Here is a 115,343-nt window from a genome sequence, read left to right on the forward strand (position 1 = left end):
TATTTCTCGGAATGAAACGCGCTGCGCCGCCAAGGGACGGCGACAGCCGTTTCACCTTGAAATATAGGAAAGGATATGATTTCGCCATCCATTCTCTATATTTCTCGGAATAAAACGCGCTGCGCCGCCAAGGGACGGCGACAGCCGTTTCACCTTGAAATATAGGAAAGGATATGATTTCGCCATCCATTCTCTATATTTCTCGGAATGAAACGCGCTGCGCCGCCATGGGACGGCGACAGCCGTTTCACCTTGGTGAAAACAGAATTCCCATGCTAAAATATAAAGAAGCTATCTATTTAGTAGAAGGAGCATGAACCGAACATGAAACATATAGACAAGCAGAAGCTGCAAGCGGCATTTGCATTATTTCAAGCTCAAGACGTCTATTTGCATAGCGAAGCGACATCATTCGTATTCGTTCGGAATTTCAAAGTGCGGCTGGAAGAGGCCATGATTGCAGGCGATGGCCCTTATCGGGTAGCTCTGCGCTTCGATCAAGCAGGCTGGCTGCGGTCCGAGAGCCTTACCCATTACGAGCTAGCGGCTGACGGAAAGCTTCTGTTAGCCGGATATGACGAAAGAGGCAGAATGAATGTCGCTTTGCAGCTAGGAAAGGAGCCGTTTCCGGAATGAGTAGAATAACCGAGGGAGCAAAACGCAAAATCCTTGCCGTATTCGCCCATCCAGACGATGAGTCGTTTATATGCGGAGGTACCCTGGCGAAGTATGCGGACCTGGGAGCCGAGATTACGCTCGTAAGCGCTACGCGCGGAGAAATGGGGCGGCGTATGGGAAATCCGCCTTATGTCAATCGGGAAACGATGCCGGATGTTCGCGAGAACGAGCTGAGGAAGGCTTGCGAGGAACTAGGGATTCAAGAACTTATCTTTTTGGACATACGTGACAAAATGGTCGAGTTTTACGATTCGGAGCGCTTGATTGAGCGGATCGGCGAGCTTATGGAGGCTAAGCAACCGGATGTCGTCCTGACCTTCCATGAAACGCTGGGCGGCCATCCCGACCATTGTGCGATCGGGAAAGCAACGTCAGATGCATTCCACCGGGCTAAGCAGAAGGGCTCGCTTTTTTACATCACCTTTGGCGATGCAATGGAAGCACCGGAGCTATTCGGCTATACGAAGCAGGATGTCGTGCGAATCGATGTCCGCGGGCATTTGAAGGCCAAGCTTGCCGCTTTCCGGGCACATCGCTGCCAGACGGAGATCGATGAATGGGTGTGGCTGCCTGAACGCGAAGCGCTTGCGAAGCTCGGAGGAAATGAATATTTTTTAGCTGGTAATCGAGGCGATGAGCCGCTCGTTTCCAATGATTTATTCCAAGCTCCGCTGCACCGTTAAAGCGTTAACGCTGCACCGTTAAAGCGTTAACGCTGCTCGTTCAAAGCACTCGTTGCGAGTGTTTGCAGCACGGTATTGTCCATCGGCGGGTTATGCAGGCCAGCCCGCACATCGCGGTAATAGCGCTCAAGAGGCAGGCTTCTGGATAAGCTTGACCCGCCGACGATTCGCATGGCGATATCGACTACCTTAACCGCATGATTGGTAGCTACATATTTGGCTAAGCCTAGCTCTGGCCTTAGATAGGGACGGTTTGCCGGTTCACGGTCCCAGCGTCCGGCTGCTTCGTAAAGAAGGGAACGGGCCGTCCGCAGCTCGATTTCCATCTGGCCGATCGACTGCTGGACGATCGGAAGCTCGGCTATGGGACCTTGCAGGTGGTTAGGCCGGTAGGATTGCGCAAAGGAAATTGCAAAATCCCGCGCGGCAAGCGCAATGCCGACGTAGCAAGCCGGAATATGCAGGAGCCAGCCGCCTCCGTCATCTACCCCTTTGCCTGTAAGCCGATGCTCGTCCGCGGCGAAAACGTCACTTAACACGACGTCATGGCTGCCTGTGCCGCGCATGCCAAGCGTATCCCAGGTTTCATGAACCGTTACGTTTTCGTTCCTGAAAACGAGAAAATCAGCGGTCGCTTCCTCCTCGGGCATAAAGGCCGATACGACGAAGCGGTCAAGTATCGGCGACAGCGTACTGAACGTTTTGCGTCCGGAGATGAGCCAGCCGCCTTGCGTTCGGATCGCCGTCGTTTCAGGTTTGCCGCCGCGGCTAGGGCTTCCAGACCCGGCTTCGCTGGCGAACGTATTGATCATGGCGCCTTTCGAGACGACGTCCCGGCATAGCTCCGCGAATAGCGGCTCGGGCCATTTCCGCGTCGTTCGTAGATGGAGCATCTGTCCCAGATGCCAGCCAACGGCGAGTGCCGTAGATCCGTCGCCGTAAGCGAGCCGCTCTTGCTGCGTGACGAGCTCGTGCAGCGATAGTTCGTTGCCGCCATGCTCAGCGGGAACCGTGAGCTTCAAATATCCGGCCTCCAGCAGGTCGGCGAAATTGTCATGGGGGAAGCTGCCTGCCCGGTCATGCTTCTCCGCTCTTGCGGCAAAGCAAGCAGCAAGCTCAGCCGTTTTATCGGCCAGATGCTGTTCTTTTTCGCTTCGTATGTATTGGTCGATTAATCGTCCCATCTATATGCACTCCTTGTATTTATGATAAATGCTTATTTTAAAATATAGGAAAGGTTATGATTTCGCCAACCTTTCTCTATATTTCTCGGAATGAAACGCGGCGCGCCGCCAAAGGAAGGCGACAGCCGTTTCACCTTGAAATATAGGAAAGGTTATGATTTCGCCAACCTTTCTCTATATTTCTCGGAATGAAACGCACCGCGCCGCCAAAGGAAGGCGACAGCCGTTTCGCCTTGAAATATAGGAAAGGATATGATTTCGCCAACCTTTCTCTATATTTCTCGGAATGAAACGCACCGCGCCGCCAAAGGACAGCGACAGCCGTTTCACCTTGAAATATAGGAAAGGTTATGATTTCGCCAACCTTTCTCTATATTTCTCGGAATGAAACGCGCCGCGCCGCCAAAGGAAGGCGACAGCCGTTTCACCTTGTAGGAATAGAAGTTAGTGCGCGGATAGGAATAATATTACCATAGCTCCAGAGGTTGAAGGTAATCAACGTTTTGGGAAGACAGCATGATTCTAAGACATAGGAGAGAAGAGCCGTGAAAAGCCTAGCAAGCTATTATTTTCTACTCTATCTGGCCGTATCGGTCGTGATGCCTTATACGAGTCTCTTCTTCAGCGAAAAGGGATTTAGCAATACTGTCGTTGGGCTCATCTTATCGTTATGGGCGTTGATTAGCGTAGTATCGCAGCCGATCATGGGCATGCTAAATGACCGGCTCAGCAATCCGCGGCAAATTCTGCTCGTGTCAGCGATTGCGGCGCCGCTCATCGGAATAGGCTTTCTCTACTTTGATAGTCTCGGCGCCATTATCGCCATCTCTGTATTTTTCGTTTGGTTCCAATCCTCCATGGGTCCGCTCAGCGATGCGATAGCGGTGGATATCGGGAATAGAGAAGGCTTTTCTTTCGGCAGCGTACGGCTTTGGGGTGCGCTCAGCTATGCGATTGGCGCCTTTGTAACAGGCTTTTTATATGAGAGATATGGTTACGAGCATATTTTCTGGTATTACCTAGGAGTGAATGCCGTGCTGACGCTATTCATATTCCTGCTTCCGAAAGCGAAGCCCGTCTTCAAGAAGGCGACCATTCTTGAACAAATTAGCGAGGTCAGCCGAAACAAGCCGTTTATTATTTTTGTCGGAATCAGCATGCTGGCGTTTATGTCGGTATCGATCAATTTCTCGTTTCTACCGATTTATTTCAAGGAGCTTGGTTTTGATAAAAGCTTGCTCGGCAGCGCTTTTGCGGTAGCGGCGATTATCGAGGTTCCGATGTTCTGGGTTTCGGCCAGGCTGAGCAGAAAAATAGGGCATTACCAGGTACTGTGCATTGCCGCAGCCATCTATGCTCTCAAATATTTGATGCTGTTTGCATTTGCGGATGTTTATTTAACGCTCGTATTGCAGCTTTTGGACGGTATAGCGTTTGCCTTTGTGGCGGGGACGGCAGTCGAAGTGGTGGAGAGCTATTCCAGCGAGCGAACTAGAGCAACGTTGCAAACCGTATTTGCGGCGATTACATGGGGACTAGGCGGCATTGTCGGCAATGCAGCCGGGGGAGTTATGGTGGATCATCTAGGCGTGCAATCCTTGTATCTTATCCTCGGCATATTTTGCGCGACAGCTTCCATTCTCTATGCCGTAACGAGAAAATTTGCGCAAGGGAACAAGGGCTTAACATAACGAAAAATTCTTTCAAGAAAAAGGGCTTTTCAATAGGGAGATAAGGTATCGGCTAATCCCCTAAAAAAGAAAAAACAACCTTCGACGCCACGTTAAAGTGGAGCTGAAGGTTGTTTTTTTTATCCCAAAGTACGTATGACGAAGGAGCTTGAATTTCAAAGCGCTGCTTCTGAAGCAGCGCTTGATGGTGCTTTTAGAACATGGGGAAGACGTAACGTACAAGGAAATACAATGCTCCGAAAAAAATAATGATATAAGCCGCGTATTTAATGAACGTTGACGCGACCAGGCTGGAGTCGGATTTTTTCTCCACATGACGTTCTTCAATCTCCACATTGCGATGTCCCGTTGCCATTTGAACCACTCCTTTAGTGATCTGGATAGTCTCAAATACCCACGCGAGTCGCTCGTGAATCAGCAGGGATTGCCATATTCCGATCATTTCTTGGGAAATAATCGAGAATCAGCTTTTTGGAACAAAAGGTTCTCATCGGTGCATGGCTGCATATAGTAGTTAACGAAGCCCTATTGCTGCAAGTCTGCACGTAGCTTTGCAAAATCATAGAATAGGGCAGCAGGAGGCCAATAAGTTGATTGAGGAATGGAATCGGTTGAGCGGCAGAGGCGTGGCAAATGTGAAAAACGGCGATGTATACTATGAAATTGAGCAGACGATCGAGGAGATTGAAACCTATTTGGAAGCGAACCCGGAGGATGAGATTGCATGGGTGCAGTACAAGCAATTTCTGAACAAGCGGGCAAATTACAATCTGCTGCTGGCAGAGGCATATGGGGAGTTTACTCATCTGATGATGCAGGCGTAATCCAATAGATCAAAGATGGCGAGTTTAAGGACAGGCATCGTTACGCGATGGATCGCAATGAGCGTGTATGCGGTGACCGAATGTTTACGGTATCTTGAATTGGTCTAAGAAATGCTAGAGCGCAGGCTGCTGCGCTCTGGCATTTTTTTATGAGCGGGTCGCAAATTGGGCACGCATGCGCTGAAAATAGGCACAGCCTGCGAATAGTTTAAACAAAGAAAAATAGTTTCAACATGGGGGAAACAGCATGAAAAAAAAACCTGGATTATCAAAGAAAAGAAAGACGATAAAAATGTTAATCATCATAGCAGTCGCTTTAATGCTCATTATGATGCTGGGCGGCTGGACCACCTTTCGGCTAATGATTGACGCACAGGACATCGAGCGGCTCGATGTGCCGCTGCCAGCTGCGACTGTCGTATACGACAAGGACGGCAAAGAAGCAACACGCATCGCATTCAACAAAATTGAGGAAATGAATTATTCGGATATTCCAGCACATATGGTCGATGCCGTTGTGGCGGTGGAGGACAAACGGTTTTTCAAGCATGAAGGCATGGATGTACGCGCCATTAGCCGAGCTGTCGTAACCAACTTTTCATCGGGAGGAACCGTTCAAGGGGGGAGCACGATTACGCAGCAGCTAGCCAAAAATGTCTTCCTGTCGCAGGAGCGGACTTGGTCGAGAAAATGGAACGAGCTGCTGCTGGCCCAGAAGATTGAGGAGCATTACAGCAAGGAACAGATTATGGAGATGTATCTGAACCAAATCTATTACGGAGAAGGCGCATGGGGAATTAACCGAGCCGCAAGCACGTATTTCGGCAAGGAGGCCGAGCAGCTGACCGTAGCTGAGGCAGCCTTGCTGGCTGGAATCATTAAGGCGCCATCCGCACTCACCCCTTATAAGCATAAAGAGAAGGCGCAGGAGAGGCGTAATGTTGTGCTTCAGCTGATGAAGGAGCAGGGACGGATTAGCGAAGCGATATACAGAGATGCTTTGGAAGAGCCGATTGTCCTATTGAGCGCGAAGCCTAACCGGGTCGATGACATTCATTATCCGTATTATGTCGATCAAATTATACGCGAAGCGATGGCCGAGTATGGCCTATCCGAAAATGAGGTGCTTCAGGGAGGTCTGCGCATATATACGGAACTGAATACGGACATGCAGCAAGCAGTGGAGAAGGTTTACGCGAACAAGGCATTATTTCCCGAGAGCGCCCAGGACCAGTTGATTCAAAGCGGCGCTGTTCTTGTAGATCCGCGCAACGGCGGTATTCGCGCGCTTGTTGGCGGGAGAGGCGAGCAGCCCTTCCGCGGCTTTAACAGAGCAACGCAATTGAAACGCCAGCCGGGCTCTACGATTAAGCCGGCAGTCGTCTATACGCCGGCATTGGAGCTTGGATACATGCCAGGTGATGAGCTGGTGGACGAGCCAGTCAACATTAACGGTTATGAGCCACGGAATGCAGACGGATCCTTCCATGGGAAGGTATCGCTATACGAAGCGCTGATTCATTCGTATAATATTCCGGCCGTGAAGCTATTGAATGAAATGGGAATCCAAAAGGGAATGGATGCCGCAGACAGGTTCGGCATTCCGTTATCAAAGGAAGACCAAACATTGGGGCTTGCGCTTGGCGGCCTTCACGAAGGCGTTGCGCCGATCCATATGGCTGAGGCATTCGGCGTGTTCGCCAATGACGGCGTAAGGATCAAGGCGCATGCGATAACGCGTATCGAATCCGCAGAGGGCGAGGTGTTAGCTTTATTCGAGCAGGACAAGAGCAGCACGAAGGTGACAGAACCAGCCGTTGCCCGCATGATGACCGCAATGCTGAAGGGCGTTATAGAGGATGGGACGGGTACTGCGGCAGCGGTAGAAGGCCGCATGCTGGCAGGCAAATCCGGAACGACCCAAATGCCCGGGACTGAGGGCTACGGCGCGAAGGACAACTGGTTCGTTGGCTATGCGCCTCAGCTGGTTGGTGCGGTGTGGCTAGGCTACGATCAAACCGACAGCAGCCATTATTTGTCCACAAGCTCGAAAGCGGCAGCAGCCGTATTCCAAGCGCTGTTCACGGCAGCGTTGAAGAATGAGCCGGTTCTATCTTTCCCGGACACTCCTGAGCTTAAATTGAATAAGAAAAAAGAAAACAATATGGATAAAGAAAACGATAAGGCTGATGACGATAATAAGAAAGAAAAGGAAAAGCGTGAAAAGGAAAAAAAGAACGAGAAGTCGAAAAAAGAGCGTGAAAAGGATGAGAAGAAGGGCCGGGAAAGAAGGGAGAACAAAGAGAGAGACAGGCATGGCGATCAGAAGGATAGGGATAGAGGCAGGGATAAGGACTAAATAGGTAAAAGTGTAACGTCATAGTTCCATAGATAGAGAAGAACGGCCTCCACGCGCAGCGCATCTGGAGACCGTTCTTTTGGCTTGTGCGGTTTTTCCTAGATCCCTGCCTGTTATTTTCCTTTGGCTACAAAAAATCCGATCAGGATAATAGCAAGCCCCGCCCATGTTCGCCATGAAGGCGTTTCCCTCATAAAAATAAAGCCCATAAGCAACGATACAAACAGCTCTATTCCTTTGGAGGCAAGCAGCACGTAGCCTAAGCTTCCTATCGCTTTATATCCCCATTTGATGCCATAGCCAATACAAAGATTAGCGATGAGGAACAACGGTAAAGCCAGCAGTTGAAATTTGAGGGTTGTCCAGAAATGGGGATCAATGTGCTTGTTCTGATACGAATATACCGCGTTGACGACAAGCAATCCCGTAAGCAGCAGCGCTGAGCTGTACATGTAATGCAAGCAGGGCCTCCTACGGTTTTTGTCCTATGCAAATAATGTTTCCATGCAGCAACATATTTATGAATAAGCAAAAAAATAAAAACCAAAACGGGATTATGTCGAATGGTGGCGAAGGGAACCGGAGGAAAAAGGCATCGTAGTTAAAAAGAACCATTTTTATCCAGATGCTTGTATTGATAATGATAATCATTTACGATATCAAATGAAGTCAATGCCACAGCACACAACCGTTCGAACAGGGAGGTAATTTTATCGTTAACCCGTCGCAAACGAGCGATGATGCAATCAAGCTATCGATACATGAACAAGCGCATTCCGATGCGAAGCGATTCGCCGAAGAAGCTACTATAACGAATGTCCTAAACTGCTATTTGCGAGAGACGGGCATTGATCATTGCATCAGTCCTCTCCTAGCTGTCGAGCTTCCCGTAAAAAGGAACCGATTCGAATCGATCCATTATTTACACATTCATCTGTGCCGCCAGCAAGTTGACGTGTATGCCGCGGTCCAATACGTATCCGCTACCGGAAAGCATCGCTATGAGTTTCCTCTGTACTACCGCAACTCTCCGCAAGGGACGATGCTAGAGGCTGATTATTTGACATTAACGGCATTGCTGGTGAAGGAGCTATCCATCATTTATGAGAATGGCCAATTCGCCGGGGAATTCGTTTACCGGGTTATCCAGAGCTGCCATCATATCCAATCATTCATCGAAGCAAGGTCAGACGATTACGACAGCCTTTACGGGACATCGTTCTCTTTCATCGACGCCGAACAATCATTGATTTTTGGCCACTCGATGCATCCGACTCCCAAAAGCAGGCAAGGCATTCCCGATACAAGAAAAATGGAGTATTCCCCTGAGCTGAAGGGAAAGCTGCGCATGCATTATTTTGCGGCTAGAATCGAGATCGTCAAGGAAGGCTCGAGCTTAGAGCAATCCGCAACGGCTTGGATCAAGACGCATCTATCCGAGCAGGAGCAATTGAAGTCCCACCCGATCCAAAACTATATCCGCTCCAACGAGTGGTCAATCCTCCCCGTGCATCCCTTGCAAGCGGAACATATGCTGAACGCGCCGGAGGTCATTGGCTGGCTGGATTCCGGCATGCTGCTCAATCTGGGGCAGCTAGGCGAGGAATATTATGCTACTTCTTCCATACGCACGCTCTATCATTCGAGAGCCCCTTTCATGATAAAAGTGTCTGCCCCCATTAAAGTAACGAATTCGCTTCGCATCAACAAAACAAGGGAGCTTGGCTGCGGCGGGGAAGTCATGAGGCTCTTTGGCACCGCGGTAGGGGATGTGAGCAGGCATTACCCTGGTTTTACGATCGTTCATGATCCCGCATTTATTACGCTTCAGTCACAATTGACAGAAGAATCGGGCTTTGAGGTCGTGCTTCGCATGAACCCATTCATGAACAAGCAAGCGGAGCAAGCCACGTTAACCGCTGCGCTTGTGCAGCAGGCCATACCTGGCAGCAGATCACGTTTGGCGAATATCATCGAAGCAATCGCGCAGCGTGAAGGAAGATCGGCTGCCGAGGTAAGCAAGGACTGGTTCAAACGCTATTTGAAGCTTTCCCTTTGCCCGATGCTGTGGCTGTACATGAAATATGGAGTGGCGCTTGAAGCCCATCAGCAGAATAGCGTGATCCGGCTAGTGGACGGTTATCCCGTCCACTATTATTACCGAGACAATCAAGGCTATTATTTCTGCGAATCATTGAGAGCGGTGCTAGAGCAGGCTTTGCCGGGAATCGGGGTTGCGACAGGCAATTTCTACGAAGATCAAGTCGTCGATGAAAGATTTTGTTATTACGTCATCATTAATCATATGTTTGGCTTGATACAGGGCTTTGGCTCAGAAGGCTTGATCGCGGAAAGCGAGCTTCTAAAAGAGCTGGTCACCGTGCTCGTTGACTATCTGCCGCTCAGCCGTGACAGTTCCGCTTTGTTCGAGATGCTGCTGGAGAAAGATAAACTGCCCTGCAAAGCGAATCTGCTGACTCGATTCCATGACGTAGATGAGCTTGCTGGGAGTCATGAGACCCCTGCTATCTATGTGCAAATGGATAATCCCGTCTATCGTACCGTTCAGGACTCAAGGCTTAAAGCCTCACGAAAACTGACTGCGGCGTTTTGATCCAATAGGCAAGCAAAGGAGGGAGCAATTTTGCTTTGGCAAGCGTATCAGGTTAGCGAGGCAATCGCTTCGCCTATATACAAACAGGTTAGCGAAAGAATCGTTAGGCAGCTGCTGGAATCGCTGCTCTATGAGCAGATTGTTGTGCCTCGCCAGGAGAAAGACGGGGAGAAGCTCGTTTTTAGAATCGATGGCAAGGATGCATCCGGAAAAACGGTGACCTACAGCTGCACAGGCAGAAGGGCCTATACGTTCGGAAGAATCAGACTTGAGCGGGATTCTGTCATTCGGACAATGGACCATACTGTGAATCAGGCTTTGCAGCCGGGACAGGTGATGTTCGAGCTTCTTGCAGGCAACGGAGATGGAGACGGCTGCGGAAATCTTCGGGCGATGGCTGATGAGCTTGAACAAACGCGGCTCAAGGACGTTCTCGCGCAATACGAGCGAGCGATGCGCTTCCTGCCGTTAAAAGGTTTATCCTTTGATGAGCTGGAGCGGGAAGTGATGGACGGACATCCATACCACCCCTGCTATAAGTCGAGGATGGGCTTTCAATATGAGGATAATTATGCTTTCGGACCAGAGTACAAACAGGAGCTTCGTCCTTTGTGGGTGGCTATCGACAAAACGATTGCCAAATCAGCAATCGTAAGCGGGGCGAGCTTTGAGCAATTGCTTGTTGATGAGCTTGGCGATGAGCAAACGGCTGCGTTCCGCGAGCGGCTGGCGCAGGCCGGTTGCGATCCGCTGCGATACATATGGCTGCCTGTGCATCCCTGGCAATGGAGAAATAAAATTGTCCCTGCTTTCCTTAGTGAACTGCACGATAAACAAATTGTGCTCTTGGGCTGTGGCATGGACACTTACATGGCTCAGCAGTCGATACGGACGCTATCCAACGCATCCCATCCCCAAAAGGCCAGCGTGAAACTGTCCTTGCACATCCGAAACACGTCATCCGTTCGCTCGCTTACCCCTCATTCAGTCGTCAGCGCGCCGGCTGTTTCGGAATGGTTGAGCAGAATTGCCCAGGCAGACAATTATTTGAAAAACGTGGCACGCGTCATTATTTTGAAGGAGTTTGCAGGCGTGACCTTTCAAGCTGAAGCAGTGGCGGAAAGCAGAGATCCAAGGGAGATTGAACGTTACGGAGCACTGGGAGCGATTTGGCGAGAGAGCGTGCATAAGTATTTGGCAGCCGATGAGCAAGCCGTTCCATTCCACGCCCTGTATGCGCTTGAATCTGACGGGACGCCGTTTATCGATCCGTGGATACAACGAATCGGCATGACGGCATGGCTGGAGAGGCTGCTTGAAGCCGCGATGCTGCCTGTCGTTCATTTGCTCGTTATGCACGGAATAGCACTGGAATCGCATGCGCAGAACATGATTCTCGTGCACCATAACGGCATGCCTGCCAGAGTGGCGCTCAAGGATTTCCATGAAGGCGTCGAATATTGCGAGGCTGGAATAAGCACAGCCGTTCCGCCGCCTTTGTTCAGGGATATCCATCCCGTCTATGCCCAAGGAAAGCTTGATGATTATTACGAGATGAAGGAATGCTCATCGCTCGTCGCGATGACGCTGGATGCTTTGTTCATGATTAATTTAGGCGAGCTGGCACTCATGCTTCATGATCGGTACTGCTACAGGGAGGAAGATTTCTGGAAGCTTGCCGTCAAGGTGCTCTCCGCGCACCAGAAGCAATATCAAGGCCATTGCGAGCGCTTCAAGCAATTTGACCTTTACGTGCCAAGCTGTCCCGTTGAGCAGCTCGCGAACAGCAGGCTGCAATCGGAAGGAACCGAATTTTGCCATATGGTTGAGAATCCGTTGCATTCGGCGATGGAAGAATGGGTACGCGAAGAGCGGATGGCGCTTGGTGAGAAAAGAAATAGAGAGGAGCTGCACAGCTATGCTTCAGGTCAATCGAAATAAAATATCCGTGGCGGAGCATGAACGGAACTGGCATGCTTTTTTGAGATTGCCGCATTTGCAAAAACCGCAGGGGAAGCGTCTCGCCTTATGCATTTCCGATGCCGCTCAGCTGATCTCGTTAGTGCTGTATCTAAAGGAACATGGAAGCTCCATCTTGCTCATGCATGGGGGAACGCCGTTTGAAGCAGCACTCACAACGATGGAGGGGGCAGGGTGTGCGGGATTGATCTTTCAGGAGCCGGCAGCCTATTTCGCCAATCATGGACCTGCAGCCGTTATCTCGGACAACGAAGCGAAGGTTTACCAATTCAGCTCGGGGACGACGGGCCATCCGAAGCTCATTGGCCGCAGCTGGCACAAGATACAGGATGAAATCGCGTCTTATAACGAAGCAATCGGGCTAAATGCGGAAACCGCGCCGATCGTATTGACACCAGTCACCCATTCATACGGCTTATTATGCGGCATGCTAGCTTCCCTAGCCAGAGGAGCAGAGCCTATTGTCGTGACGGACGCAAATCCGAAGCTCACGCTAGCACTCATACGCGACTTCCCTGATCATATCGTATACGGCGTTCCGGCCCAGCTGCAAACCATCGCCGCTCTAAGCCATGGGCAGATGAAGCTGAATAAGCTGATGAGCTCGGGGATGCCAATGTCCGTCCGACAATTCGAGCAGCTCGGCCAAACCGGAAGCACGCTGCTGCAGCAATACGGCTGTTCAGAGGCAGGCTGCATCAGCTTGAGTACGGGAATGAGATCTGCGCATGATTTAGGTTTGCCGCTTCGCAAGTGGAAGGTTAGTGCTGCTACAACTAACGGAGAGCCGCTGATGAGGGATACTCCGGCTGAACTCGTTGCCGAATCTGCCGAATTGACGGTGAGAACGGGCGATCTTGGACTTGTGCATGCAGATGGAACGTTGACCTATGTATCGAGGCTTGATGACGTGATCAACGTTGGCGGCCTCAAGGTGTACCCCCTCGAAGTAGAGGCGGTTATCGCTGCAATGCCTGGGATTAGAGAGAATGTCATTTATCGCGGGAACCATCCGGTCGCGGGCGACAAGGTCAGGTGCATGGCAGTCGCCGAGGAGACGGTACGGCCGGAGGCGGTGCGGGAATGGTGCTTGAAGCGGCTTCCTGCCTACAAGGTTCCGCTTGAGATTGCTCTCGTGAGCGAAATCCCGAAAGGTGCTACCGGTAAAATAAGCAGACGGCAATTGGAGCTGGAGGAGGCTGTGCAATGTTGAGGGCAGAGGTCAAACAAAAGCTGGAGCAGCTTCTAATCTATCGTTTGGAATCGGAAACGGCAAGGAAACTCCAGCCCTTGGAAGAGAGCATCCGGTTAAATGAGGATTTATATTTGGATTCGGTCATGATTCTTCAGCTTATTGTTTTTATCGAAGAAGACATGAGGCTTTTTGTGCCGGAGGATGAGGTAGATCCAAGCGTATTTGGGACGGTTGGCTCGTTGCTGGATTTTATCATGAGGCTGGAACCACTCGATTTAAACGTGGCAGGTGATCTTGGACGATGATGAAGCAGCCGCTTGAGGGAGAAGAGTCGATTAAGGTCCATTGCTTAATCAGCTGTCTATGTGAAATTGTGAAACGAAACAGTTCTGTTGACTACAGGCCATTTTATTTTGGAGTATGGGACGGGGACTTTGTCGTAAATGAGAACGAGGAGCTGTCTTATTTCTCGAAGGACATCACGCATGACGCATATTTGGAGTCGTATGCGCAGCTGTTCGGATTGCCCGTAAAGGAGTGGTATGATTTCTCGCGGAGCAAGGCTTGCAATGTCGAGGTGCTGCTTCAGTTGCTGGAGGAGAAGCCGGCGCATCGATCCATTATCGTTCACATTGACATGGCGCTTATGCCAGAGAGGGAAAATAAATTCCATCAGAAGCCGTTTCCGCATTTTCTCATGATCGAGAAAACGGATAATGAGGACGAATGGTTCATGCGCGATCCAGATTTTCGCTGGGAAGGCATCGTGCGCCGCGAGCGCGTGCTTGAGGCGATATGCGGCAATGCATTCGGCGGCGGCTATTATATAGATGCCATCGATATTCAAGAGCCTGCCAGGGAGAAGGTGGAGCAGCTGTTTTTGGCAACCTTCAAAGGAGATCGGAACGAACTGACCGCCCAGATCAGAGGCATTGTTGCTAGGCTGTCGGCGAGCGGCGAAGCAGATCAGCTGCGTCGCCTTACGCCTTCGCTGCGCCAGCTGAAAGTGCTCGCCATAAGAAAATACGGCTATGAGCATGCTTTTATGTATTTGATGCCGGAGCGGGACCCAAGCGATCCTGTGTTTATTCATTACTGCGACCTGGTCGAGGAGCTGGTGCAGGGCTACACGGCGGTGCAGTATCTCGCCATTAAGCTGGCCACGACGCATCGGATGGAGCTGCTGGAAACGATTAACACGCATTTGGATCGCCTTGACGGCGTTGAAAAACAGATCAAACAGGGACTTGAGCAGTATTTCCTCCGTTGGCGCGAGCAGGCAGCAGTCGAAGCAGGAGGTCGGACATGAAAATCGCATTATGTACGATCTCGTTCCGCCATCAGCTTATATCTATGAAGGAATTGATTGCATTCGCGGCCGCGCACGGATTTAACGGCATCGAGCTATGGGGTACGCATGCCCGCAGCCTATATGAGGCAAAGGGCAGCTATGGCCGAATGGAAGATCCGAGAGCGCAGCTCATAAATAACGGGCTGGAAGTATCGATGCTGAGCGATTACTTGAATATTGCTCTTGATGTAGACTATTCCCGGATCGAGAAGCAGACCAAGCAAGTGATTACGCTCGCTGATTGGTTCAACGTGAGCCGTATCCGCACGTTTGCAGGCGAACGTCCAAGCGGCGAAGCAGGAATGGCGGAATGGGCGCAATATCTCGATCGGCTGCGGTATATTGGCGATTTATGCGCAAGAGCGGGCAAAAAGCTGCTGCTAGAAACCCATCCGAACACGCTAGCCGACCGGTTGGACAGCACGCTGCGCTTAATGGAGGAGCTTGACCATCCTGCTATCGGACTTAATCTGGACGTATTCCATTTATGGGAGTCGGGAGCGGACCCGCTTGAATCGCTATCACAGCTTAATCCATGGGTCGACTATTATCACTTGAAAAATAGTGCTTCCCTTCAGCAAGCCAAGCTGTTTGAGCCGCATAACGTGTACTCGCCAAGCGGAGACCGCAGAGGGATGGTTCCGCTGTGCGAGGGTGCCATCGATTACCGGCCGGTGCTGGAGCAAATAAAAAGGGATGCAGCTGGCGCGCAAGCGGGACGTTTCGCCTCGCTCGAGTGGTTCGGTGCGAACAGCCAAGAAGTATTGGCCCAAGATATCGCGTTTATTCGCAAAGCGCATGCCGCGCAGCCGATCGGATAATCTCCCAATAAGGTGAACGATCCGGCTGTATGGAAGTAACAGCCCAAGAAGAAGCAAGCTCCGGAGGGACTTGCTTCTTTGGCGTGTCCAATAGACATCAAGTAGCGTTTTAATGGCAATTCGTATATGCTAGATTGATATAAAGGAGCTGATACAATGATCCTGGAGGCTGCAGTGCTGCAGGTCAAAGAGGGCCATGCGGAAGCGTTCGAGCGCGATTTCAAGCTCGCTTCGGCTATTATTTCGAGTATGAAGGGCTATCAGGGGCATGAGCTTCAGAAATGTATAGAAATGAGCCATAAATACCTATTGCTCGTAAGATGGGAAACGCTCGAGGACCACACAGAGGGCTTTCGCCAATCGGAGGAATATTTGACCTGGAAGAAATACTTGCATCATTACTACGATCCTTTCCCGACCGTAGAGCATTTCGCCAATGTGGCCATCAGCTAAAACCGTTTTATTGAAGCTTCACTGAAAATAGATATAGAGGGTGAGCAGCATTCAAGATTTTATACCGTTGCATCTTAGCTTCGACGGAGCAGGCCAAGAGGTTGAAGTACTAGATGTCATTCAGCTTGATACGGATATCTATCGGATAGAAGAAAATCCTGTTTTTACGGAAAATGTAGCATTTGGGGATGTCATTCGCGTAAAAACGCTAGAGGATGTATCCATTTATATCGAAACCATTGAAAAATCCACGTTTACGCGCCATAATTGGCTGCTCAGCAAAGAGGTCATCTATTCGCTTGAGCTAAAGGTGCTCAAAAACAAAATACGTGATTGGCAAGGCAAATCCCAGCAAGTGTTCGGCGGCATCTTCATCGTGAATTTGCCTGCGCATACTGAAGTGGATATTAACGAAGAGGTTCAGAAGGTGATTCGAACGGTTCAAAAATAAACAGCTGCGCGGCAGCCGGGGAGGAAATAAGATGGAGCTTGGGCTTAAAGGAAAGGTTGCTGTAATAACAGGCGGGAGCAAAGGCATCGGCTTTGCTACGGCGCTGCTGCTGGCTTCCGAGGGTGCTGAGGTTGTGATTGTCGCAAGGGAAGAGGACTCGCTTCGCAGAGCCGCCGAGCAGATTAACGAACAGACGGGCAAAGAAGTACTCGCGATTAGCGCGGATGTCTCGAAGACAGGCGAGGCGGCTCGCGTGATCGAGGAAACCGTTGCTAGATTTGGCGGCGTACATATTCTTGTGAACAATGCGGGAACATCGGCAGCTAAGCCGTTCGAGCAGGTAGACGAAGAAGCCTGGACAGCGGATCTGGATTTAAAGCTGCTCGGCGCCGTTCAATTCTCACAGTCAGCACTGCCTTATATGCGTCAAGCAGGAGGAGGAGCGATCGTCAACGTTACCGCGATTGGCGGCAAAACGCCTGGAGCCTCCTCTTTGCCGACCTCTGTCAGCCGCGCAGCTGGACTAGCGCTTACGAAGGCGATGAGCAAGGATCTAGCCGGAGCTGGTATACGCGTCAATGCCGTCTGCATCGGACTCATTCGAAGCGCGCAGATTGAGCGCATGTGGCAAGCCAAGGCACCCGAGCTAAGCTGGGAAGCGTTCGCCGCAGATCCGCGCCACGGCATACCGCTCGGACGAATAGGGAAAGCGCAGGAAGCGGCTAACGTCATCGGCTTCCTTGTATCGGACGCCGCTTCTTTTGTAACGGGAACCTCGGTAAATATTGACGGAGGCATATCTGCGGTCCTATAAGAACGACAAAGTGAAAAATGCTCTTAACGGGCCGCCTTATCGCTAAGCGGACGTTAAGAGCTTTTTTAGATTCGTGATCTTTATTTCTTTTGTTGGATACGTTGGTTAAACCGGTCAACGCGTCCGCCTTTGTCCGTATTGCGCTGTTTGCCCGTATAGAACGGATGCGAGGCTGAGCTTGTATCTACACGGATAACCGGGTAGCTGTTGCCGTCTTCCCATTCCATTTTTTCATTCGACGATTTGGTCGAGCCCGTCAACATTTTGAATCCGCTGCTCACGTCAAAAAACAAAACCTGATGGTATGCGGGATGTATGCCTTGCTTCATTATATTCACCTGTCCTTTATTAGTAATATTTACGAAAAACTATAGTTGTATCATAGACGATAAACGTTTGGCATGTCAAGGAGCGTGCAGCAGCACCCATTAAAATATGGTATTTGCTAATTTTGCAAAAGTATACTACCATTAAATTATAATCATTCTAAAAGTAAGCCTTTTCATTGGAAAAGATCAATGATGACAAGGTTTTGAATATGAGGAGGTATCTCTGCATGTTAAACATAACCGCAGAAATGGACCGAATAAACCGGCATTTGATGGCAAATGGATATAAGCTTACGACTCAGCGTGAAATTATATTGCGAGTACTGCTCGAGAACGAAATGGACCACTTGAGCGCGGAAGGCGTCTTCATGCTCGTCAAGCAGAAATATTCCGAGATCGGGCTTGCAACGGTCTATCGCACGCTTGAGCTGCTCGCGGAGCTCCATGTCGTGGAGAAGATGAATTTCGGCGACGGTGTAGCTCGCTATGATCTTCGCGAGGAAGGGCATGAACATATGCATCACCATCTCATCTGCGACGAGTGCGGCTCGCTCACCGAAATCAAAGAGGACTGGCTCTGCGAGATCGAGCAGCGCATTGAACGCGAATTCGGATTTAAGGTGACGGACCACCGGCTGGATTTCACGGGAACGTATAAGTCCTGCAGCAAAGGCGGCTGCAAGCGAGGCCGGAAAGCCGTATCGTAAGTTCATCTGAAAGCAAGGACGCTTGCTTCGACGGTTAGTTTAAGCTCCCGAAAGCAAACATTGCGAAGCCCTATCGGGCTACCAATGCAGCTTGAGGGGGCTTTTTTATGGGGTAATCGATTCCTCATGCTTAAGGTTTTCAAATCGTAATAATTCTGATATACTACTAAACGTAATGATTACGTTTAGAATACGAGCCTAAAGGAGTCTTATCAGCAATGAGCAAAAGCAACAATAACCGCCTACCGAGAGCAAAAGGCTCAGAGATGGCAACCTACTATACAGCTAAGGACTGCGCGCGCAAAGTGAAGCGTATCGTATTTCAATCGGAGAATCGGACGATTATAGAGGAGTTTCTCACCATTCTCGCCATGAAAGACAAATTCGAGGAGCATGACGTGCCGATTCCGAACAAAATCGTCATGTACGGCCCACCAGGGACGGGCAAAACCTTGACGGCATTCTATATGGCGCAGCAGCTTGACGTTCCGCTCTTGCTCGTACGTCTGGACACCATTATCCACAGCCATCTTGGCGAAACCGCGAGCAATGTACGCAAAATATTCGAATATGCCAAAGCATCGCCATGCGTATTGTTTCTTGACGAATTCGACGCGATTGCAAGAACGAGGGAAAACAACGACGAAGTGAAAGAAATGGCTCGGGTCGTTAATACGCTGCTCCAGTGTTTGGACGAATTCGAATGCGGCAGCGTGTTTATGGCGGCAACGAATTTGCAGGAGGAGCTCGATCATGCCGTATGGCGGAGATTTGATACGAAGATGACCTACGGCATGCCGGATGATGCAACGAGATATGAATATATACGCCTGCTCATTGGAGAATTCGGACAGGAGGAAGGAACGCAGGAGCATGCTGCTGCGTTATTAAAGGGCTGCAGCTTTGCAGACATGGAGCAAATCGTTCTGAAAGCGAAGCGGAAAGCGATCATTGAGGGCGCTATGCTGACTGCCCGCCACGTTCATTATTCTTTAGAGGAATACAAGCCGCATGTGACGGCATAATGCCTGACTTGTGAAATCGATAGGCATAGCTGTAAACCTATATTAGCCAAAAGCACATTTCTATGCTAGTATTTAATCGTAATAATTACGATTTAATAAAAGACATTCAAAGGCAAAGAGGTGCTTATCTGATGAAAAATGCAATAGACGATCGTCGTATCCCGGTAAATGTGCTTAGCGGCTATCTAGGAGCGGGCAAAACGACGATTCTGAACCATGTTCTGAACAACCGGGAAGGGCTTAAGGTCGCCGTTATTGTCAATGATTTGGGCGAGGTAAACGTAGATGCTGACCTTATTCGTGACGGAGGCGGACTAAGCCGCACAGAAGAATCGCTCGTAGAAATGTCCAATGGCTGCATCTGCTGCACGCTCCGCGATGACCTGCTGCAGGAGGTTGAGCGCTTGGCGCTGGAGAATCGGTTTGACTACATTCTGATCGAATCGACGGGAATCGGAGAGCCGGTCCCTGTCGCGCAGACGTTCACCTACGTGGATGAGGAGCAGAACATCGACTTATCGAGGCTGACGAGGCTTGATACGATGGTCACGGTAGTGGATGCGGTTAATTTCTGGAACGATTACCACACGAAGGAAACGCTGGCCGACAGGGAACAGGAAGCAGGCGAGGGAGATACGAGAGGCGTCGTTCATCTTTTGATAGAGCAGATCGAGTTCTGCGATGTCCTGGTCATTAATAAATGCGACATGGTAAGCGCTGGGGAACTCGAGAAGCTCGAGCAGACGCTAAGAAGCCTTCAGCCAAGGGCAAGGATTGTAAGAGCAAGTAACGGAGCATTGAGCCCGGAGGAGATTCTGAATACGGGACTGTTCGATTTCGAGGAAGCTAGCCAGTCTGCAGGCTGGATAAAAGAGCTGGCGAAGGAGGAGCATACACCGGAGACAGAAGAATACGGCATAGCGACCTTTACGTATAAGCGGAAAATTCCGTTTCATCCGGGACGCTTTCTGAAGTGGCTAGCCAAATGGCCTAAGGCTGTCGTTCGTTCGAAAGGGCTGGTATGGATCGCTACGCGCAATAATATGGCAATTACGTTCAGCCAAGCAGGTGTGTCGAGGCAGCTGTCTCCGGCGGGGCTATGGGTCGCGGCCTTATCAGAAGAAGAACGGTTCTCTTATTTCGGAAGCGAATTCGAGAAAACGGCTGACTGGGACGATCAGTGGGGAGACCGCGTGACGAAGCTTGTATTCATCGGGATGGAGATGAACCGGGATGAAATTTCCAGTACGCTTGATATGGCGCTGCTGACTCCGGAGGAAATGGCAGGAAATTGGCGGGATTTGAAAGACCCGATTCCGAGTTTTTCTTAAAACATAAGATTGCATATGTCTCCGCGATAAAGGATTCTTCTATTTCTACGAGAAACGGATACGCTCCTCTTGCAGAGGACGACAAAGCTGTTTCTTCTTGAACAGCAGGAGGGAAGGGCAATGGGATACATAACGCTTGAAGAAGACGATGAGCAAGTAATCAGTTCTCAGAGCGAAGCTTTATGGGAACGAAGGGCGTTGGAGCTTGAAGCATGGGTTGACCGGGATAAAGTGAAGAAGAAGGATAAGCTGGCGATGATGCTGGATTCCGTTTCTGTCGACGCGGAGCTGTATCCGGCTTTGGTCGTGCTGAGACGAATACAGATTCCGACGGAATATAGCTGTGCAGGAGTTAGCGTTCTGGATGACCCATTCGATCATTCCGTATATGCTTACTTGACTTTCCATGCGAGTAAGCAGACGGAGTCGTTCGTCGAGTTCGCGGCGAATTATATGAAGCATCGTGTGTTGGTTACCTATGTGCCTGCTCGCAAGCGCTATGATTTGTCCTCCTTTTTTATTGGGCATAACAGATCCTTTTGCCTGCTTATGCATCGTTGTGCTGAAGCGTTCGCAGAGCGATCCCATGTTTGAATTTGTTAATAACTAAATCGTATTGTTCCTGACAAACTAAAAGCGTAATAATTACAATTAAACCAAGGGGGAAATTACATCATGAACGGAAATAATAAGCTCGTTATCTGTATGCTGCTTGTTTTGGCTTTGGTAACAGCTGCATGCGGAAATACAGCCGATAATACAAAAGGCAATGCTGCAGGGAATACGCCGGCACAAGCGGAGGAAGCGAATGCTGTGCCTGCCGCGGAAACGCCAAGCGATACATATGTTCCGCAGACGATTGTGGATGCTTCGGGAGCAGAGCTTGAGTTCACGGAGCCGGTAAGCAAAATTGCCTGCGTCGTTTCGCTATGCGTCGATATATTGGCGGAGCTTGGCCTTGAGCCTGTGGCAATTGCCGAAAGCGGCGTACGCACGATTGCGGCAGAGCCTGAATTCTATGGCGAAAAAGGGAAAACATTCGCTTCTATCGGCGGAAGCTTCTTCGAGCCGAACCTGGAAGACATCGTAACCGCAAAGCCGGATTTGGTAATTGGATTGATGGGAGTCCATGATGCGCTGCGAGAAGGCATGAACGGCGTTGCTCCCATCTATTTGGCACAACCAAGAACGTATGCGGATTCCATCGCCATTCTCGAAACGATAGGAAAGCTGACAGGCAGAACGGATGAGGCAAAGGCTGCTGGTGATGCGTTCCTAGCCAAGCTCGAAGCAGCGAAGCAGAAAGCGCCAATGGATAAAAAAGCGTTGATCATGTATGGTTCGGACGTCAATTTTGCCATTGTGACGGACAGCGGTTTAGGCGGTTCCGTCTTGAAGGAAGTGAGCGAATATCCATTTCAGGTAAAGGACCCTTCCGAGGATCCGTACGGAGAAGGCAGCATCCAATATTCGCTAGAGAAGCTGCTTGAAGAGGACCCGGACGCCATCTTTATTGAAAGCTACTCCTATAGCCCGGGTACGAAGCCGCTTTCTGAGCAAATGGCTGAGCTGCCGCTTTGGAGCAAGCTAAAGGCGGTGAAGGAAAACCAAGTCATCGAAGTTCGTTCCCCAATCTGGGGAGACGGCCGCGGTACCCGCTCCTTGGGCATTCTGCTGGATGAGTCGCTTCAATTCCTGTATCCGGATCTGTTCTAGGAGGCAGCGGCATTCATGTACGCAAAAAAACAACCGCATGCGATCGGAAGAAGAAAAGTTCTTCTTCCGATTTTTTTATTTGTCTTGCTGCCCGCAGCGGCAGCGATAAACATAAGTTCAGGAGCTCCAACGATGGCTTGGGACGAGCTGTTTGGCGTTATATTCTCGAACGCAGGCAGCGAGCTTCAGCGAACGGTCATATGGGAGATGAGAATGCCTAGGATCATTCTCGGTTTCATCGTCGGCATGCTGCTGGGTACTGCCGGACTGCTTATGCAGGGGGCGATGAACAATAAACTGGCAGGCCCTGAGCTGCTTGGCGTCTCCTCGGGAGCATCGCTTGTTATGGCTGCTATTACTGTGCTGCATTTGCCTGTTTCGGTTCTGATGCATCCCTTTTTTGCCTTGCTTGGCGGTCTTGCAGGAGGTGTATGCGTGGTGCTGGCAGCCAGAGGGAGCCGCGGATCGGTTGGCATGCTCCTCATCGGCATGTCCGTATCCGCCATACTTAACGGGCTGCTTATCGTTCTTATTTCTTTGGCTGCGAGCAATGATGTCAATCTGCTCTATACCTATCTGATGGGGTCACTTGCGAACCGCAGCTGGGAGCATGTGTATCGCATGCTTCCCTGGACCATATGCGCAATGCCGCTAGCCTTGCTATTTGTCCGAACGCTTAATTTGCTGCAGCTTGGCGACGAGGCCGCAGCGGGGCTTGGGTTAAAGGTGCTGCGCGCTCGGGTTGCGATACTCGCACTATGCGCAGGTTTAGTGGCGATTACGGTTGCGCAGTGCGGCCCCATCGGCTATATCGCATTAATCGCTCCGCATTTGGTACGTTCTATGTTTGGAGGGTCAGATGCGCGGGTGGTTCTGCCTTTATCAGCGCTCTGCGGCGGCGTTCTTCTCGTTGCAGCGGATACAGCCGCCAGGCTTCTTTTCTATCCGATGGAAATTCCTGTTGGCGTCTGGACGACAATGCTTGGCGGTGGGTTCTTCTTGTTTCTTTTCGTGATTAAGGGGAAAGGAGGCGGGGGGGATGGCTAAAACAAAAAACGCAGCGCGTGCGCGCGCGAAAAGGTTTTGGTTAGTCGCCGCAGCACTGCTGCTTGGAATCACGCTGCTGTTCATCCTGCATGTCGGGCTTGGCAAAACCATGCTTACTTCGGAAGAGGTTCTTCAGGCGCTGCTAAATCGGGGAGGCGATGAGGGAATCCGCCATATCGTGTGGAACCTGCGACTTCCTCGCGCATTAATTGCGATTGCGGCAGGCATGATGCTGGGCGTGTCCGGCGCGATCTTACAGGCTGTTATGCGCAATCCGCTCGTCGAGCCTGGCTTAGTTGGCGCGTCATCGGGCGCGGTGCTGTTCGCTGTGCTATGGGCGAGCTTTTCTTCGGCTGCATGGATGAAAGCAGTGCCGCTGCCTTTCGTGGCGATGGCGGGAGGACTTGGCTCAGTCATGCTTGTTTATGCGCTGAATGCCCGTCAACAGAGCAGCGCGGCTCGTCTTGCGCTGATCGGTGTAATAATGACTGCGATTTTGCAATCGGCGACCTCATTGTTTCTACTCCACGGCCAGCAGGGCTTATCCTCCATTTTCCTCTGGACCTTCGGATCGTTAAACGGCAGAGGCTGGAGCAGCTGGGCAGCGCTTTGGCCATGGGCGACCATTGGATTGCTTCTAGCGATGCTATATGCGCGTAGAGCAGAATTGCTGCAGCTGGGTGATTCGACAGCGTCCGGGCTTGGTTTAGCGGCGGGCCGCTCGCGCGTTATCCTTCTACTGATTGCATCCGGTTTAACCGCAGCATCCGTTTCGGTAGTGGGCGCGATAGGCTTTATTGGACTGATTGGACCGCATGCCGCAGCGCTGCTTGCAGGTAGAAGGCCCGTTTGGTGGTTTCCGATCAGCGCGCTATTCTCCGCTTTTCTTTTGCTTGCCGCAGATTGGATCGGTCAAAGCCTAACGCTCAGCCTCCCATTCCCCGGCATGGAGAACCATTCGACAAGCCTGCCGGTTGGAGCCGTTACTACGCTGCTTGGAGCACCGTTCTTTCTATTCCTGCTCCGCAAATCACTATTGAAAAAATAAGGAGTAAGGGCATGATGCAGAATGGAATAAAGGAGGCAGAGGATAACAAAATATCCGTTTAACCGAAATAGAGAGCAGGAAAAGGAGCGGCCCGGCGGTATGAACCTGCCAGGCGGCTCCTTTTTCATTCTGTTACGAAGCCTGCTGTTTGCTTATTGAGACTGCGGGACAAAGCAACGAAAAACTTGAACCGAACAGCCGTTAGTTTCAAAAAAAGTATTGCCATTATTATTCAATATTTTATTAAAAAATGAATCTCGTATACTGTATAATAGAAATGTGCTCTTACAAAATATTAATATACACAGGATCGAGGGGATTAAATGGAGCATGTTCACGGGTCTTATGATAGTTTGTTAGTCCTTTTTTCATACATTATTGCGGTAATGGCCTCTTACACGGCTCTTGATTTAGCAGGGCGGGTAAGCACTTCAAAAGGGACGACGCGATTAAGATGGCTGACGTTCGGCGCGGCATCGATGGGGATGGGAATATGGTCGATGCATTTCGTTGGCATGCTTGCATTGAATCTCCCAATTGTGGTCGAATATGATTTGGTTATCGTGCTTCTTTCGGTCTTTGCCGCGATCGGGGCAGCGTTTATCGCATTATTCGTAGTGGGAAGAAGCGAGCTTACAGGTACACAGCTGCTTATTGGCGGCATACTGCTTGCAATCGGAATATCTGTCATGCATTACGTTGGGATGGCTGCGATGCTTATTCCGATTACCTATAATCCGATTATATTTATTCTCTCCGTTCTCATTGCGTTTGGCGCATCCATAGCGGCACTGTGGCTTTCGTTTTATTTCCGCAAAGGGGACAAGAAAGGCGAGTTATATAAGAAGCTCGGAAGCGGTGCAATTATGGGCGCGGCCATATCCGGCATGCATTATACGGGAATGACAGCTGCCAATTTCCATGACAGCAGTAAATCAGCCTTGTTCTACGGTGTGACGCTTGACCACAAGTGGCTTGCCTATTTTATAGCGGGAGGCATCTTCTTTACGCTGGGGCTATCCTTATTCGGGATATACATCGCCAAAAGGCTGGCACGCAAGGATTCGGAAATGGAGCAAAACGATAAGTGGTATAAGTCATTGTACGAAAACAGCCAGGATGGAATCGTATCGGTTGATCTGCAGCGCAATGTCATTAGCCATAATCCGATTGCTCTGCAGATTACGGGCTTCAGCAGCAAAGAGGTTATGAACCAATCGATATCCGCATTGAAAGACATTATCGTATCCGAGGATCAGGAACGCGTCAGGCAAATGTTTCAACGATGCTTTGATGGCGAGACGCTTAATCACGAAACCTCCATCATTAGGCATGACGGAACGAAGGTAGAGCTCAGCGTTGCGAATGTTCCGGTTGTCGTGGACGGAAACGTTGTGGGTATCTACATCATCTTCAAGGATATTACGCAAGAGAAACAGGCGAAGCAGAGGATCAACCATTTGGCGTTTCACGATGAGCTGACAGGCCTGCCTAACCGCAGGATGTTTAACCAAGCGATCTCTGAGGCCATAGCAGCGAATAGCGGCACAAGGCTGCCTTTTGCCGTAATGGTGCTCGATATTGACCGTTTCAAAATGATTAATGACTCGTTGGGACATACGGTTGGCGACCAATTTCTTCAGGAAGTTAGCAAGCGTATACAACAAGCAGCCAAGGAAAGCAGCGCCATGCTAGCACGCATGGGCGGTGATGAGTTTACGCTTCTATGCAGCCGTTATGGGGAAATTGCCGAAATCGAGCAGCTGGCGAAAGACATCATTACCGCAATCCAAGCGCCATACCGGTTAAAAGATAGTGACTTCTATGTCTCTGCTAGCATCGGCATCTCTTTATTTCCAAAACATGGGGCGGATGCCGGCCAACTACTGAGAAGCGCCGATACGGCCATGTACGAGGTAAAGAAAAAAGGGAAAAACGATTATTTGTTTTTCTCGAACGAGTTGGATGAGCAGCTTCTGGAAAAAATCGAGCTGGAAAGCGATCTTAGAAAAGCAATCGAAAGGGGCGAGCTGCTTCTTCATTACCAGCCACAGATTCGCACGGAGGATCATGCGATGATCGGAATTGAAGCACTCGTGCGCTGGGAGCATCCGACAAAAGGTTTGTTGTCTCCCGGCCTCTTTATCCCGATTGCCGAGGAAACGGGCCTTATTTATGAAATGGGAACTTGGGTGCTGCGCGAAGCTTGCCAGCAAATGAGAAGATGGCATGATGAGGGCGGTCCGCTCATCCCCATATCCGTAAACCTCTCTTCGCAGCAGTTCCACCAGCCGAAGCTTGCGGAGTATATTATGGACATACTAGAGCAAACAGGCTTGAAGCCTGAGTTTCTTGAGCTGGAAATAACGGAGAGCATGATGATGGACGCATCCATTTCCAGCAGCATTCTAAATCAGCTGAATGAATATGGCATACGGATAAGCCTTGATGATTTCGGGACGGGCTACAGCTCGCTAAGCTATCTCAAAATGTTCCCTATCCATAAGGTGAAGATTGATCGTTCCTTCATTCGGGATATCACAGAAAACAACAATGATCGGGCAATCGTATCGACGATTATTGCCATGGCGCAGCATTTGAACATGGAGGTCATTGCGGAGGGGATTGAAACGAAGGACCAGCTTGATATTTTGACGGATAACTCCTGCCAGAAGATTCAAGGCTATTACTTCAGCAAGCCGCTGCCAGCATTAGACGTGGAGCAGGCATTTTTTGTACCGGAGCGGAAGGAAGCAATCAACGCTTTGAAATGAACGTATCTTAACGGGGAGCAAGCCTTGATATTTTGATTAGGGGCGTTGCTCCTCTTCACGTTTTGGCAAGCGCAGATGGTTAAGCAAGCATGACTTGCAAACACAAGCTTTGCCAAGCATGTCCGCTGGAATTTGCAGGAGCAGCTCCTCTGGGAATTTTTCGTGAAAGCACCAGCAATCGGCTTGGGCTTCCTGGACAGCTTTGATTCCGCAAGCATTGGGTTGGCCGCATAGGGGACAATTCAATCACATAACCTCCTTATCTAGAAGAGCCAGCCCCATCGCTTTCGGCGAAGGGCTGGCTATTATTTTGCAATAGCCGATTCGGCTACTCGGCTGACGCATCAAGCACGAATTTCTCAATGACGTGGCGTACGCCTTCTTCGTTGTTGGAGAGCGTTACATAATCAGCGATATCCTTGAGTGATTGAATCGCATTGCCCATGGCTACGCCAAGTCCGGCAGCGAGAATCATTTCATTGTCATTCCATGCATCGCCAAGCGCAATGGTCTGATCCATCGTACAGCCCAAATGCTCCGCCATGAAAGTAAGCGCGTGCCCCTTCGTGCCTTCCTTGTGCATGAACTCCAGGTAATGCGCTTTGGATTTCGTAATGTGGACACGGTCGCCAATCAGCAGCTTCAGCTCCTCAGCAATGATATCGAGTCGGGCAGGATCGTCAATGATAAGCATTTTGTTCATTGGAAAGTCAAGCAGCTTGTTGAAATCAGGCTCGATTTTGTAAGGAATATTTGAGAGCTTGGAATATGCTTTTATTTTGTCGTTATCCTCTGTCCCGTAAAGCTCGTCGCTAACGTAAAGCTGCAAATGCAGGCCGTTTGCCTCGGCGTAAGCGTGAATCTGCTTAGCCGCGTCAATCGGGACATTGCGTTCATACAGTACCTGCCCGTCGAGCAGCGTTTTGACGAGGGCTCCCTGATAAGTAATAATAGGGACATTGAGCTCGATTTGTTTGGCGATCTTTTGAGCGGAAGCGAACATGCGGCCAGTTGCCAGCGTAACCGTTACGCCCTGCGCTATGGCAGCCTCCATCGCGCGCTTCGTTCCTTCCGTTACGATGAGGTCATCCGTTAATAACGTGTCGTCAACATCAATTGCGATAAGTTTATACATACTAGCGGTAAAGCTCCTCTCCAAGCTCTTTATAGTTAAGAATAGGTTGATTGTAGCGAAAATGGCTCGCACATACAAGACAGGGAGCATGCTAACGAAGCAAGTTTTGCTTCACAAAACGGAGCGTATGCTTCCGAAGTAAGTTTTGCTTCACAAAACGGAGCGTATGCTTCCGAAGCAAGTTTTGCTTCACAAAACGGAGCGTATGCTTCCGAAGCAAGTTTTGCTTCACAAAACGGAGCGTATGCTTCCGAAGTAAGTTTTGCTTCACAAAACTTTGTAGGAGATGAACAAATGAACTATTTTACATCAGCGGCTGCAAAACAACGGTTTCTTTCCTTTTGCGTACTTGGGGCTTTTCTATTCGCGGCAATTGGCTTCACGGTAGGCGTGCTATGGATGGGAAATCGCTATCCGATGCTCAAGGAGCCTGCATTCAAGCAATTTACAGTGTCCTATAACAAAATCATTAAAGATTATTTGAACGGCGCCGAGCCGAAAAAGCTGATCAACGGGGCGGCAGTTGGCATGGTCAGCTCGCTTGAGGATCCTTATTCCCGCTATCTGGTGGAAGAAAAGGGAGATGCCTACACGCAGTCCTACGAAGGTGAAATATTCGGAATCGGAGCCGAGCTTCGGGAAGAAGAGGGCGAGTTCGTCATTACGGCGCTTACGAAGGGATCGCCTGCCGAGCGTGGAGGCTTGCTGCCTGGTGACATCATCATCTCCGTGGATAACCAGAAGCTGAGCGGCAAAACTTTCGATGATCTGTTAGGACTTGTCAGGGGAGAGGAAGGAACAAACGTCTCGCTTGAGGTTCAAAGAGCGAATCAATCAGAGCTGATCTCCATTACGCTGAAGCGCGAAGCGATACCCGTGCATACCGTCACGTCCGAGCTGCTGGATGGGGGCATCGGGCATGTAACGATCAGCCGCTTTGCAGAGAAGACGGCTGATGAATTCGAGGCGGCAATCAAAGAGCTTCAAGAGAAGCAGCCGCTCAAAGGCTTGCTGCTCGATATGCGATCCAATCCAGGCGGACTGCTTCAGCCGACGATTAAAATTGCAAGCACGCTGATCCCGAAGGATAAGGTCATTCTCAATGTCGTCTACAAAAACGAGCGGCAGACGATTTCCTACAAATCAAAGCAAGAGAAGGAATGGACGGTACCGATTGCCGTACTCGTGAATGGGCAGTCCGCGAGTGCGAGCGAGGTGCTCACCGCAGCCTTGAAGGAGTCCGCGGGCGCTACGGTTATCGGCGAGAAAACCTACGGCAAAGGTGTCGTTCAAGCTTTTAATCAATTTAAGGATGGATCAGTCCTAAGCTTAACCGAGGCCCAGTGGAAGACACCGGGAGGAACTTGGATCAATAAAACAGGGGTATCGCCTGATTTTGCGGTTGAGCTTCCCGCCTATACGCAGCTGCGACCGCTCGCTATCGGTACGGAGATGAAGGTTGGCAGCTATGGGGAGGATGTCAAAACCTTGCAGCTGATGCTGAAGGAGCTCGGCTATTCTCCGACAGGACAAGAAGGCATGTTCGATAAGGATACGGCTGAAGCGCTGCGGAAATTCCAAACGGCAGAGAAGCTGGAGGCTACGGGCAGCTTTAACGACAAAACAGGTTATCAGCTGCTGAGCAAGCTTCGGGAGAAGCTCGCCAAAGAAGACAGCCAGCTGATTAAAGGATTGGATGTCCTTAAAAATCGCGGTTGACAACGGGGATGATAATCATTATCATTAAGTAGGAAGCAATTCCTTCGTTGCGCTGCGGGGTGAATCGGTTGAAGAAGATTAAATATTGCAGACGGAATTTAAAGAACGGTTCAGAGCCGATTTATAAGGCGATGAAGAATCGATATCCGGATATTAAACAGAAGAAAAGCGATTGCCTCGGCGATTGCAAAACCTGTAAGCTGGAATGCTTTGTCGTCATAAAGTCGAAGACGGTAAGCGCGCCGTCGGCAGAAAAGCTTTACAAGCGATTGAAAAAAATGATCGGTTAACCCTTATATTTGGATACATTTACAAGAACGGCATTTGCCGTTCTTTGTTTTTATGTTAGAATAAGTACAATCTAGGAAAGCTGAGGTGCATGAGCATGAATGATGGACTAGCAGAAGCATTAAATGAACAGATGAATTTTGAGTTTTATTCAGCGCATGTGTATCTGGCAATGGCAGCGTATTGTTCGGGCGAAAGCCTGGATGGGTTTGCAAACTTCTTCATCGTACAAGCCGAGGAAGAACGTTTTCACGCTATGAAAATATACAAGTTTCTGAACGACCGCGGCCGCCGTGCCACGCTATCGGCGCTTGGCGAGCCAAATAACGAATATTCGTCCATCCTGGACACATTTGAGCAAGGCTATGGACATGAGCAGCAAAATACGAAACGTTTTTATAATTTGTCAGACCTTGCAATCAGCGATCGCGAGCATGCGACGATCAACTTCCTCAAATGGTTTATTGACGAGCAGGTGGAAGAAGAAGCGTTGTTCGATAACATTATCCATAAGCTGAAGCGTATCGATAAGGACAGCAACGCATTCTACATGTTGGATGCAGAGTTTGCCGGGCGTTCCTTTACCGCGCCGGCTCTTTAATATCATCAGCGCGACCATAAATATCCGAAAGCCGTTTGCACAGTAGAATGTGTGAACGGCTTTTTACTCTTATAGGCTTGAACGCTAATGTTCAATATGCACCAGTTTCTCGCTCGACAAAACATAGCACGTGGTTCCATTGGTCGGAGTCTGCTTCTACGCAGAACGCAGAACGCAGAACGCTGAAGCAAAACGAGTATGCATTCATTTTAATTATTTTCGGCGTGGAACTCCGTTGCCTGAAGTAGTAAGCTAATACTACGGAAACAGCTAGTTGGAAACGAAGAGGAGGAATGATTTTTTTGCAAACGATGTTTCGTTACAATTGGCAGGTCCGCGAAGATTGGTACAGATGGTGTGAGGACGTGCCTGAGAATGAACTGCTGCGTGAACGGACCGGTGGGGTTGGCGGGGTTTTACATACGCTCTTTCATATGGTCGACGTAGAGTGGAGCTGGATTCGTGCTCTTCAAGGAAAGCCTGATTTCCAAGAAAGCTTCAATGATTATGACAGCTTGGCGAAGGTACGCGAGCTTGACCGCGCTTTTAGACAGGATGTGGAGAGCTTCGTAATCGACTGGGACAGCAGCATGGAGCACCGCCGACACGTGGATCCCCAGCCAAACGGGAAAGCAGCCGTAGAATCCTGGGGTGAAATTATGCGTCATGTCATTGCCCATCATATCCATCACGCCGGACAATTATCGATATGGGCGAGGGAGATTGGCAAGAAGCCAGTGTCGGCTAACGTTATTGGAAGAGGACTCATGGAAATAGCGGCTGAGTGAAGAAGGATGCGGTTGAACGGAACCGTTTCTTGGAACAGAATAAGCGCAAAACGAAGGAGCGGCCTCCAGCATGTCCACATGCTGGAGGCCGCTCCTTCGTTTGCTAGTTGGAATCATTCAGTATGAGTGCAAGAAAAGAATCGACCAGCTCCGGGTCGAAATGGAGGCCGCGCTGCTCGGTAATAAAGGCTAGCGCGCGCTCCTCGGACCATTTCTCTTTGTATGGCCGGATGCTCGTAAGGGCATCAAACACGTCAACGACACTGACGATTCTTGCTTCAATCGGTATATCCTCTCCCGCAAGCTGGTGGGGATAGCCGCTTCCGTCCCACTTCTCATGGTGATAGAGAATGATGTTTTTGCCCATTTCGAGCTCTTGGTGGAAAAGATCGTCATTCAGCTCCGCATGAATTTTATCGATGATGTCAACGCCGATCTGAGTGTGCATCTCGACAATCTGTCGCTCATAATAAGCCAAGGGGCCCGGCTTGTACAAAATACCCTCGGGTATGCCCGATTTGCCGATATCGTGTAAAATGCTGGCGTGCGTGATCCGGTTGACGAGTTCCTCCGGCCAGTTTAGCTGCAGCCGTTCGTTGTGGAAATGGGTCAGCCGCTCCGTTAATTCGCGAACGCGTACGAGATGCTGCTCAATGCCGGGATCTCTTATTTCGCATGAAATCGCGAGTACCTTCAGCATCGAGCTTTGTATGGAGCCGATACGCTCCTCCGGCAAATAAAAGCCGCTTTTCAGCTTCTCCAGCTCGCGGAAGATCCCGACGTAGTAGAACGTCTCGTCAATCTCCATCACCGTAATCGTAATGGATGAATGCCAGATGCTGCTGTCTCTCCTGCGATTGGTAAATACGCCAGACCATGATAATCCAAGGCTGAGCGCGCGTTTCATCTGGTCATGCGTCTCTTTTGGCGTATAGGAGGTTCGCAGGACGCTTGCCTTTTTACCGTTTATTTCGGATGCGGCATACCCTGTTATTTTCTCATAGGGTGCATTCACGGCAAGGATGACATGGTTAATGTCCGTAATGATAACGGCATCGGCCAGCTTGAGGTATGGCGTCAGAAGTTCGTGTAGGGTACTCATGCTGCGATCGCTTCTCCTTATTTCTTCTTCTTGGGCAGAGTCTTCGTTCCTTGCTCCATCGGCGCCTCGCACAGCGGGCAAGGCCTTGTCTCGGATTGAGAGTCTTCATACGTAATGACGCGTTGCCATACTTGGCAAGTGGAGCTTGTACACAGCCATGCGAGAACAGATTCCGAATCTGCATCCTCCTCCTCGCCATTCGAGAAAGCGGAGCGAATAAAGCGGGATAGTTCCGCCGGCTTCCCCCGATAAAGCGCGGGAGAGCTTATATACAATTCTTCTTGAGCCCGCGTGACCGCAACATAAGCAAGGCGCCTTTCTTCCTCGAGCGCTTCGGCAAGCGAGTCTTCGCCTGTCTGAATGGAGGTCCGGTCGCTATGCTTGTCTGCGGCAAGCGCGGAGCTGTGCGGAAGGATGCCTTCCGAAGCACCGATGACGAATACGACGGGAAATTCGAGCCCTTTGGATTTGTGTATGGACATCAGCGATATCGCGCTGCGGTTATGCTCATGCTTTTGGAGCTTCTGCAGCGCCGCATGCTTGTCCGTAATATCATCAATATATGCAAGAAACGCCTCGATGGTGTCGTATGTGCCGGCTGCTGCTTCGAATTCATCAAGCACTTCCTTCAAGCCTTCTTTGTGCTCGGTCATTTCATGTTTTTTGCTCGTTTCAAGAAATTGGTCATAAAACGCTTGGCGAAGCTGCATAATAGCGGCAGTAGGCCTTAGATCGGCCAACGATTTGATCAGCTTGATCCGCTCTTTGATCTTATCCTTTTGGAATTCCTTGAGCTGAGGGAATTCTAGCAAATGGATAAGCGGCCATTTCTTTGCCCTTTGCTTGTCCTGGTTCCAAATAAATGCCATGGCTTGCTCGCGATTGACATACAAAGAGGGCAGCAGCGTTTCCATCGCATCGAAGTCGCGGCGGTCCTGCACGAGCCTCAGATGCGCGAGCAGCGGCTTGATCGCCCACTGGTCATAAAAGAGCTGGCCGTCTCCAAAGTCGATGAACGGGAGCTCCTTTGTCAAAAGCAGCTCTGTCAGTGCCCGGCTGCTGCTTGCCGTTCGGAATAGGACGGCATAGTCGCCGTAAGCGCGCTTTCCTGTATTCACCTGATTTGCAACCGTTTCAACGATCAGCATGGCTTCGTCCTGCGTGGATTTGAGCCGAGCATAAGCCGGGCTGACGCCTTTGGGCTTCACCGCCAGTAGCGTTTTCTCCTTGCGCAGCTTATTGTATTGAATAATGGCATTGCCGAGTCCTACGATTGTGCTCGTTGAACGGTAGTTGATATCAAGCACATAGGTAACCGCACCGGGATATTGATGGTCAAAGTTCAAGATATAATCGTTTTTGGCACCGTTGAAAGAATAGATCGTCTGATCGTCGTCGCCAACAACCATTAGGTTGCGATGCTTGTCCGCCAGCATTTGCACCAGCACGTACTGTACCTGGTTCGTATCCTGGAACTCGTCGATCATGACATATTGGAATCGATTCTGAAGTGCGGCAAGCAGTGCCTCGTCATCCTTCAGCAGCCTATAGGCTTCCAAAAGCAGATCGTCATAATCGAGCTTGTCCATGTCCTTCTTCCACTGCTCATAGCGCGTGAACAGCAGCTTCAGCTCACGTTCCTCCGTTGTTGCTGCTGGAAGTTCGCTGACGTTGATCATTTGCAGCTTAATGGCCGAGAGCTGGGCAAGCAGCGTCTCGGGCTCGTATTCGTTCTTCAGCAGCAGCTCACGCATCAGCCTTTTGAAAAAGATATGCTTCTGACCGGTTTCGCCAAGTATGCCTTGACGATAGCCTCGTCCCCTTAGCAGCTGGAGGCAGAACGAATGAAAGGTGCGCGCCTCAACTCCGTTTGCTGCTTGCGGATTAAGCGCAGGAAGAGAGCGGATGCGTCCGCGCATTTCGTCGGCAGCTTTTTTGGAGAAGGTCATTAATAGGATATGCTGAGGCTGCACGCGCCTAACAGCGAGCAAGTAAGCCGTCCGGCATACGAGAACGGAGGTTTTACCGGATCCAGCTCCCGCCAGCGTAAGCGCCGGTCCATGGTTGTGCCGTACGGCAGTCAGCTGCGGCCTATTGAGGGATATGCCGTATTGCTCCAAAGAGCGGAAGAAACCGGAATCCTGCTCATCGTTTCCGACCAGCTGGCGGCTCGTCTTGGACTCTGCGGTTGGGGCGAAGGGAACCTCTCTGTCCTTGACCCCTATAGGGAATGTATAATAGTTGTTGCCCATTGCTTCATCACCTTTAGTAATTATATTTGTTTATTATAACAGAACAATAATCAGAATGAGGGATGTCATCATGATAGAATCAGCCAAAATAGAAGACGCGGAAGAGGTAATGCCGCTGGTGCTGGCCGCCATTGGCCATATTGCCTTTACGCTGGCAGGTACGGAGGATTTAGAGGAAGCTAGGCGCATTCTCATTGGATTTTATATGAGGGAAGACAATCGCATCAGCTACAAGCATGTACTCGTAGACAGGCGGCAGCATAAAATTGCCGGCATGCTGCTAAGCTATGCGGGAGATGGAGCTGCGGCGCTTGATTTGCCGTTTGCTGCGCGTGGCGGCGATGCCATTGTGGTGGAGGCAAGGGAGGGAGAGTATTATCTGGACTCTATCGCCGTCGATGAGCATTATCAAGGGCAGGGCATTGCCAAAGCGTTGATCAGCGCATTCGAGAGCAAGGGCCGGGAGCAAGGCTACAGCAAGCTCTCGCTCATCGTCGAGCCGAAAAATGCAAGAGCTTATGCGCTGTACAAAAAGCTGAATTACGAGGAAGACGGCTCGATCCAGGTAAGCGGCAGCCGTTATACCCGCATGGTTAAAAAGCTATGATGCCATGCTAAAGTTAATTATGGAATAATAAGGGTTTTTACGGTAAGATGAGAGAGTTGTTAACCTTATTAATAATAGACTTTCATCGTAACCGGGGGCGTGTTGTGCATGGCAAGTACTAGCTTTAAATCGAAATTGGCTTACAGCTCGGGCAATTTATCGGTAAACCTGATCGCGCAAGCCTTTGCATCCTACATCGTCTTCTATTACGTAGACGTGCTTGGGGTGAAACCGACGCTAATCAGCGCGGCAATGGTTATCCACGGCATCGTGAATGCGGTGTTAAATCCGTTGTTTGGGCATATCTCGGATCGGACCAGCAGCCGGTTCGGAAGGCGCGTACCGTACATGCTGTTCGGCATGGTGCCGCTCGCGGCCTTATTTACGGCCATATGGTTCCCGGTGGGAAGCGGGATGACGTTGTTTTGGTATTTTTTAACGATCGTGCTGCTTTATGATATTTTGTTCGTCATGGTCGTACTGAATTATTCGGCACTATTTCCGGAGATGTTCACGACGATGAAGGAGCGGGCTTCCGTCTCCTCATGGCGGCAAATGTTCGGGATTGTCGGCATGATTATCGGTGTGGCACTGCCGCCGCTCGTTTACGGCAAGCTGGGCTGGGGGCCAATGGGAGCCATATTTGCAGGCATTGCGTTAGTTTTTTTGATTATTATGGTATCGGCAAGCAAAGAGGCGCGAGTCGTTAAGCGCGAAGAGATCGGTTTTGCGCAATCCCTGAAATTCACGTTTTCGAATAAGGCGTTCGTTTGGTTTGTCATTGGCAGCTTCTTCGTGCAATTCACCTTTGCGATGCTGCCGGCGGCGATTCCGTTTTTCACCAAATACGTGCTCGCCGCGGGGGATGAGAGCAATACGGTATTGCTTGGCGCGATTTTTATTTCGGCTATCCCCTGCGTCTACCTTTGGGGCAGATTGGTACAGAAGTGGGGACCGCGCCAAACGGTCATCGTTGCGGTCAGCATCTATGCGCTTGCCATGATTCCTTTTCTTTTCGTGCAAAGCGTTGCAACCGCCGCCGCCGCCGCGGCCGCAATCGGTATTGGGCTTGCCGGGCTGCTCGTGCTGCTGGACGTTCTCTTGTCCGAAATCATCGACGAGGATGAAAAGCGGACGGGAGTGCGCAGGGAAGGCATGTATTTCGGAATGAACGGATTTATCGTCAAATGGGGCGTGTCGCTCCAGGCTGTCGTACTAGGCGTAATTCTAGAGGCCAGCGGATACGTGAAGGATGCGGTGCAAGCTGAAGCCGCCGTATGGGGCATCCGCTCCATGCTGAGCATTATCCCGTTCATCGCTTTGCTAATCGCTCTTGTTTTCTTCTTCTTGTATCCAATCAGACAGACTAACTCCAAAGCTGGAAATGGTGATCTCAACTAATGCTTCTTCGACTTAAGGAATGGATCAACCGAAATAGACTGCTTGCTCTATTATTTGCTGTTGGCGCGGCCGTGCGGGTGCTTTACGCAGGAGCGATACCGGGCGGACTGAACCAGGATGAGGCTTCCATTGGCTACGAGGCTTACTCAATCCTTCATTATGGAATGGATCGCAACGGCATAACGCTGCCGATTCACTTGATCGCATGGGGAAGCGGGCAAAACGCGCTATATGCCTATCTATCCATTCCGTTTGTTTACTTATTCGGTTTGAATCCGTTAAGCATCCGAATGGTCAGCATGCTGTTTGGCTTGCTCGGGATGGTATTGTTTTATCTCATTGCGAAGCGAGTCTTTAAGAAGGAAGCAGCTGCCTTATCGTCAGCATTCCTTATTGTCATTTGTCCTTGGCATATTATGATGTCCAGATGGGCGCTTGAGTCTAATATTTTTCCTACCCTGGTGCTGCTGGCTGTCTATTTTTTGTTCAAGGCGTTTGAGCAGCCGAAATGGCTGGTCGGCTTCGCGATTACGCTTGCCCTTTCACTCTATGCATACGGGACCGCTTATTTTTTCGTACCCGTGTTTGGATTGAGCGTGCTTGTGCTGCTTGCCGTGAAACAAACGATCAAGCGTAGCCTGCTGGTCTGGAACAGCTTGCTGCTGCTTGTTTTAGCGGTTCCGATCGGTTTGTTTCTATTCGTTAATCGCATGGATAGGCCGATGATGCAGTTTCTATTTTCAATTCCGAAGCTGACGGTCCCTCGCGTTGAGGAGGTTTCATCCGCATTCGAGGGTCAGCCGCTGGCGATGTTCTCGCATCATTTCAAGTCATTCTTGCAGCTGTATGTGACGCAAAATGATGGACTCTTGTGGAACGCGATCCCGAAATTCGGTTATATGTATCCATTGGCTTTGCCGATTATCGGCATGGGGATTATTTATGGGATATATCGGCTCTTCGTCCGATTCCGCGTGGAAACGGCGGTCATAGCATTATGGCTCGGAACCGCGCTGCTCATGACGCTAATAACAGACGTTAATATCAACCGCATTAATATTATCTTTTACCCGACGGTATTCGTGGCTGCAGCGGGCCTGGTTTGGCTGCATAAGCATATCAAGTATGCGCTCGCTATTGCGATCACGGCATTCTCCGTTTATTTTGGCTTGTTTTGCGGGCAGTACTTCACTTCCTACTCGAAGCAGATCAGTCCGATGTTCTACGAGTCCTTTGGGGAGGCGATCCAGTATGCATCCGATGCGACCGAGGGTACCGTCTACGTGACGGATGAGGTCATGATGCCATATATTTATGTGTTGTTTTATGAACGAATTTCCCCGCAGCTGTATTTGGATACGGTGGACTATATTAACCCGGGTGGAGCCTTTCAGTTTGTCCGCTCCTTTGGCCGGTATCAATTCGGGAAGCCGGCGATTCAATCGGGGGCGGAAGCTGCCTATGTTGTTTCGAACAGCGCTCCTCTTCCTGACGAAAAATTAGGTTACCAAATCAAAAAGTTCAAAAACTACACGGTTGTGAGCGGAAAAGGCGAGCAGGAGGAAACGGATGCTCACGTTTCGTTCCGGAATGGCGGCTTCGAGGAAGGGCAGCCATATTGGAGGTTTACGATAGGCGCGGGCATTGCTGGAAATCGGCCATTCGGCGGCACGAAGCTGCTGTACTTGGATCCGGGCAAGGATCAGCGTGCTTCACAGACCTTCGTTAACTCCGAGGCAGGTAACTACTCGTTGTCGGCTATGGCAAGCGCTAATGCGGAGGGCGGAGCAATAGGCGTGTTGGTTAACGGAAGAAAGATACAGGAGCAGGAAATTGACGTTCGGGAAGAATATGCGAAAATCCAGCTGCCCGCCGTTTCGATCGCGGAACAGGATGTAGTGACGGTATATGTTCAGGGCGGTTCCGGCTGGGTGAACATCGATGACATGGTATGGACGCTTCAAAAATGACGGAATGAACATATGCGCCACAGCCATTAGAAAGTGGATGGTTGTGATGTGCATACGTTTATCCCGTATGGTTTGAGCGTTTCCAATCAATTTTTAGGTTTTATCCTTCTACTGGCTTGCCGTTTATGTAATAGCTGTCTTCGCGGTAGGCATGGAATACAATCTCGATTTCCTCGATTCCGAGCTGCGCGACGTGGCGGTTGACCGCTTCCGCGAAGCGGCTGCGAACCTGCTGACCGCGCTCGAACCAGCCAACTTCGATAAATGCGAAGGAAGGCTCGCCGGGCATGCCGCCATAAACATTCGCCGCGTGCAGACATGCCATCGTGAAATTATCGGTACCGCATTCGCAGATATCCGCGAGCTCATCGGCAAGGGCGGATGTAACGGTTAACAATTGATCAGCGGCAACGCCGCGGAATACTAAATGAGGCATAGGTTATTCCTCCCATTCAAGCTAGAATAAATGCTGTTTGTAGTATATCAGAAAAAAGCACCGGCCGCTTTTTGACCAGCAGCCGATGCTTTTTTAGTTTTCTACTCCTTCGGCGACATGGAACGGCCGGAGAAACAGCTTCGGAATTTCGGTTTCGAACCGGACTAGCTTGCCTGTAACGGGATGAGTGAAGGCGAGTACGCGGGCATGTAGGCCGAGACGGCCGATAGTTCGTGATTTGGCGCCGTACTTTTTGTCTCCAACAACAGGGTGGCCGATATCCTCCATATGCACGCGGATTTGGTTTTTACGCCCAGTTTCAAGCTGAACCTCCAGCAAGGAGAAGCTTTTATTCGAACGAAGCACCTTATAGTGGGTAACGGCGTGCAAGCCGTCATTCGGGTAGGAGCTGGAGTACATTTTGAGCGTCTTGCTTTCTTTAAGCCAGGAGGAAATCGTACCTTTCTCCTTTTTGACCGCACCTTCGACGAGCGCGACATAAATGCGCTCTTGAACGGTGTCCTGCCAGCTGTTTTGCAGCTGCTGCTGCACGGCCTCGCTTTTGGCGAACATCATGACCCCTGAAGTATCGCGGTCGAGCCTATGCACGACGAAAATGCGGTTCTTCGAATTCTCGAGCCTGACATGGGCGGTAAGCTGGCGATAAGCCGTCACCTCATTCTCAGGCGCAGAGTCGGACGAAATAGACAACAGCCCGGACTCTTTCTTAATGACGATAATATGTTCATCTTCGAACAGGATCGCAAGGCCTTCAAGGGGGAGCTTCTCCTGAGGCCGATCCTTGCCTACCGTGACGGTCTGGCCTGGCTGGAGCTGATAATTATATGCAGTGGTTGATTTGCCGCTGACTGATACTTGTCCGTGCGCAAGTATGGATTTGACGACGTTGCGGCCTGCACCGGATATATTTTGTAAGAGAAAAGGCAGCAGCTCCATCGGCTCCGTGACCGGATAGGACTTGCTCTTGTCTGCTTGTGTTTGAGGAGCTCTTCGCTTTTTCCCTCTTTGCATGTAAAACCCTCCTAGATTCAATGCTCCTACTATACCACGAGTGAGCGGGTCTGTTCTAATCTTCTATTTACGTTAAACTCATATTCTATGAAATCCGGTTTAATAGACAAAGCATCATGAGGAATGGTAGGATTATTGATAGATATACCAAATGGCGAAAATGGAAAAGTTTGGAGGAAATCAACGCGTGAAAACAAAACTGATTCATTCCTTGCTGAGTCCTTTGCTGGTAGCAGGCTTATTGCTAGCTCCGCTTCCGGGATTAAGCGGCCATGCCGCAGCAGCAAGCGTTACGACAAAAGCGACTGCTGCCGCAGCGCAGCAATTGCAAGTCATTGTAGACGGAAAGAAAATCTCTTTATCGGCGGCTGCCTATGCGGAGAATGGCGTTACATACGTACCAATGCGCGATATTTTCAAGGCATTAGGCGCATCGGTTACTTGGGAAAGCAAGACGCAGACGATTATCGCACGCAAAGGGTATTTATCTATTTCTCTTCAGGTTGGCAAGAAGACGGCTGTCATTAACGGCAAAACGGTTAAGCTGGATGCACCTGCTCTCATTCGGAAAGGCGTTACCTTCGTGCCGGCCCGTTTTATAGCAGAATCGCTTAACGCTACGGTGAAATGGGATAAAGCGGCAAATGCAGTGCGGATTACGTCCCAAGAGGCTGCGGAGAATGCTGAATATGAGGAATGGCTGGAATCGCAAAAAAATCTGCCTACGCTGACAAGCAAAGAAATCGTAGATAAATTCGATGAAAGCGTCGTTCTAATCATGACGAATCGCGCACAGGGAAGCGGCGTTGTGATCGGCGAAAATTTGATTCTCACCAATTATCACGTCATCGTGGATGCTGCATCTGCTACCGCATTAACGATCAATGGCAAGCAGCTTACGATTACTGGCGTTGTGAAATACGACGAGGATGCCGATCTCGCAATCGTTAGAACGGGAGGAGCGATCGGAATCGCGCCTGTCACGCTAGGTTACGGACTCAATTCGTACAAAGGCGGAAAGGTCGTAGCAATCGGCAGCCCGCTTGGGCTGCAGAATACGGTTTCTGACGGTCTGATCAGCAATATCACGTATCAGGATGGCATTAGATATATACAAACGAGCGCTCCAATTGATCACGGAAGCTCTGGCGGCGCATTGTTTAATGAATTCGGAGATCTAGTGGGGATCACTACGCTAGGCTATTCCGGCACGAGCGCTGACCTCAATTTTGCCGTGTCCGTCATTCATGCGGCAAGCTTGAACAGCGAAATTACAGAGAAGGATATCGCTGACGCCAAGTTTTTGCCTTCGAGCTTGCCGGCAACCTTAGTGGGAGCGCCATTGACAGACATCGAGAAGCTGCTTAAGGATCAATATGGCATGCTCTCCACGACAGAGGGCGACGCAGCATTCACGAAGTGGGCGGCTAACCGCGATTCCTCGGGCTGGCTGGTGCTCACGGCTGAGATAGATCCTTTATTCTATATGTATTACGGCGCTGCCTCCGCCCAGGAGCTTCGCTTATGGGCCATCAACTTAGGCCATGAGTTCCATGAAATGCTGCCGGACGAGAAAATTCAAGTATTGGTCAACTATGAGCGCGAATACGGCTTCGAGCCGCGGGGCTTTGCCTCGGGCGAGGTGACTGCGCTTGGCGGGGACAAGTGGCGGGTACGTTTCCCTGTCATCGATATGCAGCTCAAAAACGAGCTATTTATTAAAGTGCGCGTGTAAAAGGATAGAGGCATAAGCTGGCGGAATGAGCGCCCGTTCGATGCCTCTTCTTTTTTTTGCTTTTTTTCGGTACAATAGAAGGCATCTTGCTCGATGCGGGAGTGCATTACTTAATTCCGCACGGAAAGCAAATGCTTAAGTTAGAGAGGTTATGCTATGAAAGTGGTACTGTCCACCTTAAACGCTAAATTTATACACACATCGCTTGCCCTGCGCTGCCTGAAGGCGTTCAGCGGCGACCGATTCGATATTGAAATCGCGGAATATACGATCAAAGACCCGGTGATGAACATTGTCTCGGATATCTATTCGCGCAAACCGGACGTCGTAGGCTTCTCCTGTTACATTTGGAACATTGAGGAAACGATTACGGTCATTAACATGCTGCGCAAAATCATGCCGGAAATCAAAATTATTCTCGGCGGACCGGAAGTCAGCTACGATATGGACTATTGGATGGAACGCGTGCAGGAGATCGACTTTATCGTGGTTGGGGAAGGCGAAGAGACCTTCCATCATCTGCTGACGGAGATCGAGGGAGACGGGAAGTACCATATGGTATTCGGCGTTACCTACAGAAAGCAGCGCGAGGATCGCGTCGAGGTGCTTATTAACCCTCCGCGCCCGAAGCTGAACCTGAACGAGCTGCCTTCCCCGCATCGCTTCGAGGAGGATATTCCCCATCTTGGCAGCCGTGTGGTGTATTTCGAGACAAGCCGCGGCTGTCCTTTCAGCTGCCAGTTCTGCTTATCGAGCATCGAGGTCGGCGTCCGCTACTACGATATGGAGCGTACGAAAGCAGATATTTTGTATTTGATCGAGAAAGGCGCCAAGCTCATTAAGTTCGTGGATAGAACCTTTAACATCAAACGGGATTACGCACTCGAAATTTTTGAGTTTCTGATCAAAAACCATCAAGGCTGCGTTTTTCAATTCGAGATTACAGCTGATATTATGCGCCCTGAGGTGCTTGACTATCTGGCAGAGCATGCGCCAGCCGGCATCTTCCGCTTCGAAATCGGCGTGCAGTCGACCAATGATTCAACAAACGAGGCGGTGCAGCGCCGCCAAAACTGGATGAAGCTTGTCCGTACGGTCATGAAGGTGAAAAACTCGCAAAAGATCGATCAGCATCTCGATTTGATTGCGGGCTTGCCGCTTGAGAACTACGATACGTTCAGGGGTACGTTCAACGATGTGTTCGAGCTAAGGCCGGAAGAGCTCCAGCTTGGCTTTCTCAAAATGCTTCGCGGCACCGGCTTGCGGCGGGAAGCAGACAAATGGGGCTATATCTACATGGACCGCTCGCCCTATGAAATGCTTGGGAATGATCTCATGCCTTTCGGCGATATCGTTCGCATTAAGCGGGTAGAGGATGTGCTTGAGAAATACTGGAATGCCCATCGGATGGACCATACGCTGCTTTACTTGGTCGATCGCGTATTTCCGTCGCCGTTTGATTTCTTCCAGGCCTTTGGCGATTTCTGGGAGCGCAGCGGCTGGCAAAAAATCGGCCACCAGCTTGAGGATCTGTACTCACGGCTCTGGGCATTCCTTGAATCCTTGCCGCGCTCGGGCAAGTTAGCGATAGGATCATTACCTGTTCCGCAGGAGGATGCCGAGAAGCAATCGTTTACGTTTGATGAAGTGCTGGCGATTGCCGGTTCGCGTCTTGATTCGGATGTGGTGCTGGGATTAATGAAATATGATTATTTCCTGAACCATAACTACAAACCGCGCAAAACCTGGTGGGAGTTTACGATGGACAAGTCTGTATGGAGCGGATGGATGCGCCGATTGGCAGAGCGTCCTGCGGATGTATCGCCGGAGTTCGCCGCGTTAAAGCTCGGTGAGAAGGAGCTGCACAAGCATGCGGTAATCGAGAAGCTGCCGTTTGATCTCGCGACGTTCCTGTCAACGGGGGAGGTCGTTCGCGGACGCCATACGCTGCTTGCCGTACTCTATGCGCTTGAAGCCGGAAGCAGCAAGCCGAAGCCGCGGCCATTTACGTTAACGATTGAAGTCGAGCAAGAGGCGCTGCAAAGCTAATCTGACATAAAATGAAAAGAACCGCCGCCCTAGGCCATGCCTAGGGAAGGCGGTTTTTTGCAAATTATAAGACTTTATAGGTTTCACGCGATAAAGTATTCTTCTATTTTTACGAGAAACGGATACCGTCCTCACGCGGAGGACGGCGAAGCCGTTTCTTCTTGTATCGTAAGCGTTAAACAACAGCAGCGGGTACGATGCTTCTAAGCACGGTCATGCTGCCAGATAGCTCATAGCTGCCGAGGTTGGCAGGAAGCAGGAAGCATTCGCCTGCTTTCACGGCTTGCTCGCCGTCATCCCATTTCAATGCGCCGTCGCCTTCAGCAATGACTAGAATAACGAAGCTCTCCAAGGAAGTGGACAGCTGCCATGGTGCGGCAACAATGCCTTTCTCTACGACAAAGTAAGGAGAAGAAGCAATCGTCAGCCATTCGCCTGCCACGGCATGGTCGGTCTTCATGCGTGCAGCGCCTGCGCCTTCATAGGCAATCACGTTGAGGGAATCCTCGATATGCAGCTCACGCAGCTGTCCGTCAAGGCCTGGACGGTCGTAATCGAACAATCGGTAGGTCGTATCGGAGTTTTGCTGGATCTCGGCTACGACAACGCCGGAGCAAAGCGCGTGCACCGTACCGGCAGGAATGTAGAATGCATCCCCGGCTTGAACGGATACCTCCTGCAGCGTTTCCATGATGCGTCCTTCTGTAATAGCGGCTTCCATGCTGGAGCGGTCCACTCCGTCCTTCAAGCCATAAATGATTTTTGCGCCTGGCTTGGCAGCAAGAATATACCACATCTCCGTTTTGCCGAGCTCGCCGGCAGGCAGGCCCGCGTATGCATCGGTTGGATGTACTTGGATGGAAAGATCGTCGTTGCAATCGAGAAGCTTAATAAGAAGCGGGAAACGGCCGTTTTTTTCGGAAAAGCCCTGTGTGCCGAACCAAACCGGACCGTAAGTCTCGCGAATTTGATCAAGGCCGGTGCCTGAAAGCTCGCCATTCATAACCTTGGTTGTCCCATTTGGATGGTCACCGATCATCCAGCCTTCGCCGATCGAGCCTTCAGGAAGCTCAAGGCCAAAGCCCTCCAAAGCGCGCCCGCCCCAAATTCTTTCTTTCATCTCTGCTTTAAACTGTAATGGATATGGTTTTACTGTCATCTCTGATCTCTCCCATTTCTATTATATGTAGGGCTGCTGCAGCTGCATCATATTCGATAATAGCGCCCTTTCGTATCATAATCTAGTAACCAATTACCTAGCCGCGGCTGGACGTTTTTCAATTGCAATGAGATAAGGCGCCGAAGCGCGCTGCAATTGCCGATATATTACCGTCTGCGCGGAATGCTGGGGAAGCTGCGCCGCCCATTGCTCTACGCTGTTTGCTTCGTCTGCCCCGCCAGGATGGCCGGGATATAAGACGCAGGTAATGATTCCGCCAGGACGCAGCAAACGGAGTGCGTCTTCAAGCGCGAGCAACGTTGACGCGGGTTCGGTAATAACCGTAAGGTCGCTGCTTCCCGGCAAGTAGCCGAGGTTGAACATAACGGTTGCGACTTGTCCGATTGCGTTGCCGTCAACTACGGATGCCATGCCTGCATGGCTCTCAAGCAACAGCTTCACATCCGGCAGCTTATTGGCGCTTGCTAACGAAGAGAGCCGGTCCTGCGTGCGATCGAGCGCTTCCTGCTGAATATCGAAGGCATATACGGTACCCTTCGGTCCGACAAGCTCTGCGAGCATTAGTGTATCGACACCGCCGCCGGCGGTAGCATCAATTACGATGTCCCCTGGCGAAGTGCGCTCAGCGATCCATTTGTGAGCCATGCTTAGGACGGATAGAAAACCCATGGCAACCTCCTATACCTGTGGTTGGAACCGCAGGCTAATGTTTAGCATGCATTGCAGCCTATGACTCTGAGTGCCAAAGCTTTCCCTGCCAAGTATTGCGGCGCTTCAGCTCATCGTCGAACGCGTTAAGCACTGCCCATTTGTTTAGGCTCCACATCGGTCCGATCAGAAGATCGCGCGGCGCATCCCCGGTGAGACGGTGAACAATCATCCCGGGAGGCAGAAACTCAAGGGTATCGACAATCAGATTCACGTACTCGTCCTGCTCCAAAAACTGCAGAAGGCCGGCTTCATACTGGCGAACCATTGGCGTCTTGCGCATGAGATGCAGCAAATGGATCTTAATGCCCTGTACATCCATTTGGGCAACCGCACGCCCCGTTTCGAGCATCATTTCATGTGTTTCCTGCGGAAGCCCGTATATGACGTGTGCGCAGACGCGAATGCCGCGAGCGCGAAGCCGGTTCACGGCATCAACGAAGCACGCGGTGTCATGTGCCCGGTTGATGAGCTCGGAGGTCGATTCGTGCACGGTCTGAAGACCCATCTCCACCCAAAGGTAGGTACGCTCATTCAACTCGGCCAAATAATCAACGACATCGTCAGGCAAACAATCGGGACGGGTTGCTATAGAAAGGCCAACGACTCCGGGCTGCTTTAAAATGATCTCATAATACTCACGCAGTTCCTCAACAGGCGCATACGTATTCGTATACGCCTGGAAATATCCGATATATTGCGCCTCCTGCCATTTCTGATGCTGGCGGTCGCGAATGTTATTGAACTGCGTGACCAGATCGTCACGGCGGCTGCCGGCAAAATCTCCTGAGCCGCGTGCGCTGCAGAACGTACAGCCGCCTTTCGCGATTGAGCCGTCGCGGTTCGGACAGGTGAAGCCGGCATCGAGCGTTACCTTGAACACTTTCCCGCCGAATTGCTCCCGCATTTCGTAATTCCATGTATGAAATCGTTTATCGCCCCAGAGTGATGGCTGCGATGTGTCTAATCCAATCATCGATTTCCCCTACTTTCAACACATACATCCTATATTTTAGCGAAAAACGAGCGGAAAAGCCACGTTTGATCTCAAGCAGAGGTTTGAATGTTCGGAAACCGCTTTAATTGGAAATTATTTTTGAAATGGAGTAATTTGGGCTTGCTTAACCTTACATGAAGTGTTATATTAAAAGTGCGACATAACAACAAATAAACCTGACATAGCCCAATTGCACCTGTATTCATGAAACGTCGATTAAATGGAAATACTCTTACAATAAATCGATGAGGTGATTAGAGATGAATAATGTATCCAAAATTTTGCGCGGCGATGATACCGTAACTGTCGAGCTAACTGTAAAAGAACTGATGGCACTTACGGGTGTCCGTTTTCACAATAACCACGGCGTAGAAATTTCTGCCCGGAAGAAACTTAATGAAGTGCTGGTCGATACTTACGAGCGCGAGCAGCAAGAGAATGGCCCCATTCCTTACCAGCTTTTATCTTAAGCATGGTTAAGCGAGCAAAACCCATAAAGCCGAGTATCCAATAACGGATGCCGGCTTTTTTCAATGAGCGGCCCGTTTGATTAGACCTCTTTACATTGTTTAGATTGTTGGGCACAATAAGGAATAGTCTATTCGTTGCATCGTCTACGATAATTGGAGGAATCACTGCATATGCGTTTAAGAGGAAGAAAAGGAATTCGTGAAAGTTTAGAGGGCCAACCGGAGCTGGTTGTGCTTGATGCCGCTCCCCACAAAGGGAAATGGCGTGAGTTTTTTGGAAACGATCAGCCGATATACGTCGAGCTGGGGATGGGGAAAGGCCGCTTTATTAGCCAAATGAGCGTTCGCTATCCGCATATCAACTTCATCGGCGTCGATATGTATGACGAGTTGCTGCGCCGGGCGAGCGATAAGGCTCGGATTGTCTGGGAACAAAAAGGGGAGTCTCATCCGCCGAATCTAGCCTTGCTTCGCGCAAATATCGAAGGCATCGAGACGATGTTCGCACCTGGAGAAATCGAACGCGTTCATCTTAATTTCAGTGATCCTTGGCCTAAAGCGAAGCATGCCCGCCGGAGACTTACGCACCCGAGACTTGTCGCCAAGTATATCGAGCTGCTCAATGAGCGCGGTGAAATCCATTTCAAGACCGACTCGCAGTCTTTGTTTGAGTTTTCCTTGAATAGCTTCGCAGAGATGGAGCTTATTATGCGCAATATATCGCTCCATCTACATAAAGAAGGCCCCCGAGAGGACCTTGTGTTTACCGAGTATGAAATGAAGTTTATGGAAAAAGGGCAAAACATATACCGCGTTGAAGCCGTAATCGGCTCCGAGGCACTCCAGAAGCATCGCGAAGCGAAGCAGGAGAAGTCATTAAAGGAAGAAGCAGAAGCCAGCAAGGCGGAAGATAGCGATTCAGAGGAAGAAAATGATTAGTTGATTCCTACAGCCGTGCCTACCCATGAATAATTGACGGCTATTGCAGTCACTGTTCCGATTAGCGCGCCTGCCGCAACGTCTGAAGGATAATGCAGGCCCAAGTACATCCTTGACCATCCCACCGATACACCTATTATAAGCGCAATGGGGATGAGCAAGGTTAACCAGACTCCGCTGGTCAGCAGGATCGGGACGAGCCATGCGAATATAGCGGTGGTATGGCCGGATGGAAAGGAAGAATCCACTAACGGATTATGTCCCGTATTGACGTCCGGCATCGCCTGGTAAGGCCTAAGCCGTTTGAATTTCCGTTTTACGACGGCCACAGGCAGGTGGCTGATGATAACCGCAGTCAAGCATTGCCAGCCCGTAAGGCTCCATGGTGCAGGTGCGAGTATTGCATATAGCAGGGCGGTTGCGAGCGTGAAGGTAGCGCCGCCCATATGTGTGACTGTGCTTAGCCATTTACCCAGAAATCGCTGTCGTTTCCCCCCAGAAGGTCTCCGATTTGCCCAAATCAGCATTTTTTGCTCACTTGTTTTCAGCCAGCCTATCATTCTTTCCATCGCTGTCATCCTCCTAACGGTGGCTTACTTTAAATGGTGCATTTCTTAAAATATAGGAAAGTATATGGTTTCGCCATACTTTCCTATATTTCACGGAATGAAACGCACTGTGCCGCCAGAGGACAGCGACAGCCATTTCACCTTAGATAAATTTAATTTTATCATGTTTTTGTAAGCCGAGCGTAAACTATTTCTTGTCCCATTATTAAAGATAAGTAAGTATTATAGCATTTATTTGGACATCTGTGTGTCCGGCGGACGCCCGCAACCGGCATAGCAGAATGCCTAGGAAAAACGTACCAGATAAAAGATGCAAATATTGATGCGATTTGCTGTTTAATAATGTGCAGTTGATGGTAAAACTGTAATGGACATATATTCGGTCGTAGCGGCAGAACTTGTCGAAACCGCAAATCATGTCATCGGGGATGGTCTAGTTCACCTGTTCGTCACACAAGGTTAGCGAAACTTAAGAAACATTTTCATGTCTTCCATCGTAAATAAGGACGTTAGTGCTAAAAAGTCAGTAAATGGTTGAAAATAAGGCTGAGTCGTCGTAAAAGGAGGTAATGCGTTCATTGGCATGCCATGCAAGCGTTTTTCTGCCAAGATTAAGCCTAATGGAGACAAATTCAACTTTTGACAAAGAAGATGTTTCTGTGGAGAATCAATAAAGGTCCGAGAGTGTTTGCAGAGAAACACTCGTTCAAAGAGAAAATATATAATAAAAAGCTTGCGGCAGTTATGAGTGATTGCTGAAAAAAAGCAAAAAAATGGGGTCTCAAGGGGGCAGTATCGCATGGTTCTTAGTGTTATTTTTATCGCGTTTCAAATCGTAATGGCTTCACTTGCGGTTTACCAGTTCGGTATTTCTATTTTTGGAATGATCAAAAACAAAAGCCGAAAGCATCACGCTGCACAAAAATCGTTTGCAGTGCTTGTAGCGGCGCATAACGAAGAGCAAGTGGTCGGGGCGCTAATCGAAAACTTGAAGAAAATGGACTATCCAGAAGAGCTATACGATATATTTGTAATTTGTGATAATTGCACGGATGGCACGGCAGATATTAGCCGCAGCATGGGGGTACATGCATGCGAGAGAACGAACCAGCTGCTTCGCGGCAAAGGCTATGCGATCGAATGGATGCTCAAGGAGCTGTGGGCTATGCCCCGCCAATATGACGCGGTTGTCATGTTCGATGCGGATAACCTGGTGAATCCGGACTTCTTGCAATTGATGAATGATGATTTGTGCGAAGGCCACCAAGTGATTCAAGGATATTTGGATACGAAGAACCCTGGCGATTCATGGGTTACCGCAGCTTATGGCATTACGTATTGGTATTGCAATCGCTTGTGGCAGCTGTCGAGGACAAACCTCAAGATGAGCAACTTTCTTGGCGGAACCGGCATGTGCTTCGAATCTGCGCTGTTGAAAGATATGGGCTGGGGCGCAACGAGCTTGGTTGAAGATTTGGAATTCTCGATGCGCTGCGTGCAGCGAGGCATTTATCCAATCTTGAACTATGATGCGAAAGTGTACGACGAGAAGCCAGTCACGTTCAAGGCTTCGGCAAGGCAGCGCCTTCGCTGGATGCAAGGGCATTTCAACGTTGCCCGCAATTACTTTTTCCCGCTACTATGGGCAAGCATCAAGGAACGCAACTTCGTGAAATTCGATTCGGCGATCTACACGATCTCCGTATATAATACACTGCTTGGTTTCATTCTGACGCTGGTGATGTGGATCGATATCGCGATCCCATCCACGAACTACCTAGACTCGCTGTATAATTATTTGCCTTGGTGGACGGTAGGAATCGCTGCTTTTGCCGGGATTATTCAGTTCCCGATAGCGCTCATGCTAGAAGGAGTGAAATCGTGGAAGATGTATGCGCATCTGCTGACATTGCCGTTCTTCCTCATATCGTGGTGGCCGATTACGTTCTACGCATTCTTTACTCAGAACAACAAAACGTGGAGTCATACGCAACATACACGCGTTGTTCGCATCGAGGAAGTACAGAGCAAATAGCGTTGACGTTCGTTCGGTAACGTATTTCAAAAACATATTTTCAGCTGTTGACATGGCTTCGTAGGCCATGGTATAGTAACACGGTAACATTTCCAACTAACTTAATGACGCACAAGCAGAAGCACCCGCTTCTCACCTTTCGGCTAAGGCTGGCTGGTTCGCGATAATCGATTAGTCATTCCATCGTTTCTAACGAAATGATGCTCTGACATACATGTACGGTTATGAGATGCGGGTTCGAGCGAACCCGCATTTTTTTATTGCGTAGAGACATGAAACAACCATTTTTGGAGGTGGCACGTTATTAGCAGAGAACATCAAATCAATGATGAGATCCGGGCCAGAGAAGTGCGTTTAGTAGGTGCAGAAGGCGAGCAGATCGGTATTAAATCGATTCGCGATGCTATGCAGCTAGCTGTTGAACTTAATTTGGACCTGGTGAACGTCGCACCGACGGCTAAGCCGCCGGTATGCCGGATCATGGACTACGGAAAGTTCCGTTATGAGCAGCAGAAGAAAGAAAAAGAAGCTCGTAAAAACCAAAAGATCGTTGATCTTAAGGAAGTTTGGTTCCGTGCTAACATTGACGAGAACGACTACCAAACGAAATACCGGAACGTCATTAAATTCCTTAACGAAGGCGATAAAGTGAAAGCATCCGTAAGATTCCGTGGTCGTGAGATTGCACATGCTTCTCTTGGACAGAAGATTTTGGACCGTCTTTCGAAAGAGGTTGCCGAATTATGCAGCGTTGAGCGCGCTCCTAAGCTGGAAGGCCGGAGCATGATTATGATTTTGGCACCCAAAACCAACAGCTAACAACTGATGAAGAACTTTAAGGAGGATAACTGATATGCCTAAGATGAAAACACACAGCAGTCTGAAAGACCGCTTTAAAATTACTGGAACTGGTAAAGTAAAACGTTACAAAGCTTACCGTAACCACTTGCTTTCACACAAATCCGGTCGTCAAAAACGCGTACTTGCTGGCCAACCGCTTATGGCTGCTGGCGACGTTCGTCGTTTGAAGCAAGGCCTTTCCAACTTGTAATCATAAGCAACAACAAATAAGCTAATTCAACCTACAGGAGGTTTCCATTCATGGCAAGAGTCAAAGGCGGTTTTGTCCGCACTCGTCGTCGCAAAAGAATTCTAAAGCTAGCAAAAGGTTATTTCGGTTCGAAGCATCGCCTGTTTAAAACAGCGAAGGAGCAAGTAGGTAAGTCCCTTATGTACGCTTACCGTGACCGTCGCAACAAAAAACGTGACATCCGCAGACTGTGGATCGTTCGTATCAATGCGGCAGCACGCATTAACGGTCTTTCATACAACAAATTCATGCACGGCTTGAAGCTTGCGGGCGTAGAAGTTAACCGCAAAATCCTTGCTGACCTGGCAGTTAACGATATGACTTCGTTTAACTCACTTGCAGGTATTGCGAAAGAAAAAATTAACGCGTAAGCGTTAATCACATATAAGGGCTGTCCAACTCATTCATTGAGGTTGGACAGCCCTTTTTGCTTTGATAATGCGGATGGCCTGTTCGGGCATCAATATAGGCGGCATGAAGCAATGTACATTTATTGATGCAGAGGACAAACAAACAGACGGATGCTGCTTCCCTTGAATATGCTATAGGACAAAGGGAAAGGAGGGATTATGCATGAATAGTGTTTCCAAACAACAAGTACGGAAACTGGTCGGCAAATCCATCTATGCAGTACGTCCAGACGGCACTGTCGTCACAGGCAAACTCGTTCGGGTTCACCAGAATAAACTAATCGTTGCTCCGCTCAAGCAGGACAAGGGGAAAGTTGTGCAGACAAAAGCAATTCTGCCGCTTGTACTGTTTGATCTTCTGGCAATCGGTACGCTTCCGTTCCTTGGCGGCGGCTTTGGTGGCGGGTTTGGCGGTGGCTTCGGCGGCGGTTATGGCGGCGGTGGATGCTGTAACAATAATTTCAACCAATGCGGTTGCGGCGGCGGAGGTTATGGTTACGGAAACCAAGGCTATAACGGGTATTAAGGATAATTAGTCGATCATAGCGGGGTGAGCGGCTTGAGCATCTCATAGCAGCGAAGTTCAGGATAATAACGGACGGTTTGGTAACCCAATTTACTGTAAAGTTGATGGGCCTTGCCATTTACTTGATCCACAAACAGTCTTGCAATGATGCAGTTCTGGGATCTGCCGTAAACCTCGCTCTGCGCGATCAATTTCCTGCCCCATTGTCGGTTGCGGTGATCAGGATGGGTGACCATCATATCTAAATAAAGCACCTCGCCGATTACCTCGAAATGTAGAAAGGAGATTGGCGGGCTTTTTTTGGACAAAGAAGCTACATAAGTAACACCTCGGCGAAACCGCTTCGGCAGCTCGCGAATGGTTTGGGCATCGTGCTGATGAACCGTATGTGACAACGGAATAAGCTCGTCTTTGATAAGCCGAACGACTTCGGCCTCATCGAGCCTTGGCTCATAAAGTCTTATCATCATCATCATTCCATTTCTGCAGCGGAGGACGGAAGTGAACGCTGCATGAGTTTGCCGTTTGGGGGCTACACTACTATATGTGAAACGGGCTTGGAATGCGCCGACTACATTTTGCAGGAAGAGTTGTTTATGGTTCTTGACGAACGGTGATTCACGGCATATAATAAAGAAAGTCTTATCTACCACGTACTGGTGTAAACGCCATGTGGTACATACACAATCAGCAATGATGAGGACGAAGTGCTTAGGGCCCTTTTGAACAGAGAGCGGATGGATTAGCTGCAACCATCGCCAAAATCCCTTTTCTACGAGCTCACCTCGGAGCTGTTTCCTTGAAAAGCAACAACGAAAGCTGTTGCCTAATAGGGGAAATCGCAGGGCAAGCGTTAAAGTGCCAATAGTATGAACGTATGTGCACGACGTTCTTACTTGTGGAGGTTATACGTCGAGAGAGGTATAACAAATTTGGGTGGTACCACGGAAGATATACCTTTCGTCCCTCGTTGCTTCTTTTTGAAGCATGAGGAGCGAAAGGTTTTTTTGTTTTTTTTGAGAGGAGGATGACTGATGGTAACGCAAGGTGCAACACTGAAGTCAAAAGAGGAATTGAAGGAAAGGCTTTCGAAGCCCGAGGTCATATCTGGTTCGGAAATTTTGCTTAGAAGCCTATTGCTTGAGGGTGTAGATTGTGTATTTGGATACCCAGGCGGAGCAGTATTGTACATTTACGACGCGATGCACGGTAATCCCGACTTCAATCATTTGCTTACGCGCCATGAACAAGGCGCAATCCATGCTGCAGACGGATATGCTCGCGCAAGCGGCAAAGTAGGCGTATGTATCGCAACCTCTGGACCTGGGGCAACAAACCTCGTTACGGGAATTGCTACGGCCTATATGGATTCCGTGCCATTGGTTGTCATTACGGGTAATGTCATATCCAGCTTGATCGGAAGCGATGCTTTCCAGGAAGCGGATATCACGGGAATAACGATGCCGATCACGAAGCACAGCTACTTGGTGCGTGACGTTGAGGATCTGCCGCGCATTATTCATGAAGCATTCCATATCGCTAATACGGGCCGTAAAGGTCCGGTACTGATTGACATACCGAAAGACATTTCTGCTGCCAAAACGCTGTTCAAGCCGTCAACGGAAGTTAACATTCGCGGATATAACCCAACCGTATCGCCGAACAAGAACCAAGTCGACAAGCTGATTAAAGCCATTGAACAGGCAGAACGCCCGCTTATCCTTGCTGGCGGCGGAGTAGTATACTCTGGCGGCCACGAAGAACTATTCGAGTTCGTAACGAAAACGCAAATTCCGATTACGACGACGTTGCTCGGACTCGGCGCATTCCCAAGCGGCAACGACTTGTTCCTGGGTATGCCGGGAATGCACGGAACCTATACGGCAAACAAGTCGATTCAAAGCGCGGATTTGCTCATCAACATCGGCGCACGCTTCGATGACCGGGTGACCGGCAAGCTTTCTGGCTTCGCGCCGCTGGCGAAGATCGTTCATATCGATATCGATCCTGCGGAAATCGGCAAAAACGTACCGACGGACATTCCAATCGTTGGTGACGTGAAAACCGTGCTGGAGGTCGTTAACAAGCTGGCTAAACGCGCGGACAAAGCGGATGATTGGCGCGCCAAGCTTAAAGCATCTTGCGAGCAATATCCGTTCAGCTACAAGGACTCGGATGTAGAGCTTAAGCCGCAATGGGTCGTTGAACTCATTCATGAAACGACAAACGGCGATGCGATTGTAACGACTGACGTTGGCCAGCACCAAATGTGGGCAGCCCAGTATTATAAGTTCAATAAGCCTCGTTCATGGGTAACGTCTGGCGGGCTTGGAACAATGGGCTTCGGTTTCCCTTCAGCGATCGGCGCTCAAATGGCTAACCCGGATCGCGTAGTCGTTTCCATCAATGGTGACGGCGGCATGCAGATGTGCGCGCAGGAGCTTGCGATTTGCGCAATTAACAACATTCCGGTTAAAGTGGTTATTATCAATAACCAAGTGCTCGGCATGGTTCGTCAATGGCAGGAGCTTATCTACGATAACCGCTACAGCCATATCGACCTTTCCGGCAGCCCGGATTTCGTCAAGCTCTCCGAGGCATACGGCGTCAAAGGCTTCCGTGCGACGAACAAGGAAGAAGCACGGGCTGCTTGGGAAGAAGCACTCCGTCATCCTGGCCCGGCCGTTGTGGAGTTCGTCGTTCGCAAGGAAGAGAACGTGTACCCAATGGTTGCGCAAGGAAGCACCATCGACGAAATGATCATGGGGGATGCGGAATGAAAAAACACACGATCGCAGTAATCGTAAACGATCAGCCCGGTGTTCTGCAGCGCGTTTCCGGCTTATTCGGACGCCGCGGCTTCAATATTGAAAGCATTACGGTAGGATCCAGCGAAGAAGCAGGCTTGTCGCGTATGGTCATCGTCACTTCAGGTGATGACCATACCCTCGAGCAAGTTACGAAGCAATTGTACAAGCTTATTGATGTTATTAAGGTCATTGATCTTAGTTCCAATCCGATGGTCGCCCGCGAGCTTGCTTTGATTAAAGTCCATGCAGAGCCGGCTACTAGACCGGAAATTCTAGGAGTCGTTGAGACGTTCCGCGCAGCGGTTGTCGATATTGGCACGCATTCTCTTATGGTACAGGTAGTCGGCGACACCGAGAAAATCGACGCTATGGTTGAACTGCTAAAGCCTTACGGCATCCGCGAGCTTTCGCGCACTGGCGTAACGGCGCTTAACAGAGGCAACGCGAAATAGCAACCCATTCTATCTCATTTCAACATCCCGTTTTGAGCGGGAGTTTAAGGGGAGAACCGCTGCTTATGGGTCATTCTCTGCTTAAACACCCGCTCAAAAGGGTTAAATTAAAGGAGGCAATTATTAAAATGGCAGTTACAATGTACTATGAAAAAGACGCTGATCAAGGCGTACTACAAGGCAAAACAATCGCAGTTATCGGTTACGGCAGCCAAGGTCACGCACAAGCACAAAACCTTCGCGACAGCGGCTTGAAAGTAGTTATCGGGCTTCGTCCTGGTAAATCAGCTGATGTAGCTAAAAAAGACGGTTTTGAAGTACTTACGGTTGCAGAAGCGACTAAAGTAGCTGACGTTGTTCAAATCCTGCTTCCTGACGAAACGCAAGCGAAAGTATACAGCGAAGAAATCGCTCCTAACCTCAAAAAAGGCGCGGCTCTTATGTTCTCGCACGGCTTTAACATCCATTACGGCCAAATCGTGCCGAACGCGGATACAGACGTATTCCTAGTTGCTCCTAAATCTCCTGGTCACATGGTTCGCCGTACGTACCAAGAAGGTTTTGGCGTTCCTGGCCTTATCGCAATCGAGCAAGATGCAACAGGCAATGCTAAAGCAATTGGCCTTGCATATGCTAAAGGTATCGGCTGTACGCGTGCAGGCGTTATCGAAACATCTTTCAAAGAAGAAACAGAAACAGATTTGTTCGGTGAGCAGGCCGTTCTTTGCGGCGGCGCTTCAGCGCTTGTTAAAGCAGGCTTCGAGACGCTTGTTGAAGCTGGCTACGCTCCGGAAATGGCTTACTTCGAGTGCTTGCACGAGCTTAAATTGATCGTTGACATGATGTATGAAGGCGGAATCTCGTCGATGCGCGATTCCATCTCCAACACTGCTGAATACGGCGATTACGTAACAGGTCCTCGCATCGTTACAGAAGAAACGAAAAAAGAAATGAAACGCGTATTGGAAGATATCCAATCCGGCCGTTTCGCTCGCGACTTCATCTTGGAGAACCAATCCAACCGTGCAATGCTTACGGCTACCCGTCGTAACGAAGCTGCTCACCCTATCGAGCAAACAGGCGCACAGCTTCGCGAATTGATGCACTGGATCAAGAAGTAATAATAGATAGAAGAAACGACCATATCCCGGCTCGCCGGATCGCTTTACGCTGCGGGATCCGCAGCGCAGGCGAATCCATTCGCGTGCCGGGATCATTCTGTTCACGGAGGTGCCATGCACAAATGCGGAAAATTTATGTTTTCGATACAACGCTTCGTGACGGAGAGCAATCTCCTGGTGTGAACCTGAACACGAAGGAAAAGGTAGAGATCGCCCTTCAATTGGAACGCCTAGGCGTGGACCGTATGGAAGCTGGCTTCCCTGCTGCTTCGCCTGGTGACCTTGCCGCCGTTAACGCGGTGGCTCGCGCGGTCAAAAACGCAACGGTTATCGGTCTTTCCCGTTCACGCGAGCAGGACATTGACGCCGTTCGCGAAGCGCTTATTGGTGCGCAGGATCCTTGCATCCACGTATTTCTTGCTACGAGCCCCATCCATCGCAAGCACAAGCTGCGCATGGAGAAGGATCAGGTGCTGGAAACGGCGGAGCGTGCGATTCGTTATGCGAAGAAATATTTCGACAAGGTCGAGTTCTCGGCTGAGGATGCCGGACGTACGGAACTGGATTTCTTATGCCAGGTCGTAGAGATGGCCATCAACGCGGGAGCTACGGTTGTCAACATTCCAGATACGGTCGGTTATTTGAATCCGCTTGAATTCGGAAATATCTTCAAGACCTTGAAGGAAAATGTACCGAATATCGAGAAGATCCAGTTGAGCGCACACTGTCATGATGACTTGGGCATGGCGACAGCCAATTCCCTTGCAGCGATACTAAACGGCGCGGATCAAATCGAGGGTACGATCAATGGGATTGGCGAGCGTGCAGGAAACACCGCAATTGAAGAAATCGCGATGACGCTCGCCACTCGTCCGGATTATTTCGGCGCGCAAACAACATTGAACTTGAAGGAAATCGCAAAAACAAGCCGCCTAGTCAGCAAGCTGACAGGCATGGTCGTTCCTGGCAACAAAGCAATCGTCGGAGCCAATGCTTTCGCGCATGAGTCCGGCATTCATCAGGACGGCATGCTCAAAGAGAAGACGACATATGAGATTATTTCTCCCGAAACCATCGGTCTGAAGGAATCGAAGCTCGTGCTCGGCAAGCACTCTGGTCGCCATGCGTTCCGCGAGAAGCTGATCGATCTCGGTTACGAGCTCGAGGACGAAGCGGTCAATGCAGCGTTCGCTAAGTTTAAGGATCTTGCGGATCGAAAGAAAACGGTCAGTGACGAGGATATTCTTGCGATGCTTGAGGAGAAGCTGATTGATACGCCGGAGGTATTCAGCTTGGAGACGATCCAAGTGAGCTATGGCAACCAGTCAACTCCAAGCGCTTCCGTTCGAATTCGCAAAGCCGAAGGCGAAGTTGTAGAGGAAATTGCAATAGGCAATGGTTCTGTGGACGCGATCTACAACGCGATTGACAAAGTTACGCAGGAGATCGTGGAGTTGGAAGACTATTCGATCAAATCCGTTTCGCAAGGCAAGGACGCGCAGGGCGAGGTTCATGTAGTACTGAAGCAGAACGATGTTTCTGCCCAAGGCCGGGGATTGAGCACGGACATTCTTGAAGCGAGCGCGCGTGCCTATATTGACGCGCTTAACCGCCTTATCGAGAAACGCAAAACGCCGGGCCGCCGCGATAAAATGAGCTTAATCTAGCGTGAAGCGAATCGCATGAGGAAATAGGATAGTCCCGCAGGGTCTTAGCTGACCAATGGGGCTGTCCTATTTTCATTTCTAATGGATGATGTCTGCGTAATGAAGCAAAGCATACCGTAACCATTGAAAATAGGGCGTTATCAGCTTCTTTATAGCCGTAGTCTATAGAGTAAATAGATTTTATATCTTTGTAATCAGAGCGTTTTTGTGGTACAAATGATAATAGAATGAGAATGAGTGAAAAACATGTTGTTCAACGAGTCCCCATGGAGCGTTGAAGGACAAGTTAAATGAAAAAGAGGAGTGTTACATTTATTATGTCAGAAGTTAAAAAAATCGCGGTTATTGCCGGCGACGGTATCGGTCCAGAGGTTGTTGGCGAAGCCCTTAAAGTACTTAAAAAAACCGAAGAGCTTTACGGTTACCAATTCGAAACGGAGCACGGCTTGTTCGGCGGAATCGCCATCGACGAGAAAGGAACGCCGCTTCCGCAAGAAACGCTTGATCTTTGTAAAGGAGCAGACGCCGTATTGCTTGGAGCTGTAGGCGGCCCGAAATGGGACAACAACTCCAAAGAGCTTCGTCCTGAAACAGGCTTGCTAGGCATTCGCAAAGCGCTCGGCCTATTTTCTAACATTCGTCCGGCTACCGTGTTCGATTGCTTGAAAGAAGCATCGACGTTGAAGCCTGAAGTGCTTGAGGGTACGGATCTTATCGTTGTTCGTGAATTGACAGGCGGTATCTACTTCGGAGAGAAGTTCCGTCGTGAAGGCGCAGGCGGCGAAGAAGCTGTTGATACATGCGTGTACAATGTACAAGAAATCGAACGTATCGTTCGTCAAGCATTCGATATCGCAATGACTCGCGGCAAGCGCCTTGCTTCCGTTGACAAAGCTAACGTTCTTGAAACGTCCCGTCTATGGCGCGAGGTGGTTAACCGGATTGCTCCTGAGTATCCAGAGGTTGAGCTGGAGCATGTGCTTGTAGACAACTGCGCGATGCAATTGCTTCGCCGTCCATCAAGCTTCGATGTTATCGTAACCGAAAACATGTTCGGTGATATTCTAAGCGACGAAGCAGCAATGCTTACAGGCTCGATCGGCATGCTTTCATCCGCTTCGCTTGGCGAAGGAAGCTTCGGATTGTACGAGCCGGTACACGGCTCCGCTCCTGACATTGCTGGACAAGGCATCTCCAACCCAATCGCAACGATTCTATCCGTAGCATTAATGTTCCGCCTTACATTTGGCTATCACGAGGCTGCTGCGGCGATCGAAGCGGCTGTTAAAGAAGTACTTGATGCAGGCCACCGCACTGGTGATATTGCAGTTGATAAGAGCAAAGCAATCGGCACGACTGAAATGGGCGATTTGATCGTAGCCGCTCTAAGAAAATAGTTTCCAGTTTATAATTATTATAAATGAATATTGATTATAATATTGACTTCATTCTAGACTAGTGATACTATTTACTAGGTAAGTCACACAGATGAAGTGACAAAAATAATAAAAATTTATGGATAGGTCCAAGGAGGTTTTCTATAATGGCAGAGCGTTTGGTAGGCCGCCAGGCCCCGGATTTTTCGATGGAAACAGCAACAGGCGACGGTAAAGATTTTGGTACAGCATCACTTGCAGATTACAAAGGCAAATGGTTGGTATTGTTCTTCTACCCGCTTGATTTCACTTTCGTATGCCCGACAGAAATCACAGCACTAAGCCTTGCAGCTGCTGAATTCAAAAAATTGGACACTGAAGTTCTAGGTGTCAGCGTTGATAGCAAACACAGCCACCGCGCATGGATCAACACGCCGGTTAACGATAATGGACTAGGCCAGCTTGAATTCCCGCTTGCGGCTGACATCACGAAAAGCGTTGCTCGTGACTACGGCGTTCTAATTGAAGAAGAAGGTATCGCGCTTCGCGGCCTATTCATCATCAATCCTGAAGGCGAAGTACAATACCAAGTTGTTAACCACAACAACGTAGGCCGCAGCGTTGACGAGACGCTTCGCGTATTGCAAGCATTGCAATCCGGCGGACTTTGCCCAATCAACTGGAAACCAGGCCAACAAACATTGGTATCGAAATAATACGTTTCGTACCGGTCACAACAAAACCCGCGCCATGCGATGGCGCGGGTTTTGTTTATTTATAGGCATGGCGGGGTACATATTATCATTGAAAAGCAGGAATTTACGTAGTGCGGGGCGAATAAGGTAATAGCCACAGGATCGAAAGAATAAAACGTTCGCGTACTTAAACGATAATCTTGATATTGCTAAAGGTTTGCTACGCAAACCTTAGTTGATGCTTACGAAGTAGGTTTGCTACGCAAACCTTTAAGGAGGGGTCGTCAATGAGCTTTTGCTGTGGAGCTAGCATGATTGGGACTAAGGGAACGCTTAAGCATTTTCGGACGCATATTCACAATGTACCGATTGTGTTTTGTCCGGTATGTCACCGAGTAGACATTCATTACTTAATCGAGAACGAATATGAAATATTAGCTGAATATGCGCATGGAGACGGTGCTGCTGAGGTTGATTTTCAGGAGTACGTTGAGCAAGAAGGCATGGCGCTGCTTGAAAATTGCGTGAATCACGAGAATGAGGATCCCATGGATGTCGTTCACAGTCAAATTGATATGGCACTCGATTTGCTTAGCTTTGCGAAGCAGATTGAGGATACGGAATGGCAGCTTGTCCTTAAGAAGCGTCTTGGGATGCTGAATAACAGAAGGAACAAGCTACGTCAACGCCGTACTTCCGTTTAGTTTTTTTAAACATGAATGGTGAGCCTCCTTTTGGGAGGCTTTTATTAATTTGTTTTAAAATAAATGAAGATGTTCTCATAATGTACCCCCCGAAACCGGAATGACAGAAACGAATCATACTAATAGTGAGGTGGAGCGGTTGTTACTCGTATTGTTCAAACGCTTCTTGCGGAAAGCTGTATCCACAGAAGCTGCGGAGGAGGCTAAGCTGACTCCCGAACAAAAGATTGCTCGTATTCGCGATGGCGACGAGCTGCTGCGTGAGCAATTCATAGCAGACTACAAACCTTATATCATGAAAGTGACAAGCCGATTTTGCAAACGGTATATTGATCCGAGCCGAGACGATGAATTCAGCATAGCGCTATTAGCTTTTAACGAAGCCATCAATCAGTTCTCCAGTCATGCAGGGAAATCGTTTATCGGATTTTCTGAAACCGTCATTCGCCGCCGGCTTATTGACCATGTCCGAAAAGAACAAAGGCATTCCAAGGTTGTTCCCTATAGCATGTTTGATTCAGAGGAAGAAGAACAGCCTCAATATAATTCAGTAGAAACAAAGCAAGCGATGTTCGCTTTCGAGATGAAACGAACCGAGGATGAGCGCAGAGTCGAAATCGGCGAGTTGAACAATGAGCTTGATCGTTTTGGAATTTCATTCGCGGAGCTGGTTGAAGTATCTCCGAAGCATGCAGATTCGAGAAGGCTGCTGATCGGCATCGCTCAGACGCTGTTAGGAGAAGCACAATTGTTCGATACGCTTAGGCAAACAGGGAAGATGCCTGTTAAGGAGCTGACTGAGCTGTGCGGCGTTTCGCGCAAAACAGTGGAGCGCAACCGCAAGTATATTATTGCGATCTCACTAGTCATTTCAGGACCATATCCATACATGCATGATTATCTACATATATCCGAAGACCATATGGGTTCGAATAAGGAGGCAAGCAAATGAAACGCGGAATTGTTGTGAGTATCCATAAGCAGCATGCGGTCGTCATGACGGCAGACGGACAATTTTTGCAAGCCCCTATTCAAGGTACGCCGCAGCTGGGAGAAGAAATTATTTTTGAAGCGGCGTACAGGAAAACCCGTAATGTGAAGCCTGCTTACTGGTACGGAAGCGCAGCTGCTATTCTGTTGGTGTTCATCCTACCGCTGTTATTCTTTATTCAGAGAGACGAGAACCCAGTCGTGGCATATTTGAGTATGGACATTAATCCGAGCGTAGAGCTAGGCGTGGACGAGAATGGGAAGGTACGAGAGCTGCGGGCATTAAATACTGACGGCGAGAACATTATTAAAGGCCTTCGATTCGATGGAATCAATGTGGAGACCGTTGCCGCGTCCCTGCTGGAGAAAGCGAAGACCTCGCATTATTTGGATACGCCGAACAAGGATATTTTTATTACAAGCGTTCTGCTTAGTGATGCTTCTGCACTAAAACTCGATTATGAGAGTATTTTGACAGGAAAAGTCGATGAAGCGCTGAGGCTTCTGCTGAACAGCTTGACAGAAGAGGCCGCCACTGCGAATATTACGACCATGTCTATCCCGAATGAGGTTCGTGAGGAAGCAGCGATCAACGGTATATCCTCAGGTAAAATGGCCGTTTATCTAATGGCGAAGGAAGAGGGCTACTCGCTTGAAATAGAGCAATTGAAGCAGCAGTCCATCGATAAAGTAACGGAGCCGGTCGGCGGAGTAAAAACGATCGTAGACAATGCGCAGGACAAGAGCAAAGAAAAGCTGAAAGAGCTGGTTGCGAAGGAAAAAGAGGAAAAAGCAAAGCAGCAAAACAATATAAATAAAGGCGGGGCAGCGAAGCCGACCGCAACCGCTAAACCGAATAAACCGGTCAAGGCAGCGAAGCCGGAGAAGCCGAGCAGCGTTGTAACCTTAAAGCCGTCGGAGACGAAAAAGCCTGTAAGAAACGGTGCTTTGGACGATAAACCGATGAATACGCCAGGAAAACCGAACAAGCCGAACAAACCAAATCGTCCGAATCCGGATAAACAGGATGACGATAAAGAGGACGAGGACCGAGATTGGAGTCAAGGCTGGAATCAATCGCGCAACAACAACGATGATGATGACAAGGATAACCGAGGCGGCAATCGCAATGAGGAGCGCGATAACAACGGTTGGGGAAGCAATTGGCGTGACGACGATAAGGATAACCGTGATGACCGCGATCATTGGAATTCAGGCCAAAAAAGCGATAAGGAAAGAGATGATAAGTCAAACAATAAAAGAGACACGAAAGAAAAGGACGATAAAAGGGATTGAATTCATTCGAACGAAATAGCCTAGCCAACCATGCCGACAAGGAAAAAAGGGCTGGTTTTTTAATCGTAGAAAGAGTGTAAAAAGTCATTTATCTGACAAACAGTCTAAAGACCTAATCGTGTCCGTACCATACTTTTTACCCAGTCGGCGAACAAATTTCGACAGTATTTCCGATTGACAGCGATTGTAAACTCGCCCTATGATTAGTAGTAACTGTAACTGTTATCTCTATAGACGTTGCCGGGGAGGAGTACATGATGTTGGCCATTCGAAAGCGCTATTTCCCGGCGCTTGCCGAGTATATTAGAAGTGGTAAGGAAGTATCATTATTCCATGCCAACGAGCTGGGCAAGGAGCTTTACGGAATAAACCCGGAAGAAATCATTGCTGTACATGAAGAATGCATACAGTCACTAGCCGCGAATGTCGACTCGGAGGAGGCTGTGCGGTTATATAATCGTTCATTTGTGTTCTTGATGGAAATCATGGTCGCTTGCCGCTTCCGGCTGCAGCCGGAACGGTCAACTGAGCAGAAGTTTAGTGAAATGCGTGAAATGCTGTTCAGATCGAATCGATCCTTCGAAAAGGTGAAAAATAAATATGAAAATGTGCTTCAGCACATGGACAGCGGTATCGCCTTATTTGACAGCGACGGCATATTATCGTTTATTAACGTGCAGATGGCCAAGCTGCTCGATATTCCTAGGAAAACGTTGATTGGTTGTACGATCAAGGAAATCTTGCGCCATAAACAGCTTGCGAGCAGTACAAAACGGACGGTTCTAAGGCTTTACAAGGAAATGTTTCTGATGCATAGTCGGTACTATGAATTCCAGCATAAAGACGGCAAACATCTATTAGTAACGGTTACTTACGGTGATCAATTAGACGGTGATTTTTTATTCAGTGTCAAGGATGTATCGGAATACAAGCAGATCGAGCAAACCGCTTTGCAGAATGACAAGCTTGCGATGCTAGGCAAGATCGCTGCGGCCATTGCGCATGAAATTCGAAATCCGTTGACGAGCATCCGGGGTTTTATACAGCTTCTCCGGCCTTATTTGCTTGAGGTTGGCAAAGAGGAGTACGCACGAATTATTTTGACGGAAATTGACCGAGCAAACGATATTATTTATGAATTTCTAAACTCGTCCAAGCCGTCGGCGCCGATGAAGCAATTGGTGTCCATCGATCATTTGATAAAGGAAGTCGTATTGCTGACCGAAAGCGAAGCTTTGATGCGGAATTGCGAGATCAAGGCTGAATGCTATTGCGCGGAGCATCTGGTTTCCATCGACGTCAAGCAGGTCAAGCAGGTCATATTGAATATTATCAAAAACGCGCTTGACGCCATTGAAGAGGTACAGAGCGAACGAAGAGGCCTGATTGATATTGTTACCCGCAGCAACGGCCAGTCAGCTGAAATTATCATTAAGGACAACGGAAAAGGCATGGAAAAGGCAACGATGAATCGGTTGTTTGACCCCTTCTTTACGACCAAGCAAGCCGGAACGGGACTGGGGTTATCCGTTAGCTATCGGATTGTTCGCAATCACAATGGGACGATTCGGGTTGACAGCCACCCGGGCGTAGGGACGGAATTCATCATAACTTTGCCGCTTGCCTAATAAGGTGGCGTACATGAACCGCGAACAAAAGAACGCATAGGAGCTCTTCTTCCGACTTGGGAGGGGAGCTTTTCGGTTGTTTGGGCCATACAAGCCCTAGTTTATCTTCAATTATAAACATGGAAAAGTCGAAGGACCTTAGGTATAATGAGTTTGGCAAACGGTATGAATTAGTATGCATTTCGGTTGACGTCTATGCAAATATACCGATGAAGAAAGTGAGGAAACAACTAATGAACGTATCATTTACATACGGAGTGAGAAATACGGAGCAAGCGGCTGCAGAGGCGGTCATACGTTTTATTGGCAAAAAAGAATTAGTTCAAGGCGAAGGCGCACTTCCGATTTTGCAGCCGCAAATCGATGAAGCGCTAAGGGCGCAGCATGCCAAAGGATTGTTTAAGGCAGATACCGAGCAAGTAGCAGTCTTGCCAACGCTCGAATTGTATCCCGCTGCACATATCGTGTTCGTGGGGCTTGATTCTGAGGGTGGCTTGACAGGACTCCGCCTTGCTGCCGCGGCTGCTGCGAAAGCGCTGAAAAAGCTGCGTGCGGAGAAGATTCAAGTTCTGCTGTCAGAATCCTTGATCGATGGATCGCTAGCGAAGCTGGGGGCAGAACGTTCGGCGCAGGCATTGGTTGAGGGGTTGCTGCTAGCGCTTCACGTGCGCCAGCCGTTGAAACGCGAGCCGTCTGAACGCTTTGCGCTGAAAGAGGTGGCTTTTTTACCGCAAGGGGCGACGGCTTCGGCTGAAGATGCCGCATTGTGGGAGCAGGGTATTGCTAAAGGGAAGCTGTATGCCGAAGGGGTTATATTGGCCCGTGATTTGACTAATCTGCCAGGAAATGACCTAACGCCGGAGCGGCTTGCCTATCATGCAGAGGAGCTGGCGCGGGAACTTGATCTGGAGATTGAGGTTATCGATGAATGGAGCGCCGCGGAGCAGCGCATGGGCGGCTTGTTGGGCGTTGGTCAAGGAAGCATCAACCCGCCTCGCATGATCGTCATTCATTACAAAGGAAACCCAAGCTCAGAAGAGGCATGGGGATTGGTAGGAAAAGGAATTACGTTTGATACGGGAGGCATCTCTTTGAAGAGGGCCGAAGGCATGCAGGAAATGATCTCGGATATGGGCGGCGCAGCTGCAGTCCTAGGTGCCATGCGTGTAATCGGAGAGCTGAAGCCTACAATGAATGTCATTGCCGTTATTCCGACAGCGGAGAATATGCCTTCAGACCGTGCGATGAAGCCGGGTGACGTGCTGCGGATGATGAGCGGCCATACGGTGGAAATTGTGAACACGGATGCAGAGGGAAGACTCGTGCTTGCAGACGGTCTCACAACGGCGATTACGAGAGGCGCGACGAAGCTTGTGGATGTGGCAACATTGACGGGAGCTGTATCCGTTGCGCTTGGCACGCAAGCGACGGGAGCGGTAACGAACAACGAAGCGCTCTTCAATCAAGTGCAAGCGGCATCGGACCGAGCGGGCGAGCGGATCTGGCAGCTGCCTGCTTATCCAGAATATAAGAAACAGATCATGAGCGATGCGGCAGATTTGAAAAATAGCGGCGGAAGGTATGCCGGAACGATAACCGGCGGGCTTTTTATCGGGCATTTTGCGGAAGGCTTGCCTTGGGTGCATTTGGATATCGCAGGAACGGCTTGGCTGGATTCGAGTCGCGGTTGGGAAACGAAAGGCGCAACTGGCGTAATGGTTAGAACACTGGTTGAACTCATAGTACACCAGGATTAAGCAGTGAGGGCATATATGAACGGAAGCTTCCAAATGGAAAAGGCTGTAGAAGCTCGGTTAGGATAGACGCTGTATATTATAAAATGCAAGAAAAAACAGGGCCTCCTTGTGACAGGGAGGTTGCTTTTCACATGGTTTTGGTAACGCTTACTTGAACTCTTTCTTGCGATATTGGAATGGGACGAAAATACATATTGGAATAGGGGTATACTAATATGCATGCGATAGAACGAAGAAAAAGTGATTTATTGGCCTATTATCCGCCCGTAACGATGGATTCGGCAGAACTGAACCGTTACTGGGACGCTGTGCTTGCGAGCTACTCGGATAAGCCGCTTGAAATTGTGAAGGAGCTGCTGGAAACGCCGTTAAGTACGGTTAGAACGGAACGCCTGACTTACAAGGGGAGTGACGAAACCCCTATACATGGGCTTTACATCGTACCGGAGCAGGGTTTGCATGGGAAGAAGCTTCCTTGCGTCGTCATCTTTCAAGGTTATACTGGCGACAAAGGCTTGCCCGAGCGTTATGCCGCATGGCTTCTTCTCGGCTATGCCGTATTTGCGGTCGACGCAAGAGGGCAGGGAGGCGAGACTGGCAACCTGCTGACTTCGGAAGAAGGGACGATAAAAGGCTGGGTCACGCAAGGCATTGAAAACATCGAGCAAAGCTATTACAGGGCAATCACGATGGATACGGTAAGAGCAGTCGATGCTGCTGCGCTGCAGCCGGAGGTAGATGCCTCCCGTATCGCGGTAGTCGGGGGCAGCCAAGGTGGCGGACTTGCGCTATTAGCTGCTGCTCTTAATTCGAAGGTAAGCGCTGTCGTAGCCGATATTCCGAACATGTGCCATATGGATTATGGCATTATGAATTCGACAGGTTCATTGACGGAGATTGCTCAGCACGTAAAACGTTATCCAGACAGGCTGGGGAACGTACTACATACACTGGCTCATTTCGATATGCTTAACCTAGCGGAACGAATTCAAGCACCGGTCTTGATGTCGGTTGGCTGGAAGGATACGGTATGCATGCCGGAAACGATTTACGCGGTTTTCAATCGGATTAATGCCAGAAAAGAGCTGAACGACTATCCTTTTTCAGGGCATGAGGTAGGCGGGTACCAGAACCGGGCAGCGATTTTATTTCTGAAAGACGTTTTTCAGAACGATTAATGCTTCGATGATTGTCCGAGAACGACAATCAATGCTTGAAATGGATGATATCAATGCCAATATGATTATGGAAGGCAAGCGTGCAATGTACTAAAATATAAGGGAGCTTTCAATCAACATCCTATAAATTGCCGTAATTTGAAACCAGTTACTGGAGATTACGGTATAACTTAATAACCAATCATATTATAGAGCAAGTTGAAACGGTTTAAGGCTTTGCAGGCTGGAAGCTGGCGGGCATGTATGACGAGCTTCGCCTTAGAAAATAATAGGATGGCAATGAATAGAGAGGGTGGAATTTTCTGCAATGAGCAACCATGATGAGCGTAATTATTCGCCTTGGCAAAGCTACTATGGACCCAACCTTGGGTATGTGCAGGAGCAATACGAACGTTTTTTAACAGAGCCTGATGCCGTTGAAGCAACGGTTCGTGAGCTTTTTGAACGTTTTGGAGCACCTCCGGCAGTATCGATAGGAGCCGCTGCTAATACAGCAAAGCCAAGCGAGCAACAGGCTGCATCAAGTGCAGCACCTGGACCGATTGATTCAAATATGTTGAAGAAGGTTGTCGCTGCGCACCAGCTTATGCTGAACATTCGCAGATACGGCCATTTAGCTGCGGATATCGACCCGCTTGGTTTTAGCCCGGCAGCGGATACGAAGCTGCTCGAGCCAGAAACCTTTGGCCTTACGCAAGCGGATTTGGCTTCTATACCGGCTTCGCTTATTTGGGACAATGCACCTGCATCGATCTCGAACGGGTGGGAGGCTATTAGCCGCCTAAGAGAAATTTACACACGCTCTGCTGCCTATGAATTTACACATATCCATGACGAGAACGAACGGAACTGGCTGAATAAACAAGCGGAATCGGGAAGCTTCCCGGCGCCGTTGTCGGCAAGGGAGCGTTCGGCGCTGCTTGAGCGCCTATTGGAGGTCGAATATTTCGAGAACTTCCTGCACCGGACTTTCGTCGGTCAGAAGCGTTTCTCGATAGAAGGCGTGGATATGCTCGTACCCGTGTTGGATGAGATCGTCCGTGCTGTCGCGCATGACGGCGCGAACAACATTCTAATGGGCATGGCTCACCGCGGCCGTCTAAACGTACTTACGCATGTGCTAGGCAAGCCGTATGAGAAAATCTTCTCCGAGTTTCATCATGCGCCTAACAAAGAGCTTATTCCATCCGAAGGCTCGATGGGTCTCAACTACGGCTGGACGGGCGATGTGAAGTACCATCTGGGTGCAGATCGCGCGATTAAGGAAGGCGAAACGATTCGTGCCAACCTTACCCTTGCGAACAACCCGAGCCACCTTGAATTTGTTAATCCAGTGGTTGAAGGCTTCACGCGCGCAGCTCAAGAGGATAGAAGCAAGCCGGGAATGCCGAAGCAGGATTCATCCAAAGCCGTTACCATTTGCGTACATGGCGACGCTGCTTTCATCGGCGAAGGTATCGTAGCGGAGACGCTTAACTTCAATAAGCTGGATGGCTACCATAACGGGGGCACGCTGCACATTATTGCCAACAACCGACTCGGCTTCACAACGAACAGCATTGATTCCCGTTCGACGCATTATGCAAGTGATCTTGCGAAGGGCTTTGACATTCCGATCGTTCACGTCAATGCAGATGAGCCGGAAGCATGCTTGGCTGCCGTACGTCTCGCTTGCGAATATCGTCTGCGTTATAATAAAGGTTTCGTTATTGATTTGATCGGCTACCGCCGCTTCGGCCATAATGAAATGGATGATCCAGAAGTAACGCAACCGCTTATGTATGCGAAGGTTCGCAATCATCCGACCGTAAGCACGCTTTATGCCGAGCAGCTTAAATCGGCCAAAGCAATCTCTGAGGAGCAAGTCGAGGAGCTGCGCCAGCGTACGAACGGCAAGCTTCAAGCAGCCTACGATGCGATGAAAGCAAAGGAAGGCGAGCCGAAAATACGCGGAGAGCAGCGGAAATCAGAGCTTCCATCCGGCGAAGAAGCACGCACGGCCGTTCCGCTAGAGACGCTGCGCGAGATTAATCTAGAGCTTCTCAACCGCCCAGAGGGCTTCACTGAATATACGAAGCTGCAGCGTATTTTGCAGCGCAGGGCATCCGGCCTGAATGATGGGGAAAAGGTAGACTGGGCACATGCCGAGTCACTTGCTTTTGCTACGATTCTTGCCGATGGAACGCCGATTCGTCTAAGCGGACAGGACTCGGAGCGTGGAACCTTCGCACACCGGCATATCATGCTCAATGATAATGCTACGGCTGCTAAATTCTCGCCGCTTCACATGCTGCCGCAAGCAAAAGCATCCTTTGCGGTTCACAACAGCCCATTGTCCGAAACGGCAGTGCTTGGCTTTGAATATGGCTATAACGTATTCGCACCGGAAACATTCGTAATCTGGGAAGCGCAATACGGAGATTTTGCGAACGTCGCACAGGTTATCTTTGACCAGTTTATCTCGGCAGGCCGAGCGAAATGGTCACAGAAATCAGGAATTACGATTTTGCTGCCGCATGGCTATGAAGGCCAAGGACCGGAGCATTCGAGCGCAAGGCTAGAGCGTTTCCTACAGCTCTCGGCTGATAACAACTGGACGGTAGCGAACTTGACATCGTCCGCCCAATATTTCCACTTGCTGCGCAAGCAAGCGGCATCGCTTGGTACCGAGCAAGTTCGCCCGCTCGTGCTTATGGCACCAAAAAGCTTGATCCGTAATCCGCGCGTTGCGTCGCACGGCGTTGAATTCAGCGAAGGCTCGTTTAAACCGGTGCTTCCGCAGTTCAGCTTAACGGAATCGAAGGATCAGAAGGATAAGGTAAAACGTCTACTGCTTTGCACGGGCAAGGTTGCTATTGATGTGGAAGAAGCACTTGCTTCATCGAACGCAGAGGATTTCGAATGGCTGCGCGTTGCAAGGGTAGAGCAGCTGTATCCGTTCGCGCATGCCGAAATCGAGCGTATCGTGAAGCAATTCGATAAGCTGGAAGAAATCGTGTGGGTACAGGAAGAGCCGCAGAACATGGGCTCATGGAGCTTCATGGAGCCAAGGCTGCGCGCATTGGCACCGAAGAAGGCAGCTGTCCGTTACGTGGGCAGACCGGATCGCTCAAGTACGGCAAGCGGACACCAAGAGGTACATGCCGCAGAGCAAAAATGGATTATCTCGACAGCCTTGAACGGCAAACCAGTTGAAACAAGTTTGATAAGGGGGTAGCGACTAATGGCTGAAATTATAGTACCAGAATTAGGCGAGTCCATTTCAGAGGGCACGATTACCAAGTGGTTCGTGAAGGAAGGCGACTCCGTTAATCAAGGGGATGTCCTGCTGGAGCTTGAAACCGATAAAGTAAACATCGAGATTAGCGCTGACAACAGCGGCGTTGTATCCCGTATCGCGAAGCAAGACGGAGATGTTGTATTAGTAGGCGAAGCAATTGGATCGATCGGCGAAGGAGCTGGCGCCTCCGCGCCAGCAGCTCCAGCGGCAGAGCCAGCTGCGGTTGCAGCTCCAACACCTCCAGCAGCAGTGGCAGCACCAGCTGCGCAAGCGGCTGCTCCTGTGAGCGACAGCTCAGCAGCGATCAACGCTTCGCCGGCAGCACGCAAGCGTGCCCGCGAGCAAGGCATTGATCTTTCGCAGCCGCAAGGACAAGCTCCTGCAGTAGCGACGCCTGTCAAATCAGCTCCGCTGACGCAGGCTGCTGAGCCAGCAATCGCAAGCAAAGAAGGCAAGCCGACTGAACGCAAACGGATGTCGCGCCGCCGGGTTACGATTGCTAACCGCCTGGTTGAAGCACAACGTACGGCAGCAATGCTGACTACTTTCAACGAAGTGGATATGACTGCGATTCTTGATCTTCGTAAACGCCGCAAGCAAGCATTTTTCGAGAAAAATGATGTGAACCTTGGTTTTATGTCATTCTTCACGAAAGCGGTAGTTGGTGCGCTCAAAGCATTCCCGCTGCTTAACGCAGAGATCGACGGCGAAGAAATCGTTACGAAAAAATTCTATGATATCGGCATAGCGGTTTCGGCCAAGGAAGGTCTAGTAGTTCCTGTCGTTCGCGATGCAGACCGCCTAAGCTTCGCTGAAATCGAGAAAAACATCGTTGAGCTTGCCGGTAAGGCAAGATCCAACACGCTGGCGATCTCCGATCTGCAAGGCGGCAGCTTCACCATCACGAACGGCGGCGTCTTCGGCTCCTTGCTGTCGACTCCGATCCTAAATGCGCCGCAGGTTGGTATCCTCGGTATGCATAAGATTCAGATCCGTCCGGTAGCGATTGACGATGTACGCATGGAAAACCGTCCGATGATGTATATCGCATTGTCATACGATCACCGTATCGTAGACGGCAGCGAAGCAGTTCGCTTCCTTGTAACCGTTAAGGCTCTGCTTGAAGATCCAGAAGCGCTTCTTCTTGAAGGCTAATAAGCGATAATTCAATAGAGGCTGACCGTAAAGTAGAGTATTCTACTTCATGGCCAGCCTCTTTTTTGCATGCAAGCCTGCTTCGCCTTAAAACATGTAGAAAAGAACGGAATATCGATTACTATGTTTTTTTATTTTAATTTTTAAAATGGAGCAGGAAGAGGGCAGAAAATGTTGAAAATAACAATCAAGTAAAGTTATTTGTTGGATGAGGTGGTTTAGGCAGATGGAGAGCGTTCAAATGAACAAGCAATGGAGAGAAAGCGAAGACCGATACGAGAATTTGGTCCATATGATGTCTGACGGCCTCATTATTTTTTGTGAGGGTTGTATCGTTCTGGCGAACCGTTCGTTATTAAGTATGATTGGTTTTGATCGTTCTGATGAAATGGTTGGGCTCCCGATTAAAAGCTTCGTTCATGCTGAATATCTGGAGCAGTTCACCGCTAATATACAGTATCTGATCCGGGAAGCTAATCCTACTGTTTTCATGAATTTCAAGCTGCTTCGACGAAACGGTGAAACGTTTGAAACGGAGCTCAGTGCGGTCAATGTTACCTATGACGGAAAACCCTCGGTCCAGCTTATCATTCGCGACATCTCTAACCGAATTCGGATGGAGGAGTCTTTGTTCGAAAAGGATTTTTTATACAAAAGCTTAATGGAGAACGTCGTTGCTGGCGTTTTCGTAGGGCAACAATGTAATCTCATATATGCCAATCCGTATTTGGCGGAGCTATTCGGTTATACGGTCGATGAGCTGCTGTCTTTATCTCCGGACTGCTTTATTCCGAAGGAAGAGCTTTCGCGCATAGAGAACGAAGTGCTCCAGGGAATGGTTAACGGAGTGACCCAATTTGTCTTGCGACTGAGCGGGAAGAAAAAAGACGGAAGCGTCATCATTCTGGAAGGAAACAGCTCCGTCATTATGCTGGACGGAGTGCCTTCATTGCTAGGTACTGTGCAGGATGTAACCTTTAAGCTTGAGAAGGAGAAGCTGCTAAAGGACAGCGCAAAGCTTTATCAGAAGATGATTAAATTCGTTCCCGAGCCGATTGTACTGAGCGACCAGGGCGTCATTCTGTATGCCAACAAGCTGGCTTTGCAGCTTATCGGACTAAATGAGGATTGCGAGCTTTCCGGTAAAAGCATTTTTGACTTCATTCATCCGATCCAGCATGGCATGGTTGTTGAAACGGTGCAAAAAATTATGTCGTCGGATGACCCAAGCCCGTTTCAGGAGCGTATTATCGTATGTCCGGACGGTCGGCAGATGGATGTGGAATTATCGAGCATCCGGATCAATAACTACATGGGCAAGGACGTGATGCTGAGCGTCATTCGAGACTTGACCGATCGCAAACGGTCGGAGGAGGTGCTGATCCGATCCGAAAAGCTATCTGCGATCGGACAGCTTGCTGCAGGCGTCGCGCATGAAATCCGTAATCCGTTGACTGCACTTAAAGGTTTTACGCAGCTTCTGAGTGCTAGATACCCGGAGCATCCGCATTATTTTACGATTATGTCGAATGAAATTGATCGAATTACGCTAATCGTGAATGAATTCATGACACTTGCGAAGCCCCATTTCACCCAGTTCCATGACGAACCGCTTGAGCCTATTCTCAATAGTGTGCTTTCTATCCTGGAAACGCAGGCCATTCTATTAAACGTGGAACTTAAGGTTTGTTTAGATCATACTGCACCGACCGTATTCGGCAATGCCGATCAGCTGAAGCAGGTGTTCCTCAACATAATAAAAAACGCCATCGAGGCGATGCCTCATGGCGGAGAGGTACAGTTATCCGTTGCTACAAAGGATGATGGGAACGTGTTGATTCGAATTAAAGACGGCGGACCAGGCATTCCCGAGGAGCTCATTAAAAAGATAGGTGAGCCCTTTGTGACTACCAAGGAAAAAGGGACCGGTCTCGGCATCATGATCAGCACGAGAATTATCGAGGCGCATAAAGGCACTCTGAAGCTAAGCAGTGTCGTAAATCAAGGTACGGTCGTCGAAATTATTTTGCCTATTCAGGTAGCCAGTTGAATCATTAGCCGGAGGTGCCCAGCGCTTGCTCGGCATCGGCCTTCGTCGTCAACCGTTTGCGTTTATGATGAAGCATGAAATAAATAACAGATGAAGCGGCGATAATAACGGCACATAGCATATACATGGCACGGTAGCCGTAGCCGGACGCGAGTGCTCCTAGCGAATAGGAGCCAATGCCATAGCCTAGGTCAAACAGTAAGTAAAAGGTTGCGGTAGCGAGGCCTCTTCTGTGTACGGGAGCCGCAAGTACGGCAATCGTCTGAAAGCAGGGAAGCAAAGCACCGTAGCCAAGACCGATGACGCCGCCAGACACGAGCAGCGATGCAGGAGAGCTGGCTTGGCTGAGCATTAGCATGCCAACCGTAAAGATGGCAATGCTCGGATACACGATTACATGCTCGCCCACGCGATCGAGCAACTTCCCGATGATCGGGCGCGGCAGTACAATCATAATGCCAAAACAGACGAAGAAATAGCTTGCATACTGATCCAGCGCCTGTTCATGCGTATATACGGACATAAACGTCACTAGCCCGCTGTACGCAAAGGCGACGACAAAGCCGCTAAGAGCGATCGGGATCGCTTTCCGTTCTACAAGATCACGCCAGTGCAGCTTTGCTTTCGGCATTGTATCCGTAGAATTGTTTTTAGCGGAGGCTGAGCGCAAGACAGCCTTTTGCCGTTTCGTCGAAGCCCCAAGCACAAAGGCAATCAATGAGCATAATGCGCACAAAATGAACATCGCGGTAAAGCCGCCATGGGTCGTAATCGTCAGCCCCGCAAAAGGTCCAATGACCATCGCGAGACTCATGAACAAGCTGAAATAGCTGATGCCTTCGCCTTTGCGATGCTCTGGAATAATGCCGATTGCAGTCGTATTCGTGGAAGTCGTTGCGATAGCAAACGTGCCGCCGTGAAAAAAACGAACGAGCAGCAGCATCGCATAGCCAAAAACGCCTAAATAAGCGACTGAGAACAGTAAAAAAAGCAATAAAGACAATATTACGATTTTACGTTCGCCATATTTGGCCATCAGCTGCCCTGCGAATGGCCGAAGCAATACGGAGGCTATAACAAAAACGGTCATGGATAAGCCGGCCTGCGTGCCTGAGCCTCCAAGCCCATCGGTTACGTAAACCGAAAGAGCCGTCGCCAGCGTATAAAAAGAAAAAAACAAGAAAAAGCTGCTTAAGCATATTTTAATGAAGTCGGCGCTCCATAATTTATTCGTATTCAATGCAAGTTCCCCTCTCAGCTGCTGGTCAACCATGTCTTATAGATTGAGCGTCTTATTGCGTTCCGGCATTTTGATTGATTTTGTCCATGAAGCGCATAAAAGCTTTAATTTCATCCGTTGTGATGCCTGTTAGCATTTGCTGAACGTACTCCCTCTCAATAGGCGCAAGCGCTATTGCGCAGCTTGTGCCGTCCTCGGTAATAGAGATCAGCTGCGAGCGGCGGTCGTTCGGATTTGCTAATCGCTTAACGAGAGCTTTGCGCTCAAGCTGATCAACCAAGCGGGTTATGTTGGCAGGGTCCTTATCGGTACGCTGAGCCAAATCCTTGTGGGAAATTCCGTCATGCTCGCTCAAGCACATTAAAAGCGTAAATTGCTCGGGCGTTACGTCGTGATGTTGAAAAAGCTGCTGGAGCCGCTGATTCAGCCGGCGCCCTGTATTGCTTATTACGTAACCTACGGATTGTTTTAATTCCAATTCCTTCACCTGCTCTTGTTATATAGTTGATATAACAATAATACGCTTATCAACTAAAAGGGTCAAGAGCGCCAATCCCCGATTTCGGATTAACGCTTATCAGGTAGGCACGGAGTGGAGTTGATTCTGCTTGCGATACTGCTCAGGCGTGTAGTCGGTATGAAGCTTAAAAGCGCGGCTGAAATGCGAAGGATGCTTAAAGCCGACCTCGTAACCGACATCGGTAATGGGCTGGTCACTGTCAATCAGCTCGATTTTGGCCTGATAGATTCTGCGCTGCATCAGAAATTGAAAGATCGTACTTCCGGTAACCTCTTTGAATGTTTTGGCTAAATAAAACTTGCTGAGGTGAAGCTCCGTTTGAATGCTTTCCAGCGTAATCTCTTCCTGATAATGGCTGTCCAAATAAGATATAATCGCTTGGACATGCAGCTGCTTGGATGACGGGAAAGTAGACTTTTCCTTCATCGGCTTCTGACACAGCTGGTTGATTAGAATCATGAAATCGAGCAGCTGCGCTTGAAAGCGTTGGGTCGAGAAAGAATCCTTTTGCACATAATGCAGCTCTAACCGATTAATAACCGCTTCGACCTCCGCTTTCTCCGGTCCACGCAGCTGAAGCCTAACATTTTGCAGCTTGCGGAACGGCTCGAGCAGATCGGCAGCAAAAGGCGGCTGAATAAATTGTTTGAAATAAAATGGGTCAAAGTGCAGCGTGGAGCGATGGTACTTCACTTCAGGGTCGACATGGGCACGATGCAGCGTCATGCCGTGCATAAGCAGCAGGTCACCTGGCTCTAGTACATAAATACGGTCATTTATAAGATAATTCACTTTTCCGCTATGGAAATAATAGACTTCATAATGAAAATGGGTGTGATACGCCACATTGGTATTATAGTCCGAGCTAGTGCCCATCGTGAACGGAACGCTAATCTGGTGCTGGATGGTCATCCTGTCACTCCCCTCGTAAATATCATCATTATACACCAACCACAGTCAAATAAAAGAACAAACAGGATAATGCGGATGAAGTCGAACGGATCGCAACGTGATACCATAAAGGCAAGTAGCTGTAAGCAGTAAGCGCAACCATTCATTTTATAATAAAGGGGCGGCATCCGGATGCAGATCGTTCGTTTGGGCATTATTGGGCTTGGCAATATGGGAAAAGGACATATCAATTATTTAGTCAACGGTGAAGTGAGTGGCGTAGAAGTAACGGCTGTCAGCGACGCGATCGAAGCAAATCTTGCGTGGGCCAAAGAAAAGCTTGGCGATCAGGTTGGTTTGTATCTAGATCCTCTCCAAATGATGGATTCTGGCCTCGTGGACGGCGTTCTCATCGCTACTCCGCATTTCTCGCATCCGGAGCTTGCAATCGCTTGCTTCAAGCGCGGGCTTCATGTCCTTTGCGAGAAGCCGGCTGGCGTATACACGAAGCAGGTTCGCGAAATGAACGAGGCGGGCAGTAAAGCGAACGTGAAGTTCAGCATGATGTATAATCAACGGACGAATCCGCTATATGTGAAGCTCAAAGACATGATTGATGCAGGCGAGCTAGGGGAGATTAGAAGAACGAATTGGATTATTACGAATTGGTATCGCTCTCAAAGCTACTATGATTCAGGGACTTGGCGGGCTACCTGGGCTGGCGAAGGCGGAGGCGTATTGCTCAATCAAGATCCGCATCAGCTAGATTTGTGGCAATGGACGATTAGCATGATGCCTAAGCGCGTCCGTGCATTTTGTTATTTCGGCAAGCATCGCAATATCGAGGTCGAGGATGACGTGACGGCTTTCGTTGAATATGAGAATGGTGCTACCGGCGTGTTCGTAACGACGACGGGTGAAGCTCCGGGTACGAACCGGCTTGAAATCAGTGGTGACCGCGGCAAGGTCGTCATCGAAAACAATGAATTAACATTTTGGCGACTTCGCGTTCCGGAGCCGGAATTCAATAAAGAGTATAAGGGCAGCTTCGGCCAGCCGGAATGCTGGAAATGCGAAATTCCGGTGCAAGGCAGCTACCCGGACCATAAAGGCATTACGCAAAACTTCGTGAATGCGATTCTGTTCGATGAGCCGCTGATCGCACCTGGCGAAGAGGGCATTAAAGGACTTATGCTCTCTAATGCGATGCTTCTCTCCACGTGGACGGATAACTGGGTCGACCTGCCGATTGACGAGGAGCTGTTCTATCAGCATTTGCAGGATCGAATCGCCAATTCTTCCTTTCAGAAGGAGACAGTAAGCAAATGAGCAAAGCAGACGGCATGAAATATGCACCCAAAGGAAAACCGAACAAAGTAGTTGAGGAAGGGCAATTCATTATTTCTGCGGTGAGCCTTGACCACGGACATATTTATGGCATGTGCAACGGGCTTGTCGAAGCGGGTGCAGCATTAAAATGGGTGTACGATCCCGATCCAGCAAAAGTGGAGGCATTTATCCGTCAATACCCGCAAGCGAGAGCCGCGATATCGGAGGAGCAGGTGCTCTCCGATCCAGAAGTGCAATTGGTGGCTGCGGCCGCAATCACTTCGGAACGCGGGCCGCTTGGCGTACGCGTAATGCGCAGCGGGAAACATTATTTCACGGATAAAGCACCTTTTACGACGCTTGAGCAGCTGGAGGATGCGCGTAAAGCCTACTCGGAGACAGGCAAGAAATATGCCGTCTACTATAGTGAGCGGCTGCATGTGGAGAGCGCTGTATTCGCTGGTCAACTGATTGAGCAAGGCGCGATTGGACGCGTTGTTCAAGTGCTTGGCCTTGGTCCGCATCGATTGAATGCGGGAGCCCGTCCGGCTTGGTTTTTCGAGAAGGAAAAGTACGGAGGCATTATTTGCGATATCGGATCTCATCAAATCGAGCAGTTCCTGTACTACACGGGGAATCAGAATGCGGCGGTCGTGAACAGCAAGGTTGCCAATTACGCTAACAAGGAATATCCGGAGCTGGAGGATTTCGGCGATATGAACGTAGTTGGAGATAATGGGGCAACAGGCTACTTCCGCGTTGACTGGCTCACGCCGAATGGGCTTGGCACTTGGGGGGACGGGCGTACGCTCATACTCGGAACCGAAGGCTATATCGAGATGCGCAAGTATATCGATATCGCACGCGAAGCAGAGGGCGACCAGTTGTATTTGGTGAACAGCGACGGCGAGCGGCATATGAAGCTGGGCGGCAAGGTCGGGTTTCCTTATTTCGGCCAGCTCATTCTGGATTGCTTGAATGGCACGGAAAATGCGATGACGCAGGAGCATACTTTTAAAGCGGCGGAGCTTTCGCTCTTGGCGCAGAAGAAAGCGGTACGAATAGAATAAGGAGATGACATTTGAACATAGAGAGCTGCCTGCGGGCAGTTCTTTTGCTATTTGCATAATGTTAATTTTGCATCGTTTCTTTCATTACATAAACGTGAAAGAAATCTTCTTTGACGATGACGGATATTACGGTTGTTTCCTTTTTAAAGAAATGAGCATGCCCCATCCGTTCTTCCTTCTGTTCAATCCAACCGAGCCTCTCTAGCTCTTCGAAATAGTGCATCGGCGGATATAACCCTTGGCTTCCCCCAACGTCTTTAAGTTTATATTTCATTCCCTTTGAAATATTGGGGTTACCGAACTCCGTTTCCTCAGGCTCAGCCTGAACGGGGACAATAAAATCGTTATGTACAGCTGATGGCTTATATCCCGTATTCTCGTCATAAAAAGAATCAGACCTCCCAGAACACGCCGTAATCATGCCAAGCAGCAGGATGGATTGCCAAAGCTTCATATTCTGCAGCACCTCTTCATAAAAGATTGGAGTAACCGTTGTCTTATTAGACGTGCTTTTATCCAAAATGTTACAGATGGGTGAAGGCATGTTATATTGTTTAGGAAGAGCATGATGGAACATCACACGAGCAAACGGCTCAGTGGTTGAGGTGAGTAGAACGATGGATTCATTGATCGATGGCATTTTAAATGGCGAAAATACTGGATCGGAATTAACGGAAAATAAATTATTTGAGGTTTATGAAGCAGTTAAGCATTCGGATATTGAGGATGAGGTTTGGAGCAAACTGTCTTTAAGCTATGGTGAGTCGCTTCCCCAACCTATCGTCATGGACCTTATTGATCGGAAGATAGCCCTCGTGGCATTAGGGCACACCAGACAAGAGCATCAAGCAATGTGGTTATTAGCAGAGCTGGTAGATGAAGCTTTACTGACGTTGGCAATTGATTTGTACACGATTGAAAGATTTGAAATGGATACAATGGCGTTACTGCTGAATAAATTTTATGAGAACAGATGGATGTTGGAGACCTTGATTTATAAAGAGCCATCGTCGCCGGAGAAAAGAAAACTGCTTGATTCAGCGATCCAACGAAATAGCCATTCCGGTAACTTGCAACGACTAATGATCGTTTTGGATCATGCTAAATTTGCCAGACGTTTCGATTTGACGAACGAACAATTCTTTTTTCTTTTTGAGACGGGAGAGCCAGAAGTATGGCTTTCATTATCCTATAATGAGAATACGCCAGCAGCTATATTAAACGAATTAATTGGTGCAGCAAATATAAAAAATGCAAGACAAATGAGGCAAGCAGCAAGAGCAAGTCTCGCCAAACAAAAAGAATAAGGGAGCTTTGCCGAGATGAAATAATGGTGATGTATTTAATTAATATATAGATGGCATGAACATGGGGACATGGGGTTAAATTAAACCCCATAAGGAAGTAGCTTGGGGTATTAAAAGAAATGGCTGTTACGAATAAATGGGAAGGCTGCCGGAAATCGACAGCCTTCAGTATTCATAGTATCCCGTTTGAGTCTTTACAACAATTCAGTCTATAAGATGGCATGCCAAGCTGTTTCATAGTCATAGGTCTGGTCATATGCCAGGTCTGAGACATGAATAATATATTTCGATCATACGTTCCGGATTAAGGCTGCAAAGTCGGCCTAATGATAATCTCGTTGATTCCGGTGTCTTCAGGTTCATTAATGGCGTAGGCGATGGCTCCAGCAATACGATAAGGAGAAATGCTGAGCGCGGTGAAATGGCTCGCCATGGCTTGGACCTCAGGGCTTTTCACGGTTTGAAGCAGTTCCGACTCCGTGATGCCTGGTGAGATGATGGTCGAACGAATGCGGGAGGAAGGCGATTCTTCTACGCGTAGCCCTTCCGAAATCGCCCTAACCGCAAATTTGGTCGCGCTGTATACAGCAGAGGTTGGATGGACCTCATGGCCTGCAACGGATGAGACGTTTATAATGTGGCCTGCTTGCTGTTCGCGCATCGTTGGCAGAACCGCCGAAATGCCATGCAGCACGCCTTTAATGTTCACATCGATCATCTGTGTCCATTCCGCTACTCTTAGCTCATTGAGCCGTGAAACGGGCATAACTCCTGCATTGTTGACGAGCACATCGATACGTCCGTATTGATTCAATGCGAATTGTGCCAGCTTCTGCATATCCTCTAAGGAAACAACGTCAGCCTGCATATAAACGGCTTCTCCGCCATCCTGTTTTATCTCGTTTACAATCGTTTTCAGACGTTCCTCTCTTCTTGCGGCTAACACTACTTTTGCTCCTTGTTGGGCCAGTAGCTTGGCTGTCGCTTCCCCTATCCCGCTGGATGCTCCCGTAATGATAACAACCTTAGGTTGTAATTGTTCCATTCTTATCTCTCCTTAAATAGATGATTTAAATAAATTTTTCAACGAACGTTGATTAGTTGACGATCGTTGATTATCATTATAAAGAGATGCAAGGAGAGTTCAATCGCTATTGTGATCGCTTTTGTTTCATAATCAACATATGGAATGAAAGTGTTTATTAACATGGGAGGTCAGTATCGTATGGAAAGCGCGCCCAAATTAGACCGTCGGGTTATTAAAACGAAGGAAGCGATTAACAAGGCGTTTTTGGAGCTTTTTTCTGAAAAAGAACTGGAGCAAATTACGATCAATGATATTTCGGAACGGGCGAATGTGAATAGAGGAACAGTCTATCTGCACTATAGCGACAAATACGATTTGCTTGATAAAAGCATTGAAGAGCACTTAAACAAATTAATTACTTTTTGCGGCGCCAATGAGACAAAAGTGGGGGATGGAACGCTGATCAGCGATCTGCTGCCCGTATTCGTATATTTCGAAAATAATTACATTTTCTTCTCCGCTATGCTCTCCAATCAGAGAACAACCGTATTCCGAGCGCGATTGCTAGCATTCATATCAGTGAACGTAAAAGAGAAGCTGCGCAAGCAAGAGCCGCAATCCGATATCGACAATGAGCTGAAAGCACAGTTTATGGCATCGGCTTTCGTCGGTATTGTGGAATGGTGGATTCAGCATCAAATACCGCATTCGGCATCTTACATGGCGGAGCAGCTGTGGAAGCTTTTTGCTAAGAACGACATCTTTCCGGAGCAATAATGATGCAACGCTCGGGGAAATGGGATTGACCGCGTTTCCGGCGTTGTTGCATATCCAAGTGTTTTCTTTCAAAAGCAGCAGGAGCATTGGTGCTAGCTCACGAGCAATCAAGCGCAGTTTTCCATTAATAGTAATCATTTCGATCTTGACCGATGAAAAAGAGGCTGTTATACTACAAAAGCGTAATGTTTACTATTAGCTGACTTGATCAGCTTTTTTATTGCGAATTAATCGTAATAATAACGTTTAACTCAGGCGGTATGGAATAGAAAAGTAGAGGTGTATCATGACTAAAAATAAAATCCCGGTCACGGTCTTAAGCGGCTATTTGGGTGCCGGAAAAACGACAATCATGAATCATGTGCTTCATAACCGCGATGGGCTTCGGGTTGCTGTTATCGTAAATGATCTAAGCGAGTTAAATGTGGACGCCGCTCTCATAAAAGAGGGAGGAGGGCTATCCAGAACGGAAGAAAAGCTGGTGGAGATGTCCAACGGCTGCATTTGCTGTACACTGCGAGAGGATTTGCTGATGGAGGTTGAAAAGCTTGCCATGGAAAATCGGTTCGATTATATCCTGATTGAATCGACTGGCGTAGGCGAGCCGGTACCCGTGGCGCAAACCTTCTCGTATATTGACGAGGAGCAGGGCATCGATTTAACGCAATTTTGCAGGCTGGATTGCATGGTTACGGTCGTAGACGCCTATCGATTCTGGCATGATTATTCATCCGGGGAGACGCTGCTGGAACGACGCCAAGCCGTAGGAGAGGACGATACGCGCGAGGTCGTTGATCTGCTTATTGATCAAATCGAGTTTTGTGATGTGCTTGTCCTGAACAAATGCGATTTGGTTGACGAGGAAGAGCTGACCGAGCTGGAGGGCGTCCTTCGGACACTGCAGCCCCGTGCGAAGCTCATTCGTACCTCAAGAGGCGAGATTGACCCGAAAGCGATTCTAAATACCGGGTTGTTCGACTTTGAGGAAGCGAGCCAATCCGCTGGGTGGATGAAGGAGATGGCGGCTCCTGCACATACGCCAGAGACGGAGGAATACGGAATAGCATCATTCGTATATGAGCGTACGAAGCCCTTTCACCCGCAGCGGCTTATGGCTTGGATGGAAGAATGGCCGGAGGAGGTCGTTCGCGCCAAGGGCATGGTATGGCTGGCTACGCGGAATGATTATGCCCAGAGCCTTAGCCAAGCGGGACCGTCCATTCAATTCGGTCCTGCGGGACAATGGGCAGCGGCACTTCCTGACGAAGAGAGGGCAGCAGTGCTACGGGAGGACCCTGAGCTTGCGGAGCTATGGCACGACGAATATGGGGATCGGATCAATAAAGTGGTGTTTATCGGGATAGAGATGGATCGGATGAAGCTGGCTGACTCCCTGGACAGCTGCTTGCTCAGCGACGGAGAGCTAGATTTGGACTGGGATTCTTTTCAGGATGACTTTCCGAATGCTGCGACCGAGCAAATGGAATCCTTGGTTCAATAGAATAGGCTTGCGATATGGATGCAATAAAGTGAAACGGATTATTTATGGCGGGAGGTGAATGCAATGAGAGTGATTATTACGCTTGCTTGTACGGAATCGGGTGACCGCAACTATACGACGACCAAAAACAAAAGAACGACCCCTGAGCGGCTCGAGGTTAAAAAATACAGCCCGCGACTCAAACGCGTGACGGTGCACAGAGAAACAAGATAGCACGACAAGGGTACGACAAGAGCAAGATAAGAGCAAGATAAAAGCAAGACAAGAGCAAGATAAAAGCAAGACAAGAGCAGGATAAGAGCAAGATAAAAGCAAGACAAGAGCAAGATAAGAGCAAGACAAGAGCACGACAAGAGCAGGACATACCAAGAGACTGGACGTACGCGTTCAGTCTTTTTTGCATACATCCAGCAGCGTTGGTTTAGAAGCATCATCCAAATTATTAATTGACAGACGTGGCTATCATTGGTACCATATGCGCATAAACGCGCGTTTACGGTCGGGGGTATGGGATTGACTAAAGAAATAAACAGCACGGAAATCGCGAAGCTGGCAGGCGTATCCAGAAGCACGGTAAGCAGGGTTATTAACAATTATGCGAATGTACCCGAACACACCAAGCAAAAGGTCATGAAGGTTATTCAGCAATACAATTATTATCCGAATTTATCGGCACAGGTGCTGGCAGGCAAGCGGACTCGAACGATAGGACTGTTCATGATCGATTCGGGCCGTGTGTCGGGCGACAGCATTTCGAGCTTGCTGCTTGCGCGAATTATTGAAAGCGCTTCTTCTCAAGGTTATTACGTACTGACGCATATCGTGAGGGATATAAGCGAGAAAGAGGAGATTCGGACCATTAAGGAAAGCTTCTACCAACGAAGGATCGACGGGGGTATTTTCATTGGCGCTGCCAACCAGGAGCCATTGATTGAGGAGCTGATCGGGGAAGGCTTTATCGTTGCGGTCGTGGATCAGCATCTGCCCGGCCGGGAGAAGCCGAATCGGCTGGTGTTCAATTTTGACAACGAAACGGGCGTTGGCCAAGCGGTTGATTATTTGGTTTCCTTGGGGCATCGCCGAATCGGCATCATTAACGGTGATTTGAACAGATATTCGGGACCGTCCAAGCTGCATGCCTTTCAGCGCGCGATGGCGAGGCACAAGCTAGAGGTGAATCCGGAGTGGATGCTGCCCGGCGATTTCAATGAGGCAAGCGGCTACAAGGCGATCAAAGATTTCTTGAAGGAGAAGCGGGAGCTGCCTTCCGCGTTATTTGCGGCGAATGACAGTGTCGCTTTCGGAGCTATTCGAGCGTTGAAGGAAGCAGGCATTCGGGTTCCGCAGCACATATCGGTGATCGGCTTCGATGATCATTTTCGAAGCGAGCACCATCGTCCTGCCTTAACCACGGTTCGAATTGATTTTGCAGGCATGATGGATCAATTGACGAAAACGTTAATCGCAGCCATCGAGCACGGTCCGACTTCCGCCGAACAAGCAACAGCGGGTACGGCCTTGGTTGTCAGGGAGTCTTGCGAAAGCATTACAGTTGATTAGCTGGCGGCATAAGGACGGAAGAGCGTTCATTTAAGCGATTAGAAATGGCGCGAGAGGGGGGATCATCATGTAGCGTAAGCAAGCTGTAGTGTAGTTCAAGCATGTACAACGTTCAAGAACGATTACGATAACCGATAAGGGGAAGATAAACGTGGACAAAAATGTACTTGGAACTCGAACGGTGACGCAGATTGGCTTGCTGGTTAATGACATTGACGAAACCTCTCAGGCGTATGCCGATTTTTTTGGCGTGGAGAAGCCCGATTGGTTCTGGACGGATACGGTAGACAAAGCACAAACCGAATACAAAGGAGATTCGTCGGTTGCCCGCGCGAAGCTTGCTTTTTTCGATATGGGAGCGCTGCAGCTTGAGCTTATCGAGCCGGATAAGCATCCGAGCACATGGAGAGAGCATCTTGATCAGCATGGTGAAGGCCCTCATCACATTGCCTTCGTGATCGACGGCATGAAGGATAAGGTAGCTCTCATGGAGAAAAACGGAATGGCCCTCGTGCAAAAAGGAGAGTATACCGGCGGGCGCTACGCCTATATGGATTCGTTCAAGCAGCTGAAGGTTATGCTTGAATTGCTGGAGAACGATAAAAACGAATGATGCTGATCGGCCTGACAATCGTATATGGCTTGTGAATGGATAGGAGGAGAATAACCGAATGAATCTATTAATTACAGGGGCGAACCGAGGATTGGGACTAGCGCTGGCAAACGAAGCTTGCGAGCGCGGTCATCATGTACTCGCAGGCGTTCGCAGTCCAGGCTCATCTGCGGAGGGGCTGCTCGCGCTAGCTTCAGCGTTTCCGGAGAAAGTAACCATTGTGCCGCTGGACGTAACGGATGAACAGTCTGTACGCTATGCATACGAGCAGGTTGCAAGCCGATACGATGGTATCGACGGGATTATTAACAGCGCGGCTATTCTGCTTGGCAGGGAACAAAAGCTCGGAGAGCTTGATCTGGAGCAGCTGGAGCAATCGTTCCAGACCAACTTATTCGGTCCGATAGCGGTGCTTAAGCACTTTCTTCCTCTGCTCGTTCATGGAGAGAACCCGAGTGTCATCAACATCAGCTCGGAGGCTGGAAGCTTTGCAGGCGCTTATGGCGGGGATTACTCTTACGCCATGTCCAAGTCGGCATTAAACATGTTCTCTGCCCAGATTCGAAAGGAGCTAGCGCCGCAGGGCATTCTTGTCCATGCGCTGCATCCCGGCTGGATCAGAACGGATATGGGGGGCGATCAGGCTCCTGGCGATGCGGCTATTTCCGCGAAGGGCATTCTCGATATTACCGAACGCAAGAAAGTGGCGGATGCCCTGTTTATCGACCATACAGGAGCTCCGATGCCATTGTGATCGCGAGCAAACAACGGAACAAACTCCGAATTCATGAATAGCATTATTAAAAAAGCTGCGAGGCAGGTCATTCGACCAAGCCTCGCAGCTTTTGATTTACAGCTTATAGATAAACGGCTTTGCCTGTTTTGGAGGATTCATAAATCGCTTCAAGAATTTGAGAAACGACGAATGCTTGCTCCGGCGTTACGACAGGATCGGTATCCTCGTCGATTGCCTTCAGCCACATTCTCATTTCAAGATCGGCTTCGCTTTCGGTTTTGCCATCGAAGAAAGCAACTCCGCCTGCTTTCAAATCAATTTGCGTCGTGAACAAACGGCTATGTTTTTCTCCGTTGATGCGAAGACCGTCTTTCATATCCGCTCCGCCTTCAGTACCCGATAGCGTACATTTCGCTTCGTCAACCTCAAGCGTATTGAGTGCCCAGCTGGATTCCAGTACGATTGTCGCGCCATTCTCCATGACGATCATCCCGAAAGCGGAATCTTCAACCGTGAATTTGGCAGGATCCCATGGTCCCCAAGCGTTAGCGGCATTCTCTTTCTGGGAAAGCTTATGGTAGGACGTACCGAGTACAACCTTCGGCTTGTAGTTGTCGAGCATCCAAAGCGTCAAATCCAACGCATGGGTACCGATATCGATTAGCGGGCCGCCGCCTTGTTTCTCTTCATCGAGGAATACGCCCCAAGTCGGTACGGCGCGGCGACGAATCGCATGTGCTTTGGCGTAATAAATATCGCCTAGTTCGCCGGCAGCGCAAAGCTGCTTCAAATGCTGGCTGTCCGGACGGAAACGGTTGTTGTAGCCAACCGTAAGCTTCTTGCCGGTACGGCGAACAGCATCGACCATGCGCTGTGCGTCGTGAGCGGTTTTGGCCATCGGCTTTTCGCTCATAACATGCTTGCCGGCTTCGAGTGCTGCGATGGAGATATCCGCATGCGAATCGTTAGGCGTACATACATGGACGATTTCAATGGATTCATCTTTCAGCAGTTCGGTGTAATCCGTATATACACGTGCGCCTTCGGCACCATACAAGCCTGCTGCTTCAAAAGCGCGATGCTCGACGATATCACAGAAAGCGACGATTTCAACGTTGTCTAGCTTCTTCAGGCTTGGCAAATGCTTGCCGTTGGCAATTCCGCCGCAGCCGATAATAGCGAGTTTGTAAATTTTGGACATGTTAAGCAGCCTCCTAATAATTCCAATTAGTAGTCATTGCGGTTGTGGTTGTCGTGCGCTCCTCCGGTACTCGGAGGGGGTTAGGCCAAATTTCTTGCGGAATACGGCATGTAAGTAATTGCCGCCTGCAAAACCGGCAAGCTTCGCGATCTGCTCAATGGATTGCTCGCTTTCCTGCAGCTCACGGCACACGACCGCCAATCGAATATCCTCGAGTATGCGGCTAAAGGTATGTCCGTGATGAAGCTCCTTGAATAGCCTTTGAATATGCCTTGAGCTTAAGTTAAGCTTGTCCGCAACATCCTCAAGCGTAATGCTGCCGTCATAGTTCGCATACATGTATTCCAAGGCGAGCCGATACCGGTAAGCCTTCATGTCGCGCGTTGGAAACTGCTTCTGCTCGCTCGCCTTATCGTAAGCGCGTACGGCTCTCAGCAGAATTTGTATGACGGTTTGCTTAATGGTCGTATAGCTTCCGACGAAATTGTCGTTGCATGCCTGATAGGCTTCCAGAAAGCGGGGCATTGCTTGGTGCAGGTCTGCGGTCGGATGGAGCGGAAGCATCTTAAGCTTCTCGATGCAGTCGCGGGCTTCAGCAGCTTCCCACTCATCATACGAATGGGAATCAGTGTCCAGATGATCCAGATGCCTATCGATAATATCGACATGCAAGCATAGCTCATCCATTGCCTCGAAGGCATCTGCTTCCTGGTAATGCATAATGTCTGGTCCGGTCAAATAAAGCATGCCGGGCTTCAAGGCGAATTCCTGGTCAATCAGTATGACCTTTCCTTTGCCTTGCGGGATGAAATGAAATTCATACTCGGCATGCTTGTGGAACCCGATGACTCGTCCGGGAGGAAACTGCGTTAAATGGAAGCGGAGCACATGGATGTCGTATTGTCCCCACCGAATGCACAGTTCCAGACGCTCAAGCGCGTCTTGGCGATCATGCATAATTTCGTAAGGAAAGTTGGGCATGCTGCTTCCTCCTCGGAGCCCCCTTGCCGCTACTTGCTCAGCTCATCGATTCGAACGGCGCGATGCTCACGGGCCGATAGATTGGAAGCTTCCATCAGCTTCGTCAAATCGATGGCAAGGCTTACATTTTCGTCTGCTGTCGTGTCGTTCTCGATATGCTGTACCCACTGGTCAAAAGCGCTCTCGCGAGCCGCCGGAATAGCCTGCGCTGTCCATTTCTCCGAAGAGTCCGCACCTGGTGCCGACGTGCGAAGCAGCAGCTGGTTCTCAGGCGTTCCGTAAAGCAGCGAGCCTTCCGTGCCGTGCACCTCAAGCGTAAATGGCGAATGGCTGTTCACGAAGCCGGCCTCAACAATCCCAATAGAACCGGAAGCGGATGTCAAGATGGACACGGCGTTGTCCTCTACCTGTTTGCCGGTAACATAACCGAAATGAGCGGACACCTCTTGAGGCATCTCGTTCATAAACAGTCTGGTCAAATACATCGGATGGCAACCAAGATCGATCAAAGCGCCTCCGGCGCATTCCTCAAGGCTGTAGAAATGCTCAGGCAGCCAGTTGGCTGTTGCTCCGTTATGGGACAAGCGGGCACGCACGAGCGTGATTCTGCCAAGTACGCCTTGCGATAAAATATCGCGAATCGCAAGCGTGTAGCCATCATTCAAGCGCGGCAGCGACACCGTTAATTTTACATTATTTTTGGCTACTTCATCCAGTATAATGTTCAATTCCTTCAATGTTGCAGCAATGACCTTCTCTGTGAAAATATGCTTGCCCGCTTTGGCAGCAGCTACGATCACTTCTTGGTGTTTCGTTGTAGGGGCGTCTACGATAACGGCGTCGATGTCGTCACGCTTCAGCATATCGTCCAAATTAGCGTGGAAATCAACACCAAGCTTGTCGGCAGCAGCTTGGCCGCGTTCCGCGATTTCATCCCATACTGCGACGATCTCCGTACCTGGGTGCTCCTGTGCTTGCTTCGTATAATCCCATGCGTGTACATGCCAATAACTGATTTTACCAATTCGAATCATCGGTTCATCTCTCCCTGGGCATCTATTTTCGTTTCTGTGGTTCATCTATAAATTTATGACAACAAATATAATTTAACATAGATTCACACTCATTTTTAGTGCGAATTAATGACCATTATTATATGAAATTACGACATGGTCTATTATGATCACAGATATTGCTTTCGATAATCGCGCGGGGAGTGACGGGTCATTTTTTTGAACGTTTTACCGAAATGGGAGAAGTTGTCGAAACCGACCGCGGCCGCGATATCGGTAACGCTGCTGTCTGTCTCGCGAAGCAGGCGCTGAGCCTCTTTGACGCGCGTTATCATAATGTAGTCGGAGAAAGCGAACCCCGTTATTTCTTTAAACATGCGGCTCAAATAGTAAGGGCTGATAAAAAAATGCTCCGCCACCGTGCTGAGCCGAAGCGACTCCGCAAAATGCCCGTTAATGTAGCGGGTGATCTCCGTAATTTTGGCATGCATTGGCGTCGCATGACGCAGCGGAACAGGCTCATGCTGCTGAATAAATCTGGCAGCGGTCAATAGCAGCATCGTTAGAGCATTTGGAGGAATAAGCTCGTAGCCGGGCGTTTGCTCTTTGATCTCAGTCAGCAGCTTCCTCATCAGCTGATCCATAGCGAGCAGCTCTTGCCGAGGCAGACGGATAACCGGAGCCGTCTCATTGAATGCGGACAAGAGAAGCCCGGCGTGCGCTCCCGCCAACCGCTTCAGCATGGTATCGTCGAAATGAAGGATAAGCCTCTCGTGTGAGTCATGGCCGACCTGCATCGTTTTGTGCAGCTCATGCTTCGGAATAAAAACGAGATCGCCTTGCTCAATGGAATAGGAGCGGTCCTTTATGAAATAAATGCGCTGCCCGGAAAGCATATAGTAGATTTCGTAATAATCGTGGTAATGGTCGTCCGCCATCGTATAAGGCGCCGACCGTTTCGTGTATTCCACATAGAGCTCGGGAGTGCTGCCGAAGCTGCATGTTTCAAATGGATTAGCCATGAATGAGCCTCCTCTATAATTGCGCAAGAAAAGCGGTATATTAACAAAATAGGGCAGGATATGCAGAGAATTATATCATTATTATGCGGTATTATGAAGGTAAGCAAATCCAAGGAGGAATCATGATTATGACAAAAAAACGTTATGTGCTAGTGGGAAGCGGCGGCAGGGCTGAATTTTTCTACGGTGCGCTTGCAACCGATTTCAGAGAAACCTCTGAGCTGCTTGCCTTTTGCGATATTAACCAAACCCGGATGGACTATGCCAATCGCATTCTAGTGGATAAATATAAACATGACGAGGTAAGAACGTATAAGTCGAATGAGTTCGAGCGCATGATCGAGCAGGAGAAGCCGGATGCCGTCATCGTGACGAGCATGGACCGCACGCATCATACGTACATCATTCGTGCGCTTGAGCTGGGCTGCGACGTCGTGACCGAGAAGCCAATGACGGTGGATGAAAAGAAATGCCAGGAGATACTCGACGCAGTCGAGCGGACAGGCCGCCATGTACGCGTGACGTTCAATTATCGCTATGCGCCCCATCATACGAAGGCGAGAGAGATTATCGCAAGCGGCACGATCGGCAAAGTAACCTCCGTCCACTTCGAATGGCTCCTGAATACGCAGCATGGAGCGGACTATTTCCGCAGATGGCATCGTAACAAACAGAACAGCGGCGGCTTGCTGGTTCACAAATCGACCCACCATTTCGATCTCGTTAATTTCTGGATCGGTTCGCAGCCGGAGTCGGTTTTCGCATACGGGGATCTCTTGTTCTACGGACGGGAGAATGCGGAGGAGCGCGGCGAAACGCAATTTTATGAGCGTGCGACGGGAAATCCAATTGCCGAGAACGATCCGTTTGCGTTACACTTGGATAAAAACGACCATCTGAAAGCGATGTATCTGGACGCAGAGCATGAGGACGGCTATCGCCGGGACCAAAGCGTATTCGGCGACGGAATCAATATCGAAGATACGATGGGCGTGCTTGTCCGCTACAAAAACAATGCCATCCTTACGTATTCGTTAAACGCTTACTTGCCATGGGAAGGCTACAGGATTGCGTTTAACGGAACGAAGGGACGGCTCGAGATGAATATCGTCGAGCAATCCTACGTGAATTCCGGCGGCGAGAAGGCAGATGAAGGCGCTCTCAAGGAGCAGACCATTAAGGTGTTCCCGATGTTCGCGGCTCCTTACGAGGTAGAGGTGGAGGAAGGCGTAGGCGGCCACGGCGGCGGAGATCCCGTATTGCTGAACGACTTGTTCGGGACGCCGGTAGAAGATCCTTGGAATCGCGCGGCTAACCATATCGATGGAGCCAGATCGATTCTAACGGGCATTGCCGCTAACCGTTCGATTCAAACGGGGCTTGCCGTTCAAATTGACGACCTTGTGAAATTTCATAAATAGTATTCAGGAGGAAGCGGAAATGAAGCCATTTATGGACGACGATTTTTTGCTATCGAACGAAACGGCCGTAAGGCTGTATCATGATTTTGCCAAAGACATGCCGATCATTGACTATCATTGCCATTTGAGCCCGCAGCAAATATTCGAGAATACGAGCTTTTCGAATTTGACGGAGGCTTGGCTGTACGGTGACCATTACAAATGGCGGGCGCTGCGCGCGAACGGCGTAGAAGAGCGTTACGTAACGGGCGGCGAAGGCGTGAGCGACTATGACAGGTTTGCCGCTTGGGCCGGGACCGTGCCGCAAACGATCGGCAATCCGCTATACCAATGGTCGCATTTGGAGCTTCGCCGTTACTTCGGCGTGGGGGAGCTCATTAACGAGAACAACGCTCAGGCGATTTGGGATCAGGTAGGTGCCAAGCTGGCAACCGGCGGGTACAAGGCTCGCGATCTCATCCAAATGTCAAACGTGGAGGTCATCTGTACGACGGATGATCCAGTGGATTCGCTGGAGTATCATATTGCGATCAAGGGATTGGATGATTTCAACGTACAGGTGCTGCCGTCCTTCCGTCCTGATAAAGCGCTTGAAATTAACCGGCCGACTTTCCTTGAGTGGGTAGGCAAGCTCGGCGCCGCGGCTTCCGCTTCCATTAACAGCTATGAGGAGCTGCTTGAGGCGCTTAAAGCGCGAGTGGCGTTTTTCAATGAGGTTGGCTGCAAGGTGTCTGACCATGCGCTTGATTATGTGGCGTACGCGGAAACGACAAAGGCTGCGGCTTCCGCCATATTCGCCAAGGCACTGAACGGGGAACCGGTCAGCTTAGACGAAGAAAAGCAATACAAAACGTATACGCTGCTGTTCCTTGGACGTTTATATGCGAAGCACGGCTGGGCCATGCAGTTCCATATTAATGCGGCTAGAAACAATAGCACGAGGATGTTCGGCAAGCTGGGGCCGGATACCGGATTCGACTCCATCAATGACAGCGCAGTCGCATACCCGCTTGCGAAGCTGCTGGACGCGCTTGATACCGATGATGCACTGCCTAAAACAATCGTCTATTCGTTGAATGCGAAGGACAATGATGTGCTTGGATCGATGATCGGCAGCTTCCAAGGCGGAGGCGTTCCTGGCAAAATCCAGCTTGGCTCGGCGTGGTGGTTCAATGATACGAAAAACGGCATGCTGGACCAAATGAATGCGCTTGCCAATCTAGGTCTGCTTAGCCGTTTTGTCGGAATGCTCACCGACTCGCGCAGCTTTCTTTCCTACACCCGGCATGAATATTTCAGGCGCTTGCTTTGCAACTTGCTTGGCGAATGGGTGGAGAACGGCGAGGCTCCGCATGATATGGAACTGCTCGGCAATATGGTTCAAAATATATCGTACCGCAATGCGAAGGCATATTTCGGTTTCTAATCCGAATGAAACGTTCTGCGTCCCGTCAGCTTGGCGGCGGCTGTGGAACGTTTTTTGCATCGAGACGGTAAGCAGCCATAATATATTTGAGCATCTGAGGCCCGGCAATATTCGCGGCTAAGCCGAATAGCTCCGAATGGGCTGTTTTTCTGCAGAGCAAATAAAACGCCGTTCCGCCGATCAGCTCGAAGGCGATGAATTCCTTCCATTTCCATGCGGGAATGATATAGATTTTGAATTCTTTGTTTTTGCGAGCCCATGTACGCAAAGTGGCAGCCCTCCTGCTGATTAGGCGCATTACAACCGTATCTAGATTATGCGGAGCGGCTTATCCAACATACGCGATGATGGAATAAAAGTAGGAAAGAGGAGGAACGAATATGGCTAACCAAACAGCATTCGTAACAGGAGCGGACCGAGGCGTTGGGCTCGCGTTAGTAAAGGGGCTGCTCGCTCGCGATTATAAGGTATTTGCCGGGCAATATGCGGCTGAGACCGACGAGCTCGACTCGCTGAAGGAGCAGCTGCCGAAGCAGCTGACGGTTATTCCGCTAGATATAGCGAGCGATCAAAGCGTAGCAGCCGCGCTTGAAGCGGTATCCAGGGAAGCAGACAAGATCGATCTGCTTATCAATAACGGAGCCATATTAGGAGACATCGGCGCGACGGTGTTGGACCCGTTAAACTATGCGGAAATGCTGGACGTCTTCAACGTGAATACGCTGGGCAGCCTTCGCATGAGCCAGGCGTTCATGCCCTTGCTGCTGAAGAGCGAGTCGCGTTTTCTGGTGAACGTGTCGTCCGAAGCAGGCAGCATCGGCGATTGCTACCGGGAAAGCTGGTATGCTTACTGCATGTCCAAAGCAGCGCTCAATATGCAGTCCAAGCTGATCCATAACGGCATCAAGAAGCATGGCGGACGCGTATTGGTCGTTCATCCAGGCTGGGTACAGACCTATATGCAGGGCAAGCTTGACGCCGGCGCTGCGCTGACGCCGGAGCAGTCGGCCAGCTCCATCCTGCAGCTGATCGCTGCGCGTTTACGGCTTCCGGCAGCAGAGGCTGAGTGCGAATATGTCGACTATGCCGGCGAGACGCTTCATTGGTAAGCACTGCGAAAACCGCGAACTGCAGCACAAAGAAAAGAAGGCAGGTGGCTGGTTATGACGGATTTGCGTCCTTTTATCGCTCGCGTAATGACAACGCTTGCGGCTCATCGTTACGATGAAGCAGGCAGAAGCTATGGCAGGTTTTTATCCCAGCTTGAGCAGGATAATAAGTATGAAGACGTTTATGGAACGGCGGATGCCGCTATTCTGTTGTATACCTTGAATGAATTTCCGCAGGATCAAGCGGAACTAAATCTATGGATTGCGGCCATCCAGCAGCATCAATCGGAGCATACGGGTATTTTCGCTGGCATCGGCCATAATGAGCTGCATAGCACGGCGTTCGCGCTGTCTGCATTGGAGCTGTTTGACGGGAAGGCGAAATATCCGCTCGTTATGCTTAAGCCGCTGATGGATAAGGAGCAGATCGCGCCGTTTCTGGAAAGCTTGGAATGGCGAGAGCAGCCATGGGGAGAGTCGTTAAAAGGAGCGGGCCTTTATGCAAGCCTAGTGCTGTCGGAATCCGTGACGGAGGACTGGGAGCGGACGTATTTCGAGTGGCTCCGGCATAATGCGGACCCTTTAACCGGTCTCTGGAGACGGGATTGCGTGAAGCAAATCGATGGCAGTCTAGTGAGCGCGCCGCTGTTCCATCATATAGCAGGCAGTTTTCATTATTTATTTAACCTTGCTCATCGAAAAGAGCCTATTCCATACCCGGATCGAATGGTAGACACCTGTCTGGAACTCTACCAAAGCGGAGGTCTAGAGGTACCGACCGATCCGTTCTCGTATTTCCATATTGATTGGGTGTATACGCTTCTATCCTGTCTGAGACAAAATCCGAGCTATCGGAGAGAAGAATGCGAAGCGGCGGTCAGAGGCAGCTCGGAGGCATTTATCGCCGGGCTCGCCAAACTGGGAGAAGAGTCGGACGAGCCGTTCGATGACCTGCATACCTTATGCGGGGCAGTATGCGGCTTGGCAGCGATTCAGCAGCTTATGCCAGGGCTCGTTCGAACCGGTAAGCCGCTTCGGCTCGTGTTGGACCGCAGACCGTTTATTTGATATTTAGCGCGAGGACAGCTGCCCTAATGCGCTGCGCAATATGCCAAGCATGGCGTCGCTGTCCTGCTGCGATACGATTAATGGCGGAACGAGCCTTACCGTTGACGGGTTAAGGGCATTGATCAGCAGCCCCTCGCGCAAGCAAATGGCAGCAAGCTCTACTGCCGCACCGGCAGGCGTATCAAAGGCGAGAAGAAGCCCCTTGCCGCGAATGTTCGAGATGGGATATTCACTGGACAATTGCCCTAGTTTGCTCATTAAATAGTTGCCTTGCGTTTTGGCGTTATCCGTCACATTCCGCTCTAGCAGCTCCGTAAGCACGGCATGGCCTGCGGCCATGGCAAGCGGCGCTCCCGTGTAAGTCCCTCCTTGGTCACCCGGCTCGAACAAGTCGTATTTGCTCTTGGCCAGCATGGCCGAGAGCGGGAAGCCGGCTCCGATGCCTTTGCCCAGCGTCATCACATCGGGCTTGATCCCATAATGCTCGTAGGCAAAAAGCTTGCCCGTTCTCCCAAGCCCCGTTTGGACTTCATCGAAAATAAGCATGATCCCGTACATATCGCAAATTTTGCGAATGCCGTATAAATAAGCTTCATCCACCGAATGGACGCCGCCTTCCCCCTGCACGAGCTCGATCATAATGGCACAGGTTTGATTCGTAACGGCTGCGAAGCATGCATCCAAATCATTAATGGGAACATGCTTGAAGCCATCGACCTTAGGCGAGAAAAGCTCCTTCCACTGCGGCTTTCCGGTCGCTGACATCGTGGCTAGCGAACGTCCGTGAAAGCTGTTCGCAAGCGTAATGATTTCGAAAGCGCCGTTCAAATTCACGGCGCCATGCTTTCTTGCGAGCTTTATGGCGCTTTCGTTCGCCTCCGCGCCGCTGCTGCCGAAGAAAACCTTATCCATTCCGCTCAGGCTGGTGAGCAGCTCGGCAAATTCAAGCATGGGGCGGTTGTAGTAGCCAGGGCTTGCATGTACGAGTGTCGCTGCTTGGCGGGTCAAAGCTTCCTGCAGCGCTTCGGGAGAGTGGCCGAGGCTCGCAACGGCCCATCCGCCCACGAAATCCAGATAACGATTCCCGTCCGTGTCCCATAAATACATCCCCTTGCCGCGCTCCATCACGATATTTGGACGATTTGCCGTAAATAAAACGGATTGTTCTGCTGTTTTCAATAATGCCGATGTCATTGCGTTTTCTGTCTGAATCATAATAAACCTCCCGGAAATTCATTTCATTGAATAAATATACAACAAAGTGTTTAAATATTCAATAAAAAAACGAATCGGTGCTGGACGAGCTTCGGTCTACGCCGCTGTGCGTTCAAAGCAATAAGCCATATCGGACGCAGGCAGGTATGGAGCCATAGCAAGCGAGAATCACAACCAGATTCATATTGCCAATTGGATAGGCTTAGGCTATAGTTGTTTTAACTTCATATGGAGTACGGGTGCTGGATTTAGTCCGGCTGAGATAGGGGCCCTTTTGTCCCTGACCGTTAATCTGAACCAGGTAATGCTGGCGTAGAGAACGTATCGAATCGTAACCATTCGTGTATTCTCGAATGGTTTTTTCTATTGCCCGCACCTGCGTTTCCGCAAATAGGAGGAAACCGAAATGATAGAGGAAAGCGTAATGACCAAGCTGAAGCTGGCGGCTGAAGAGCGGCAGGAGGAGCTGGTTGCGCTGCTGTCGCAGCTGATCGCTTATCCGACCGTAAGCCCTCCGGCGCGAAATACGCTGGAAGCGCAGCGGTTCGTCGAGGAGCGGCTGCGGTCGTCGGGCTTCGAGACGGAGCTGTGGGAGGTTTATCCCGGCGATCCCAACGTTACGGCCGTTAAGCCGGGCACGCAGCGAGAGAATTACCGAAGCCTTCTGCTTAATGGGCATATGGATGTTGCCGAGGTAGGCGACGATGCGCAGTGGCAGCATGATCCCTTTAAGCTGACGGTGGAGTCTGGCAGCTTATATGGGCGGGGAACGGCGGATATGAAGGGCGGAATGGCAGCGCTGCTGTTTGCAATCAGCCTGCTGACTGAGGCAGGCGTGGAGCTGAAGGGCGACCTGCTGTTTCAATCCGTAATCGGCGAAGAAGCCGGAGAGGCAGGAACGAGAGCCTGCACGGAAAGAGGCTGTACCGCCGACTTTGCGATTGTCGCGGACACGAGCCATATGGAGATTCAAGGTCAAGGCGGCGTCATTACAGCGTGGGTCACGGTGCAAAGCCCCGTGACGTACCATGACGGAATGCGATCGCGAATGATACATGCGGGCGGAGGCGTAAGAGGTGCCAGCGCAATCGAGAAAATGGTCAAGCTGATCGAGGGGCTTCAGGAGCTTGAACGCCACTGGGCGGTGACGAAGTCGTACCCAGGTTTTCCTGCGGGCTCGAATACGATTAACCCAGCCGTTATCGAAGGGGGCCGCCATGCGGCATTTATTGCCGATCATTGCGCCTTGTGGATTACCGTCCATTTCTATCCTGATGAGGACTACGAATCTGTAGCTGCCGAAATCGAGGGCCACCTGCTCAAGGTTGCCGAGGCCGATCCCTGGCTCCGCGAGCATCCGCCGACCTTCCGCTGGGGCGGCCGGTCGATGCTGGAGGAGCGCGGCGAAATATTCCCGTCTCTTACGCTAGATGCGGAGGGAGACGGTCTGAAGTCGCTTGCCTCAGCTCATGCGAAGCAGCTTGGGGCTAAGCCAACGATCGGGATGAGTGGCAGCGTGACCGATGCGGGTTGGCTCGGCAGAGCGGGAATCGAGACCGTGATATACGGTCCAGGAGAGCTGCGCCATGCGCATGCTGTAGATGAAAGCATCGAGCTGCGCGAGCTCATCGATTATGCGAAGGTAATGATTGCTTTCATTGCGGACTGGTGCAACCAGCCGAAGACGGAAAGCGAGAGGGAGTAGCAGATGGGAAACGAAGCGGCAGCAGAACGGTTTAGCGAACGGCTCTACCGGGCGGTACGGCCCGTATGGGAGAAATGCCATGCGCATCCGTTCCTGACAGGACTGAGGGAAGGTACGTTAGAGCTGGAGCGATTCATTTATTATATGAAGCAGGATTATGTGTATTTGATCGACTATGCCAAAATGTTCGCGCTCGGCAGCTTGAAGGCTAGAGATTTGGAGACAATGGGGAAATTCGCCGAGCTCCTGCACGCTACACTGAACGTGGAGATGGAGCTGCACCGCCAGTACGCGGAGCAATTCGGCATTTCGCGCACTGAGCTCGAAGCAACGACGCCAGCGCCAACCACGATCGCATATACCAAATATATGCTTGATGCAGGTCAAGGCTCGCTAGCCGAGGCGGTTGCCGCCTTGCTGCCATGCATGTGGAGCTATTGGGAAATCGGGACGGCATTCGCCGCCCATCCGGGGGCGCTTGCGCATCCGCTATATCGCGAATGGATACTTATGTACAGCTCGAAGGAGTTCGGCGAGCTTGCGGAATGGACGATCGGACTGATGGACAGGCTGGCTGAAGGGCTGCCGGAGCGCGAGCTTGCAAGGCTGGAAGAGCTCTTCGTGGTGACATCCAAATTCGAATACAGGTTTTGGGATATGGCCTATAGGCAAGAGGAGTGGGACGTGTGAGCGGGCCTATTACGGCAGCGGGAGGGAATCGTGCTATCGCGTTATCCGTAGATGGACTTACCTATGGATTCGTTGATGGAGCCCCTTTGTTCAACGGACTAGGCTTCACTGTAAGGGAAGGCGAATTCGTATCGCTGCTTGCGCCAAGCGGCATCGGCAAGACGACATTGTTTCGTTTGCTCGCAGGGCTTCTCACGCCGCAAGCGGGCTCCGTCACGCTTGGTGCGGAGAAGGTAGAGCATTCTGGATCGGCACGCCGAAGGCAAGCCGGACGGATCGGCTACATGCCGCAGCGGGACAGCCTGATGCCATGGCGAAGCGTGCTCGACAACGCGGCGCTCGGTCTTGAGCTGTCCGGCATACCGAGGCGGGAGGCGAGGCGGCGCGTGCGGGAGCTGCTGCCGACGTTCGGACTTGAAGGAACGGAAGCTAAGCGTCCCCATGAGCTGTCTGGCGGCATGCGCCAGCGCGTATCCTTTCTTCGCTCGGTGCTTGGCGGTGGAGAACTGCTGCTGCTCGATGAGCCGTTCAGCGCTCTGGATGCGATGACCCGCATCAGCATGCAGGAATGGCTGCTGCAAATATGGGAGCAGCATCGCAAAACGATTCTTTTCATTACGCATGACATCGATGAGGCACTCCTTCTGTCCGACAGGGTACTGGTTGCGGAAGCATCGCCGGTGTCCGCCTTGAAGGAGCTTGCCGTTGAGCTACCCAGGCCAAGAACGTACCAAACCGTGCTGGACGATTCATTTGTTTCGCTGAAACGGAAGGCACTGGGGCTGCTTGGCAAAGAAGCTGCGAGCCAGGAAGGAGCAAGCCGGTGAAGCAGCGATTGCGCTCGGGCGTGCCGGTATTTGCGTTTATCCTGCTGCTAGCCCTACTGTGGGAGGCGGCAACGGCATGGCTTTCTATTCCCCATTACATTATTCCGCGGCTGTCGGACGTGTTGATGTCCATGTGGGACAATCGTCAGCTGCTCGGCAAGCATTTCATGATTACCTTAGGGGAGTCGCTGCTTGGCCTTAGCATATCCGTTGTATTCGGAACGCTCGCAGCGGTCTGCATCGAAGGGTCGAGCTTGGCCAAAAAGACGATATACCCGGTTATTATCGCTTCCCAAACCATTCCGATTATCGCGCTTTCGCCGATCATGGTCATGTGGTTCGGCTACGAGATTTGGAGCAAGGTGGCGGTCGTCATTTTATTTACCTTTTTCCCCATTGCGGTTAACACGGCGGACGGGTTCCGTATGGCAGACCCCGGTATAGGAGAGGTCATGCGCACGATGGGCGCCCGAAGGCGCGATCTGTTTCTGAAATGGAAAATACCGTCGGCGCTTCCACATTTTTTCACCGGTCTTAAAATGGCGGCAACGATCAGCGTAGGCGGTGCGACACTCGGAGAATGGCTTGGCGGAGAGGCCGGACTTGGCATGTATACGAAGCGGGCATCAAGCATGCTGAGGGGAGATGCTGTGTTCTCGGGCGTTCTGCTGCTGTCGCTCATGGGGATCTTATTATTTTTAGCCGCGTTGTGGCTGGAGAAGGCCGCTCTGTCGCGGCGTTCATCCTAAATGTGAAGTAGATAAATGTGAAGCAGAGAGGAATAACAACTAATGGGCATGATTCATTGGACAAAACATATGCGGGCAGCAGCAGCTTCCGTGCTGATTGTATCTACGCTGGCTGCATGCGGCGCACAGAACGACAAAGACGCGGCAACTGCTCCGGAAGCCGAGCTTACCGTACTGCTGGATTGGTATCCGAATGCGGTACATTCCTTCCTGTACGCAGCCGAGGAGCAAGGGTATTTCGAGGAGGCAGGCCTTAAGGTCAAGCTCCAGACTCCGGCGGATACGAATGATGCGCTCAAACTGGTGGCTACGGGCAAAGCCGACCTCGCGCTAAGCTATCAGATGCAGGTGGCGATTTCCCGTGCAGAGGACATTCCAATCGTGTCCGTGGCGGCTATCGTGAGGCATCCGCTTAACCGTTTGTTTGCGCTCGAAGGAGCAGGGGTACAAACTCCGAAAGATTTGGTGGGCAAAAAAATCGGCTACCCGTCCATTCCGCTTGACCAGCTGATCGTGAATACGATGGTCGAATCGGACGGCGGCGACGTCTCCAAGCTGAACTATATCGATAACGGCTGGGACCTTATCCCTGCGATGACCACTAATAAAGTAGACGCCATTATCGGCGGCTACGTCAACCATGAGAAGCCGCTGCTGGAGAAGGAAGGCATGAAGCTGACCTCATTTGATCCATCGGATTACGGCGTGCCCGACTATTACGAGCTAGTGCTTACAGCCAGCGAGGAAGGGCTTGCGAGCAAAAGCGCGGCATTCAAGAAGTTTATCGCCGCAGCGGCCAAAGGCCAGCAATATACGGCTGAGCATCCGGAGGAATCGCTCCAGAATCTGCTGGATTCGCAGAATGAGAATTTCCCGCTGGACGCTGAGATTGAGAAGCAGAGTTTGGATATTTTGCTGCCGCTCATGGATGCCGGATCGGAGCCGTTTGGTTCTCAGACCGCTGATTCTTGGAATGCCGTTATTGACTGGCTGAGCGAGCATGGCCAATTAAAGAAAGAGATTAAGGCAGAGGATGCCTTCCGTCCATTATAATGAGATTACAATAAAAGCAAGATGCAGCAGCGATGTGCGGGAAGGAGCAGCAGGTGGAGGAACGGTATTCAAGACAAATGCTATTTGCGCCAATTGGTGAAGCGGGGCAGCAGAAGCTGATGGATAGTGCGGTTTGCATCGTAGGTATGGGAGCGCTTGGAACGGTGCTGGCGAACCACATGGTTCGCGCAGGTGTCGGACATGTGCGCCTTGTCGATAGGGATTACGTGGAGAGAAGCAATCTGCAAAGGCAAATGCTGTTCGACGAGGATGATGTGGAGCAGGTTTATCCGAAGGTAGTGGCCGCGGAGAAGAAGCTTCGAAAAATTAATTCGTCCGTTCGGTTGGAAGCGATTGTTGCCGATGCAACGGCGCTTAACATCGAAGAGTTGCTGGGTGGCATGGATTTGGTGCTCGATGGCACGGACAATTTCCAAACCCGTTTCCTGCTAAATGACGCCTGCTTCAAGAGCGGGATCCCGTTTACTTACGGCGGGGCAGTCAGCTCGCGGGGAATGAGCGCGATCTTCGTTCCGGGGCAGACTCCTTGCCTGCGCTGCTTTATCAAGACAGGTGATTCCGGCGGCCAGACATGCGATATGATCGGGGTCATAGCGCCGGTTGTGGATATGGTCGCTTCCTATCAGGCTGTCGAGGCAATGAAATATTTGGTCGGAGACGAGAAGCAGCGAAGAAACAGCCTGGTTACCTTTGACCTGTGGCAGAACCAACACTTCGAGATGAAGCTCGGCGAGCCGGACAACAATTGCCCCTGCTGCCAGCTGAAGGAATACCCTGCGCTGGAGCTGAATGGCGATCACGCGGTTCTGTCTTTATGCGGACGGGAGACCATTCAGATCGCGGGCAGCGGCGCGCTTGACCTTGTACTGTGGAAGGATCGGCTGGAGCAGGCGGCGGTGAAGGTGAGCCTTAATCCATTCCTGCTGAAGGCGGAGCTGCCGGAGGGCGAACGGCTTGTGCTGTTCGCGGACGGGCGCGTGCTCGTCCAGGGTACGGATGATTTCGTGAGAGCGAGAAGCTTATACGCCCGTTATATCGGGCTTTAATACAGAGGAGTGACGAACCGATGAAGGATTTTAGATTGTATGCCATTACCGGTGAGCAGTTCCATCCCGGCCGCAGCATGCTTGAGGTCATGGAGGAAGCGATAAAGGGCGGCGTCGACATCATTCAGCTGCGCGACAAATCGGGTAACAAGGCCGTGATAACGGAGAAGGCCAAAGCGCTTAGGGAGCTCACGCGGAAATACGGCGTAACCTTTATCGTCAACGACTATATCGATATTGCAATGGAAGTGGACGCGGACGGCATTCATCTGGGACAAGGCGACGTACCGCTGCTTGAAGCGAGAAAAATGGTCGGTGAAAAAATAATCGGCATCTCTACTCATGCGATTGCGGAAGCGATCCTTGCCGAGCAGCAGGGAGCAGACTACATCGGCGTAGGTCCGATCTATCCGACGGCTACTAAAGTAGATGTCGTGGATCCCGTTACGATTGCCTATGTGCGCGAGGTAGTGAAGGAGGTTAGCATCCCGTTTGTGGCGATAGGCGGCATCAAGCTGCATAACGTGGATGACGTGATTCAAGCTGGAGCCACGCGCATATGCGCAGTGAGTGAAATCGTTGGAAGCGAAGATGTAAAAGGCGTCTGCGAGGCGTTTATCCGGAAGCTGGAGAGAGGGTAGTGAAGGCATGGAGCTTGTCATAAACGGCGAGAAGCAGCATTTGGAGCTGGTCGCTACGATAAAAGATGTCATCGAGAAGCTGGGATTGACCGGTAAGCCGGTCGTCGCTGAAGCGGACGGCAAGGTGCTAACTGCGGAGCTATGGACAGAAACGGCTGTATATCCAGGCATGAAGATAGAATTGGTTCATTTCGTGGGAGGAGGCTAGACGCATGCAGGCAGATTCGCTTACCATTGGCGGTCGTACGCTGACCTCCCGTTTTTTCATTGGAACTGGCCTTTTTCCTAACCCTTACGTGCAGAAAGAAGCGATTAAGGCTTCCGGCGCAGAGGTGCTGACGTTTGCGATCAGAAGAATCAATCTCGCCTCAACGGAGGATGATTCGATCCTTCAGCATTTGGAAGGCGAGAATTATGTGTATTTGCCGAATACCTCCGGCGCGCGGACCGCGGACGAGGCGGTACGCATAGCCCGGCTTGCACGCGCATCCGGCCTCAGCGACTGGATCAAGGTGGAGATTAGCGTCAATGAACGGACGCTTCTTCCCGATCCGATCGAGACGCTCAAAGCAACCGAGCAATTAGTGAAAGAAGGTTTTACGGTGCTGCCGTATACCTCCGATGATCCGGTCATTTGCAAGCGGCTGGAGGAAGCTGGCGCGGCGGCCGTCATGCCTGGCGCGGCTCCGATTGGAACGGGGCTTGGCATATTGAACCCGTACAATCTCGGCTTGATCGTCGAGGAGGCGGGCGTACCGATTATTGTGGATGCCGGACTTGGCTCGGCAAGCGACGTGACGCAGGCGATGGAGCTCGGTGTGAGCGGCGTGCTGATGAACACGCCGGTCGCCAAGGCGAAGGATCCGGTAAGGATGGCGAGGGCGATGAGCCTGGCGATCGAAGCGGGACGGCTATCCTATCTGGCTGGCCGGATTGGGAAGAAGAGGTACGCCTCTGCAAGCAGCGGGCTGGATGCATTCAAATTGAAATAGCCGGATTTACGGGAGCGATGGAAATTGAAGAAACAACAAGTAATCGTCATGGGCGGAGGCATCATTGGCTTGTCGTGCGCCCTTGAGCTGCAAAGGCGCGGCCATCAAGCAATCGTGCTGGAAACGAAGCGCTGCGGCGGGCAAGCCTCCGGCGCGGCGGCCGGCATGCTGGCACCCTACTCGGAAAACGTAGAGGGACCGGATCCGTTTTTTCGGCTGTGCCAAGAGAGCCTACAGCTGTATCCGGAGTGGCAGCGTGCTGTAAGAGAGATTTCCGGCGAGTCTTTCGAGTATACGGAGTCGGGCAGCCTGTACGTTGCTTATCATGATGCTGATTTGCTGGCGCTCGAAGGCAGGCTGCTGTGGCAGCGGCAATACGGCTCCAGCGGCATGATCGTGGAAGGAGACGCGCTGTATCGTATGGAGCCGCTGCTTACGGGCGAGGCGAGAGCGGCGTTATATACGCCGGAGGAGAGCCATGTATATGCGCCTCACTATGTACGTGCGCTTGAGGCGGCCTGCCGGCGGCTAGGCGTGCGAATCTACGAGGAGCTGGAGCAGCTTGAAATCGCAGAGTGGCAGAGCGAGGTCATCGTGCGGGCAGTTGGCGGCCGTTTTTTTGAAGGCGACCAGATGCTCGTATGCTCCGGCGCCTGGGCGCAGCATCTGACGGACACCTTTCATCTGAATATCCCGGTATATCCGATCCGAGGACAAATTTGCGCGTACGAGGCAGAGTCGAGACCGGTTTCGCATATGGTTTTTTGCAATCAAGGTTACTTGGTGGGCAAAGCAAACGGGACGCTCGTCTGCGGCGCATCGGAGGACGTTGCGGGCTACGATACGACGGTCACGGAAAAAGGGGTAAACCGGCTCTTGAATTGGAATAAGCAGCTGTTTCCATTCCTAGCGGAGCAAACGCCGTTTCACAGCTGGGCTGGCCTGCGCCCCGCAACCCAGGACGGCTTTCCGTTAATTGGCCCGGTGCCGGGAACGGAGCGCGTCGTGCTCGCTGTGGGACATTACCGGAACGGAATATTGCTCAGCCCGGCTACCGCGCTTCTGGCGGCTGACTATATCGCGGACAAGCAGCTTTCGGTATACGAGGATGCTTTTCAGCCAAACAGGTTTAACTGATCATCTAGTCGAGGCGGTGGATTGCCCATGTGGAACGGGGATTCTTTGTTGGAGAGGCTATATCAAGAGGCCGTAAGCGAGCATCAGCTCCAGTCAAGACGGGAACTTCGAAGCGAACGCGGACCTAAATTGAAGGCTGCGCTGCGTGAAGCGATAGGACGTTTCGAGCCTAACCATAGACATGCCCCGAAGCATCTGGAGCGTGTGCAATGCGATGGTTATGTGAGGGAGCGGGTGGAGCTGTCCGCCACGCCGGATCTGACCTTCGCCGCTTATATCCTCATTCCAGATGGCGCGGCGGGTTCTTTGCCCGGCGTGCTTGCCATTCACGGCCATGGTTATGGCAGCCGCGAGATCGTCGGTCTCCTCAAGGACGGATTACCGGACGAAGGAAGACCTGGCATTCATCAGCATTTTGCGACTCAACTGGTCAAGCGGGGGATGGCCGTAATCGCTCCGGATGTGATCGGCTTCGGTGAACGCCGCCTGCTGGCAGATCTAGCGCTGGATCCGGATGCACCGAGCTCTTGCTACAATTTGTCTACGCAGCTGATGATGCTTGGCAAGACGCTTGCTGGCCTTCGCGTGACAGAAGCGCTAGAGGCATTCCATTATTTAGCCGCAAGGCCAGAGGTTGATGCGGGCCGCATTGGCATTATGGGTTTCTCCGGCGGCGGATTGATCGGGTATGCAGCCTCCGTGCTGGAAAACAGGGTTCAAGCGACGGTGCTGACGGGCTTTGCGAATACGGTCAAAGACAGCATATTCGCGGTTCGCCATTGTATCGACAACTATACGCCCGGCTTGCTTCTTCATGCCGAGCTGCCAGAACTTATCGGACTTATCGCTCCGCGCCCGTTGTTTCTGGAGTCAGGAGAGCATGATCCGATCTTCCCTGTGGCTGGCTTCCGCAAGGCGGCAGCAGAGATAAAGGGGATTTATGAAGCCGAGGGCGCAGGAGACAGGCTTGAAATAGACGTTTTTCCAGGGGCTCATGAAATAAGCGGTCGACATTCTTATGATTGGTTGAAGAGAACATTGTTAAACGCCGTTTAGCTTAATGAAGATGCTTTTTTCCTGATAGGCTGCTGTCATGTTCACAGCATGCTTTGGAGAAAAGCATTTTTTGTGTGCAGAGCATGTTCATCGTTGTCCACTATCAAAGAAAGCATTACCTTAAAATCGGTCCAAAATCGTAAAAAAGTTATTCTCATCCACTAGAATACTCGTTTTATACCTTTGTTTAACAAGGGGGCGTCGCTACAATAAATATAGAAACGACGACGAAGGAGCGATGTTCACGATGGATAAGCATGCCTATTTAATAGCCATTGAAGCCGCCATTGCGAAGGGCAAGTATAAGGATAGTTGGCAGTCTTTAAGCGAGTATGAAGTACCCGCATGGTATAAAAAAGCGAAATTCGGCATTTTTATCCATTGGGGCGTGTACTCGGTGCCTGCATTTAAGAATGAGTGGTACCCAAGGAATATGTATATACAGGGCTCTGAGGAGTACAAGCATCACATCGAAACCTATGGACAGCATAAGGATATTGGTTATAAAGATTTTATTCCAATGTTTAAAGCGGAGCGTTTCCATGCTGATGAGTGGGCGGAGCTTTTCCTGAAATCAGGTGCCAAATACGTCATGCCCGTAGCGGAGCATCATGACGGGTTCCAGATGTACAAGAGCGAGATTTCCGCTTTCAATGCCTATGAAATGGGACCGCAGCGAGACATTCTTAGCGAGCTGAAAGCAGCGTTCGAGGAGCGTCAAATGACGTTCTGCGTCTCCTCTCACCGGGCGGAGCATTGGTTCTTCCTCTCGCATGGCAAGGCATTCGAATCGGATATAAAAGAGCCGCTCGTACGTGGCGATCTTTATTGGCCGTCGATGCCAGAGCCCGACCATCAGGATCTGTACGGCTCTCCGCCTACTAGCGAGTATTTAGAGGATTGGCTGGTAAGGTGCTGCGAGCTCGTAGACAAGTATAAGCCAAGCGTGTTTTATTTTGATTGGTGGATTCAAACGGCAGCCTTTAAGCCTTATCTCAAAAAGTTCGCAGCCTATTACTACAACCAAGCAATCGAGTGGGGGATAGAGGTAGCGATCAATTATAAGCATGAAGCGTTTCATTTCGGTACGGCCGTGCCTGATGTGGAAAGAGGGCAATTCGCTGAGCTGAAGCCTTATTTCTGGCAGACGGATACCGCTGTCGCGAAAAACTCATGGAGCTATACGCCAGGTAATGAGTATAAAACTTCGGTTGAGATTATTCGTGATTTGGTCGATATCGTCAGTAAAAACGGTAGTTTGCTGCTTAATATCGGGCCTAAAGCGGACGGAACGATACCGGAGGAGGATAAGCAGATACTGCTTGAAATCGGCGATTGGCTGAAGGTAAACGGCGAGGCGATTTACGGCACTACCTATTGGCGTGCTTTCGGAGAAGGGCCAACGTTAGTAGAGGAAGGCCAATTCACGGATGGAAAGACCAAAGCTTTCGTTAGCGAGGATATTCGGTTTACCGTGAAAGGCAGCTGCCTTTATGCAATCGTGCTCGTCTATCCGAAGGATGGGGTCGTGAAGATCAAGTCGCTGCGGGAGAAATCCCATGATTTCCAAGGAATTATCGAAGAAATTGACCTATTAGGTTTTGATGAGCAACCGATCTGGGAGAGGACGGAAGAAGCGCTGATCGTGAAGACAAGCTCGGTTCAGAGCGCTGCTCCAATCGTCATTCGTTTGACAATCGATTGAGGATGAGTTATTCGTCAGCGAGCTGAGCTTCAATATTTCAAGAGGCGGGTAGCATCGTGTGCTTACAGCAATCGTTAAACTGACAAACAGCAAGCCTCCTAATCATGATCAGGAGGCTTGCTGTTTGTTATGCTCTGTTTTCTATTCAGTAAAGTCCTGCCTATGAAGGCTGATTCGATTATTTCGCCTGAATATATCCTTCTGCTTTAAGCAGCTCAGCAATCAGTACGGCGCCGCCTGCCGCACCGCGCAGCGTGTTATGCGACAGTCCGACGAATTTGTAATCGAATAGGCTGTCCTCGCGCAATCTTCCTGCCGAAACACCCATACCGCGCTCAATATCGCGATCGAGCCTTGTCTGCGGTCTGTTCTCTTCTTCGAAGTAGGTAATGAATTGCTTCGGCGCGCTTGGCAGGCCAAGCTCCTGCGGACGGCCTTTGAATTGCAGCCAGCGTTCCAGAATTTCATCCTTCGAAGGTTTGTTCTCGAACGATACGAATACGGTTGCCAAATGCCCATCCAATACCGGAACGCGAATGCATTGCGTCGTTATTAACGGCGCGCTCGCTTTTACGATTTCGTTATTGACCAAGCTGCCCCAAATTCGCAAAGGCTCCTGCTCGCTTTTTTCTTCCTCGCCGCCAATATAAGGAATGACATTGTCCAGCATTTCTGGCCAATCGGTAAAGTTCTTGCCTGCTCCGGAAATCGCCTGATAGGTGGAAGCGACTACGTTTGTTGGCTTGAAGTCCAGCAAGGCATGAAGGGCAGGCACATAGCTCTGAATGGAGCAGTTGGGCTTAACGGCAATAAACCCCGTTGACGTTCCAAGGCGTTTTCTCTGCGCGGCAATGACTTCCAGGTGGCCGGCATTGATTTCAGGAATGACCATTGGAATATCAGGCGTCCAGCGATGGGCCGAATTGTTGGAAACGACCGGCGTACCCGTTTTGGCATAAGCTTCTTCCAGCGCTTGAATTTCATTTTTCTTCATATCGACCGCGCAAAAGATGAAATCGACCTGGGAGGCAACCTCCTCCACTTTCGAAGCGTCCAAAATGACGATATTTTTCACCGCTTCAGGCATAGGCGTAGACAGCTTCCATCTGCTTTGAACGGATTCTTCATACGTTTTGCCTGCTGAACCGGCGCTTGCAGCAATCGCCGTTACTTGAAACCAAGGATGCTGATCCAGCAGTTCAATGAAACGCTGGCCAACCATGCCAGTGCCTCCAACAATACCAACTTTTAATTTTTGTGTCATGAATGATTCCAGTCCTTTCAGCTTTATATAATCTTCCCTAAATAACTATTCAAAAAGTTTAGTTTGGTGTACCCGTTTCCGACTTTAAGCGATATTTTCTTTGTCCCAATAAAAAAAATCCCACCCCCAAGACTACATGCAGTCTCAGGGACGAGATTTGTATACTCGTGGTACCACCCTAAATTCGCTAATAGGTCGCCATATTAGCCTCTTCAAGTACGGCATTGCTAAGAATGCTTATACTTTAGCTCTGTAACAGGAGCTCCTGTCGCACCATCCCCCATTTGAAAGGGTTCCGATGCGATGCTCTGAGTCTTTATTCAATAAGGAATCCATGCTCCTTTTCAGCTGGCGGAGCTCTCTGTGGAAGAATTCGGTTATTTACTCATCTCTTCATCGCATTTGAATATTGCGATTATATTATCAGATAACCTCCAAGAGGTAAATACTATTTTTGAAAATTAGAAAACTTTACACATTTGAGTCCGCATTTTAGCATAATTATGCCAGTTATGCCGCTTCCACGGCTGTAGCATGCAGGCCAAGCGCCTCAACTCGTGTATTGCTTGCGAAACTTTGTCGGAGGCATGCCAATTTGGCGGGTGAAGCAGTTCGAGAAATAAGGCGCGTTCTCGAATCCGACGTACGATGCGATTTCGGCCACCGGCCATTCCGTCTTCAATAAAAGCAGCTTGGCTTGCTCCAAGCGGTATTTGGATAAGTAGTCGATCGGCGTCATGCCGTATACCTGCTTCATGCAGCGCATGATGTAGTTGTAATGGAAATTCAGCGCGTGGCTCATCGATTTGCTCGTAATCTCCGTGCGATAATTATGTTTGATATAAACCTCCGTTTTCTCGGCAAGGGTAACGGTCGGGCTCGAATAGCTGTCATTCTGACGCAAATCCATCATCCGCAGCAGCTCCTCGAACGATTGCTGCTGCGTCCAGAAAGCCCTCGATTGGCGCTCTTCAGCGGCTTTGTTCAGCGCACGCATAATTTGGTATGCTTGCTCGGGATACGGGAGCGTCCAAGCCTTCTGAATATGAAGCGAGTAAGGCGATGTTAAAAAGCGGTTGTAATGGTTGTCATGGTTAATGCTGGCATGGTCCAGCTCCGTTTGCTGCCATTCGCCAACAGGCAGAAAGTGAACCCAATAAAAGACCGTCTCCTCCTCAGCGGGCTTTACGGAATAATGATGCCGATTCGGCAATAGCAGCAGCGTCTGACCAGCCGTTAATTGCCAATGCCGATCTTCCTCGCCGATGAACAGGCAGCCGCTTTCCACGATAAGCAAATCGAATACGCCTAGCTGTTTGCGGTTGGGATGCTGATCACCGCGTTTATGGACGGTAACGCCGCTTTCTAAATAGTAGGGAAGCGGCGGCGCTGCGAAATGGACATGCTCGGTGACGTCAAGCATTCGAAGTCAAGCCCCCTTGCTTGTGTGATATTTTATAAGAAATAGGTTAGTTATATTTGTATTTATGTTCTATTCTAACGCATAAAATAGAAATCAGCAGTATGAAATATATGAAGTCATGGAGAGGTGCGATACGGATGGGACAAGCGGTAGGCAAGGTTCAAGCGAAGCCGGTTTCACTGAAGCAAGTTCAAATTACAGATCACTTCTGGAATTATTATATTGATTTGGTAAGGGATGTTGTCGTGCCTTATCAGTGGGATGCGATAAATGACCGGGTTGATGGAGCGGAGCGAAGCGGTGCGGTAAGCAATTTCAAAATTGCGGCCGGTTTGGAAAAAGGGGACTTTTACGGCTTTGTATTCCAAGATACGGACGTAGCCAAGTGGCTTGAGGCAGTCGCGTATTTGCTCGTGACAAAGCGGGACGACGCACTTGAGCAACTCGCGGACGAGATGATCGATATCATCGGCAAAGCGCAGCAGCCAAGCGGATATCTCAACACCTACTTTACGATAAAAGAGCCGGACAAAAAGTGGACGAATCTAACGGAATGCCATGAGCTTTATACGGCTGGCCATATGATCGAGGCGGGCGTAGCTTATTACAATGCCACCGGGAAGCGAAATCTGCTTGATATCGTCTGTCGAATCGCGGACGACATTGCCGTTGTATTCGGCGACGGTCCAGGGCAAATTGCCGGCTATGACGGTCACCAAGAGGTAGAACTTGCACTAGTGAAGCTTTATGAAGCGACGGGCAATCGCAAATATTTGGATATCAGCAGCTATTTCATCGACAAGCGCGGGCAGCAGCCGAGCTTTTTCGAGGCGGAGGCTGACGCGCGTGGCAGAACGACGCATTGGAGCAACAATAAGATTCATATCGATCCGGAGTATTTCCAAACCCATCTTCCGGTACGTGAGCAGGAGGCGGCGGTCGGCCATGCCGTACGGGTCGTGTATATGCTGGCTGGGATGGCCGATGTAGCACGGGAAACGGGAGATGGGTCGCTAATTGACGCATGCCGCAGATTATGGGATAACATTGCTTCCAAGCAAATGTATATTACAGGCGGCATCGGCTCGATGGCTCATGGAGAGGCTTTCTCGTTCGACTACGACTTGCCCAATGATACGGTATATTCAGAAACCTGCGCCTCGATCGGTCTTATTTTCTTCGCCCATAGGATGCTGCAGCTGGAACCAAACAGCCGTTATGCCGATGTCATGGAACGAGCGCTGTATAATACCGTACTTGCAGGGATGTCCCGCGACGGCAGGCATTTCTTCTACGTAAACCCGCTAGAGGTTACGCCGGACGTATGCGAGGGTAAAAACAAAAATTTCAACCATGTGAAGCCTGTCCGCCAGGAGTGGTTCGGCTGTGCGTGCTGCCCGCCGAATATCGCCCGCTTGCTAGCATCGCTAGGCGAATATATGTATTCGACGAGCGGCAACACGATTTATTCCCATCTTTATATCGGTGGCGAGGTAGAGCTTTCGCTGGATGGGACAAAGGTTAAGCTGAAGCAGCATTCCTCGCTTCCTTGGGAAGGAACAGCGCGGTTCGAGGTTACGCTTGCGAAGCCTGCTGCCTTTGCGCTGGCGCTGCGCATTCCGGATTGGGCTTCGGAAGCATCGGTCATCATAAATGGCGAAGCCTACGCAATTGCTGGCAAAGTGGTAGACGGCTATGCACGGATCGATCGGGTATGGGCTTCCGGCGACCAGCTTGAGCTCGTGCTCGATATGCCGATACTTCGCGTAAGAAGCCATCCGCTAGTCAAGCAAAACGCCGGCAAGGTTGCGCTGCAACGCGGACCGCTTGTCTATTGCCTGGAGGAGGCCGACAACGGAGCGCAATTGCAGCAGCTGCTGCTGCCGCAGGATGCGAAGCTTGAAAACGCATATGAAGAAAGCTTAATCGGCGGCATTCATGTCATTAAAGCGGAAGGCTTAAAGCTTCAATTCGAGCAATGGGGCACGCAGCTATACCGCACGGATTCGGGAGCAGCCATAGAGCCTGCCAGCCTTGCTTTTATTCCTTATTATGCGTGGGCAAATCGCGGCATGGGAGAAATGGCCGTGTGGGTTAAGGAACGTTTCTAATAGCAGCTTTTCCATTTTCTCCGCATGAAAGAGTTAAAAAGGCGGTCGTTCCCGGGGTAGCGGGGAGCGGCCGCCTTTCCATGTGCCGGTATAGAAAACGAACAAGCTCCACTTGGATATGTTCTTTAGTTTATAGGGTTGACACTATAGTTTTTACATTGTGTGCGTGATGCAAGGAATTTACTATTTAAGTATCGAGCTTTCCAAATATTGAAAAGGTGAGAGACGAGCAGAATCGTCCGCATTCAGGATATAATCAATAGGTTAAAGCCATACGCCGATACGGTGGCCGATTATCAGAAAACAAGGAGGAAGGATAACATGCATTTGCATCGTGCCGTTTTGGTTGATGATGAATCCTTTACCCGAAAAGGTTTAACGAAGCTTATCGACTGGGAAGCATGCGGATTTCAAATCGTCGGAGAGGCAGACAACGGTGAGGATGCGCTAGAGCTGATTAAGCGTATTCAACCCGAGCTTGTCATAACCGATATTCGGATGCCGGTCATTGACGGCTTGGAGTTGATCAGGCTTGTCTCGTTAGAAACGATGCCGAGGCCTTCTTTCATTATTATAAGCGGCTATAATGATTTCAAATATGCCCAGCAAGCGATGCGCTACGG

Annotated in this window: 109 protein-coding genes and 2 other annotated features (1 of these 111 running past the window's edge); of the genes, 80 read left to right on the top strand and 29 right to left on the bottom strand. The window is 50.1% G+C overall.

All coding sequences use genetic code 11. The features are described from left to right. Nucleotides 1-190: hypothetical protein (locus tag AC0YN3_RS11010; protein ID WP_475775128.1), on the bottom strand; the 190-nt coding region annotated here is incomplete at its 3' end. A 134-nt stretch (nt 191-324) separates the two neighbouring features. Here AC0YN3_RS11010 and AC0YN3_RS11015 point away from each other — a divergent pair. Together AC0YN3_RS11015 and AC0YN3_RS11020 are read left to right on the top strand one after the other, a co-directional pair. After that, the gene (locus tag AC0YN3_RS11015; RefSeq protein ID WP_475775129.1) at nt 325-636 is read left to right on the top strand and encodes a DUF1806 family protein; all 312 of its coding nucleotides are present in this window, start codon (nt 325-327) and stop codon (nt 634-636) included. Beyond that, nucleotides 633-1,361, top strand: coding sequence for a PIG-L family deacetylase (locus AC0YN3_RS11020; RefSeq protein ID WP_475775130.1), 729 nt, complete (start codon nt 633-635; stop codon nt 1,359-1,361). Before AC0YN3_RS11015 ends, AC0YN3_RS11020 begins: the two co-directional genes overlap by 4 nt. A 26-nt stretch (nt 1,362-1,387) precedes the next feature. Here AC0YN3_RS11020 and AC0YN3_RS11025 read toward each other — a convergent pair whose 3' ends face one another. Beyond that, nucleotides 1,388-2,545, bottom strand: a complete 1,158-nt coding sequence (locus AC0YN3_RS11025) for an acyl-CoA dehydrogenase family protein (protein ID WP_475775131.1) — start codon at nt 2,543-2,545, stop codon at nt 1,388-1,390. Nucleotides 2,546-3,090: 545 nt separating this feature from the next. Between AC0YN3_RS11025 and AC0YN3_RS11030 the strand changes: the two genes are divergently transcribed. Further along, nucleotides 3,091-4,236, top strand: coding sequence for an MFS transporter (locus AC0YN3_RS11030; RefSeq protein WP_475775132.1), 1,146 nt, complete (start codon nt 3,091-3,093; stop codon nt 4,234-4,236). 193 nt (nt 4,237-4,429) lie between these two features. Here AC0YN3_RS11030 and AC0YN3_RS11035 read toward each other — a convergent pair whose 3' ends face one another. Next, on the bottom strand, nt 4,430-4,591 hold the full coding sequence (locus AC0YN3_RS11035; protein ID WP_183569095.1) for a hypothetical protein: 162 nt from the start codon (nt 4,589-4,591) through the stop codon (nt 4,430-4,432). Nucleotides 4,592-4,826: 235 nt separating this feature from the next. On the opposite strand from AC0YN3_RS11035, the gene AC0YN3_RS11040 reads away from it, so the two are divergent. Beyond that, nucleotides 4,827-5,060 carry a hypothetical protein gene (locus AC0YN3_RS11040; RefSeq protein WP_475775133.1) on the top strand — a complete coding sequence of 78 codons (234 nt, stop codon included), beginning with the start codon at nt 4,827-4,829 and terminating at the stop codon, nt 5,058-5,060. Nucleotides 5,061-5,307: 247 nt separating this feature from the next. Continuing rightward, the gene (locus tag AC0YN3_RS11045) at nt 5,308-7,419 is read left to right on the top strand and encodes a transglycosylase domain-containing protein (RefSeq protein WP_475775134.1); all 2,112 of its coding nucleotides are present in this window, start codon (nt 5,308-5,310) and stop codon (nt 7,417-7,419) included. Nucleotides 7,420-7,532: 113 nt separating this feature from the next. Here AC0YN3_RS11045 and AC0YN3_RS11050 read toward each other — a convergent pair whose 3' ends face one another. Next, nucleotides 7,533-7,871, bottom strand: a complete 339-nt coding sequence (locus tag AC0YN3_RS11050) for a hypothetical protein (RefSeq protein ID WP_475775614.1) — start codon at nt 7,869-7,871, stop codon at nt 7,533-7,535. A gap of 305 nt (nt 7,872-8,176) precedes the next feature. Here AC0YN3_RS11050 and AC0YN3_RS11055 point away from each other — a divergent pair, with 305 nt between their 5' ends. The 9 genes from AC0YN3_RS11055 to AC0YN3_RS11095 all read left to right on the top strand — a co-directional run bounded on the left by AC0YN3_RS11055 (nt 8,177) and on the right by AC0YN3_RS11095 (nt 17,098). Further along, entirely contained in the window at nt 8,177-10,033 is a 1,857-nt protein-coding gene (locus tag AC0YN3_RS11055) for an IucA/IucC family protein (protein ID WP_475775615.1), read from the top strand. Between the two features lie 30 nt (nt 10,034-10,063). Continuing rightward, on the top strand, nt 10,064-11,974 hold the full coding sequence (locus tag AC0YN3_RS11060; RefSeq protein WP_475775135.1) for an IucA/IucC family protein: 1,911 nt from the start codon (nt 10,064-10,066) through the stop codon (nt 11,972-11,974). Continuing rightward, nucleotides 11,952-13,226 (top strand): AMP-binding protein, encoded by a 1,275-nt coding sequence (locus AC0YN3_RS11065; protein ID WP_475775136.1) that lies wholly within the window; start codon nt 11,952-11,954, stop codon nt 13,224-13,226. The genes AC0YN3_RS11060 and AC0YN3_RS11065 overlap by 23 nt, the downstream gene beginning before the upstream one ends. Further along, entirely contained in the window at nt 13,220-13,513 is a 294-nt protein-coding gene (locus AC0YN3_RS11070; protein ID WP_475775137.1) for an acyl carrier protein, read from the top strand. The genes AC0YN3_RS11065 and AC0YN3_RS11070 overlap by 7 nt, the downstream gene beginning before the upstream one ends. Continuing rightward, nucleotides 13,510-14,517, top strand: coding sequence for a DUF6005 family protein (locus AC0YN3_RS11075; RefSeq protein WP_475775138.1), 1,008 nt, complete (start codon nt 13,510-13,512; stop codon nt 14,515-14,517). The genes AC0YN3_RS11070 and AC0YN3_RS11075 overlap by 4 nt, the downstream gene beginning before the upstream one ends. Beyond that, a complete protein-coding gene (locus tag AC0YN3_RS11080; protein ID WP_475775139.1) occupies nt 14,514-15,380 on the top strand; it encodes a sugar phosphate isomerase/epimerase family protein in 867 nt (288 codons plus the stop codon). The genes AC0YN3_RS11075 and AC0YN3_RS11080 overlap by 4 nt, the downstream gene beginning before the upstream one ends. 156 nt (nt 15,381-15,536) lie before the next feature. Beyond that, the gene (locus AC0YN3_RS11085; protein WP_475775140.1) at nt 15,537-15,833 is read left to right on the top strand and encodes an antibiotic biosynthesis monooxygenase family protein; all 297 of its coding nucleotides are present in this window, start codon (nt 15,537-15,539) and stop codon (nt 15,831-15,833) included. A 40-nt stretch (nt 15,834-15,873) separates the two neighbouring features. Then, nucleotides 15,874-16,284, top strand: a complete 411-nt coding sequence (locus tag AC0YN3_RS11090) for a hypothetical protein (RefSeq protein WP_441941460.1) — start codon at nt 15,874-15,876, stop codon at nt 16,282-16,284. 31 nt (nt 16,285-16,315) lie between these two features. Continuing rightward, a complete protein-coding gene (locus AC0YN3_RS11095; protein WP_475775141.1) occupies nt 16,316-17,098 on the top strand; it encodes an SDR family NAD(P)-dependent oxidoreductase in 783 nt (260 codons plus the stop codon). Between the two features lie 80 nt (nt 17,099-17,178). Here AC0YN3_RS11095 and AC0YN3_RS11100 read toward each other — a convergent pair whose 3' ends face one another. Continuing rightward, a complete protein-coding gene (locus AC0YN3_RS11100; protein ID WP_183569118.1) occupies nt 17,179-17,427 on the bottom strand; it encodes a type B 50S ribosomal protein L31 in 249 nt (82 codons plus the stop codon). A 227-nt stretch (nt 17,428-17,654) separates the two neighbouring features. Here AC0YN3_RS11100 and fur point away from each other — a divergent pair, with 227 nt between their 5' ends. The 8 genes from fur (at nt 17,655) to AC0YN3_RS11140 (ending at nt 27,075) form a co-directional block, all read left to right on the top strand. After that, entirely contained in the window at nt 17,655-18,134 is a 480-nt protein-coding gene (gene fur / locus AC0YN3_RS11105; RefSeq protein WP_183569120.1) for a ferric iron uptake transcriptional regulator, read from the top strand. A gap of 218 nt (nt 18,135-18,352) precedes the next feature. Next, complete coding sequence (locus AC0YN3_RS11110) at nt 18,353-19,159, top strand: AAA family ATPase (RefSeq protein WP_475775142.1); 807 nt, start codon at nt 18,353-18,355, stop codon at nt 19,157-19,159. Nucleotides 19,160-19,290: 131 nt separating this feature from the next. Then, nucleotides 19,291-20,490 carry a GTP-binding protein gene (locus AC0YN3_RS11115; RefSeq protein WP_475775143.1) on the top strand — a complete coding sequence of 400 codons (1,200 nt, stop codon included), beginning with the start codon at nt 19,291-19,293 and terminating at the stop codon, nt 20,488-20,490. Between the two features lie 120 nt (nt 20,491-20,610). After that, the gene (locus tag AC0YN3_RS11120; protein WP_475775144.1) at nt 20,611-21,084 is read left to right on the top strand and encodes a hypothetical protein; all 474 of its coding nucleotides are present in this window, start codon (nt 20,611-20,613) and stop codon (nt 21,082-21,084) included. An 81-nt stretch (nt 21,085-21,165) separates the two neighbouring features. After that, the gene (locus AC0YN3_RS11125) at nt 21,166-22,206 is read left to right on the top strand and encodes an ABC transporter substrate-binding protein (RefSeq protein ID WP_475775145.1); all 1,041 of its coding nucleotides are present in this window, start codon (nt 21,166-21,168) and stop codon (nt 22,204-22,206) included. A 15-nt stretch (nt 22,207-22,221) separates the two neighbouring features. Further along, a complete protein-coding gene (locus tag AC0YN3_RS11130; RefSeq protein ID WP_475775146.1) occupies nt 22,222-23,253 on the top strand; it encodes a FecCD family ABC transporter permease in 1,032 nt (343 codons plus the stop codon). Continuing rightward, nucleotides 23,246-24,301 (top strand): FecCD family ABC transporter permease, encoded by a 1,056-nt coding sequence (locus AC0YN3_RS11135; protein ID WP_475775147.1) that lies wholly within the window; start codon nt 23,246-23,248, stop codon nt 24,299-24,301. Before AC0YN3_RS11130 ends, AC0YN3_RS11135 begins: the two co-directional genes overlap by 8 nt. A 323-nt stretch (nt 24,302-24,624) precedes the next feature. Next, nucleotides 24,625-27,075 carry an EAL domain-containing protein gene (locus AC0YN3_RS11140; protein WP_475775148.1) on the top strand — a complete coding sequence of 817 codons (2,451 nt, stop codon included), beginning with the start codon at nt 24,625-24,627 and terminating at the stop codon, nt 27,073-27,075. A gap of 36 nt (nt 27,076-27,111) precedes the next feature. Here the strand turns inward: AC0YN3_RS11140 and AC0YN3_RS11145 are convergent, their stop codons facing one another. Beyond that, the gene (locus tag AC0YN3_RS11145) at nt 27,112-27,321 is read right to left on the bottom strand and encodes a cysteine-rich CWC family protein (RefSeq protein ID WP_475775149.1); all 210 of its coding nucleotides are present in this window, start codon (nt 27,319-27,321) and stop codon (nt 27,112-27,114) included. 82 nt (nt 27,322-27,403) lie between these two features. Further along, nucleotides 27,404-28,210 (bottom strand): Cof-type HAD-IIB family hydrolase, encoded by an 807-nt coding sequence (locus AC0YN3_RS11150; RefSeq protein ID WP_475775150.1) that lies wholly within the window; start codon nt 28,208-28,210, stop codon nt 27,404-27,406. 294 nt (nt 28,211-28,504) lie between these two features. On the opposite strand from AC0YN3_RS11150, the gene AC0YN3_RS11155 reads away from it, so the two are divergent. The 4 genes from AC0YN3_RS11155 (at nt 28,505) to AC0YN3_RS11170 (ending at nt 31,606) form a co-directional block, all read left to right on the top strand. Continuing rightward, complete coding sequence (locus AC0YN3_RS11155) at nt 28,505-29,929, top strand: S41 family peptidase (protein ID WP_475775151.1); 1,425 nt, start codon at nt 28,505-28,507, stop codon at nt 29,927-29,929. A gap of 59 nt (nt 29,930-29,988) precedes the next feature. Continuing rightward, nucleotides 29,989-30,219 (top strand): DUF1450 domain-containing protein, encoded by a 231-nt coding sequence (locus AC0YN3_RS11160; protein ID WP_415840017.1) that lies wholly within the window; start codon nt 29,989-29,991, stop codon nt 30,217-30,219. A 95-nt stretch (nt 30,220-30,314) separates the two neighbouring features. After that, the gene (locus AC0YN3_RS11165) at nt 30,315-30,818 is read left to right on the top strand and encodes a ferritin (RefSeq protein ID WP_183567685.1); all 504 of its coding nucleotides are present in this window, start codon (nt 30,315-30,317) and stop codon (nt 30,816-30,818) included. Nucleotides 30,819-31,120: 302 nt separating this feature from the next. After that, nucleotides 31,121-31,606, top strand: coding sequence for a DinB family protein (locus AC0YN3_RS11170; protein WP_475775152.1), 486 nt, complete (start codon nt 31,121-31,123; stop codon nt 31,604-31,606). A 103-nt stretch (nt 31,607-31,709) separates the two neighbouring features. On the opposite strand, the gene AC0YN3_RS11175 is transcribed toward AC0YN3_RS11170, so the two are convergent. After that, nucleotides 31,710-32,708 (bottom strand): HD-GYP domain-containing protein, encoded by a 999-nt coding sequence (locus AC0YN3_RS11175; RefSeq protein WP_475775153.1) that lies wholly within the window; start codon nt 32,706-32,708, stop codon nt 31,710-31,712. Between the two features lie 17 nt (nt 32,709-32,725). Continuing rightward, nucleotides 32,726-34,960: a UvrD-helicase domain-containing protein gene (locus tag AC0YN3_RS11180; protein WP_475775154.1), complete on the bottom strand. Its 2,235-nt coding sequence runs from the start codon at nt 34,958-34,960 to the stop codon at nt 32,726-32,728. Nucleotides 34,961-35,030: 70 nt separating this feature from the next. On the opposite strand from AC0YN3_RS11180, the gene AC0YN3_RS11185 reads away from it, so the two are divergent. The 3 genes from AC0YN3_RS11185 to AC0YN3_RS11195 all read left to right on the top strand — a co-directional run bounded on the left by AC0YN3_RS11185 (nt 35,031) and on the right by AC0YN3_RS11195 (nt 38,938). Next, nucleotides 35,031-35,567 carry a GNAT family N-acetyltransferase gene (locus AC0YN3_RS11185; protein ID WP_475775155.1) on the top strand — a complete coding sequence of 179 codons (537 nt, stop codon included), beginning with the start codon at nt 35,031-35,033 and terminating at the stop codon, nt 35,565-35,567. Between the two features lie 108 nt (nt 35,568-35,675). Next, the gene (locus AC0YN3_RS11190) at nt 35,676-36,968 is read left to right on the top strand and encodes an MFS transporter (RefSeq protein ID WP_475775156.1); all 1,293 of its coding nucleotides are present in this window, start codon (nt 35,676-35,678) and stop codon (nt 36,966-36,968) included. Beyond that, nucleotides 36,968-38,938 carry an ArnT family glycosyltransferase gene (locus AC0YN3_RS11195; RefSeq protein ID WP_475775157.1) on the top strand — a complete coding sequence of 657 codons (1,971 nt, stop codon included), beginning with the start codon at nt 36,968-36,970 and terminating at the stop codon, nt 38,936-38,938. The genes AC0YN3_RS11190 and AC0YN3_RS11195 overlap by 1 nt, the downstream gene beginning before the upstream one ends. Nucleotides 38,939-39,038: 100 nt before the next feature. Here AC0YN3_RS11195 and AC0YN3_RS11200 read toward each other — a convergent pair whose 3' ends face one another. Then, a complete protein-coding gene (locus tag AC0YN3_RS11200) occupies nt 39,039-39,374 on the bottom strand; it encodes a DUF1904 family protein (protein ID WP_475775158.1) in 336 nt (111 codons plus the stop codon). A 93-nt stretch (nt 39,375-39,467) separates the two neighbouring features. Then, nucleotides 39,468-40,406, bottom strand: coding sequence for an RluA family pseudouridine synthase (locus AC0YN3_RS11205; RefSeq protein ID WP_475775159.1), 939 nt, complete (start codon nt 40,404-40,406; stop codon nt 39,468-39,470). Between the two features lie 187 nt (nt 40,407-40,593). Between AC0YN3_RS11205 and AC0YN3_RS11210 the strand changes: the two genes are divergently transcribed. Beyond that, the gene (locus AC0YN3_RS11210; protein WP_475775160.1) at nt 40,594-42,141 is read left to right on the top strand and encodes a stalk domain-containing protein; all 1,548 of its coding nucleotides are present in this window, start codon (nt 40,594-40,596) and stop codon (nt 42,139-42,141) included. 156 nt (nt 42,142-42,297) lie between these two features. Further along, a complete protein-coding gene (locus tag AC0YN3_RS11215; protein WP_475775161.1) occupies nt 42,298-44,190 on the top strand; it encodes a B12-binding domain-containing radical SAM protein in 1,893 nt (630 codons plus the stop codon). Between the two features lie 175 nt (nt 44,191-44,365). Here the strand turns inward: AC0YN3_RS11215 and AC0YN3_RS11220 are convergent, their stop codons facing one another. From AC0YN3_RS11220 to mnmL, 3 genes are all read right to left on the bottom strand, one after another. Further along, a complete protein-coding gene (locus tag AC0YN3_RS11220) occupies nt 44,366-45,349 on the bottom strand; it encodes a type I phosphomannose isomerase catalytic subunit (RefSeq protein ID WP_475775162.1) in 984 nt (327 codons plus the stop codon). A gap of 93 nt (nt 45,350-45,442) precedes the next feature. Then, nucleotides 45,443-46,039: a tRNA 5-(aminomethyl)-2-thiouridylate-methyltransferase MnmM gene (gene mnmM, locus AC0YN3_RS11225; protein WP_475775163.1), complete on the bottom strand. Its 597-nt coding sequence runs from the start codon at nt 46,037-46,039 to the stop codon at nt 45,443-45,445. Between the two features lie 58 nt (nt 46,040-46,097). Beyond that, the gene (mnmL, locus tag AC0YN3_RS11230; protein ID WP_475775164.1) at nt 46,098-47,054 is read right to left on the bottom strand and encodes a tRNA modification radical SAM protein MnmL/YtqA; all 957 of its coding nucleotides are present in this window, start codon (nt 47,052-47,054) and stop codon (nt 46,098-46,100) included. Nucleotides 47,055-47,335: 281 nt separating this feature from the next. Between mnmL and AC0YN3_RS11235 the strand changes: the two genes are divergently transcribed. Further along, entirely contained in the window at nt 47,336-47,545 is a 210-nt protein-coding gene (locus tag AC0YN3_RS11235) for a hypothetical protein (protein ID WP_475775165.1), read from the top strand. A gap of 171 nt (nt 47,546-47,716) precedes the next feature. Beyond that, nucleotides 47,717-48,484: a tRNA (guanosine(46)-N7)-methyltransferase TrmB gene (gene trmB / locus AC0YN3_RS11240; RefSeq protein ID WP_475775166.1), complete on the top strand. Its 768-nt coding sequence runs from the start codon at nt 47,717-47,719 to the stop codon at nt 48,482-48,484. On the opposite strand, the gene AC0YN3_RS11245 is transcribed toward trmB, so the two are convergent. Then, on the bottom strand, nt 48,481-49,053 hold the full coding sequence (locus AC0YN3_RS11245; RefSeq protein ID WP_475775167.1) for a phosphatase PAP2 family protein: 573 nt from the start codon (nt 49,051-49,053) through the stop codon (nt 48,481-48,483). The two genes, trmB and AC0YN3_RS11245, sit on opposite strands and share 4 nt — an antisense overlap. A gap of 799 nt (nt 49,054-49,852) precedes the next feature. Here AC0YN3_RS11245 and AC0YN3_RS11250 point away from each other — a divergent pair. From AC0YN3_RS11250 to AC0YN3_RS11270, 5 genes are all read left to right on the top strand, one after another. Further along, a complete protein-coding gene (locus AC0YN3_RS11250) occupies nt 49,853-51,088 on the top strand; it encodes a glycosyltransferase family 2 protein (protein ID WP_475775168.1) in 1,236 nt (411 codons plus the stop codon). Nucleotides 51,089-51,195: 107 nt separating this feature from the next. Beyond that, nucleotides 51,196-51,353 (top strand) — a sequence feature (ribosomal protein L20 leader region). 56 nt (nt 51,354-51,409) lie between these two features. After that, nucleotides 51,410-51,907, top strand: coding sequence for a translation initiation factor IF-3 (infC, locus tag AC0YN3_RS11255; protein WP_475775616.1), 498 nt, complete (start codon nt 51,410-51,412; stop codon nt 51,905-51,907). Between the two features lie 34 nt (nt 51,908-51,941). Then, entirely contained in the window at nt 51,942-52,139 is a 198-nt protein-coding gene (gene rpmI / locus AC0YN3_RS11260) for a 50S ribosomal protein L35 (RefSeq protein WP_053374531.1), read from the top strand. 50 nt (nt 52,140-52,189) lie between these two features. Beyond that, complete coding sequence (gene rplT / locus AC0YN3_RS11265; RefSeq protein ID WP_054028358.1) at nt 52,190-52,549, top strand: 50S ribosomal protein L20; 360 nt, start codon at nt 52,190-52,192, stop codon at nt 52,547-52,549. 202 nt (nt 52,550-52,751) lie between these two features. Next, a complete protein-coding gene (locus tag AC0YN3_RS11270; RefSeq protein WP_475775169.1) occupies nt 52,752-53,114 on the top strand; it encodes a hypothetical protein in 363 nt (120 codons plus the stop codon). 14 nt (nt 53,115-53,128) lie between these two features. Here AC0YN3_RS11270 and AC0YN3_RS11275 read toward each other — a convergent pair whose 3' ends face one another. Continuing rightward, entirely contained in the window at nt 53,129-53,590 is a 462-nt protein-coding gene (locus AC0YN3_RS11275) for a GNAT family N-acetyltransferase (protein WP_475775170.1), read from the bottom strand. A gap of 558 nt (nt 53,591-54,148) precedes the next feature. Here AC0YN3_RS11275 and ilvB point away from each other — a divergent pair. From ilvB to AC0YN3_RS11350, 15 genes are all read left to right on the top strand, one after another. After that, nucleotides 54,149-55,894: a biosynthetic-type acetolactate synthase large subunit gene (ilvB, locus tag AC0YN3_RS11280; protein WP_475775171.1), complete on the top strand. Its 1,746-nt coding sequence runs from the start codon at nt 54,149-54,151 to the stop codon at nt 55,892-55,894. Further along, on the top strand, nt 55,891-56,376 hold the full coding sequence (gene ilvN, locus AC0YN3_RS11285; RefSeq protein WP_475775172.1) for an acetolactate synthase small subunit: 486 nt from the start codon (nt 55,891-55,893) through the stop codon (nt 56,374-56,376). The genes ilvB and ilvN overlap by 4 nt, the downstream gene beginning before the upstream one ends. A gap of 128 nt (nt 56,377-56,504) precedes the next feature. Continuing rightward, the gene (ilvC, locus tag AC0YN3_RS11290) at nt 56,505-57,497 is read left to right on the top strand and encodes a ketol-acid reductoisomerase (protein WP_183567566.1); all 993 of its coding nucleotides are present in this window, start codon (nt 56,505-56,507) and stop codon (nt 57,495-57,497) included. Nucleotides 57,498-57,619: 122 nt separating this feature from the next. Beyond that, nucleotides 57,620-59,164, top strand: coding sequence for a 2-isopropylmalate synthase (locus AC0YN3_RS11295; protein ID WP_475775173.1), 1,545 nt, complete (start codon nt 57,620-57,622; stop codon nt 59,162-59,164). Nucleotides 59,165-59,481: 317 nt separating this feature from the next. Further along, complete coding sequence (gene leuB, locus AC0YN3_RS11300) at nt 59,482-60,561, top strand: 3-isopropylmalate dehydrogenase (RefSeq protein ID WP_138752674.1); 1,080 nt, start codon at nt 59,482-59,484, stop codon at nt 60,559-60,561. A gap of 146 nt (nt 60,562-60,707) precedes the next feature. Continuing rightward, nucleotides 60,708-61,256 (top strand): peroxiredoxin, encoded by a 549-nt coding sequence (locus tag AC0YN3_RS11305; protein WP_138752673.1) that lies wholly within the window; start codon nt 60,708-60,710, stop codon nt 61,254-61,256. 266 nt (nt 61,257-61,522) lie between these two features. Then, on the top strand, nt 61,523-61,939 hold the full coding sequence (locus tag AC0YN3_RS11310) for a hypothetical protein (RefSeq protein WP_183567557.1): 417 nt from the start codon (nt 61,523-61,525) through the stop codon (nt 61,937-61,939). A 139-nt stretch (nt 61,940-62,078) separates the two neighbouring features. Then, nucleotides 62,079-62,891 (top strand): RNA polymerase sigma factor SigI, encoded by an 813-nt coding sequence (gene sigI / locus AC0YN3_RS11315; protein WP_475775174.1) that lies wholly within the window; start codon nt 62,079-62,081, stop codon nt 62,889-62,891. After that, nucleotides 62,888-64,225 (top strand): anti-sigma factor domain-containing protein, encoded by a 1,338-nt coding sequence (locus AC0YN3_RS11320; RefSeq protein ID WP_475775175.1) that lies wholly within the window; start codon nt 62,888-62,890, stop codon nt 64,223-64,225. Before sigI ends, AC0YN3_RS11320 begins: the two co-directional genes overlap by 4 nt. Nucleotides 64,226-64,482: 257 nt before the next feature. After that, nucleotides 64,483-65,853 carry an ATP-binding protein gene (locus AC0YN3_RS11325; RefSeq protein ID WP_475775617.1) on the top strand — a complete coding sequence of 457 codons (1,371 nt, stop codon included), beginning with the start codon at nt 64,483-64,485 and terminating at the stop codon, nt 65,851-65,853. Nucleotides 65,854-66,086: 233 nt separating this feature from the next. Then, nucleotides 66,087-67,610, top strand: coding sequence for a leucyl aminopeptidase (locus AC0YN3_RS11330; protein WP_475775176.1), 1,524 nt, complete (start codon nt 66,087-66,089; stop codon nt 67,608-67,610). A 215-nt stretch (nt 67,611-67,825) separates the two neighbouring features. After that, the gene (locus tag AC0YN3_RS11335) at nt 67,826-68,788 is read left to right on the top strand and encodes an acetylxylan esterase (protein WP_475775177.1); all 963 of its coding nucleotides are present in this window, start codon (nt 67,826-67,828) and stop codon (nt 68,786-68,788) included. A gap of 307 nt (nt 68,789-69,095) precedes the next feature. Further along, a complete protein-coding gene (locus tag AC0YN3_RS11340; RefSeq protein WP_475775178.1) occupies nt 69,096-72,005 on the top strand; it encodes a 2-oxoglutarate dehydrogenase E1 component in 2,910 nt (969 codons plus the stop codon). A 6-nt stretch (nt 72,006-72,011) separates the two neighbouring features. Beyond that, complete coding sequence (gene odhB / locus AC0YN3_RS11345) at nt 72,012-73,223, top strand: 2-oxoglutarate dehydrogenase complex dihydrolipoyllysine-residue succinyltransferase (protein WP_475775179.1); 1,212 nt, start codon at nt 72,012-72,014, stop codon at nt 73,221-73,223. A 226-nt stretch (nt 73,224-73,449) separates the two neighbouring features. Beyond that, the gene (locus AC0YN3_RS11350; RefSeq protein WP_475775180.1) at nt 73,450-75,273 is read left to right on the top strand and encodes a PAS domain S-box protein; all 1,824 of its coding nucleotides are present in this window, start codon (nt 73,450-73,452) and stop codon (nt 75,271-75,273) included. Nucleotides 75,274-75,277: 4 nt separating this feature from the next. Here AC0YN3_RS11350 and AC0YN3_RS11355 read toward each other — a convergent pair whose 3' ends face one another. The 3 genes from AC0YN3_RS11355 to AC0YN3_RS11365 form a co-directional block, all read right to left on the bottom strand. Beyond that, complete coding sequence (locus AC0YN3_RS11355) at nt 75,278-76,513, bottom strand: MFS transporter (protein ID WP_475775181.1); 1,236 nt, start codon at nt 76,511-76,513, stop codon at nt 75,278-75,280. Between the two features lie 52 nt (nt 76,514-76,565). Then, nucleotides 76,566-76,991, bottom strand: coding sequence for a MarR family winged helix-turn-helix transcriptional regulator (locus tag AC0YN3_RS11360; protein ID WP_475775182.1), 426 nt, complete (start codon nt 76,989-76,991; stop codon nt 76,566-76,568). A 99-nt stretch (nt 76,992-77,090) separates the two neighbouring features. Next, nucleotides 77,091-77,945: a helix-turn-helix transcriptional regulator gene (locus AC0YN3_RS11365; protein WP_475775183.1), complete on the bottom strand. Its 855-nt coding sequence runs from the start codon at nt 77,943-77,945 to the stop codon at nt 77,091-77,093. A 171-nt stretch (nt 77,946-78,116) separates the two neighbouring features. Here AC0YN3_RS11365 and AC0YN3_RS11370 point away from each other — a divergent pair, with 171 nt between their 5' ends. After that, nucleotides 78,117-79,253 (top strand): Gfo/Idh/MocA family protein, encoded by a 1,137-nt coding sequence (locus AC0YN3_RS11370; protein ID WP_475775184.1) that lies wholly within the window; start codon nt 78,117-78,119, stop codon nt 79,251-79,253. Then, the gene (locus AC0YN3_RS11375) at nt 79,250-80,323 is read left to right on the top strand and encodes a Gfo/Idh/MocA family protein (RefSeq protein WP_475775185.1); all 1,074 of its coding nucleotides are present in this window, start codon (nt 79,250-79,252) and stop codon (nt 80,321-80,323) included. The genes AC0YN3_RS11370 and AC0YN3_RS11375 overlap by 4 nt, the downstream gene beginning before the upstream one ends. Before the next feature lie 61 nt (nt 80,324-80,384). Here AC0YN3_RS11375 and AC0YN3_RS11380 read toward each other — a convergent pair whose 3' ends face one another. Continuing rightward, a complete protein-coding gene (locus AC0YN3_RS11380) occupies nt 80,385-80,777 on the bottom strand; it encodes a hypothetical protein (protein ID WP_475775186.1) in 393 nt (130 codons plus the stop codon). A gap of 163 nt (nt 80,778-80,940) precedes the next feature. Between AC0YN3_RS11380 and AC0YN3_RS11385 the strand changes: the two genes are divergently transcribed. After that, nucleotides 80,941-81,630, top strand: coding sequence for a hypothetical protein (locus tag AC0YN3_RS11385; RefSeq protein ID WP_475775187.1), 690 nt, complete (start codon nt 80,941-80,943; stop codon nt 81,628-81,630). Between the two features lie 304 nt (nt 81,631-81,934). On the opposite strand, the gene AC0YN3_RS11390 is transcribed toward AC0YN3_RS11385, so the two are convergent. Further along, nucleotides 81,935-82,675, bottom strand: a complete 741-nt coding sequence (locus AC0YN3_RS11390) for an SDR family oxidoreductase (RefSeq protein WP_475775188.1) — start codon at nt 82,673-82,675, stop codon at nt 81,935-81,937. 180 nt (nt 82,676-82,855) lie between these two features. Between AC0YN3_RS11390 and AC0YN3_RS11395 the strand changes: the two genes are divergently transcribed. The 6 genes from AC0YN3_RS11395 to AC0YN3_RS11420 all read left to right on the top strand — a co-directional run bounded on the left by AC0YN3_RS11395 (nt 82,856) and on the right by AC0YN3_RS11420 (nt 87,862). After that, entirely contained in the window at nt 82,856-83,434 is a 579-nt protein-coding gene (locus AC0YN3_RS11395; RefSeq protein WP_475775189.1) for a TetR/AcrR family transcriptional regulator, read from the top strand. 286 nt (nt 83,435-83,720) lie between these two features. Next, a complete protein-coding gene (locus tag AC0YN3_RS11400; protein ID WP_475775190.1) occupies nt 83,721-84,935 on the top strand; it encodes a GTP-binding protein in 1,215 nt (404 codons plus the stop codon). 63 nt (nt 84,936-84,998) lie between these two features. Beyond that, complete coding sequence (gene rpmG / locus AC0YN3_RS11405; RefSeq protein ID WP_138752655.1) at nt 84,999-85,148, top strand: 50S ribosomal protein L33; 150 nt, start codon at nt 84,999-85,001, stop codon at nt 85,146-85,148. A gap of 300 nt (nt 85,149-85,448) precedes the next feature. Beyond that, nucleotides 85,449-86,495 carry a LacI family DNA-binding transcriptional regulator gene (locus AC0YN3_RS11410; RefSeq protein ID WP_475775191.1) on the top strand — a complete coding sequence of 349 codons (1,047 nt, stop codon included), beginning with the start codon at nt 85,449-85,451 and terminating at the stop codon, nt 86,493-86,495. 151 nt (nt 86,496-86,646) lie between these two features. Further along, nucleotides 86,647-87,108, top strand: a complete 462-nt coding sequence (locus AC0YN3_RS11415) for a VOC family protein (protein WP_475775192.1) — start codon at nt 86,647-86,649, stop codon at nt 87,106-87,108. 58 nt (nt 87,109-87,166) lie between these two features. Further along, nucleotides 87,167-87,862 carry an SDR family oxidoreductase gene (locus tag AC0YN3_RS11420; RefSeq protein ID WP_475775193.1) on the top strand — a complete coding sequence of 232 codons (696 nt, stop codon included), beginning with the start codon at nt 87,167-87,169 and terminating at the stop codon, nt 87,860-87,862. Nucleotides 87,863-87,965: 103 nt separating this feature from the next. Here AC0YN3_RS11420 and AC0YN3_RS11425 read toward each other — a convergent pair whose 3' ends face one another. The 4 genes from AC0YN3_RS11425 to AC0YN3_RS11440 form a co-directional block, all read right to left on the bottom strand. Beyond that, complete coding sequence (locus AC0YN3_RS11425) at nt 87,966-89,045, bottom strand: Gfo/Idh/MocA family protein (protein WP_475775194.1); 1,080 nt, start codon at nt 89,043-89,045, stop codon at nt 87,966-87,968. Between the two features lie 33 nt (nt 89,046-89,078). Then, nucleotides 89,079-90,026 (bottom strand): helix-turn-helix domain-containing protein, encoded by a 948-nt coding sequence (locus tag AC0YN3_RS11430; RefSeq protein WP_475775195.1) that lies wholly within the window; start codon nt 90,024-90,026, stop codon nt 89,079-89,081. A 29-nt stretch (nt 90,027-90,055) separates the two neighbouring features. Next, complete coding sequence (locus AC0YN3_RS11435) at nt 90,056-91,060, bottom strand: Gfo/Idh/MocA family protein (RefSeq protein ID WP_475775196.1); 1,005 nt, start codon at nt 91,058-91,060, stop codon at nt 90,056-90,058. A 149-nt stretch (nt 91,061-91,209) separates the two neighbouring features. Continuing rightward, nucleotides 91,210-92,061: a helix-turn-helix transcriptional regulator gene (locus AC0YN3_RS11440; RefSeq protein ID WP_475775197.1), complete on the bottom strand. Its 852-nt coding sequence runs from the start codon at nt 92,059-92,061 to the stop codon at nt 91,210-91,212. Between the two features lie 125 nt (nt 92,062-92,186). Here AC0YN3_RS11440 and AC0YN3_RS11445 point away from each other — a divergent pair, with 125 nt between their 5' ends. Next, nucleotides 92,187-93,482, top strand: coding sequence for a Gfo/Idh/MocA family protein (locus tag AC0YN3_RS11445; protein WP_475775618.1), 1,296 nt, complete (start codon nt 92,187-92,189; stop codon nt 93,480-93,482). 19 nt (nt 93,483-93,501) lie between these two features. Next, nucleotides 93,502-94,908 carry a glucuronate isomerase gene (uxaC, locus tag AC0YN3_RS11450; protein WP_475775198.1) on the top strand — a complete coding sequence of 469 codons (1,407 nt, stop codon included), beginning with the start codon at nt 93,502-93,504 and terminating at the stop codon, nt 94,906-94,908. A 25-nt stretch (nt 94,909-94,933) separates the two neighbouring features. Here uxaC and AC0YN3_RS11455 read toward each other — a convergent pair whose 3' ends face one another. Then, nucleotides 94,934-95,176: a hypothetical protein gene (locus tag AC0YN3_RS11455; RefSeq protein ID WP_475775199.1), complete on the bottom strand. Its 243-nt coding sequence runs from the start codon at nt 95,174-95,176 to the stop codon at nt 94,934-94,936. 112 nt (nt 95,177-95,288) lie between these two features. Here AC0YN3_RS11455 and AC0YN3_RS11460 point away from each other — a divergent pair, with 112 nt between their 5' ends. Then, the gene (locus AC0YN3_RS11460) at nt 95,289-96,017 is read left to right on the top strand and encodes an SDR family oxidoreductase (RefSeq protein ID WP_475775200.1); all 729 of its coding nucleotides are present in this window, start codon (nt 95,289-95,291) and stop codon (nt 96,015-96,017) included. A gap of 54 nt (nt 96,018-96,071) precedes the next feature. Then, on the top strand, nt 96,072-97,085 hold the full coding sequence (locus AC0YN3_RS11465; protein ID WP_475775201.1) for a hypothetical protein: 1,014 nt from the start codon (nt 96,072-96,074) through the stop codon (nt 97,083-97,085). A 3-nt stretch (nt 97,086-97,088) separates the two neighbouring features. Here AC0YN3_RS11465 and AC0YN3_RS11470 read toward each other — a convergent pair whose 3' ends face one another. Beyond that, on the bottom strand, nt 97,089-98,300 hold the full coding sequence (locus tag AC0YN3_RS11470) for an aspartate aminotransferase family protein (RefSeq protein ID WP_475775202.1): 1,212 nt from the start codon (nt 98,298-98,300) through the stop codon (nt 97,089-97,091). 406 nt (nt 98,301-98,706) lie between these two features. Here AC0YN3_RS11470 and AC0YN3_RS11475 point away from each other — a divergent pair, with 406 nt between their 5' ends. The 12 genes from AC0YN3_RS11475 to AC0YN3_RS11530 all read left to right on the top strand — a co-directional run bounded on the left by AC0YN3_RS11475 (nt 98,707) and on the right by AC0YN3_RS11530 (nt 109,922). Next, nucleotides 98,707-100,005 carry an acetylornithine deacetylase gene (locus tag AC0YN3_RS11475; protein WP_475775203.1) on the top strand — a complete coding sequence of 433 codons (1,299 nt, stop codon included), beginning with the start codon at nt 98,707-98,709 and terminating at the stop codon, nt 100,003-100,005. Between the two features lie 3 nt (nt 100,006-100,008). Beyond that, on the top strand, nt 100,009-100,695 hold the full coding sequence (gene tenA / locus AC0YN3_RS11480; RefSeq protein WP_475775204.1) for a thiaminase II: 687 nt from the start codon (nt 100,009-100,011) through the stop codon (nt 100,693-100,695). Next, complete coding sequence (locus AC0YN3_RS11485; protein WP_475775205.1) at nt 100,692-101,522, top strand: ABC transporter ATP-binding protein; 831 nt, start codon at nt 100,692-100,694, stop codon at nt 101,520-101,522. The genes tenA and AC0YN3_RS11485 overlap by 4 nt, the downstream gene beginning before the upstream one ends. After that, entirely contained in the window at nt 101,519-102,271 is a 753-nt protein-coding gene (locus tag AC0YN3_RS11490; protein WP_475775206.1) for an ABC transporter permease, read from the top strand. The genes AC0YN3_RS11485 and AC0YN3_RS11490 overlap by 4 nt, the downstream gene beginning before the upstream one ends. Before the next feature lie 48 nt (nt 102,272-102,319). Then, nucleotides 102,320-103,324 carry an ABC transporter substrate-binding protein gene (locus AC0YN3_RS11495; protein ID WP_475775619.1) on the top strand — a complete coding sequence of 335 codons (1,005 nt, stop codon included), beginning with the start codon at nt 102,320-102,322 and terminating at the stop codon, nt 103,322-103,324. Nucleotides 103,325-103,377: 53 nt separating this feature from the next. Beyond that, nucleotides 103,378-104,391 (top strand): ThiF family adenylyltransferase, encoded by a 1,014-nt coding sequence (locus tag AC0YN3_RS11500; RefSeq protein ID WP_475775207.1) that lies wholly within the window; start codon nt 103,378-103,380, stop codon nt 104,389-104,391. A gap of 20 nt (nt 104,392-104,411) precedes the next feature. Continuing rightward, nucleotides 104,412-105,032 carry a thiamine phosphate synthase gene (gene thiE, locus AC0YN3_RS11505; RefSeq protein ID WP_475775208.1) on the top strand — a complete coding sequence of 207 codons (621 nt, stop codon included), beginning with the start codon at nt 104,412-104,414 and terminating at the stop codon, nt 105,030-105,032. A 7-nt stretch (nt 105,033-105,039) separates the two neighbouring features. Beyond that, nucleotides 105,040-105,240, top strand: coding sequence for a sulfur carrier protein ThiS (thiS, locus tag AC0YN3_RS11510; RefSeq protein WP_475775209.1), 201 nt, complete (start codon nt 105,040-105,042; stop codon nt 105,238-105,240). Between the two features lie 4 nt (nt 105,241-105,244). Further along, nucleotides 105,245-106,024 (top strand): thiazole synthase, encoded by a 780-nt coding sequence (locus AC0YN3_RS11515; protein ID WP_475775210.1) that lies wholly within the window; start codon nt 105,245-105,247, stop codon nt 106,022-106,024. A 48-nt stretch (nt 106,025-106,072) separates the two neighbouring features. Continuing rightward, complete coding sequence (gene thiO / locus AC0YN3_RS11520; protein WP_475775620.1) at nt 106,073-107,161, top strand: glycine oxidase ThiO; 1,089 nt, start codon at nt 106,073-106,075, stop codon at nt 107,159-107,161. Nucleotides 107,162-107,188: 27 nt separating this feature from the next. Beyond that, complete coding sequence (locus tag AC0YN3_RS11525) at nt 107,189-108,217, top strand: dienelactone hydrolase family protein (protein WP_475775211.1); 1,029 nt, start codon at nt 107,189-107,191, stop codon at nt 108,215-108,217. Nucleotides 108,218-108,464: 247 nt separating this feature from the next. Further along, nucleotides 108,465-109,922: an alpha-L-fucosidase gene (locus AC0YN3_RS11530; protein ID WP_475775212.1), complete on the top strand. Its 1,458-nt coding sequence runs from the start codon at nt 108,465-108,467 to the stop codon at nt 109,920-109,922. Between the two features lie 178 nt (nt 109,923-110,100). Here the strand turns inward: AC0YN3_RS11530 and asd are convergent, their stop codons facing one another. Then, entirely contained in the window at nt 110,101-111,186 is a 1,086-nt protein-coding gene (asd, locus tag AC0YN3_RS11535) for an aspartate-semialdehyde dehydrogenase (RefSeq protein WP_475775213.1), read from the bottom strand. A 143-nt stretch (nt 111,187-111,329) separates the two neighbouring features. Then, nucleotides 111,330-111,592: a binding site (T-box leader), on the bottom strand. Between the two features lie 144 nt (nt 111,593-111,736). After that, nucleotides 111,737-112,609, bottom strand: a complete 873-nt coding sequence (locus AC0YN3_RS11540; RefSeq protein ID WP_475775214.1) for a helix-turn-helix transcriptional regulator — start codon at nt 112,607-112,609, stop codon at nt 111,737-111,739. Between the two features lie 110 nt (nt 112,610-112,719). Between AC0YN3_RS11540 and AC0YN3_RS11545 the strand changes: the two genes are divergently transcribed. Together AC0YN3_RS11545 and AC0YN3_RS11550 are read left to right on the top strand one after the other, a co-directional pair. Beyond that, nucleotides 112,720-114,720 carry a glycoside hydrolase family 127 protein gene (locus AC0YN3_RS11545; protein ID WP_475775215.1) on the top strand — a complete coding sequence of 667 codons (2,001 nt, stop codon included), beginning with the start codon at nt 112,720-112,722 and terminating at the stop codon, nt 114,718-114,720. A gap of 321 nt (nt 114,721-115,041) precedes the next feature. Continuing rightward, on the top strand, nt 115,042-115,343 hold the 5' end (the start) of the coding sequence (locus tag AC0YN3_RS11550; RefSeq protein WP_475775216.1) for a response regulator. The gene runs 1,279 nt beyond the window's last position; only the first 302 of its 1,581 coding nucleotides appear in the window; it begins with the start codon at nt 115,042-115,044; the stop codon falls past the right edge of the window.

It is taken from the genome of Paenibacillus sp. J22R232, from assembly GCF_056269165.1.

What these genes read in the sequence shown, in the direction of transcription:
- AC0YN3_RS11395 (WP_475775189.1), top strand. Translation starts at nt 82,856, where the DNA reads ATGGAAAGCGCGCCCAAATTAGACCGTCGGGTTATTAAAACGAAGGAA.
- tenA (WP_475775204.1), top strand. Translation starts at nt 100,009, where the DNA reads ATGGGAAACGAAGCGGCAGCAGAACGGTTTAGCGAACGGCTCTACCGG.
- AC0YN3_RS11075 (WP_475775138.1), top strand. Translation starts at nt 13,510, where the DNA reads ATGATGAAGCAGCCGCTTGAGGGAGAAGAGTCGATTAAGGTCCATTGC.
- AC0YN3_RS11220 (WP_475775162.1), bottom strand. Translation starts at nt 45,349, where the DNA reads ATGACAGTAAAACCATATCCATTACAGTTTAAAGCAGAGATGAAAGAA.
- AC0YN3_RS11120 (WP_475775144.1), top strand. Translation starts at nt 20,611, where the DNA reads ATGGGATACATAACGCTTGAAGAAGACGATGAGCAAGTAATCAGTTCT.
- AC0YN3_RS11115 (WP_475775143.1), top strand. Translation starts at nt 19,291, where the DNA reads ATGAAAAATGCAATAGACGATCGTCGTATCCCGGTAAATGTGCTTAGC.
- AC0YN3_RS11085 (WP_475775140.1), top strand. Translation starts at nt 15,537, where the DNA reads ATGATCCTGGAGGCTGCAGTGCTGCAGGTCAAAGAGGGCCATGCGGAA.
- AC0YN3_RS11335 (WP_475775177.1), top strand. Translation starts at nt 67,826, where the DNA reads ATGCATGCGATAGAACGAAGAAAAAGTGATTTATTGGCCTATTATCCG.
- AC0YN3_RS11070 (WP_475775137.1), top strand. Translation starts at nt 13,220, where the DNA reads ATGTTGAGGGCAGAGGTCAAACAAAAGCTGGAGCAGCTTCTAATCTAT.
- AC0YN3_RS11200 (WP_475775158.1), bottom strand. Translation starts at nt 39,374, where the DNA reads ATGCCTCATTTAGTATTCCGCGGCGTTGCCGCTGATCAATTGTTAACC.
- AC0YN3_RS11150 (WP_475775150.1), bottom strand. Translation starts at nt 28,210, where the DNA reads ATGTATAAACTTATCGCAATTGATGTTGACGACACGTTATTAACGGAT.
- thiS (WP_475775209.1), top strand. Translation starts at nt 105,040, where the DNA reads ATGGAGCTTGTCATAAACGGCGAGAAGCAGCATTTGGAGCTGGTCGCT.
- AC0YN3_RS11495 (WP_475775619.1), top strand. Translation starts at nt 102,320, where the DNA reads ATGATTCATTGGACAAAACATATGCGGGCAGCAGCAGCTTCCGTGCTG.
- AC0YN3_RS11165 (WP_183567685.1), top strand. Translation starts at nt 30,315, where the DNA reads ATGAATGATGGACTAGCAGAAGCATTAAATGAACAGATGAATTTTGAG.
- AC0YN3_RS11100 (WP_183569118.1), bottom strand. Translation starts at nt 17,427, where the DNA reads ATGAAGCAAGGCATACATCCCGCATACCATCAGGTTTTGTTTTTTGAC.
- AC0YN3_RS11195 (WP_475775157.1), top strand. Translation starts at nt 36,968, where the DNA reads ATGCTTCTTCGACTTAAGGAATGGATCAACCGAAATAGACTGCTTGCT.
- AC0YN3_RS11375 (WP_475775185.1), top strand. Translation starts at nt 79,250, where the DNA reads ATGAGCAAAGCAGACGGCATGAAATATGCACCCAAAGGAAAACCGAAC.
- AC0YN3_RS11095 (WP_475775141.1), top strand. Translation starts at nt 16,316, where the DNA reads ATGGAGCTTGGGCTTAAAGGAAAGGTTGCTGTAATAACAGGCGGGAGC.
- AC0YN3_RS11545 (WP_475775215.1), top strand. Translation starts at nt 112,720, where the DNA reads ATGAAGTCATGGAGAGGTGCGATACGGATGGGACAAGCGGTAGGCAAG.
- ilvN (WP_475775172.1), top strand. Translation starts at nt 55,891, where the DNA reads ATGAAAAAACACACGATCGCAGTAATCGTAAACGATCAGCCCGGTGTT.
- ilvC (WP_183567566.1), top strand. Translation starts at nt 56,505, where the DNA reads ATGGCAGTTACAATGTACTATGAAAAAGACGCTGATCAAGGCGTACTA.
- AC0YN3_RS11235 (WP_475775165.1), top strand. Translation starts at nt 47,336, where the DNA reads ATGAATAATGTATCCAAAATTTTGCGCGGCGATGATACCGTAACTGTC.
- AC0YN3_RS11185 (WP_475775155.1), top strand. Translation starts at nt 35,031, where the DNA reads ATGATAGAATCAGCCAAAATAGAAGACGCGGAAGAGGTAATGCCGCTG.
- AC0YN3_RS11050 (WP_475775614.1), bottom strand. Translation starts at nt 7,871, where the DNA reads ATGTACAGCTCAGCGCTGCTGCTTACGGGATTGCTTGTCGTCAACGCG.
- AC0YN3_RS11025 (WP_475775131.1), bottom strand. Translation starts at nt 2,545, where the DNA reads ATGGGACGATTAATCGACCAATACATACGAAGCGAAAAAGAACAGCAT.
- AC0YN3_RS11155 (WP_475775151.1), top strand. Translation starts at nt 28,505, where the DNA reads ATGAACTATTTTACATCAGCGGCTGCAAAACAACGGTTTCTTTCCTTT.
- AC0YN3_RS11435 (WP_475775196.1), bottom strand. Translation starts at nt 91,060, where the DNA reads ATGATTCGAATTGGTAAAATCAGTTATTGGCATGTACACGCATGGGAT.
- AC0YN3_RS11325 (WP_475775617.1), top strand. Translation starts at nt 64,483, where the DNA reads ATGTTGGCCATTCGAAAGCGCTATTTCCCGGCGCTTGCCGAGTATATT.
- AC0YN3_RS11270 (WP_475775169.1), top strand. Translation starts at nt 52,752, where the DNA reads ATGAATAGTGTTTCCAAACAACAAGTACGGAAACTGGTCGGCAAATCC.
- AC0YN3_RS11140 (WP_475775148.1), top strand. Translation starts at nt 24,625, where the DNA reads ATGGAGCATGTTCACGGGTCTTATGATAGTTTGTTAGTCCTTTTTTCA.
- mnmM (WP_475775163.1), bottom strand. Translation starts at nt 46,039, where the DNA reads ATGGGTTTTCTATCCGTCCTAAGCATGGCTCACAAATGGATCGCTGAG.
- AC0YN3_RS11540 (WP_475775214.1), bottom strand. Translation starts at nt 112,609, where the DNA reads ATGCTTGACGTCACCGAGCATGTCCATTTCGCAGCGCCGCCGCTTCCC.
- AC0YN3_RS11125 (WP_475775145.1), top strand. Translation starts at nt 21,166, where the DNA reads ATGAACGGAAATAATAAGCTCGTTATCTGTATGCTGCTTGTTTTGGCT.
- AC0YN3_RS11065 (WP_475775136.1), top strand. Translation starts at nt 11,952, where the DNA reads ATGCTTCAGGTCAATCGAAATAAAATATCCGTGGCGGAGCATGAACGG.
- AC0YN3_RS11275 (WP_475775170.1), bottom strand. Translation starts at nt 53,590, where the DNA reads ATGATGATGATGATAAGACTTTATGAGCCAAGGCTCGATGAGGCCGAA.
- AC0YN3_RS11430 (WP_475775195.1), bottom strand. Translation starts at nt 90,026, where the DNA reads ATGCCCAACTTTCCTTACGAAATTATGCATGATCGCCAAGACGCGCTT.
- fur (WP_183569120.1), top strand. Translation starts at nt 17,655, where the DNA reads ATGTTAAACATAACCGCAGAAATGGACCGAATAAACCGGCATTTGATG.
- AC0YN3_RS11330 (WP_475775176.1), top strand. Translation starts at nt 66,087, where the DNA reads ATGAACGTATCATTTACATACGGAGTGAGAAATACGGAGCAAGCGGCT.
- mnmL (WP_475775164.1), bottom strand. Translation starts at nt 47,054, where the DNA reads ATGATTGGATTAGACACATCGCAGCCATCACTCTGGGGCGATAAACGA.
- AC0YN3_RS11390 (WP_475775188.1), bottom strand. Translation starts at nt 82,675, where the DNA reads ATGGAACAATTACAACCTAAGGTTGTTATCATTACGGGAGCATCCAGC.
- AC0YN3_RS11310 (WP_183567557.1), top strand. Translation starts at nt 61,523, where the DNA reads ATGAGCTTTTGCTGTGGAGCTAGCATGATTGGGACTAAGGGAACGCTT.
- AC0YN3_RS11180 (WP_475775154.1), bottom strand. Translation starts at nt 34,960, where the DNA reads ATGGGCAACAACTATTATACATTCCCTATAGGGGTCAAGGACAGAGAG.
- AC0YN3_RS11350 (WP_475775180.1), top strand. Translation starts at nt 73,450, where the DNA reads ATGGAGAGCGTTCAAATGAACAAGCAATGGAGAGAAAGCGAAGACCGA.
- AC0YN3_RS11425 (WP_475775194.1), bottom strand. Translation starts at nt 89,045, where the DNA reads ATGTCCAAAATTTACAAACTCGCTATTATCGGCTGCGGCGGAATTGCC.
- AC0YN3_RS11045 (WP_475775134.1), top strand. Translation starts at nt 5,308, where the DNA reads ATGAAAAAAAAACCTGGATTATCAAAGAAAAGAAAGACGATAAAAATG.
- AC0YN3_RS11385 (WP_475775187.1), top strand. Translation starts at nt 80,941, where the DNA reads ATGGATTCATTGATCGATGGCATTTTAAATGGCGAAAATACTGGATCG.
- asd (WP_475775213.1), bottom strand. Translation starts at nt 111,186, where the DNA reads ATGACACAAAAATTAAAAGTTGGTATTGTTGGAGGCACTGGCATGGTT.
- AC0YN3_RS11440 (WP_475775197.1), bottom strand. Translation starts at nt 92,061, where the DNA reads ATGGCTAATCCATTTGAAACATGCAGCTTCGGCAGCACTCCCGAGCTC.
- AC0YN3_RS11190 (WP_475775156.1), top strand. Translation starts at nt 35,676, where the DNA reads ATGGCAAGTACTAGCTTTAAATCGAAATTGGCTTACAGCTCGGGCAAT.
- AC0YN3_RS11370 (WP_475775184.1), top strand. Translation starts at nt 78,117, where the DNA reads ATGCAGATCGTTCGTTTGGGCATTATTGGGCTTGGCAATATGGGAAAA.
- uxaC (WP_475775198.1), top strand. Translation starts at nt 93,502, where the DNA reads ATGAAGCCATTTATGGACGACGATTTTTTGCTATCGAACGAAACGGCC.
- AC0YN3_RS11530 (WP_475775212.1), top strand. Translation starts at nt 108,465, where the DNA reads ATGGATAAGCATGCCTATTTAATAGCCATTGAAGCCGCCATTGCGAAG.
- AC0YN3_RS11215 (WP_475775161.1), top strand. Translation starts at nt 42,298, where the DNA reads ATGAAAGTGGTACTGTCCACCTTAAACGCTAAATTTATACACACATCG.
- odhB (WP_475775179.1), top strand. Translation starts at nt 72,012, where the DNA reads ATGGCTGAAATTATAGTACCAGAATTAGGCGAGTCCATTTCAGAGGGC.
- AC0YN3_RS11515 (WP_475775210.1), top strand. Translation starts at nt 105,245, where the DNA reads ATGCAGGCAGATTCGCTTACCATTGGCGGTCGTACGCTGACCTCCCGT.
- AC0YN3_RS11245 (WP_475775167.1), bottom strand. Translation starts at nt 49,053, where the DNA reads ATGGAAAGAATGATAGGCTGGCTGAAAACAAGTGAGCAAAAAATGCTG.
- AC0YN3_RS11320 (WP_475775175.1), top strand. Translation starts at nt 62,888, where the DNA reads ATGAAACGCGGAATTGTTGTGAGTATCCATAAGCAGCATGCGGTCGTC.
- AC0YN3_RS11305 (WP_138752673.1), top strand. Translation starts at nt 60,708, where the DNA reads ATGGCAGAGCGTTTGGTAGGCCGCCAGGCCCCGGATTTTTCGATGGAA.
- AC0YN3_RS11465 (WP_475775201.1), top strand. Translation starts at nt 96,072, where the DNA reads ATGACGGATTTGCGTCCTTTTATCGCTCGCGTAATGACAACGCTTGCG.
- thiE (WP_475775208.1), top strand. Translation starts at nt 104,412, where the DNA reads ATGAAGGATTTTAGATTGTATGCCATTACCGGTGAGCAGTTCCATCCC.
- AC0YN3_RS11130 (WP_475775146.1), top strand. Translation starts at nt 22,222, where the DNA reads ATGTACGCAAAAAAACAACCGCATGCGATCGGAAGAAGAAAAGTTCTT.
- thiO (WP_475775620.1), top strand. Translation starts at nt 106,073, where the DNA reads ATGGGCGGAGGCATCATTGGCTTGTCGTGCGCCCTTGAGCTGCAAAGG.
- ilvB (WP_475775171.1), top strand. Translation starts at nt 54,149, where the DNA reads ATGGTAACGCAAGGTGCAACACTGAAGTCAAAAGAGGAATTGAAGGAA.
- leuB (WP_138752674.1), top strand. Translation starts at nt 59,482, where the DNA reads ATGTCAGAAGTTAAAAAAATCGCGGTTATTGCCGGCGACGGTATCGGT.
- AC0YN3_RS11420 (WP_475775193.1), top strand. Translation starts at nt 87,167, where the DNA reads ATGAATCTATTAATTACAGGGGCGAACCGAGGATTGGGACTAGCGCTG.
- AC0YN3_RS11295 (WP_475775173.1), top strand. Translation starts at nt 57,620, where the DNA reads ATGCGGAAAATTTATGTTTTCGATACAACGCTTCGTGACGGAGAGCAA.
- AC0YN3_RS11380 (WP_475775186.1), bottom strand. Translation starts at nt 80,777, where the DNA reads ATGAAGCTTTGGCAATCCATCCTGCTGCTTGGCATGATTACGGCGTGT.
- AC0YN3_RS11015 (WP_475775129.1), top strand. Translation starts at nt 325, where the DNA reads ATGAAACATATAGACAAGCAGAAGCTGCAAGCGGCATTTGCATTATTT.
- AC0YN3_RS11250 (WP_475775168.1), top strand. Translation starts at nt 49,853, where the DNA reads ATGGTTCTTAGTGTTATTTTTATCGCGTTTCAAATCGTAATGGCTTCA.
- AC0YN3_RS11470 (WP_475775202.1), bottom strand. Translation starts at nt 98,300, where the DNA reads ATGATTCAGACAGAAAACGCAATGACATCGGCATTATTGAAAACAGCA.
- AC0YN3_RS11035 (WP_183569095.1), bottom strand. Translation starts at nt 4,591, where the DNA reads ATGGCAACGGGACATCGCAATGTGGAGATTGAAGAACGTCATGTGGAG.
- AC0YN3_RS11205 (WP_475775159.1), bottom strand. Translation starts at nt 40,406, where the DNA reads ATGCAAAGAGGGAAAAAGCGAAGAGCTCCTCAAACACAAGCAGACAAG.
- AC0YN3_RS11340 (WP_475775178.1), top strand. Translation starts at nt 69,096, where the DNA reads ATGAGCAACCATGATGAGCGTAATTATTCGCCTTGGCAAAGCTACTAT.
- AC0YN3_RS11460 (WP_475775200.1), top strand. Translation starts at nt 95,289, where the DNA reads ATGGCTAACCAAACAGCATTCGTAACAGGAGCGGACCGAGGCGTTGGG.
- AC0YN3_RS11135 (WP_475775147.1), top strand. Translation starts at nt 23,246, where the DNA reads ATGGCTAAAACAAAAAACGCAGCGCGTGCGCGCGCGAAAAGGTTTTGG.
- AC0YN3_RS11175 (WP_475775153.1), bottom strand. Translation starts at nt 32,708, where the DNA reads ATGAGTACCCTACACGAACTTCTGACGCCATACCTCAAGCTGGCCGAT.
- AC0YN3_RS11365 (WP_475775183.1), bottom strand. Translation starts at nt 77,945, where the DNA reads ATGACCATCCAGCACCAGATTAGCGTTCCGTTCACGATGGGCACTAGC.
- AC0YN3_RS11525 (WP_475775211.1), top strand. Translation starts at nt 107,189, where the DNA reads ATGTGGAACGGGGATTCTTTGTTGGAGAGGCTATATCAAGAGGCCGTA.
- rplT (WP_054028358.1), top strand. Translation starts at nt 52,190, where the DNA reads ATGGCAAGAGTCAAAGGCGGTTTTGTCCGCACTCGTCGTCGCAAAAGA.
- AC0YN3_RS11475 (WP_475775203.1), top strand. Translation starts at nt 98,707, where the DNA reads ATGATAGAGGAAAGCGTAATGACCAAGCTGAAGCTGGCGGCTGAAGAG.
- AC0YN3_RS11080 (WP_475775139.1), top strand. Translation starts at nt 14,514, where the DNA reads ATGAAAATCGCATTATGTACGATCTCGTTCCGCCATCAGCTTATATCT.
- AC0YN3_RS11400 (WP_475775190.1), top strand. Translation starts at nt 83,721, where the DNA reads ATGACTAAAAATAAAATCCCGGTCACGGTCTTAAGCGGCTATTTGGGT.
- trmB (WP_475775166.1), top strand. Translation starts at nt 47,717, where the DNA reads ATGCGTTTAAGAGGAAGAAAAGGAATTCGTGAAAGTTTAGAGGGCCAA.
- rpmG (WP_138752655.1), top strand. Translation starts at nt 84,999, where the DNA reads ATGAGAGTGATTATTACGCTTGCTTGTACGGAATCGGGTGACCGCAAC.
- rpmI (WP_053374531.1), top strand. Translation starts at nt 51,942, where the DNA reads ATGCCTAAGATGAAAACACACAGCAGTCTGAAAGACCGCTTTAAAATT.
- AC0YN3_RS11110 (WP_475775142.1), top strand. Translation starts at nt 18,353, where the DNA reads ATGAGCAAAAGCAACAATAACCGCCTACCGAGAGCAAAAGGCTCAGAG.
- AC0YN3_RS11020 (WP_475775130.1), top strand. Translation starts at nt 633, where the DNA reads ATGAGTAGAATAACCGAGGGAGCAAAACGCAAAATCCTTGCCGTATTC.